This window comes from Neoroseomonas eburnea (assembly GCF_018129005.1).
In the GTDB taxonomy this organism is placed as follows: Bacteria; Pseudomonadota; Alphaproteobacteria; order Acetobacterales; family Acetobacteraceae; genus Neoroseomonas; species Neoroseomonas eburnea.
Genome location: NZ_JAAEDL010000003.1, coordinates 1 through 110,800, shown reverse-complemented (window position 1 = coordinate 110,800; position 110,800 = coordinate 1). Strand labels below are relative to the sequence as shown.

The window sequence follows — 110,800 nt, the reverse complement described above, 5'->3', positions numbered from 1 at the left end:
GGCTGGTGCGGGACGGCAAGACCTACCGCCTCGGCATCGTGGTGGACCGCGGGACGCCGGCCTTCCCGCCGCGCAACTTCGCCGTCACCGTCTTCATGCCGGGCCAGGAGGGCGGGCAGTCCTTCGGCCGCAACGGCATGAACTACGTGGACGACATGGTGACCGGCTGGCTCGGCGTTGGCACGCAGATCGACAGCCTGGCGCATCTCGGCATCAACAACGTTTTCTACAACGGCAACCGGGTGCAGGACTTCGTGCGCACCACGGGCGTGACGAAGCTCGGCATCGAGAAGATACCGCCCTTCGTGACCCGCGGCGTGCTGGTGGACCTCGCGAAGTTCCGGAACAAGCCGCGGCTCGACGGCGGGGAATTGGTCACGGCCGAGGAGCTGCGCCAGGCGATGACGCAGCAGAATGTCCGCGTCACGCCGGGCGACGTGATCGTGCTGCACACCGGCTGGCTTTCGGTGCTCGGCGAGAATGCGCAGCTCTTCGGCACCCAGGAACCTGGCATCGACGGGCCGGGCGCGGAGTATCTCGCCTCGCTGCAGCCGCTTGCGGTCGGCGCCGACACCTGGGGGGTCGAGGCGGTGCCGTTCAAGGATCCGGACGTGCTCTGGCAGGGACATCAGGTGCTGCTGGCACGGAACGGCATCTACATCCTGGAAACCCTGGACACGCGCCAGCTCGTCGCCGACGGCGTCACCGAATTCATGTTCGTGCTCGGCCAGCCGCTCTATCGCGGTGCGGTGCAGGCGATCATCAACCCGGTCGCGATCCGCTGAGGGAGGCAGGGCGGGATCAAGGATCGGCGAGACCGCCCAGGATGCCGCCCACCACCTCCAGCGAAACCTTCGCCACCTCCGCCGTGGCGCCAAGCACGGCGCCCGCGGCATCGGCGACGGCACCGGCGGCCTGTGCGGCCATGTCGGCCGCGCCGCTCGTCGCGAGGTCCACGACGCCGAGGGCGAGATCCGCGCCATCCGCGACCGCTTCGACGCCGCTGCCCCGGGTCTGGCGGCGGAGGTCGTCGCGCTCCTGTTCATCGAGCGCGGCCTCGGGCGGCAGGGGCGGCGCGGGGATCATCGGGACCTCCTGGGGTGTGCCGGCAGCGTGGCGCCGCCCGCGCTGCCCCGCCATGAACGGCTTCACCCGCCCGCCGTGCCCGCTTGCCGTTCGCAGGCCGGCCGGCCCGCGGCGTCCCGGACGGGCGTTCACGCGAGCGCCTCGCCCTCCAGCGTGATGCGGTGCAGCAGGCGCCGCTCGCCGTGGTAGTCGTTGACCGCATAGTGCCAGGTCGCGCGATTGTCCCAGAAGGCGACGGAACCTTCCCGCCAGCGGAAGCGGCACTGGAATTCCGGCCGTGCCGCGTGACGATAGAGCCAGTCGAGCAGCGGCCGGCTCTCCTCATCCGTCCAGCCTTCGAAGCGCAGGGTGAAGCCGGGATTCACATAGAGCGCCTTGCGGCCGCTGCCCGGGTGGCGGATCACCACAGGATGCACGGCGTCCTGGGTCGCGAGCTCGGCATTGCGCAACCGGCCCTTGAGGTCGTCGGCCGGATCGGACTGCCGCTTGGCGTCGGTGCCGAAGACATGACGGCTGGAATGGACTGCCCGCAGCCCTTCGAGCGTCGCCTTCAGCCCGTCCGACAGCGCGTCATAGGCGGCGAACATGCTGGCGAACAGCGTATCCCCGCCCACCGGCGGCAATTCGCGCGCGAGCAGGATGGAACCCATGGCGGGCTGCTGATCGTAGCTGTGGTCGGTGTGCCAGCCGCCGCCGATGTTCTTCTTCTGGTCGGGCTCCTTCCGCACCTCGGCGATGGAAGGATAGCCGTCGGCATGGGCGAAGAAGCGGTTGACGTTGATGGGCGCGAAGCGCTCGGCGAAGGCGATGTGCTGCTCCGGGGTGATCGACTGGTCGCGGAAGAACACCACGCCGCGGTCGAACAGCGTGTCGCGGATCAGCGCAACATCCGTCTCGGCCAGGTCGGCGGCGAGGTCGATGCCATGGATCACGGCACCGACGGGGCCGGAAACGGGCTCGACCCTAAGGGCATTGCTGCGCATCGGCGGCTTCCTTCTGGTTGTTCCTCGGTGTAAAGAAAACTAGAATTCTAATTCTAGTCAAGCCGGAGATTTCACGATGGACGCCTCTGTGCTCGACGGCCTTGACCTCCCGGGCGTGCATCCCGCCCGGCAGGAGCGCAGCCGCACCGTCATGCTGGCGCTGATCGAGGCGGGCCTGGAACTGCTGCGCGACCGCAGCTTCGATGCGCTGTCGATCGCGGATCTCTGCGCGGCGGCAGGGGTGACCACCGGTTCGTTCTACGCGCGCTTCGAGAGCAAGGAGGCCTATCTGCGCGCGGTGCAGCAGGTGGTCGTGACCGAGGCGATGCGCGACATGGAGGCCGCGCCGGCGCCGGAGCACGTGCCGCCGGCGTCGCTGCGCGACTACCTCGGCCCGCTGGTGGCGAATTCGGTGCGCTGGCGGCGTCGGTACGAGGGACTGATCCGTGCCTCGCTCCGCGCCGCAAGGGTGGATGAGGGAGCCTGGTCGCCGCTGCGCGACCTTGGCCAGGTGCGGGTGGAGCGGACGCTGCCGGTCATCCTCGGCCTGCTCGGCCCCACGGCTTCGCCGGCGGCGGCGGATGCGGTGCGCTTCGCGTTCCAGATCCTGTTCGGAACGCTGAACAATATGATGCTCGTGGATCCCGGGCCGTTCGGGATCCATGACGAAGCGACGCCGCGCCTGCTCGCCGAGGCGATGGTCCGGCTGATCGAGGCGGAGGCGGCACGCGCCTGAGCGGCTTCCGCTCGCCTCGGCTTGCGGCAACCACTTCAGCCAGTTCTTTCCGCGATCATCTTCGCCCGATCGGGTGATTCCGACTGATCGGGGTCTGCTCTTGGCCCGCCGGGGCGACTGGATCCGGCCCAGCGCCCCGGCTGCCTGCGTCATACCAGCGGCACGGGTTCTTGACGCGTGCCGAGGCCGCGAAAGCGGCCCGCCGGTGGTCCGGCGAAGCCAAGCAAACCCGAGGTCTGCGCCCGGCGTCCGAGGGCACGAAACGGCGGATGCCAGCGGTCGCGAATAGCCGCCGTCGGTATCAGACCGCCGTGCCGCCCACCGTCAGCCCGGCCATCTTCAGCGTCGGCTGGCCGACGCCCACCGGCACGCCCTGTCCCTGCTTGCCGCAGGTGCCGATGCCGGGATCGAGCGCCATGTCGTTGCCGACCATCGTCACCTTGGTCAGGGCATCGGCGCCGTTGCCGATCAGCGTGGCGCCCTTCACCGGCGGGCCGATCCTGCCGTCCTCGATCAGGTAGGCCTCGGAAGCGCTGAAGACGAACTTGCCCGAGGTGATGTCGACCTGCCCGCCGCCGAAATTCACGGCGTAGAGGCCGCGCTTCACGCTCGCCAGCACCTCCTCCGGCGCATGCGCCCCGCCCAGCATCACCGTGTTGGTCATGCGCGGCATCGGGATGTGCGCGAAGGACTGGCGGCGGCCGTTGCCGGTCGGCGCGACCCCCATCAGCCGGGCGTTCTGACGGTCCTGCAGGAACCCCGTGAGGATGCCATCCTCGATCAGCACGGTGCGGTTGGTGGGCGTGCCTTCGTCATCGACCGTGAGCGAGCCGCGGCGGTCGGGCAGGGTGCCGTCATCCACCACCGTCACGCCGGGGGCGGCGATGCGCTGGCCGAGCAGCCCCGCGAAGGCCGAGGTCTTCTTGCGGTTGAAGTCGCCCTCCAGCCCGTGGCCGATCGCCTCGTGCAGCAGGATGCCGGGCCAGCCGGGGCCGAGCACCACTTCCATCTCGCCGGCCGGGGCGGGGACGCTGTCGAGGTTCACCAGCGCCTGGCGCAGCGCTTCGTCCACCGCAGCCTTCCACTGCGCCTCCGTGAGGATGCGGCCATAGTCGAAGCGCCCGCCCGTGCCGAAGGACCCGGTCTCGCGGCGCCCGTCCACCTCCACCACCACGGCGACGTTCATGCGCACCAGCGGGCGGAGGTCCGCCACGCGCTGGCCATCGGGCCGCAGGATCTGCACCGCCTGCCACTCGCCGGTGATCGAGGCCATCACCTGCACCACGCGCGGGTCGCGGGCGCGGGCGAAGGCGTCGATCTCCTGCAGCAGGGCGGTCTTGGCGGCGAAATCCATTGCCGCCAGCGGGTTGGCATCGGAATAGAGCCGGGCATTGGTCGCCCGCGGCCCGGCCTCCAGCCTGCCGGAGCGGCCCTGGCGCACGGTCGCCACCGTCTCCGCGGCGCGCGCCAGCGCGGCGTCGGAGAGTTCGCCCGCATGGGCATAGCCGGCCGCCTCGCCGGCCACCGCCCGCAGGCCGAAGCCGCGCGTCGCGTCGTAGGAGGCCGCGCGGATGCGCCCGTCCTCCAGCGAGATCGCCTCGCTTTCCCGGTACTCGAGGAAGAGTTCGCCGTCCTCGCATCCCGCCGTTGCCTCGCGCAGGCGGCGCTCGGCCGCGTCGCGGTCGAGCAGGCCGAAGAACAGGGCATCGGTGGTGGCAAGGGCGGTCATGTCATCTCCTGGGTCGCCGCTTCCGCAGAGATGGTGATCCGCGGCGGCAGGCGAAGGGTGGCGGTGGTGCCGGCGCCCGGGGCGCTGTCGAGCGTCAGCGTCGCGCCCATGGATTCCGCCAGCACCTTCGCCAGGTGCAGGCCGAGGCCGGAGCCGGAGAACCGCCGCGCATGGGAGGATTCGAGCTGGGTGAAGGGCTCGAAGGCGCGGGCGATATCCTCCCGCGGCATGCCGATGCCGGTGTCGGCCACCCGGAAGGTCAGGCCGCCCGAAGCATCCCGCGCGACTGCGAGCCGCACCTGCCCGCCCAGCGGGGTGAACTTCATCGCATTGTCGAGCAGCACGCGCAGGATGCGGCGCAGCCGGCGCTCGTCGCAGCGCGCATGGGGCAGGCCGGGCGGCGCATCGATCTCGAAGGCAAGGCCTGCCGCCTGCGCCTTCGCCGCCGCGGTCTGGCCGAGCGCGGCGGCGAGCGCGGGGATGTCGATCAGGCCGAACGACGCCTCGTCCTCGGCCCTGCCGGCGCGGGAGACTTCCAGGATGTCCTCGATCAGCGCGAGCAGCTGCCGCCCGGCGTCGCGCACGGCCCCGGCGTAGTCCACCACGCGCTCGGGGTCGGGATCGACCATCAGCGCCTCCGCGAAGCCGATGACGGCCGAGAGCGGCGTGCGGAGCTCGTGGCTCATGGTCGCGAGGAAGCGCGACTTCGCTTCGCTCGCGGCTTCGGCGGCGCTGCGCGCATGCTCGAGCTCGTCGCGGATGCGGTGGTCCTCGCTGACGTCGCTGTAGGTGCGCACGTAACCGCCATCCGGCGTGCGGTCCGTGGTCACCTCGACGATGAGGCCGCTGGGGCGACGGCGGATGTAGCGGTCGGGGGCGCGCAGCGGCTCCTCCCTGCGCGTGCCGAGCGTCGCGAGCGAATCTCCGGACACGCCGTATTCGCCCATGCGGATCTGCTCCTCGCGCAGGTCCAGGATATGGCGGCCGGGCCGGAATGCCTCGGGCGAAAGGCCGGTCATCGCCGCGGCGAGCGCGTTTGCCGCCACCACGCGGCCCTCCGCGTCGAACAGGCAGATGCCGTGGCGCATGTTCTCGAGCATCACCTGCAGGATGCTGGCGCGGTGCTCGGCCTCGGTCTGCGCGTGTGCGAGCGCGGTGATGTCGACATGGGTGACGACGAAGCCGCCATCCGGTGTCGGGTCGGAGGAGACCTCGAGCACCCGGCCCTCGGGCGTCTCGCGCACGCCGCGGTAAGGCTTGCTGCGGTCGAGTTCCAATGCGGCGCGCGCCAGCCGGTCCGCATCGGGGCCGAGGCGCCCCGATGCGTGCAGCATGCCGACCAGCTCGTCGAGGCTGCGGCCGGGACGGATCTCCCCCGGCGCGTGGCCGGCCAGCACGCCGGCCAGGGCGTTCGCCGTGATCACCTTGCGGTCCGGGCCATAGACCACGAGGCCATGGCGCATCGCGCCCATGGCGGCTTCGAGCACGGCGGCGCGGTGCCGTGCCTCCTCCTCCGCCCGCCACACCGCGGTGATGTCGGTGACGACCGAGACATAGCCGCCATCGGGCAGCGGCGCGGTGCGGACGTCGAGCGCGGTGCCGTTCGCACGCTGGCGAAGCCGCTGCTGGGGGCGGCTCGTGTCGCGCGCCATCTCCCGCGCATAGACTTCCTCGGCTTCGCCCGGACCGTATTCGCCGGCCTCGGCGCGGCGCCGGATCACCGCCTCCAGCGTGTCGCCCACCTGCAGCGGCGCACCTTCCATCAGGCGCACATAGGCCGCGTTGAACATCGCCACGCGGCGGTCGGGCGTCCAGACGCAAATGCCGTGCGGCAGGGCCTCCAGCACGCCGTCGAGGATGGCAGCACGGCGGCGGGCCTCATCCTCGGCCCGGCTCAGGTCGGTGACGTCGTCGGTCTCGATCAGGAAGCCGCCACCGGGCTGCGGCGAACTGATGAAGCGCACGACCGAGCCGTCGCTGCGCTCGCGCGCGGCAATGCGCGGCTTGCGGCGGTCGGCGGCGATGGCCTCGTCGAGATGCGCGCGCTCGCGGGTGGTGAGGAATTCGCCGGCCCGATCGAGGCTCTCCATCACCTCCTGCAGCGTCGGTCGGCCGGCCAGCATCTCCGGTGTCGCGCCGGCATGGCGCCGGTAGGCGAGGTTGTGGAGGACCAGGCGCTGTGCCTCGTCGAACAGCGCCACGCCGCCGCGCTGGGTGTCGAGCACGCGCTCGAGCAGCATCGCCTTCTCGCGTGCCTCGCCTTCGGCGCGGAAGAGCGCCGTGACGTCCGGCGCGCAGAGCACGAAGCCGCCCCCGGGCAGCGGCGCGGTCATGATCTCCGCCACCTGGCGCCCGTCGGCGCTGCGCTGGTGGCGCTGGCGGGGCGCATTGCGGTCCTCCGCCAGCGCCGCCTCAGCCAGGGCGGCCGGGTCGCCGGGGCCGAGCAGGCCCCGCGCGGCGAGCAGCAGGAAGATGTCGCGCAGCGCGGTCCCGGGCGGGAGGCGCGCCGGATCGGCGCCTGTCGCGTGACATAGCGCCGCATTGGCGAAGACCAGCCGATCCTCCCCGTCCACAACCATGACAGGGTGGGGCAGGGCCCCGAGGGCCAGAAACGTGGCGCTCTCCGCCGTCACCCGGGCGTGACCGATGCGGCGGGGCGACGCAGCGCGTGCATGGCGAGCATGGCCCCGGTCAGCACCAGCACGGCGACGGCCTGGTGCAGCGTGCCGAGCCAAGCCGGGACCACCGCGAGCAGGGTCGCAACGCCGAGTGCGTATTGCAGGGCGACGGCGATGCCGAGACCGATGATCGCGCCGCGCACGCGCCCGCGCGGCAGGCTGCGCCATGCGAGCAGCGCCGCCCACGCCGAAGCGGCCAGCGCCGCGGTCGCGAGCAGCCGGTGGTTGAACTGGACCGCCGGGATATTCGCGGTGAGATTCTTCCAGGCCGGTTCCAGGCGCCAATAGCCCTCGGGCACCAGGCGTCCCTCCATCAGAGGAAAGGTATTGTAGTCGAAGCCGGCCCGGATGCCCGCAACAAAGCCGCCGGCGAGCATGGCGAGCAGCGCCAGCCCCGCTGCGGCATGGGTCCAGCGGCGCAGGGCCGGCGGCGCGGGCCTCGGCTCGGGCATCGGGCGCAGCAGTGTCATCGCGGTCCAGAGGAGCATGGCATAGAGCAGCAGCGCCATGCCGAGATGGATCACGAGACGGTAGGGAGAGACGGCGGTGCGGTCGGCCTCGAAGCCGGAGGCGACCATGAACCAGCCCACCGCCCCCTGCAGCCCGCCGAGCGCCAGCAGCAGCAGCAGGCGCGGCTTGAGGCCCGCGGGGACCCGCCCGCGCAGCCAGAACCAGGCGAGGCCGGCGACATAGGCGATGCCGATCAGCCGCCCCCAGAAGCGGTGGGTCCACTCCAGCCAGAAGATCTCCTTGAAGCCTTCCATACCGAAGCCGCGGTTGACGAGCTGATACTGCGGGATGGTCCGGTAGAGATCGTAAAGGCGCTGCCACTCCGCATCCGAGAGCGGCGGCAGCATACCCGTGACCGGCGCCCATTCCATGATCGAAAGGCCGGATCCGGTCAGCCGCGTGGCACCGCCGATCGCGACCATGATCCAGACCAGGGCGGCCACGAACAGCAGCCATCGCGCCACGGCGCGGCGGCGGTCGGCGGAGTCTTCGGCGGGTGGAACGGCCTGGGCGCGGGGATCGAAAGGCATCGGCGCGATATAGGGGAGCCGCCCGCGCTGCGCACGGGGGGCGGCGGCTGCTTGCCCGGGAAGGGCCGGGCTGCTACCGCCCGCCGCATGGTTCCCGCGCCCCGCGCCGGGTCCGGGCCCGCCGCGGCGGCGCCGGATGCCGCCGCGCCCCCGAAGCTCTCCGTCGTCATCCCCGTCCGCAACGAGGCGCCGAACATCGCGCCCCTCGTGGCGGAGATCGAGGCCGCGCTCGCCGCCGTGCCGCACGAGATCGTCTATGTCGACGACGGATCGACCGACGCGACCCCCGAGGCGCTGCGCGAGGCGCGCGCCGCCGGCGCGCCGCTGCGGGCGATCCGTCATCGCGACTCCTGCGGCCAGTCGGCCGCGATCGTCACCGGCGTGAAGGCGGCGCGCGGCACCTGGATCGCCACCCTGGACGGGGACGGGCAGAACGACCCGGCCGATATTCCGCGCCTGCTCGCCCGCGCCGAGGCCGAGCACGCCGCCGGCCGGCGCACCCTGGTCGCCGGCCACCGGGTGAACCGCAAGGACAGCGGGGTGAAGCGCTACACCAGCCGCATCGCCAATGCGGTGCGGTCCCGCCTGCTGCGGGATGCGACGCCGGATACCGGCTGCGGCCTCAAGGTGTTTCCGCGCGACCTGTTCCTCGAACTTCCCCATTTCGACCACATGCACCGCTACCTGCCGGCGCTGACGCTGCGCCAGGGCGGGACGGTGGTGAGCGAGCCGGTCAACCATCGGCCGCGGGTGCGCGGCACCTCCAACTACGGGACGCTCGACCGGTTGCTGGTCGGGCTGTTCGACCTGGTGGGGGTGGCCTGGCTGCAGCGGCGCGGCCGGCGGCCGGCGATCGAGCGCGACGAGGGGCCATGACCGCCGAAGCCGCGGCGGCGCGGCGGCGCAGGGCGCTGCTGAAGCTGGCGATCCTCGCGATCGGGCTGGCGGCGGCGGGGCTGCTGCTGCGCAGCGTCGGCTTCGCGCCCGGCACCGGCTGGGTGGATCAATGGGTGCTCGGGCAGGGGCTGCTCGGCGATGTGGTCTTCGTGGCCATGGGGGCGGCGGCGACCGCGGCGGGGGCGCCGCGACAGGGGGTGGCCTTCCTCGCCGGCTATGCCTTCGGCACGGTGGAGGGGACGGCGCTGTCGCTGGTCGCCCAGGCGGTCGGCTGCGCCGTCTCCTATGCCTGGGCGCGGGCGGTCGGGCGGGGCTGGGCGGAACGGCGGCTGGCCGGGCGCTTCGGCCACCGGCTGCGGCCGCTGCGCGACGTGCTGGCCGGAAGCCCCTTCAACGCGACACTGGCGCTGCGGCTGCTGCCGGTGGGCAACAACCTGGCGCTGAACCTGCTGGCCGGGATGGCGGCGATCCCCTTCGTGCCGTTCCTGGCGGCCTCGGCCATCGGCTACCTGCCGCAGACGGTGATCTTCGCCCTGCTCGGCAAGGGTATCCGGGTGGACGGGGCGTGGCAGCTCGGCCTGGCGGCGGGGCTGTTCGCGGTTTCGGCGGCGCTCGGCTACATGCTGCTGCGACGGCACCGGGCCGGCCGCGCGCTGGAGGAAGACGCGGAGGGCTGACGCGCCCGTTGCGCCGGATCAGGGACGCCGCGGGGCGTCCGGGAGAGACAGGGTCATGGAAACGGATGTCGCGATCATCGGGGCGGGACCGGCCGGGCTCGCCCTTGCCTGCGCGCTGGAGGGCAGCGGGCTGCGGGTGACGCTGCTCGAGCGATCGCCCGAGGCATCCATCGCCGAACCGGCCTTCGATGGGCGGGAGATCGCGCTGACCCATCGCTCGCAGGCCATCCTGCGTGCGTTGGGCGCCTGGGAGCGAATCCCGGCGGCGGAGACGGCGCCGCTACGCGAGGCGAGGGTGATCAACGGCGCGACGCCCTTCGCGCTGCGCTTCGCGCCGGGCGGTGAAGAGGAGCCGCTCGGGCGGCTGGTGCCCAATCACCTGATTCGGCGCGCCCTGTTCGATATGGCCGCCGCCGGGCGGGATGCGCGGCTGGTGGCGGGGCGCTCCGTCACGGGCCTGGCGCTGCTGCCCGCGGGCGCGCGGGTCGCGCTCGATGGCGGCGAGGACGTGCGGGCCGCGCTGGTCGTCGCCGCCGATTCCCGGTTCTCCGAGACGCGGCGGCGGGCGGGCATCGGCGCCGCCATGCTGGATTTCGGGCGGACCATGATCGTCGCCCGCGTGGCGCATGAACGCCCGCATGAGGGCATCGCGACGGAATGGTTCGGCCACGGCCAGACCATCGCCATGCTGCCGCTGAACGGGGATGTGTCCTCGGTCGTGCTCACCCTGCCGCCGCATGAGGCGGAGCGGGTGATGGCGCTGGACGCAGAGGCGTTCGGCGACGAGGTGACGCGGCGCTACGAAGGGCGGCTCGGCGCCATGCGGCCGGTGGCGACGCGGCATGCCTATCCGCTGGTCGCGGTCTATGCGCATCGCTTCGCGGGGCGGCGCCTGGCGCTGCTGGGCGATGCCGCGGTCGGGATGCACCCGGTCACCGCGCATGGCTTCAATTTCGGCCTCTCGGGCGCCGAGGTGCTGGCGGCTGGGATCCGCGGGTCGGGCAGGGATCCGGGTGAGGGCGGGGCGCTGGCGCGCTATGCTTCGGCGCATCGCCGCGCGACGCTGCCGCTGTTCCTGGCGACCAATGCGGTGGCACGGCTCTATTCCGACGACCGGGCGCCGGCGCGGCTGGCGCGGGCGGCGCTGATCGGCGCCGGGGCGGCGTTCGCGCCGGTGCGCCGGGCGATCGTCGCCGGGCTGATGGATGCGCGACCGGCCGACAAGGCGCTCGCCCCCGCCGGCGCGCGGTGATCACGGCGCCGGCGATCCGGCCGCGGGCCGGGCATCAGCCGTGACGTGGCGCGTTCGCCGCGAAGGTGACCTCCGCCGCGCCGAGCGGCTCTCCGGCCGCGAAGCGTCTCGCGTTCGCCAGCGTCACCTCGGCGATGGCGCCCAGCGCCTCGGCCGTGAAGAAGGCCTGGTGGCCGGTCACCAGCACGTTCGGGAAGGTCAGCAGCCGCGCGATCACGTCGTCGGCCAGGATCTCGTTCGAGAGGTCCTCGAAGAAGAGATCGGCCTCCTGCTCGTAGACATCCATCGCCAGGCCGCCGAGCCGGCCTGACTTCAGCGCCTCGATCGCCGCTTCGGTGTCCACCAGCCCGCCGCGGCTGGTGTTGATCAGCACCAGGCCCGGGCGCGCCAGCGCCAGGGTCTCCGCGCGCACCACGTGGCGCGTCTCGGGCGTCAGCGGGCAATGCAGCGTCAGGATGTCGGCCTGGGCGGCGATGCTGCGCGGGTCGGTGTAGACGACGCCGATCGCCTCGAGCGCCGGGTCCGGATGCACGTCATGGGCGAGGACGCGGCAGCCGAAGCCGGCGGCGAGGGTACGGGCGACCAGCGCGCCGATCTTGCCGGTGCCGATCACGCCGGCCGTCTTGCCGTGCAGGTCGAAGCCGAGCAGCCCTTCCAGCGCGAAATTGCCGTCCCGCGTGCGCTGGTAGGCGCGGTGGATGCCGCGCACCAGGGACAGCATCAGCCCGATGGTGAATTCCGCGACCGCATGCGGCGAATAGGCCGGCACGCGCGCCACGGCCATGCCGAGCCGCTCCGCTGCCGCCAGGTCCACATGGTTGAACCCGGCGCAGCGCAGCAGCACGAGCTTCGTGCCGCCGGCCGCGAGGGTCTCCAGCACCGGCGCCGAGAGGTCGTCGTTGACGAAGGCGCAGACCGCCTCCGCCCCGGCCGCGAGCGGCGCGGTGAGCGGGGCGAGCCGAGGCTCGAGGAACAGGATCTCGTGCGCCGCCGCGCCCGGCGCGGCCTCGAAGCTGCGGCGGTCGTAGGGCTTGGTGCTGAACATGGCGATACGCATGGTGGCCTCCGCGTCGGTCAGCCGAGCAGGAACTGCACGGCGACGATCTTGGCGATGGTCATGGTGGGGAAGACGATGGCGTAGCCCACATCGGCGCGGTCGCTGCCGAGCAGCCGGTTGGCGCCGGCGAGGATCGCCGGGTTTCCCGTTGCGCCGGCACAGACGCCGAACAGGTCGTCGACGCGGATGCGCAGGATGAAGTGGCCTATCAGCAGCACCGTCAGGACGATGGTCGCGAGCACCAGCGCGGCGCCGGCCAGCACTGCCGGGCCCTGCGCCGCCACCGTCTCCACGAACGGCCGGCCGGAGGCGATCGCCACCTGGCCGAGGAAGATCGACAGCCCGAAGTTGCGCAGCACCATGTTGGCGGCGACCGGCATGCGCCAGCCGATGCCGAAGGTGCTGCCGCGCCATCCGAGGATCAGCGCGACCACGAGCGGCCCGCCCGCGACGCCGAGGCTGAAGCCGCCCCCGCCAGGCAGCGGGATGCTGACCATGCCCACCAGCAGCCCGAACGCCATGCCGATGCCGATCGAGACGAAGGAGAGTTCGGCATTGCCCTTCACGCTGTCGCCGAAATGCGCGGCGAGTTCGGGTCGGCGGCCGCTCTCGGCCAGCAGCACCAGGACGTCGCCGTATTCCAGTTCGAGCTCCGGCCCCGGCAGCATCACCGCATCCCCGCGCCTGACCTGGGCGACGCGGATCGGGAAGGGCGGCATCGGCATGGTCGCGAGGGTGCGCCCGCGGAAGGCCGGCCTGGAGACGATGACGCGCACCATGTCGTAGGCGGCGCGATCCTTGCCGAGGCGGCCTTCCTCCTCCTCCCCGAGCCGGTGGACGGCCTGGTCCACCGCCTCGGGCGGGCCCAGGATCAACAGGCCGTCGCCGCCGGCAAGGCGGGCGCCGGGCTCGGCCGGCGCGTTCTGGTGTTCGTGCCGCATGGCGAGGACCATGACGCCCTCGGGCAGATCCGCCGCGATCTCGGCGACCGTGCGCGACGGCATGTCGGGTCGCAGCGTGACCTCCGCATGGCGCAGCGCGGGGGCAGGGGCCGGGATCTCCAGCCGGAAGAGGCGGAGCATGAAGCCCATCAGCAGGATCGGGCCGATGACGCCGACCGGATAGGCGACCGCGTACCCGATGGTCGGCTGGGGGCTGCCATCCGCGGCGGTGATGGCGGCCTGCAGCGCCGATGTGCTGGTGCCGGCGCCGGCGAACATGCCGGCCGACATGGCAACCGGCAGCCCCAGCAGCCCCCCCACGGCCTGGGCGGCGAACAGCGCGGCGACGACGGCGAGGAGCGCCAGGAGGATCCAGCGCAGCCCGGGGCCCTTGAGGCCGGCGACGCATTGCGGCCCATACTGGATGCCGGTGCCGTAGAGGAACATCAGCAGGCCGAGGGTGCCGACCAGGCCGGGCGGTGCCGCCCGTGGCGCGACCGCACCGATGGCGAGGCCCGAGAAGAGCACGGCGCCGGCGCCGAAGGTCACGCCGAGCACCGGCAGTTGGCCGAGCGCATAGCCGAGGCCGATCGCGATGAAGAGGGCCAGCATGGGCGAGCCCTCCAGGATGCTGCGCAGCAGGTCCACGCCGGTTTCCTCCCTCCGCCGCTTCGCGTGGCGGTGGGGAAGCCTACAGTCCTCTCGCCGACCGTGTCAGTGCAGCGTGAAGACCCCGTTCGTGTAGCGCAGCTCCGCCGGGCGGGTCAGCGCGGTGCAGGCGACCCGGACGGAATGGAGCGGGCCTTCGATCTCCCGCCGCCAGAACTCCAGGAAGCGGGACAGCTCCGGGAAATCCGGCGCGTGGTCGATCTTCTGCCAGACATAGGACTGCAGGACGTGCGGGTGATCCGGCAGGTGGTAGAGCAGCTCCGCCGTCGTCATGCGCCAGTCGGGGATTCGGAGGATCGGTTCCAGTCCCTGCAGCACCGTGGTCTTTCCTTTCCCTTGGGGGTGGTGAGCCGTGCGGTTTCTGTCGTGGCCCCGCCGTCTCGGGGCGGGTTGCCGTCATCAGGATGACATGTGCGGTGCAGCGAAGGCCAAGAAAAATTGTTTATAATCAGATTATTAGCACTCGCCTTCGACGAGTGCTGCCGAACGCTTGACGGGCCGGCAGGTCGGGCTTAGATCGCTGGCACTCCTCTGGGGGGAGTGCTAACGGCCGGGGTGTTCCGGCAACCGGCCAGGCTTCCCAGGGCGAGCCGTCATCAACCCGAGGCTCAGGAGAGGATTCCAGTATGAAGTTCCGTCCCCTGCACGACCGCGTTCTCGTTCGCCGCATCGAGGCCGAAGAGAAGACCCGCGGCGGCATCATCATCCCCGACACCGCGAAGGAAAAGCCGCAGGAAGGCGAAGTCGTCGCCGTCGGCGCGGGCACCATCAACGAGAAGGGCGAGGTTCGCCCGCTCGACGTGAAGGCCGGCGACCGCATCCTGTTCGGCAAGTGGTCGGGCACCGAGGTGAAGCTCGATGGCGAGGAGCTCCTCATCATGAAGGAGTCCGACATCATGGGCATCCTCGAGGGCACGTCCGAGGCGAAGAAGGCCGCCTGAGGCGCCGTTTCCGCCTTCCCGATCAACCGAGATTCCAGAGGTAGAGAGCAATGGCTGCAAAGGACGTGAAGTTCGGCGCCACCGCCCGCGACAAGATGCTGCGCGGCGTGGACATCCTGGCCGACGCCGTGAAGGTGACGCTGGGCCCGAAGGGTCGCAACGTCGTGCTCGACAAGAGCTTCGGCGCGCCGCGGATCACCAAGGACGGCGTGACCGTCGCCAAGGAGATCGAGCTGGCCGACAAGTTCGAGAACATGGGCGCCCAGATGGTGCGCGAAGTGGCCTCGAAGACCAACGACCTGGCCGGTGACGGCACCACCACCGCGACCGTGCTGGCCCAGGCCATCGTGCGCGAGGGTGCGAAGGCGGTCGCCGCCGGCATGAACCCGATGGACCTCAAGCGCGGCATCGACCGTGCGGTCTCCGAGGTGGTCAAGGAACTCGAGTCCAAGACCAAGAAGATCACCACCTCCGCCGAAGTGGCGCAGGTCGGCTCCATCTCCGCCAACGGCGAGACCGAGATCGGCGAGATGATCGCCCAGGCGATGGAGAAGGTCGGCAACGAGGGCGTCATCACGGTCGAGGAAGCGAAGAGCATCCAGACCGAGCTCGACGTCGTCGAGGGCATGCAGTTCGACCGCGGCTACGTCTCCCCGTACTTCATCACGAATGCGGAGAAGATGATCGCGGAGATGGATGACCCGTACATCCTGATCCACGAGAAGAAGCTGTCCCAGCTTCAGCCGATGCTGCCGCTGCTCGAGTCCGTCGTGCAGTCCGGCCGGCCGCTGGTGATCGTGGCCGAGGACGTCGAGGGCGAGGCGCTGGCCACCCTGGTCGTCAACAAGCTGCGTGGCGGCCTCAAGATCGCCGCCGTGAAGGCCCCGGGCTTCGGCGACCGCCGCAAGGCGATGCTCGAGGACATCGCCATCCTGACCGGTGGTGAGGTCATCAGCGAAGACCTCGGCATCAAGCTCGAGAACGTGACGCTCCAGATGCTCGGCCGCGCGAAGAAGGTGCGGATCGAGAAGGAGAACACCACGATCGTCGAGGGCGCCGGCAAGAAGGAGGACATCTCCGGCCGCTGCGAGCAGATCAAGGCGCAGATCGAGGAGACCACCTCGGACTACGACCGCGAGAAGCTGCAGGAGCGCCTGGCGAAGCTCGCCGGTGGCGTGGCCGTGATCCGCGTCGGCGGCTCGACCGAGGTCGAGGTGAAGGAGCGCAAGGACCGCGTCGACGACGCGCTGCATGCGACCCGCGCCGCGGTCGAGGAAGGCATCGTCCCGGGCGGCGGCGTGGCCCTGCTGCGCGCTTCCCAGAAGCTGGCCGGCCTCAAGGCCGACAACAACGACCAGCAGGTCGGCATCGAGATCGTGCGCCGCGCGATCCAGGCGCCGATCCGCCAGATCTCGGAGAACGCCGGCAAGGACGGCGCCGTGGTCGCGGGCGAGGTGCTGCGTTCCGACACCTACGAGTACGGCTACGACGCGCAGTCGGACGAGTACAAGAACCTGGTGGCCGCCGGCATCATCGACCCGACCAAGGTCGTGCGCACGGCGCTGCAGGATGCCGCTTCGGTGGCCTCCCTGCTGATCACCACCGAGGCGATGGTGGCCGAGCGTCCGGAGAAGAAGTCGGCTCCGGCCGGCGGCCCGGGCGGCGGCATGGGCGACATGGACTTCTGATCCGGATCTTCCGGACGGAAGGCGGGGCGCGGGTCGAAAGGCCCGCGCCCTTGTCGTTCGTGGCCGCTGCGCCGCAGGATCCGGCCAGGAGGGTTCGACTTGCGCCTGCTGCCGCCATTCGCGTCCTGGCGCGAGCACCTGTTCGGCGTGCCCGCCGGGGGGCCGCTGCCACTGCACCTCATTCGCCACATGCGGCCGGACCGCGCGAAGCATGCCATCCGCGCGCGGTGCCAGGCGACGGGCCTGGCGGACGGGACCGTGCTGTGCCGGGTGCTCGGCCGCTACAAGATGTACCTGCCGGCCGAGGATCGCACCCTCACGCCGCATCTCATCCTCGATGGCTACTGGGAACTCTGGCTGACGCGGTTCTTCCTGCGCACGCTGCGCGTCGGGATGCACGTCGCCGATGTCGGCGCCAATGTCGGCTACTACAGCCTGCTGATGGCGGAGATGGTGGGAGAGGCGGGCCAGGTCCTCGCCGTCGAGCCGAACCCCGCCGTGGCGCCGCTGCTGCGGGCCAACCTCCTGATGGGGGGATTCGCCGCGCGCGTCGCGGTCGAGGAAGCGGCGCTCGGCGCCGCCGCCGAGGACGGACGGCGGCTTGCGGTCCCCGGCGGCGCACCGATGAACGCCGCGCTGATGCCCCGCGCCGCGGAGGGCGGCCATGCCGTTCGGGTGACGACGCTCGACGCGCGGCTGGAGGGATGGCCGCGACTCGATCTCGTCAAGATCGACGCGGAGGGCGCCGAGGCGGAGATCCTGCAGGGCATGCAGGCCGTCCTCGCCCGCTGGCGGCCGCACCTGGTCATCGAGATCAACGCCGCACGAGGCTACGACGCCGCGGCCCTGCTGCGGCGGCTCGCGGAACGCTACCCCGTGCTGCGCAGCATCGAGCATGACGACACCCTGCCGGTCGTGACGCCGGAGGATGTCGCCGGCCGCCGTATCGGCAGCGACTGGCTGATCTTCGCCGCCGGCGATCCGCCCCTGCCGCGCTGAGGCCCGGCGTGCCGCGGATGCCGCTTGGCGCCCGGCCGCCGGGAGGTGCTATGGAAGGCGGATCCTCGCAACGTCGGGAACGTCCATGAAGCGCCGCAGCCTCCTCCTTGCTCCCACCCTCTTCGCGCCGACGCTGGCGCTTGCGCAGGGCGCAGCCTGGCGACCCAACCGTGCGGTGACGATGATCGTCCCCTACGCGGCGGGCGGTGGCACCGACATCGTCGGGCGCGAATTCGCGCAGCTCCTGTCGCAGAAGCTCGGCCAGCCGGTGGTGGTGGAGAACCGAGGCGGCGCGGGCGGCAACATCGGCACGACGCAGGCGGTGCGCGCACGGGCCGACGGCTACACCTTCCTCTATGCCGTCTCCTCGAACATCGTCATCAACCCGCATGTCTACCGCACCGAGGCGGCGCAGGACCCGGCACGCGCACTGGTGCCGGTGGGGATCCTCGCGAACTACCAGTACATCCTCGTGGCCAATCCGCGCTTCCCGGCGACCAACCTGCAGGAACTGATCGCGCTTGCCCGGCAGAAGCCGGGCGAGATCACCTTCAGCCATTCGGGCAATGGCGGGAACAATCACCTCGCCGGCAAGCTGCTCGCGCGCATGGCGGGGATCGAGCTGTCCGACGTCGCCTATCGCGGCACGGCGCCGGCGCTGATGGATGCGGTGAACGGCACGGTGCAGTTCAACATCTCCTCCCCGCCGCCGGCGATCCCGCTGGTGCGCGAGGGGCAGTTGCGCGCGATCGCCGTCACCGGCGCGCGGCGGTCACCCGCCTTCCCCGACGTGCCGACGGTCGCCGAACAGGGCCTCGCCGGCTATGCGGTGACGGGGTGGCACGGGCTGTTCTATCCCCCCGGCACGCCGGAGGCCCCGATCGCGGCGCTGCGCGCGCTGGCCGGCGAGATCGCCGCCATGCCGGCCTTCCACGAGAAGCTCGGCCGCGACGGGCTCGAACCGCTCGCCACGCCGGTCGGCGCCGAGGCCTTCGCCGCGCAGGTGCGCGACGAGCACGCCTTCTGGGCACGCACCATCCCCGAACTCGGCATCCGCGTGGAATGATTTTTCCGCTGCGGCGCACACCGCACGCTTTGGTTGACGCTGCCGGCGCGATCCGTGTCTGATCGCGAGGCCAACCGATCCTGGCCTCGCCTTGCCGTGCCTCCGGATGCCCGGTCGCAACCAAGCCGATCCGGGGCCGGCTGGGACACAGCCGGTCCGGGATTCGAGCCGGCGGCGGCGAAGGAGACGGATCGCATGGCGATCGGCACCGTGAAGTGGTTCAATGCGACGAAGGGCTTCGGCTTCATCGTCCCCCAGGATGGCGGCAAGGACGTGTTCGTCCACATCACCGCCGTGCAGAAGGCGGGCCTGACCGGGCTGAACGAGAACCAGAAGGTCAGCTACGACGTGGCGACGGAACGCGGAAAGGCCGCGGCCATCAACCTCAAGCCGATCTGACCAGCGGGTTGGCGGGCATCGGCCCGCCCCGCTCCTGCGGCCGATGGAACAGCCGGGACCATCGGCCTGCACGATGCCCGACGGGCGGGCGCTCCCGAAATGCGGTGGCCAATCCGCGGAGCCGCCACGCGCGCCACGCATCGTCCGCTGCCTTGCGGATGACGTGCAGGGATGCATCCTGACGCACGGGGGAGACGCGCCGCGCGGCGCAGCGCGCCCCATGGCAGGGCGATGACCGCCGGCGGGGGCAGATGTTCACACTGACCGAACTCGAACAGGCCGCGGCGCTGGTGCACCGCACCTTCGCGCCGACGACGACCATCGCCTGGCCGCTGCTGGCGGCGCGCACCGGCGCCGAGGTCTGGGTCAAGCACGAGAACCACACGCCGACCGGTGCGTTCAAGGTGCGGGGCGGGCTGGTCTACATGGAACGGCTCGCGCGCGAACGCCCGGAGGTACGCGGCGTGGTCAGCGCGACACGCGGCAACCACGGGCAATCGCTCGCCTATGCCGGGAAGCGGCACGGCGTACCGGTGACGATCCTCGTGCCGCATGGCAACAGCCGCGAGAAGAACGCCGCGATGCGCGCCTTCGGCGCACGGCTGATCGAGCATGGAGAGGATTTCGACGCGGCGCGGGAGGAGGCGATGCGCCTCGCCGCGGCCGAGGGGCTGGAATTCGCGCCGTCCTTCGCGCGCGACCTGGTGCTCGGCGTCGCGACCTATGCGCTGGAATTCTTCCGCGCCAGCCCGCCGCTCGATGCGCTGTATGTTCCGATCGGCATGGGCTCGGGCATCTGCGGCTGCATCCTGGCGCGCGACCTCCTCGGCCTGTCCACCGAGATCATCGGTGTGCAGAGCGTGGGGGCGCCCTCTTACGCATTGTCCTTTGCCGCAGGCCATGTGGTGACGACGCCGAAGGCCGAGACGCAGGCGGACGGGATGGCGACGCGCGTGCCGGATGCGGTGGCGCTCGACATCATCCGGCGCGGCGCGACGCGCATCGTGACGGTCACCGACGACGAGGTCGCGACGGCCGTTCGCGCCTATTGGCAGGACACGCACAACCTCGCGGAAGGCGCGGGTGCCGCGCCGCTCGCCGCGCTCGCGCAGGAAGGCGCGCGCATGGCCGGCCGCCGCGTCGGCGTCGTGCTCAGCGGCGGCAACATCGACCTCGACCTGTTCCGTGACTGGATACTGGGGGCGTCATGACCGATCTGCTGCTGCGCGACGTCCGTCCGCTGGGCGGCGCGCCGCTCGACGTGCTGGTGCAGGGCGGGCGCATCGCCGCCCTGGCGCCGGGGCTGGCGGCACCGCCGGGCGTGGCAGTGGAGGACGGGCGCGGCATGCTGCTGCTGCCGGGCTTCGTCGAAGGCCACACGCATCTCGACAAGACCACCTTCCACCTGCCGGACTGGCTGGTGAACGAGGTCGGCCCGCGCATCGAGGACAAGATCGACACCGAGCGCGAATGGCGCGCGCGCACCGGGCATGATGCGGGGGCGGCGTCTCTCGCCATGGCGAAGGCCTTCCTCGCCGCCGGCACGACGCGCATCCGCAGCCATGTCGATGTGGACACCGCCGCCGGCACCCGTCATGTCGAGCGCGTGCTGGAAACGCGCGCGACGATGGCGCCGGTGCAGGAGATCCAGATCGTCGCCTTCCCGCAATCCGGCATGCTGGCGCGCCAGGGGACGGACAGGCTGCTCGATGCCGCGCTGGCGATGGGGGCGGACATCGTCGGCGGCCTTGATCCCTGCGCGATCGAGCGCGATCCGGTGCGGCACCTCGATATCGTCTTCGGCCTGGCGCAGAAGCACGGCAAGCCGGTGGATATCCACCTGCACGAGCCGGGGAGCATGGGCGCCTTCTCGCTCGACCTCATCCTCGAACGCACGCGGGCGCTCGGCATGGAGGGCAAGGTGGTGGTGAGCCACGCCTTCTGCCTCGGCGACCTCGCGGAACGCGAGCGCGATGCGCTGCTGGCGCGCATGGCCGCGCTCGGCGTGGCGATCGCCACCACCGCGCCGGCATCGCGGCCGGTGCCGCTGGTCGGCCCCTGCCGCGCGGCGGGGGTGACGATCTTCGGCGGCAATGACGGCATCCGCGACACCTGGACGCCCTATGGCTCGCCCGACATGCTGGAGCGCGCCATGCTCATCGGCCTGCGCAACAACTTCCGCCGCGACGACGAGGTTGCGCTGGCCTTCGAGTGCGTCGCCGGCGCGGGGGCGAGGGGATGCGGCTTCGGCGACCACGGTCTGGCACCTGGCGCCCGGGCCGACCTGGTGCTGGTGGAAGCGCGCAGCCTCGCGGAAGCGGTGGTGGCGCGGCCGGTCCGGCGGCTCGTGGTCTCCGCCGGGCGCGTGGCGGCGCGCGACGGGGCGCTGGTGGCGTGAGGGGCCTTCGTCGCCCACGGGCTGGGACAGGATGTGATGAGTGAGGTGAGCGCGGCGCCGGTCGTGGCGGAACCCCATGAGGACACGGCGACGCTATGGCTGTCGCGGCCCGAGCGCGGCAATGCTCTCGGGCCGGACATGGTCGAGGCGCTGGATGCCGAGATTGACCGCGCGCTGGCCGAGGGCGCGCGGCTGATCGTCCTGCGAGGGCGTGGCCGGAATTTCTGCACGGGGCTCGATCTCGCGGATCTCGATACCATCGGCGATGGCGACCTCGCGCTGCGCATCCTGCGCATCGAGATGCTGCTGCAGAAGATCCACGCGCTGCCGGTGACGACCGTGGCGATCGCCGGCGGGCGCGTCTTCGGTGCGGGCGCAGACCTCTTTGCCGTGTGCGACCATCGTGTCGCGCTGCGCGGATCGTCCTTCGCCTTTCCGGGGCCGGCCTTCGGACTGGTGCTCGGCACCGGGCGGCTGGCCGGGCTGGTGGGCGACACCGCGGCGCGGCAGTTGCTGCTGGCGGGCGGGGCGGTCGAGGCGCAGCGTGCGCTCGACCTCGGCCTCGCCACGGCGCTGATCGAGGAGGAGGCAACGGAGGGCGCCATCGGTGCCGCGCATGCCGCGGCGACGCGCCTCGACGCGGCCACTGTCGCGGCGCTGCACGGGCGGACGCGCCATGCCGATGATGCCGGCGACCTTGCCGCGCTTGCGCGATCGGTCGCGCGGCCCGGGTTGAAGGCGCGGGTGGAAAGCTATCGGGCACGGGTGACGGCGGCGCGAAGATAGCAGCCGGAGGGGCGCCGCCCCTCCGGGCCTCCCCGCCAAAGGCCGAAAGGCCTTTGGAAACCATGAGATTCATTGGGGGCAGGGACGGCGCATCGCCGCACCGCCCGGCGCGACGCGCCCCGGTCATCCCCGATCAGGTCCCGGTGTCCAGAGGCCCTTCGGCCTCTGGCAGGAGGGGGTTCGGGGGAGGGCAGAGCCCTCCCCTGATCGCGGACCCTATGCCGCCGCGTCGACCGGCTGGTAGGGCAGGCGCTTCACGCGGTCCATGTTCAGCCCCTCGATGCGCAGCAGGCGCGTCGGGCCGTCGCGGCGCGGCGAATGCAGCACGCCGGGCTCGTAGAGGTAGGCGTCGCCGGGCTTCATCGCGTAGTCGCGGATGCGCTTCGCCTTGCCGGGCGTCGCCTCGGTCGGACGGGCGAGGCATTCCCAGTCGGTCATGATCGTCTCGCCGGCGGCCTGGCCGTAGATCGCCCAGGACGGGCCGTGGTCGTGCGGGCCGGAGGTCTTGGCACCCGTATAGGCGTGCGCAAGCACGGTGAAGCCGAGTTCCGGATCCTCATAGAGAACCTGCCGTTCCGGCGTCCCGTCGTTGATATGCGCGGCAACGAAGGCGGTGTCCTTCAGCGCCTCCCGCACCAGGTCGCACACCATCTCGCGGCCCGTGGTGTCGGGGTGATCCTTCAGGGCTGCGCGGGCGCGCTGCACGAAACTGTCGAGCGTCATGGGCATGGAATTTCTCCTCCCGCCAAGTTCCGGGGAAAGGATGCCCCCGCCGGGGCGCAGACGGAAGGGGCTGCGCATGACCGACCGGGAAGCCCTGCCGCAGTCAGGACCAGCACCACAACCCGCATCCGCGCCACGGCGCGCGCCGTGGCGATCCGGAACCGCCTGCTTAGCCCGGCACCAAGTTCAGGTTTCCAAAGGCCTTTCGGCCTTTGGTGGGGTGGCCCGGAGGGGCAAGGCCCCTCCGGCCTTCAGTACCCAACCTTCCCGCCTGCGGGACAAGGCCCGCTCATGACCTGCTCACGGCGAGGCCAGGAAATCCCTGGTCTCGGCCACCGCTTGCGCCAGTCCCAGCCGGCGGATCAGCACCCCCGAGGGCAGCCCCGCCAGCAGCCGGGAAGGACAGGACCGGTCGAGCATCACGAAAACCCCCTTGTCGTCCGCGCGGCGGATCAGCCGGCCGAAGGCCTGGCGCAGCCGGTGGCGGGCGACCCGGTCGTCATAGTTCTTGGGGCGGCCGCCCGAGAGATGCAGCCGCCGCTCCCGGTGCAGGATGGTCGGCCGCGGCCAGGGCACGCGGTCGAAGACCAGCAGGCGGAGCGACCGCCCCGGCACGTCCACCCCGTCCCGCATCGCGTCGGTGCCGAGCAGGCAGGCGTGTTCCTCGGCGCGGAAGACATCGACCAGCGTGGCGTTGTCCATCGCGTCCACGTGCTGGGCATAGAGCGGGATGCCGGCCTGTTCGAGCGGCCCGGCGATGCGGGCCTGTACGTCCTTGAGCCGCCGGATCGCGGTGAAGAGCCCAAGGCCCCCGCCGCCCGCGGCGAGGAACAGTGCCTGGAAGGCGGCGGCGACCTGGCCGGTGTTCTCCTTCGCCACATCCGTCACGACCAGGCAGCGCGTGCGCGCGGCGTAGTCGAAGGGGGAGGGGACGGCGGCGCGGATCGCCGGATTGGGCAGGTGGGCGGCGCCGGTGCGGGCCTCGGCTTCCCGCCAGACCGCTTCGGGATCGTCCTCCTCGGTCTCCGCCTCGTCGCGCAGCGTGGCGGAGGTGATCAGCACGCCATGCGCCGGGGCGGCGACGGCGCGGGCGAAGGGCTCCGTCGGGTCGAGGTGGTGGCGGTGCATGCCGGCATCGGTGTCGGTGCCGCCGCGGCGTTCCAGGCTCAGCCAATCGACGAAGACGGGGCGGACGCCGGGCTCGGGCCGGTCGCCCTGGAGCGTGGCCAGCATGCCGGCCCAGGCGCGGATCGGCATCAGCGCGCGGCGGTCGAGTGCCCGGCAGGCGGATTCGATGCGGATGCGGTCACCGACCTCAAGCTCCTCGGCCTCCTCCTCCAGCCGTGCGGCGAGGCGGTCACGCAGCGCGGTCAACGGTTCCTCGAGGCGCCGCAGCGCGCGGTCCAGCGCCTCCGCGGTCGGGGGTAGCGCCGCCGTCACCGGAAAGAGGTCGCATTCGGAATCGTAGAGGCCGGCGTCTCGGGCGTCCTGCGTCCGCGCCAGCACCTGCTCCCGCGCGGCGCGGAGGAAGGCTTCGCCGGCGTTGGGTGTCTCGTCCGGATGCGCGCGCGGGTCGCCGGCGAGGCGGGAGGGCCAGCCCGGCACCGGCAGCGCGCGCGCCGCCTGCAGCGCGGCATCGAGCGGCGCGTTGAGGTCCGGGCGGTCGCCGATCAGTTCCTCGAGGCGTCGCCGCAGGCCGCGGGCGCGGGACCGGCCGCCCTCGGCGCCGAGCAGCCAGCGGCGGAGTTCGGCCATCTCCGCGCCGGTCAGATCGGCGGAGAAGGCGGAATCGGCGGCGTCGAACAGGTGGTGGCCCTCGTCGAAGACGAGACGCAGCGGCGCGCCGTCCTCCCCGCCGCCGAGCGCCGCCTGGACCATGACCAGCGCGTGGTTGGCGATGACGATATGCGCGGTCTTGGCGCGGCGGATCGAGTGCTCGACGAAGCACGCCTTGTAGTGCGGGCAGGCGGAGTGGATGCATTCGCCCCGCCGGTCGGCCAGCGGCAGCACGGCGCCGGGGCCGAAGAGCTCCGCGATCCAGCCCGGGAAGTCGCCGCCCATCAGGTCCCCGTCGCGCGTCGCCAGCGCCCAGCGGGCGACCAGGCCGAGGGCGATGGCGAGGTAGGGCGGCGGACCGGCGGCGGTGAGGTCGTCGAGGTTCAGCAGGCAGAGGTAGTTCTCCCGCCCCTTGCGCAGCACGACGCGGCGGCGGCGTTCCTCCGGGTCGGGGAAGAGGCGCGCCGTCTCCTGGTCGATCTGGCGCTGCAGGTTGCGGGTGAAGGTGGAGATCCACACCGGCGCGCCGTTCTTCTCGGCCCAAAGGCTGGCCGGGGCGACGTAGCCGAGGGTCTTGCCCGTGCCGGTGCCGGCCTCGGCCAGGACCAGGGCCGGGGCGCCGGGGTGTTCGCGCGGGACGAAGGCGCCGGCGGCGGCGGAGGCATAGTCGGCCTGCTGCGGGCGCTGTTCGGCGCCGTCGCCGAGGATCTCGGCCAGACGGCGGCGGGCCTCCGCGGGTTCCACGGCGAAGGAGGCCGGCGGCGGCGGCGGGGCCGCTTCCTCCCATTCCGGCAGGCGGCGCCAGACCTTGTAGGCGTGGGCGGAGGGCTTCGCCGTGGGCTCGCCGAGCGCGGCCAGCACGGAGGGCGCCCAGGACCAGCCGGCTTCCCCCATGCGCGCGGCGAGGCCGGCGGCGTCGCGGTTGCGGGCGATGTCGCGACCTTCGGCGAGGTGGCGCAGGAGGTGGGTGGCGATCTCCGGCAGCAGGGCGGCGGCGGCTTCCTCATCCTTCGGCTGTGGCAGGTCGAGGGCGAGTGCCAGGCCGCGCGGCGTCGGCGCGCAGGGCTCGGCGGGCCGGCAAAAGGCGAAGAGCTCCAGCAGGTCGTGGGCGGCCTCAAGGCCGGGCAGGCCAAGGCGGCGCGCGGTGGCGGGGGCGTGCACCAGCATCGGCGCCGTGCCACGCAGACGTGATGCGGCGTCCCTGGCCGTGAGGGTCTCGATCTCGCCTTCGGGGGTGAGCAGCACCGCCCGGCCGAAGCCGGCAACGAGCGCCGGCACGTCGGGAAGCAGGAGTCGCGGGGCGGAGGCCATGGCGCAGGGTAGCAGCGGCGTGCGGCGCTGGCAGGTACCCGGGATGGAGGCGGCGCCCGGGGCGCCTCCGGTGCCGCCGCAGGCGATTCTGCTTCCCAAATCGATGCCGGCCCGGTAGACGGACGCCGTCAGGTTCGTTTGGTTCTGGCCCGCTCTCCAAGCGCTTCGCGCGCCGAGCCCGCCGCCCGCTCCCTACAGAAGATTGGCCCGCCGCACGACCCCGTGCGGGCGGAATTCCATGCACGAACGGAGTGGTTCGATGTCCAGCGGTACCATCAAGTGGTTCAACGCGACCAAGGGTTACGGCTTCATTCAGCCGGATGACGGCAGCAAGGACGTGTTCCTGCACATTTCCGATGTCGAGAAGTCCGGCATCGGCACGCCGCGCGAGGGCGACAAGATCACCTATGACGTCCAGCGCGGGCAGCAGGGCAAGATGTCGGCCTGCAATCTGCGGGCGGCCTGAACGGCCCGTCGGCGAGGCGACCTTTGCGTCGCCCGCCGCCATGCTACGAAGCCGGGGGCGAACCCGCCCCCTGCACAATGACGACCTGAAACAGGACCATAGAAAGCCACGATGCGAAGCCTGAAGCACGACAACTTCAATGATCGACGCAATGCGGCGGAAGCCGCGCGGAAGGCCGCGGTGGATCGCTTCCGCAAGCTTCCGAAGCCCGACGATCCTGTCGTGCAGGAGCGCCTCGCCGCGCAGAAGGCGGTTGCCGAGGCGCGTGAAGCCCGCCGTCTGGAGCGCGAGGCGGCCCGCGCCGCCGAGGCCGAGCGCCAGGCGCAGGAAGCCGCGCGGATTGCCGCCGAGCAGGCCGCCCGGGAGGCCGAGGCCGCGGCCGAAGCCGCGCGGCAGCTCGCGCTCGAAGCCGCCGCCGCCGCCGAGGCGGCCGCGGCCGCGATGGAGCAGGAGGAACGCGCGGCCCTTCTCGATGCCGAGAAGAAGGCGCGGGCCCTGGCCCTTGCGGCGGAGCAGAAGGCCCTGCGCGACGCCCGCTACGCCGCGCGCAAGGCGCGCAGCAAGCGCTGAACGACGGCTCCCCGGGCCCCATGGCTCGGGCGGATCCTTCGCCGCGCGGCCATCGGATCGGGCCGCGACGACACCAGGGCACGGCCCGCGATGCGCAGTGCAGGCGGGTCGCGCCGGTTCGGACTGCGCGGCCCGACCATCGCCGCACCCGAGCGGCCCATTCTCGCGGTCACTGACCGCGCCATCCTTGTGCAGGAGCCATCTATGCAAAGTCCCGACGCGATGAGGCCGCCTGCCCCGACCGATGATGCCCTCGGCCTAGAGCAGGAGATCGCCTATCTGGCGAAGCGGCACCGCATCTCGCCGGCGATCGTGCGTGAGATCATCCGCCGGTCCGGAGCGACGGAGCGCGGCGCGATCGAGCGCGAAATCGCGAAGGGCAAGGCGCGCCGGTAGCAGGCGGTCGATCGCCAGCGGCGCTTTGAGGGGGCCGCTGCCCTTCTCCAACTCTCCTCGCCACGGGCGTCCATTCGGCCGAACGGCCTGCGGAAGCCGTGACTTGAAGTCGTCGCGGGTCCAGGGGACCCTGTCCCCTGGTGGGGGAGCTTGAGGGGGCAAGGCCCCCTCAATTCACGTTCGTCAGCAGCCAGCCCGGGCCACGGGATCACCATGGTTCGAGCGGCGCGCCCGACCCGGACCCGCGGGCTCCGGCGAACGAGAAAACCGGGGAAGAGTTGCCTCCCCCCGGCCCCGCTCTCACGCCGCCTTCAGCCGTTCCGCGATCTGCACCGCGTTCAGCGCCGCGCCCTTCAGCAGCTGGTCGCCGCACAGGAAGAGGTCGAGCCCCCGGTCGCCGAAGACCGGGTTCGCCCGGATCCGCCCGGCCTCGACGTCGTCCTGGCCGGTCGCGTTGATCGGCATCGGGTAGAGGCCGTGCTCGGGGTCGTCCACAACCTTCACGCCCGCCGCGCGCCGCAGAACCTCGCGTGCCTCATTGGGCGTGACGGGCCGTTCGGTCTCGATGGTGACCGCCTCCGCATGCACCCGCATGGTCGGGATGCGCACCGCGGTGCAGGAGATGGGAAGATCGGGCAAGCCCATGATCTTCCGGCTTTCCCACACGACCTTCATTTCCTCCCGCGTGTAGCCGTTGGGCTGGAAGCTATCGATCTGCGGGATGACGTTGAAGGCGAGCGGCCAGCGGAAGACCTCGGCCTCCGGCTTCATGCCCTCGACCAGCACGCGGCGGGATTCGCGTTCGAGTTCCGCCATGCCTTCGGCGCCGGCGCCGGAGGCCGCCTGGTAGGTGGAGACGATGACGCGCTTGAGACCGAAGGCCTGGCGCAGCGGCTCCAGCGCCACCACCAGGATGGCCGTGGTGCAGTTCGGGTTGGCGATCAGCCGCGCGCCGCCGATCGCATTCGCGTTCACCTCGGGGACCACCAGCGGGACGTTGTCCTGCAGGCGGAAGGCCGAGGAATTGTCGACCACGGTCACGCCGGCCTCGACCATCTTCGGGGCATGCGCCTTGGCGAAGTCGCCCGAGACGGCGAGCAGCGCGAGGTCGAGGTTGCGCACCGCGGCGTCGGAGAATTCCTCGATCTCCGTCTCGCCGAAGGGCGTTTTCGTTTTCGTGCCGGCGCTGCGGGCGGAGGCGAACAGCCTCAGCGAGGTGACCGGGAAGGCCCGGCGCCCCAGAACGTCCACCAGCTCGCGGCCCACCGCACCGGTGGCGCCGACAATACCGACACGCATGTCCGTCATGGTCCTTTCGACGGTTGAAGGGGCGCGATGCTTACAGCAAAGCCGCGGCCGGACCAATGGTTCTGCACCGTTCCGGCCCGGATGCCTGGGCGGGGCGGACCCTCGGCAGGGGCATGGCCGGGCGGCATCTGGCGTCGGTTCCTGCCGGGAGCGCGGATGGCCGCCGTGTCGCGCCGCCGGCGGGTCTTCGGCAGGGCCTTGCCCCGGGGTGCCTTCGGCGGGCGGCATGCTCAGGCGTGCCCTCGGCAGCCGCCCTGCTGAGGCGTGCCTCCGGCACCACGCATTCGCGGGCGGAGCGAAGCCCCGGGGTCGCGCCGGCCGCCGCGGCCACCTATAACGCCCGTCCGATTGCCGTGTGAGTTTCGATATCGTGACGAAGCAGCCGAACCCCGACTTCTCCGCCGTGAAGGCCTGGCCCTTCGAGGAAGCGCGCAAGGTGGCCGCCCGCCTGGAGAAATCGGGCAAGGGCTCGGCACTGTTCGAAACCGGCTACGGCCCCTCCGGCCTGCCGCATATCGGTACCTTCGGGGAAGTCGCGCGCACCTCCTGGGTGCGGCGCGCCTTCACCCTGCTGACCGGGCTGCCATCCCGCCTGATCGCCTTCAGCGACGACATGGACGGGCTGCGCAAGGTGCCGGACAACGTACCGAACAAGGAGATGCTGGCGCAGCATCTCGGCCGGCCGGTCACCGCCATCCCCGACCCGTTCGGGACGCATGAGAGCTTCGGGCACCACAACAACGCCAGGCTGCGGGCGTTCCTGGACGCCTTCGGCTTCGACTACGAGTTCGCGAGCTCCAGCGCATACTACCGGTCGGGCGTCTTCGACGACGCGCTGATCCGCATGGCAGAAAGGCACGAGGAGGTGCGCGGCGTGATCCTGCCGACCCTCGGTCCCGATCGCCGTGCCACCTACTCGCCCTTCCTGCCGATCCACCCGAAGACCGGCGTGGTCATGCAGGTGCCGATGGAGGAGGTCCGCCCGGCCGAGGACCTGCTGATCTGGCGCGATCCCGCCACCGGTGAGCGCCACGCCACCCGCATCACCGGCGGCCATTGCAAGGCGCAGTGGAAGGCGGATTGGGCGCTGCGCTGGTATGCCCTCGGCGTCGACTACGAGATGTCGGGCAAGGACCTGATCGATTCCGTGCGGCTGTCCTCGGCGATCTGCCGCGTGCTCCGGGCGGAGCCGCCGGAGGCCTTCACCTACGAGCACTTCCTCGACGAGCAGGGCCAGAAGATCAGCAAGTCGAAGGGCAACGGGCTCACCATCGACGAGTGGCTGCGCTACGCGCCGGCGGAAAGCCTCTCCCAGTTCATGTACAACCAGCCGCAGCGGGCCAAGCGGCTGTATTTCGACCAGATCCCGCGCGCGGTGGACGAGTACATCCAGCACCGCGCCCGCCTGCGCATGGCGGCCGATCCGGCGAACCCGGCCTGGCACATCCATGGCGGGGCGGTACCGAACGATCCGGAGCCGCCGGTTTCCTTCACCATGCTGCTGAACCTCGCGAGCGTGGTGAACGCCGACGACCCGGAGATCCTGTGGGGTTTCCTCGCGCGCTACGCGCCCGGCGCGACGCCGGCGAGCCAGCCGCTGCTCGCCAAGCTGGTCGAGCACGCGGTGCACTACTACCGCGACTTCGTGGCGCCGACGAAGCGCTTCCGCACGCCGACAGACGCCGAGCGGGAGGCGCTGCACGCGCTGATGGCCGCGCTGCGCGACCGCGCCGCCGACCTCGACGCCATGCCGGCCGAGGAGCGCGCCCGCGCGATCCAGGATCTCGTCTATGACGCCGGCCGCCGCGAGCCCTTCCTGCAGCCGAACAAGGACGGCTCGACAGGCGTCTCGCGCGCCTGGTTCAACGCGCTCTACCAGGTGCTGCTGGGGCAGGAGGAAGGCCCGCGCTTCGGCGGCTTCGTCGCCCTCTACGGCATCGCCGGCACGATCGGGCTGATCGAGGCGGCGCTGGCGCGCGAGGAGACGCCGGCGGCGTGAGCATCGGCGCGCGCGTCCTCGCGCAGGTCAAGCGGCACGGCCCGACCGTCTTCGGGCTGCTGCTCCTGGTCGGCGCGCTCTATGTGGTGCAGCGGGAGTTCCGCAGCATCTCCTGGCACGATGTCCTCGGCTCGCTGCGTGCGATGCCGTCGGCGGCGCTGTGGGGCGCCTCGGGCTTCACCCTGCTCGCCTACATCATCCTGACGGCCTATGACCGGCTGGGCTCGGTCTATGCGGGGTATCCGGTCTCCTACCTGCGCACCTCGCTCGCCTCCTTCTGCGCCTATTCGCTGGCGAACAACCTCGGCTTCGCGACGGTGTCGGGTGCCGCCGTACGCTACCGCTTCTACGCCACCTGGGGGCTGCCGCCGCTGGCGATCGCGAAGGTCGTGGCCTTCACGTCGCTGACCTTCGGGCTGGGCGGCTTCGCGCTGGGCGGCGCGGTGCTGATGTTCGAGCCGGACGTGCTGCCCTTCTTCGGGGACGGCGCGCCGCGCTGGGCGATGCAGGCGGTGGGCGCGCTGCTGTGGTGCATCGTCGGCGCCTATGTGCTGCTGGCGCGCTTCGTGCCGCATTTCCGCATGTTCGGGCACCAGATCGACCTGCCCGGCTTCCGCATGGCGCTGGCGCAGACGGCGCTGGCGAGCGCCGATGTCGGGGTCACGGCGCTGATCTTCTGGGCGCTGCTGCCGCCGGCCGATGGGCTCACCTTCCTCCACTTCCTCGGCATCTACATCGCCGCGTTGTCGGCCGGCATCGCCGCCAACGTGCCGGGAGGCATCGGCGTCTTTGACGGCGCCATCCTGTTCGGCCTGTCCGGCCACATGCCGGCATCGGAGGCGATCGGCGCACTTCTGCTGTTCCGGCTGTTCTACTACATCGTGCCGCTCTTCCTCGCGGGGCTGATGTTCGCCGGCTTCGAGGTGAGCCAGCGCCGCCACATCCTCGAGCGCATCGCGCCGGAGCGCGGCGTCGCGATCTCCTTCGAGGTGCCGGCGATGGCCGGCCTCGCCGCGATCGCCGCGATCACGCTGATCTTCATCGGCGCGCTGCCGCCCAAGCCGAACGTGCTCGACGGCGTCTTCGACCTGCTCGACGAGGCGGGCAGCCACCTGGCCGCCTCGGTGGTCGGCTCGCTGCTGCTGGTCTCGGCCTATGGGCTGGTGCGGCGGCTGACCATCGCCTGGTGGGCGGCGCTGCTGCTGCTGCTGAACGGCGCCGCGATCACCTGGCTGCGCGGGGAACCCTGGTGGCTCATCGGCCTGTTCCTGCTGCAGGCGGCGCTGTTCACCGCCTTCCGCCCCGCCTTCTATCGCCGCGCGCGGCTGCTGGCGGAGCCGCTCTCGGGCGAGGCGCTCGGCGCCATCGCCGCCGGCGCCATCTGCGGGCTGACGCTGGCGATGGTGGCCTATAGCGGCCGCTATGCGGAGATGTCCTGGTGGGGCGTCGTTCTCTCGGCCGAGGCGCCGCCCTCCCTGCGCTTCGCCGTCGGGCTCGCGGCGGTGCTGCTGCTGGTGGCGGCGGCGCGCCTGCTCCGCCCGGCGCGCCCGCCCGTGCTGCCCTACGATGCGGAGGTGCGCGAGAGGCTGCGCGCCCTCGGTGCCATGGCCCCGCTCGCCTGTGGCGCTGACGGCGCGGTCTTCGGAGAGGCCGGGCGCGCCGGCTTCGCCTTCGTCCGGCGGGAGGGGATCTGGCTCGCCCTCGGCGACCCGGCGGGCGAGGAGCGCGATCGCGTTTCCGCCATCTGGCGCTTTCGTGACATCTGCGACCAGGCGCGCGTCCGGCCGGCCTTCTGGCGCGTCGGGCCCGGACTGCTGCGCGTCTATGCCGATATCGGCCTGACGCCCTTCGCGCTGGCGGCGGAGGGCAAGGCGCAACGCTATCTGGTCTGCCGCGCGGAGCGCGACCTCGAGGCCCTGCTGCCGCTGCTGCCCGAGGCCGACGATGCCGGCTGACCGGCTTGCCAGACCGGCCCCGACAGGCCATTCCAGCGCTGCCTTGCCGAGCCAAGAGGGACCCCCATGCGCATCGCCATGATCGGCGCCGGCTATGTCGGCCTCGTCTCCGGCGCGTGCTTCGCCGAGTTCGGTGTCGACGTGACGGTGATGGACGTCGATCCTGACAGGATCGAAGGGCTGCGCGCGGGCCGCATGCCGATCTACGAGCCCGGCCTCGACAAGCTGGTGGAGGAGAACGCGCGCGACGGGCGGCTGAACTTCACCACCGACCTCGCGGAGGCGGTGCGCGGCGCCGATGCCGTCTTCCTCGCCGTCGGCACGCCGACGCGCCGCGGCGACGGCCATGCCGATCTCACCTATGTCTACGCCGCCGCCGAGCAGGTGGCGCGCGCCGCCCAGGGGCCTCTGGTGCTGGTGACGAAGTCCACCGTGCCGGTCGGCACCGGGCGGGAAGTGCAGGCGATCGTGCGCCGCGTGCGGCCGGACCTGCCGATCAGCGTCGCCTCCAACCCGGAATTCCTGCGCGAGGGCAGCGCCATCGGCGACTTCATGCGGCCGGACCGCGTGGTGATCGGCGTCGACGACGAGCGGGCGCTGACGGCGCTGAAGCGGCTCTACCGCCCGCTCTACCTGATCGAGACGCCGGTGCTGGCGGTCAGCCTCGAGAGCGCGGAACTGATCAAGTACGCGGCCAACGCCTTCCTCGCCACCAAGATCACCTTCATCAACGAGATCGCCGATCTCTGCGAGAAGGTCGGCGCCGACGTCCACGACGTCGCGCGCGGCATGGGGCTCGATGGCCGCATCGGGCGCAAGTTCCTCCATCCCGGCCCGGGTTATGGCGGGTCCTGCTTTCCGAAGGACACGCTGGCGCTGGCCCGCACCGCCCAGGATGCCGGCAGCCCGGTGCGCCTGGTCGAGACCACCATCGCGGTGAACGAGGCGCGCAAGGCGCAGATGGCGGAGCGCATCCTGGCGGCGCTCGGCCCGAACCCGGCCGGCCGGCGCGTCGGCGTGCTCGGCGTCACCTTCAAGCCCGAGACGGACGACATGCGCGATGCGCCGTCGCTCGTGATCCTGCCGAAGCTGGTGGCGGCCGGGGTGGAGGTGCGCGCCTTCGACCCGCAGCCCGCCCATGCGCGCCAGGCGCTGCCGGCGGCGGTGTCCTTCGCCGAGAGCGCGCTCGGCGCGGCCGAAGGTGCCGATGCCGTGGTCGTGCTGACCGAGTGGAACGAGTTCCGCGCGCTGGCGCCGGATCGCCTCAAGGCCGCCATGAAGGGCGGCATTGTTCTGGATCTCCGCAATGTGTGGGACCCGGCGGCGATGCGCGCGGCCGGGTTCACCTATTCCTCCATCGGCCGCCCGTAACGGAGTGGACATGACCGCCTTCCGCCATCGCTTCGACTCCACGGTCCTGCGCGAATACGACATCCGCGGCATCGTCGGGAAAACGCTGAAGCCCGAGGACGCCTTCGCGATCGGCCGCTGCTTCGGTTCGGTCGTGGTGCGCGGGGGCGGCAGGCGCGTGGCCGTCGGCTATGACGGGCGCCTGCATTCGCCGGAGCTCGAGGCGCAGCTCGTCGCCGGCCTGCGTGCCTGCGGGCTGGAGGTGGTGCGCATCGGCCTCTGCGCGACGCCGATGCTGTATTTCGCCGCCTACGACCAGCAGGCCGACGGCGCGGCGATGGTGACGGGCAGCCACAACCCGCCCGACTACAACGGCTTCAAGATGATGATCGGCAAGAAGCCGTTCTTCGGCGCGGCGATCCAGGAGATCGGCCGCATGGCCGCGGAGGGCGACGTGGTGCCGGAGCGCGCCGGCAGCGATCGCCAGGTGGACATCGCCGGCCGCTACGCCGACCGCGTGCTGCAGGATTGGGACGGCGGCGACCGCAAGCTCAAGGTCGTCTGGGACCCCGGCAACGGTTCCGCAGGGCCGATCGTGAAGGCGCTCGCCGCCCGCCTGCCGGGGACGCATTTCGTCATCAACGGCGACGTGGACGGCACCTTCCCCAACCACCATCCCGACCCGACGGTGGCGAAGAACCTCGAGCAGATCATCGCCGAAGTGGCCCGCGAGAAGGCCGATCTCGGCATCGCCTTCGACGGCGACGGCGACCGCATCGGCGTGGTGGACAATGAGGGCCACGTCCTGTTCGGCGACCAGCTTCTGATCGTGCTGGCGCGGGACGTCCTGAAGGCCAAGCCGGGCGGCACCATCATCGCCGACGTGAAGGCATCCCAGGTGCTGTTCGACGAGGTGGCGAAGGCCGGCGGCAATCCGCTGATGTGGAAGACCGGCCATTCGCTGATCAAGGCGAAGATGGCCGAGACCGGCAGCCCGCTCGCCGGCGAGATGTCCGGCCACATCTTCTTCGCCGACAAATGGTACGGCTTCGACGATGCGCCCTATTCCGCGGTGCGGCTGCTCGGCATCGTCGCGCGCATGAACGGCTCGCTGTCCGAGGTGCGCGCCGCGCTGCCGCAGGTGATCAACACCCCGGAGCTCCGCTTCAACTGCGAGGAAGCCCGCAAGTTCGCGGTGGTGCAGGAGGTCAAGGACCGCCTCGCCGCCGATGGCGCCCGCGTGCAGGACGTGGATGGCGTGCGCGTGCTGACCGAGGATGGCTGGTGGCTGCTGCGCGCGTCCAACACCCAGGCGGTGCTGGTGGCGCGCTGCGAGGCGACCTCCGAGGCCGGGCTCGATCGGCTGAAGGCGCAGCTCGTGAAGCAGCTCGTGGCCAGCGGGCTGGAGGCGCCGGACTTCTCGGGCGAGAACGCCGGGCATTGAGGCGCGCCGCGCCCCGGTGATCCTCTTTTTCTACGGCACGCTTCTCGAGCCGGCGGTGCTCGCGCGCATTTCGGGCGAGCCTTCCCTGCCGCGGCGGCTTCGCCCGGCGCGACTGGACGGCTGGCGGCGTGTATTCCTCCGGGGCACGCCCTATCCGACCCTCGTCGAGGACGCGGCATCCGTGGTGGAGGGGGCGGTTCTGCGCGCCGGGCCGGCGGCGCTGGCGCGGCTCGCCGCCTATGAGGGCAGCGCCTATGCCCTCGCGCCCCTGACGGTCACGACGGCGCGCGGAACGTTGCGTGCGCGGGCCTGGATCGCGCCGGCCTGGCGGGCGGATGCGGCGCGGCCCTGGCCCTGATCAGGCCACGGCACGGGCGGCGGCGATGCCGCTCTCCCAGGCGCCGGCGACGGTCGCGGCGAAGCGCGGATGACAGGCCTCGCCGGCGAAGCACAGGCGACCTTCGGCGAGGGGCGTCGCGAGCACGCGGCGCGCATCCATCCGCCCCGGGACGGCGTGGCTGTAGGCACCGCGGAAGAGCGGATCCTCGCCCCAGCGCGTGACCGTGGCCGGGCCCAGCGCAACGGCGGCCCGGGCGCCGAAGATCGCGGCGACCTCGGCGCGCGCTTCGGCTTCCGCGCGTGCCGTGTCGCCGCACATTTCCCAGGCCCGCGCGCCGCCGCAGAAGGCGACCAGGTAGGGATGCGCATAGGGGCGGGAGAGCAGGGCCATCGGGCGGTCGCCCTCGTGCTCCACCGCGCGGCGCAGGACGGCGAAGGGGGGCAGGTCCGGTGCGTCCGGATGGTCGGCGCGGAAGGCTATCTTGGTGAGCAGGCCGAGCGGGAGGGCGTGGATCGCGGCCTGCGTCTGCGCCGGCAGCGGCGGGTCGAAGGCGATGGCGCCTGCTGCCAGCACGCCGGTCGAGGCGGTGACGATCGCCGCACGCGCCGTCACGGCGCCGAAGCCGCCTTCCGCCGCCACGCCGCCGGCGCCCCAGCGCAGCCTTTCCACGCACGCCTGGAGCCGCACCGGCAGGCCCTCGGCCAGCCGCGCGACAAGCGCGCCGACGCCGTTCCGCAGCACCATGTTGGGGCCGTCCAGGGCGGTCGCGGCGAAATCGTGCAGGCTCATGCGGGAGAGTTCGGCGGCGCAGATCTGCGCCCCTTCCCAATGCGCCACGGTCGCATCCCAGCGGCCGCCGTGCGGGGCGGCTTCGGCGGCGGGGCGGTCAGGTCCGCCGTCGCGCGCCGCCGCCTCGATCGCCTGCCAGAAGGCGTCCTCGGCGGCGGCGAAGGCTGCACGTTCCTCGCGAGTCGCGAAACGGCCATCAGCGAAGAGGCGACGGTCGCGCAGCGTGTCGTGGTCGAGCATCTCGCAGCCCAGGGCGCGGGCGAGGGGCGTCAGGGCATTCTGGTCGGCCTGGTGCAGCCAGGAGGCGCCGTGGTCGAAGGGGGCGCCGAGGCTCGCGCTCTCCGTGTATGCCCGCCCGCCGACGCGGGTGCCACCCTCCAGCACGATGCAGGACCGGCCGCGCGCGATGAGTTCGCGGGCGGCAGCAATGCCGGCGCAGCCGGCGCCGATGACGAGCACGTCTGGATCGGAGGGGAACATCGCCGCATCATGCCGCGCCAACGCGAAGGGATGAACCATGCTGCAGCCGCCGCCCGCCGAACCCGGCATGCGTGAGGACGAGGTCGATACGCCGGCGCTGCTGATCGACCTCGATGCCTTCGAGCACAATCTCGACACCATGGCGGCGCTGCTGGCGCCGACCGGGGCGAAGCTGCGGGCGCATGCCAAGACGCACAAGTCGCCGGTGGTGGCGAAGCTGCAGATGGCGCGCGGCGCCGTCGGACAATGCGTGCAGAAGGTGGCGGAAGCCGAGGCACTGGCCTGGGGCGGCATTCCCGACGTGCTGGTGACGAACCAGGTGGTCTCGCCGAAGAAGCTGGCGCGGCTCGCCGCGCTGGCGCGCATCTGCAAGGTCGGCTTGTGCGTGGATGATGCGGCGCAGATCGCGCTCGCCGAGCAGGCCGCCGAGGCCGCCGGCATCCGCCTGCCGGTGCTGGTCGAGATCGATGTCGGCATGGGCCGCGCCGGGGTGGAGCATGGCCCGCCCGCCGTCGCGCTGGCGGAGCGCATCGCGGCCAGCAGGCACCTGATCTTCGGCGGGCTGCAGGCCTACCATGGCAGCGCGCAGCACATGCGCACGCCGGAGCAGCGCGCCGCGGCGATCGGCGAGGCCGCGGCGCGATCCCGCCGCACGGTGGAGCAACTGGCGCAGCGCGGGCTCGACTGTCCGATCGTCGGCGGCGCCGGCACGGGGACCTTCCGGCACGAGGCGGCGAGCGGCGTCTATACCGAGATCCAGGCCGGGTCCTACGCCTTCATGGACGTGGACTACGCGAAGAACGAGGAGGCGCCGCCGTTCCGGCATGCGCTGTTCGTGCTGAGCACGGTGATGAGCCGCGCGACGCCGGGCGTCGCGGTGGTGGATTGCGGCCACAAGGGCGTGGCGGTGGATTCCGGCATGCCAGGGGTGTGGGAGCGGCCGGGGCTGCGCTACGCGGGGGCCTCCGACGAACACGGCAAGATCCTGATCGAGGATGGCGCCGCGCCGGTGCTGGGGGAGAAGCTGCGCCTGGTGCCGGGGCACTGCGACCCGACGGTGGATCGCTACGACTGGTATGTCGGCGTCAGGAAGGGCCGTGTGGAGTGCCTCTGGCCGATCGCGGCCCGCGGCGGCATGGCCTGACGCATCCAGCGGATGGGCAACCTGCGGACCGTGCATCTGCGCGGTTCGGGGGCGCACGGCGCGACCGCGCCCAGACGGACAGCGACGCCCCGCGTTCCGGCGCACGGCGTGCAAGCCAGGCGGCCGGATGGCCGCACCGGCGCTTGAGGCGAAAGAACTACTGGCTCGCCCAGACGATCCTGTGCATCCAGGCGATCTCCGGCAGTTCGAAGCTGTAGTTCGGATGCGCCGGGTTGAGGCTGGCGAGCTCGATGCGCTTGGCGGATTGGCGGCGCAGTTCCTTCGCCATCACCTCGCCCTTCTGGGTGCGCACCACCACGCGGTCGCCGCGCCGCACCGGCGCGGCGGGGGAGACGATGACCACATCGCCGTCGCGGAAGACCGGCTCCATGGACTCGCCGGAAATCTCGAGCGCATAGGCGTTGGGGTCACCGATGTCGGGGAGGGAGATCTCGTCCCACGACCCCCCGACCGGGTAGCCGCCATCGTCGAAATATCCCTCGCCGCCGGCCTGGGCGAGGCCGATCAGCGGGATGCGCCGGCCCGAGCCGCCGCGCCCGCCGCCGCGTGGCAGGGCCGGCATGCCGGAGACCAGGGAGGCGAAATCCTCCATGCCGCGGCCGGTGGCCGCCAGCACCTTGGCGATGCTCTCGGTGGAGGGCCAGCGCGCGCGGCCATCGGCGCCGATGCGCTTGGAAGGGTTGAAGGCGGTGGGGTCGAGCCCCGCCTTGCGCGCCAGGCCCGAGGCGGAGAGGCCGTGCTCCGCCGCCAGGGCATCGAGGGCGCGCCAGATGTCGTCGTGGCGCATGGGGTGTGTCGGTTCCGTCGCGTCGATCCCAGGACGCGAATCCAGATGCGGTGGGCGCCCTTGGGGAACCTATCCTAGGTTTGGTGTCGTAACGCAATAGGTCAATCTTCCTTTTTCTGGCTTGTCGCGCACAACTCTGGCGGTTAATGTTCTCGTATTGTTCCCTCCACAGGCGAGACCCCCCATGCGCCCTGCCCCCCGTGCCGCCCATGCGCCCCGCTATGCCAGCCTCCTTGCCGCCGAGCCGTTCCGCTCGGCCGAGGAGGCCTGGTTCTGGACCATGGCGGCGCTGATCGCCCGCCGCGACGGCGCCCGCATTTCCGCCGGCAAGGGCGAGAAGCTGCGTCCCTGCGAGCCGGACGATGTGATCAAGTGCCTCGACCGGCTGTATCGGCAGCGGCGCATCGACCTGATCCATGCGCGCATCCTGCGCATCTGGGGCGAGCGCGGTGCGGCGCCGGATCCGCGCTACCCGGCCGAGCGCGCCGATGCCGCGCAGTGGCGGGAAGCGATGAACCGCCTGGAATGGCCGCTGCGGGTGAAGGGGATCGTGGCGTGATCGCGCATGACGATCGGAGCGCCGAAGGGCCCGTAGATCTGAATCGGGCGCGGCAGGCGCCGCGCCTCCGTGCCGCGCGTGATGCCCAGCAGCAGGTCTGGATCGCCTTCGGCGGAGAGGCCGACCAGCTCTGGCTGCGTCCGCTCCGCCGCGGCTTTCGCCATTGCTTCGCCGCGCTGCGCGACGAAGCCGGCTGGACGGTGGTGGAACCGCTGACAGGCCGGCTGCTCGTCGCGCGCCTGGCGGTGCCGATGGAATTCGACCTGCCTGGCTTCTATGCGCGCGCGGGGCTCGCGGTGCTCGGGCCCTTCGCCCCGGGGCCGGTGCGCGCGCGCACCCTGCCCACGCTGCTGCCCTTCACCTGCGTCGGCCTCTGCCGCGCGGTGCTTGGCGCCGGCGCGCCCTTCGCGCTGACGCCGTGGGGGCTGTTCCGTCGGCTGGTGAAGATCCTGAAGAATGATAGGAAAAATGTCTTGACGACGGGGTCTGCCTAGGATATCAACCTCCTCGCCAAGGGGCGAAGTGCGTCCTTCGGCTTCCTCCCGTTCCCCCCGAGATCCTGACGCGGGCCCGCCCTTCCTCACCGAGGGGCGGGCCCGCGGCGTTTCGGGGTGCGCGCGGGAGGCCCGATCCCCCACTGACCGAGAGGAGCCGCGCGCGCATGGGTGGCCTGTTCCGCGCCCCGAAGCCTGTCGTCATCGCGCCCGCCGAGGCACCGGCCGAGACGGCCCCCGCCACGGCCCAGGCCGCCGAGGAGACCGCCGCCGCCGCCCGTGCCGAGGCGCGCGAGCGGACCCGCCGCGGCCTCGCCGGCACCATCGCGACCTCCGCCCGCGGCGTGCTCGGCGCCCGCGCCGACTTCGCCGCGACGCGCAAGTCGTTGCTCGGGGAGTGAGGCGATGACCCCCGAGGAGATCCTGGCGCGGCACGCCCGTGCCCTCGACCGCCGCCGCGCCCATGAGGCGCTGTGGCAGGATTGCTACGACCACGTGTTGCCGCCGGTCGCCGGCGGGCGCGTGGCGATCTACGACGCGACCGCGGCGGATGCGGCGGAACAGCTCGCCGCCTCGCTGCTGGCGGAGCTCACGCCGCCCTGGTCGCGCTGGTTCGGCCTGGCGCCGGCCCGCCCGGTGGAAGGCGACGGCCAGGCCGCCGCGGCGTTGGAGGACGCGGCGGAGACGCTGCAGGGGCATCTCGACCGCTCGAACTTCGCCCTCGAGATGCACCAGGCCTTTCTCGACCTCGTCGTCGCCGGCACCGGCCTGCTGCTGGTGGAGGAGGCCCAGCTCGGCGAGGCCTCGGCGCTGCGCTTCACCGCCGTGCCGCTGCGCGAGGCGGTGCTGGAGGAAGGCCCGTCCGGACGCCTCGACACCGTCTTCCGCGCGGCGCGGCTGAGCGAAGCGGCGCTGCGTGCACGTTTTCCTGTGGCGCAGCTTCCGCCGGTCGCGGGCGAGGAGGATGCGGAGGCGCCGCGCCATCGCGTGGTCGAAGCGGTCTGGCCCGCTCGCAGCGGCCATCGCTTCCTCGCCATTCTCGTCACCGATTCGGGGCCGGTCGTGCTCGCCGAGGGCCGCTTCGCCGAGAGCCCCTTCATCGCCTTCCGCTGGCTGAAGGCACCAGGTGAAGTCTATGGCCGCGGCCCGGTCGCCAAGGCGCTGCCGGACATCCGCACCGCCAACAAGGTGGTGGAGCTCGTTCTCAAGAACGCCTCCATCGCCGCCACCGGCATCTGGCAGGCCGATGACGACGGCGTGCTGAACCCGGCGACGGTGCGGCTCGAACCCGGTGCGATCATCCCGAAGGCACCGGGTTCCTCCGGCCTGACGCCACTCAAGGCGCCGGGGAATTTCGACGTCTCGCAGCTCGTGCTGACCGATCTCAGGGCGCGCATCCGCGGCGCTCTGCTCGCCGACCGGCTCGGGCCGCAGCGCGACGATCGCATGACGGCGACCGAGGTGCTCGAGCGCGCGGCGCAGACGGCGCGGCTGCTCGGCGCCACCTACGGCCGCCTGCAGGCGGAGCTGCTGACGCCGTTGATCGCGCGCTGCATGGCCATCCTGCGACGGCGCGGGGAGATCCCGCCGCTGGTGCTCGACGGGCGGGAGGCGGTGCTGCGCTACCGCAGCCCGCTCGCGCAGGTGCAGGGCCGCGCCGATGCGGCGAACACGCTGCTCTTCCTGCAGGCGGTGCGCGCCATGGGGCCGGAGGCCCAGGCGCAGATCGACCTGCCCGCTGCCGCACGCTGGCTCGGCCGGACGCTCTCCGCGCCCGCCGAAGTGCTGCTTCCCCCCGCGCAAACCGACAAGGAGTGAGCGCCTGATGCCCGAGGATCTGCTGGAGACCGCCCTCGCCGAGGCGGGCGCGCCGAAGAAGGGCGCGCGTCCGGAGGACGTGCCGGAGAAGTTCTGGGACGAGGAGGCCGGCACGCTGCGCGTCGAGGCGCTGCTGAAATCCTATCGCGAACTGGAGAAGCGCCTGTCGCAGCGCGTTGCGCCGCCGGCCGAGGACGCGCCGGAGGAGGAGCGCATCCGCTTCCGCCGCGCCATCGGCGTGCCCGACGGTCCCGAGGGCTACGAGATCACGCCGAAGCACGAGCTCTGCTGCGCGGATGACGACATCAACCGCCGCCTGCACGAGGCCGGCTTCACCACGGCGCAGGCGCAGCTCGTCTACGACCTGGCGGCCGAGCGCCTGCTGCCGCTGATCGCCGAGGCCGCCGGCCAGTTCGAGGCCGAACGCCAGATCGAGCGGCTGCGCGAGCATTTCGGCGGTGAGGAACGCTTCCGCCGCATTGCCGGGCAGATCGCCGCCTGGGCCCGGTCCAACCTGCCGGCGCCGGTGATGGAGGCACTCTCCACCACGGCGGAGGGCGTCATCGCCCTGCACCGCATGATGGAGGGCAACGAGCCGGGCCTGGCACGGCGCGGCGAGGCGCCGGGCCCGGCCGACGAGACGGAGCTCCGCTCCATGATGCGCGACCCCCGCTACTGGCGCACGCGGGAGCCGGAATTCGTTCGCCGCGTGACGGATGGCTTCCGCCGCCTGGTGAACGGCGCCGGCTGAGGCCCCGCATTCCGTCGGGGCTCGAGCGGCCCCCTCCCTCCGCTCGCCCCGTCGGCGGCCCCGCGCGATGCCGCGCGGTGGCCCGGGGGCGGGCGGCGCGCCGATGCCTGGCCGCGCCACCCGCCCCGTCCGCTTCTGCCCGCGCACAACCCCGAACGGGGCGCGCGGGCCGCGCCACCGCCCGGCCCCACGTGGCCAACCGGGCGAGCGGCGCATTTCCCTCCATCCGGACATGAAAGGGATCCCGCATGTCGGGCACCATCGAACAGGCCTTCGTGAAGCAGTTCGAGGCCGAGGTCGCCGAGGCCTATCAGCGCCAGGGCAGCAAGCTGCGCCCCACGGTGCGCAGTAAGACGGGCGTGAAGGGCGCGAGCACGATCTTCCCGCGCGTCGGCAAGGGCACGGCGGCGGCCAAGGCGCGCAACGGCGTCGTGCCGGTGATGAACCTCGAATACTCCAACGCCGAGTGCTTCCTGCAGGACTACTACGCCGGCGAGTGGATCGACCGGCTCGACGAGATCAAGACCAACATCGACGAGCGCACCGTCATCGCCAATGCCGGCGCCTATGCGCTGGGGCGCAAGACGGATGAGCTGATCGTCGCCGCCCTCGACACCGCGACCTCCGAGGCGACCGGCACCGGCACCGGCCTGACCGACACCGATGGCCTGACCAAGCAGAAGGTGCTGATGGCCTTCGAGATGCTGGGCGCGGCCGACGTGCCGGATGACGGCAACCGCTTCGCCGTCGTCGGTTGGAAGCAGTGGAGCGATCTGCTGCAGATCGAGGAGTTCGCGAAGTCCGACTATGTCGGCGACGACGCGCTGCCGTGGAAGGGCACGCAGGCGAAGCGCTGGCTCGGCGCGCTGTGGATGCCGCATTCCGGCCTGACCAAGGCCGGCACGCTGCGCTACTGCTACTTCTTCCACAAGACCGCGGTCGGCCACGCGGTGGCGAGCGAGGTGGTGACCGACATCACCTGGCACGGCGATCGCGCCGCGCATTTCGTGAACAACATGATGTCCCAGGGGGCGGTGATGATCGACCCGACGGGCGTCGTGCGGATGCGCGCCAAGGAATAGGTGCGGATGCGCGCCAAGGAATGATGTGAGACGCCGGGGGAGGGGAACCTCCCCCGGCACCCCCTCCCTTCTTTGTCCCTTGGGACCTGACCTCGAAGGTCAGGTCCCGGGTGACAAAGAAGGTTGAGGGGGGGCCGGGGGGAGAAGTTCCCTTCTCCCCCCGCCCTTTCTTCCGCGACAACCAGGAGTCCCCCACCGATGGCGCTCTCCGCCCTCGCGCTCTGCTCGCGCGCGCTGCTCAAGATCGGCGCGCAGCCTGTCGCCTCGCTCGACGAAGGCACGGCCGAGGCCGAAGTCGCGGCCAATCTCTATCCGGGCATCCGCGACGCTCTGCTGTCCGCGCATCCGTGGTCCTTCGCGACCGCGCAGGCGGCGCTGGCGCGCCTGGCCGCCGTGCCGCGTGCGGATTTCGCGTACGCGTTCCAGCTTCCCGCGGGTTTCCTGCGCGCGCTCTCGGCCGGCACTGCGGGCCGCGCGCGCGGCATCGTCTATCGCCTGCAGGAGGACCGGCTGTTCACCGACGCCGACCAGGTCGCGCTGACCTACGTCTTCCGCCCTGACGAGAGCACCTTCCCGCCGTACTTCGCGTCGGCGCTGGTGGCGCGGCTCGCCGCCGAGTTCTGCATTCCGCTGACCGAGAATGCCAGCCGCGCCGAGATGCTGTTCCGCCTCGCCGAAGCCGAGCTGCGCGTCGCGCGCCAGGCCGACAGCCAGCAGGCGAGCGCGCGCGTGCTCGAGGACTTCCCGCTGATCAGCGTGCGGGGCTGATCCATGCCCGCGATCAAGCGTGCCAAGACGAGCTTCGCCGCGGGCGAGCTCGCGCCCGAGCTGCTCGGCCGTGGCGACCTGCGCGCATTCGAGAACGGCGCGCGGCGCCTGCGCAACGTCTTCATCCAGCCGACCGGCGGCGTGACGCGCCGCCCGGGGCTGCGCCATGTCACTCCGCTGCCCGGCCCGGCGCGGCTGATCCCCTTCGAGTTCAACACCGAGCAGACCTATCTGATGGTGCTGACGCACGGCACGCTGCAGGTGTTCCTGGGCGATGCGGTGATCGCGACGCTCGCAGGTCCCTGGAGCACGGCGATGTTGCCGCAGATCGGCTTCACGCAGAATGCCGACACGCTGCTGCTGGTGCATCCGGACATGCAACCGCAGCGCGTGACGCGGACGCCCTCCGGCTGGACCATCGCGCCCTGGGCCTTCCTGAACGAGCCCTTCTTCCGCTTCGCCGATCCTGCGTTGGCCATGACGGCGAGCGGCACGGCCGGGGTGGTGACCCTTCAGGCGAGTTCCGACTTCTTCCACCCGAACCATGTCGGCGTGCGGCTGCGCGTCGCCGACCGGCGCGTGCTCGTCACCTCCGTGACCAGTGCGATCCTGGCGACCGCGACGGTCCAGGAGGAACTGACCACCACCGGCCCCACCACCGACTGGGACGAGGCCGCCTTCGGCATGGCGCGCGGCTGGCCCGCGACCTGCTGCTTCCACCAGGACCGCCTGGTGATCGGCGGATCCCGCGATCTGCCGAACCGGCTGTGGCTGTCGCGCACCGGCGATCTGTTCAACTTCGATGCCGGCACCGGGCTGGATGACGAGGCGATCGAGTTCGGCCTCGTCTCCGACCAGGTGAACGCGATCCGCGGACTGTTTTCCGGGCGGCACCTGCAGGTCTTCACCTCGGGTGCGGAGTGGATGGTCTCCGGCGATCCACTGACGCCGGCGAGCATCCAGCTCAACCGGCAGACGCGCGTCGGCTCGCCGGTCGACCGGTTGATCCCGCCGGTCGATGTCGACGGCTCCACCGTCTTCGTCGGGCGCGGGCAGGGTGTCCACGAATTCGCCTACACGGATGTCAGCGACACCTACCAGGCGAACGACCTCGCTGTCCTGGCGCGGCACCTCGTGAAGGCGCCGGTCTCCATGGCCTACGACCAGGGGATGCGGCTGCTGCACATGGTGATGGCGGATGGCAGCCTCGGCACGCTGACGCTCTACCGCGCCGAGCAGGTGACCGCTTGGACGCGGCAGGAGACCGAGGGCGCCTTCCGTGCCGTGGCGGAATCCGAAGGCGTGGTGTGGGCGGTGACCGAGCGCTATGGCGTCTTCGGGCTGGAACGGTTCGAGGCCGGCCTCGCGCTCGATGCCGCGCTGACCGGTGCCACCGCCATGCCGCAGGATGAGTGGAGCGGGCTCGCGCATCTCGAAGGCCGGACGGTCGGCGTGCTGGCCGATGGCGCACCGCGCGCGGCGACGAGCGTTGTGGGCGGCGCCGTCACGATCGACCCGCCGGCGGCGCAGGTGCAGATCGGCCTCGCCTTCCGGCATGAGATCGAACCGCTGCCGCCCGACCTGATCTCGGCGAGCGGCGCCGCGACGGGGCCGCTGCGGCTGGTGGCCGTGACCTTCCGGCTGCTCGAGACGGCGGCGCTGTCCGTCGATTTCGGCCGCGGCGCGGAGCCGGTGCCGTTCCGCCGGCTCGATACCGCACTGCTCGATGCGCCGCCTGCGCCTTTCACGGGCGACGTCAGGCTGCGCGGCCTCGGCTGGCGGCGGGATCGCCTGAAGCCGGTGTGGCGCATCGAAGGCGACGCGCCGCTGCCGATGACGCTGCTCTCCGTCACCTCCGAGATCAGGATGACCGACTGATGGCCCAGCTCGCTTCCATCGCCTCGCTCGCCGGTACGGGGCTTGCCGTCTACGGCCAGGTCCGGCAGGGCCAGCAGCAGCAGGTCAGCACCCGTGTGCAGCAGGAGAACCTGCGCCAGCAGCAGGCGGCGCAGCAGCAGCAACTCGCGGCGCAGTCGGCCGCCAACGAGCGCGAGCGCCAGGATCGCCTGGCGCGCACCGTCGCCTCCACCCGCGCCCGGCTCGCCGCCGGCGGCGTCGCGCCCGACGAGGGCTCCGCCGCCGCGCTCACCACCGGGCTGAAGCGCGACGCGGCACAGGACGCGGCGGAGGATGCCGCCGTGACCAGTGCGCGCCTTGCCGCCGGGCGGCGGTCGCTGCTCGCGCCGGATGGCAGCCTCAACTCCTTCCTGCGGGCGGGCCAGAGCCTCGGCGGTGCGGTCCGCAGCCTGCTCGACTGATCGGCGGCGCCTCCGCCTCACACCCCAGACACCGAGGACCACCCATGGCCGAACACATCACGATCGGCGATGTCGCGCCGCGCGTGCAGTATGTCGCGGACGGCCTCCTGGCCGAGTTCACCTTCCCCTTCCCGATCTTCGAGGAGGCCGATCTCGAGATCCGCCTCGACGGCACGGTGCTCGTGGGCGGGGCCAGCATCAGCGGCGCCGGGTCGTCGGAGGGCGGCAGCGTGCTGCTCGCCGAGCCGCCGGCGGCGGGTACGCGTGTCACGCTGCGCCGCCGGCTGAGGATCGCCCGCGCCACCGACTTCCAGAGCAACGGTGTGCTGCGCGCCAATTCGCTGAACGACGAGCTCGACTACCAGGTCGCCGCCATCCAGCAGGTCGCCGACGAGGTGACGGGCGCGGTCCGGCTCGATCCCGCCGATGGCGGGGAGCTGGTTCTGCCGCTGCGCGCGGCACGCGCCAATCGCGTGCTCGGCTTTGATTCCAACGGCAACGTGACCGTGTTCGACCGCGGCACCGCGACGCTCGGCGTGCCCTTCGCCGGCGGCGTGCCGCGCACGGTGGAGGACAAGCTCGCTGAGCGCCTGACCGCGCGCGACTTCGGCGCCACTGGCGACGGCGTGACCGATGACGGGCCGGCGCTCGCCGCCGCCATGGCCGCCGCCGCCGCCTCCGGCCGCGCGCTGGAGATCGGGGAGGGCGCCTTCCGCACGACCCAGCCGCTGACGCTCGGCGGCGGTGCGGCGGGGCTGATCATGCACGGTTCCATCCTCTACGCCGGCCCCGCCGGGCAGGCGGCGCTGACGCTCGGCGACGGCGCCGCGGTGCGCAACGCCGCCAAGCGCTACGAGGGGCTGCGGGTGGTGCGCGCCACCCTCTCCGACTGGGAGGATGAAGGCGACATCGGCCTGGTGCTGCGCAACCTCGATGCCTCGCTGGTCGAGATCCGCCAGGTCGAGGGCTTCACCATCGGCATCCGCACCCAGGGCGTCGAGCGCGGCTTCGAGGACACGACGCTGATCCTCGGCCGCATCGTCAACAACAGGATCGGCCTCGATGTCCGCACCGAGACGGCGGCGGCGTGGAACACCTCCGTCCGCTACTATGGCGGGCACTTCGCCATCGGCAGCGCGGTGCACACGGACAAGGACCGCTTCGGCATCCGGCTCTCGGCCGCGCCTGGCGCCTATGTCGCGCACAACCGGCATCTGTTCGACGGGCCGGGCTTCGAGCTGCAGGCGGAAGGCCGGCCGATCAGCGGCATCCCCTTCCTGGTCGAGGTGAACAGCCGGTCCGTCTGGGCCCGCGCGCTGCGGATGGAAGGCTGCAGCCCCTATGTCGCGCGCCACACCGGCGCGGCGCAGGACCATGTCTACGAGGTCGCCTGGGCAAGCCAGGCCTATCTGGTGGACGTGGACTACGCGGCGACGGCGACGCGCGTCGGGGCGGTGGTGCGGGCTTCGCACCAGGCGGGCGCCTTCCGCGAAGCCTCCCGCGAGATCGCCGCCGTGCCGAACCTGCGCGCCGCCCGCATCCGCTGGTCCAACACGGAATGGGGGTTCGAGAAGCTCGCCTGCCTGTCCTCGAATGTCGGGGGCACGCCGACGACGCTCGCCGACTTCGCCTTCCCGGCGCTGGACTCCTTCGGCTTCACCGACCAGGGCGCGGTGCTGACCGGCGGGCGCGGCCTTGGCTTCGTCGTCGATGCGCGGGGCTGCCGCGAATTCGCCCTCGCGGTCGATGCCGATGCGCCGCGCCTCGCGGTGATGTGCTTCGACGCGAACAAGGCACTGCTCACCGACACCGGCATGCCGCTGGTGCGCGCCTCCGGCCAGTCGCTGGTGTGGAACGCGGAGGCGCGCTGGTGGCAGGGCTCGGCCGACATGGCGGATGCGACGCTGACGCGGCCGCAGGTGGTGCGCCTCGCGCCGCAAGTGGCCTTCGCCATCGTCGGCATCGTGCGGATCGGGGCGGACTACGAGGTGCGTGCCATGCGCCTCGGCTGCGATCCGCTGTTCGCGCCGCCGCTGGTCTACGGGCAGCCGGGCCTGCCGCACGGGGTACGGGAACTGGTCGCGGAGGCGGCCTGGGACCCGGCCTCGATCGCCGCCGGCGCTTCGGCGCAGATCAATGTGCCCCTGCCTGGCGCGCGGGCGGGGGATTTCGCCTCGGCGGCCTTCTCGCTCGCGACCTCGGGCCTTGTCTTCCTCGCGCAGGTGGGTGCCACGGACGTGGTGACCGTCACCGCCTGGAACCGCAGCGGCATCGCGATCGACCTCGGCGCCGGCACGGTGCGGGCACGCGTGGTGAAGGCATGACGGACCGCCGCGTGCCGGCGATGCGGGAGACCGACCTGCGCATCGCCATGGAGCGCGTCGCGGAAGGCTATCTCCGCTTCCTCGATGCCGGGCCCGAGCCGGGCACGGACGACGACACCAAGGCCTTCGCGGCGCACCACGCGGCCTGCCGCGCGGCACTCGCGCATCTCGAGCACCTGATCAAGGTGGCGCGCGCCATGGGTGCGGACGGCGCGGAGGTCGAGGAGGCGACCACGATCCTGGTCGAGGCGCGCGAGGCGCTCGCGCAGTTCGAGGAGGAGGAGGTATCCCCCGATGCCGCAGAGGACCGTGGCTGAGCCTGGTTTCCTCGAATTCGCCTGGGTGTGGAACCGGCGTCACAGCCACGACACGCCCGCCGTCCACCGCCGCATCGCCCGCTGGCTGGAAGCCCGCCAGGCGGCGGGCGACCGCCGCCTGCTGCTGATGGCCTTCCGCGGCTGCGGCAAGTCCACCCTGGTGGGGCTGTGGTGCGCCTGGCTGCTGGCGCGGCGGCCGGAGACGCGCATCCTGGTCATCGCCGCCGATGCGCCGCTTGCCGTGAAGATGGTGGCGAGCGTGCGGCGCATCGTCGAGCGCCATCCGCTCTGTCGCCATCTGCTGCCCGACACCGCCGAGTCCTGGGCGTCCGACCGCTTCACCGTGGCGCGGGAGGGTGCCTTGCGCGATCCTTCCATGCTCGCGCAGGGCATCGGCGGCAACGTCACCGGCAGCCGTGCGGAGGTCATCGTCTGCGACGATGTCGAGGTCGCCGGCAATTGCGACACGCCCGGCAAGCGCGCCGAGCTGCGCGAGCGCCTGGCCGAGACCGAGTTCATCCTGACCCCCGGCGGCACCATCCTGTTCGTCGGCACGCCGCATTGCGAGGACAGCCTCTACCGCAACCCGCGCGAGGAGGGCGTGTTTCTCAAGGGCTACCGGCGGCTGGTGGTGCCGGTGATGAACGCGGCGGGCGCCAGCGCCTGGCCGGAACGCTTCCCGCGGGATGCGATCGCGGCGCTGCGCGACCGCGTCGGGCCGCTGCAGTTCCAGCGGCAGATGATGCTGCAGCCGGTCGCGGCCTCTGCCGTGCGGCTCGATCCCGCGGCGCTGGTCCGCTACGTGGCGGAGCCCGACTACCGGGAGGCGCAGGGCAGGGGCGTGCTGATGCTGCTCGGGCGGCGGCTCGTCTCCGGCAGCGCCTTCTGGGACCCGGCCTATGGAAGGCCTGGCGCAGGCGACGCCTCGGTGCTCGCCTGCACCTACGCGGACGGGGAAGGGCACCACTTCCTGCACCGCCTGGCCTATCTGACGCACGACCCGGACGCGGCCGAGGACCCGGCAACGCAGCAATGCCGCGCCGTCGCAGCCATCCTCGGCGAGCTGCTGCTGCCGGCGGTGCGGGTGGAGACCAACGGGCTCGGCAAGTTCCTGCCGGCGCTGCTGCGGCAGGCACTCGCCAATGCCGGCGTTGCCTGCACCGTCATCGAGCATGCGAGCACGCGGGCCAAGGAAGACCGCATCCTCGCGGCGCTCGAACCCGCGCTCGCGGCACGGCGCCTGTCGGCCCATGAGAGCGTGTTCCGTACGCCCTTCGCGAGCGAGATGGCGGAATGGCGGCCTGGCGCAGCCGGCGCTCGCGACGACGCGCTGGACGCGGTGGCGGGGTGCCTGCTCGCGGAGCCGGTGCGGCTCGTGCGCGGGGTGCCGCCGCGGGCGAGGCCGAGCTGGCGCGGCGGGTGACGGGGAGGGCGCCGCCCTCCCCGGACCTTGGCGGCAGTGCCGCCAGGCCCGCCAAAGGCCTTTGGAAACCATGACTTGATCGGGGCTTGGAGGGGGGCACTGGCGCGCCCGGCGTCGGGCGCGTGCCCCGCCTCTCTCCGCAAACTCCGATGAATCTCAAGGGTTCCAAGGGCCCTCATACCATCGGCCGCTGTTCGCGACCGCTGGCATGAGGCGTTTCCTGCCCTCAGACGCCGGGCGCAAACCTCCGGTTTGCTTGGCTTCGCCGGACTGCCGGCGGGCCGCACTCGCGGCGTCGGCACGAGTCCATGACTCGCGCCGTTGGTATTGGGCCTTTGGTGGGGGGAGGTGCGGAGGGGGGCAAGGCCCCTCTCCGCGGCGCCTCACGCCGCCTGCCGCTTCAGGATCTCGCTCCGGTGCCTGGCGCGCCCGGCGTCAGTGATCTCGAACCGCCCATCCTCGCGCGGCCGGGCCAGGCCCATCGTCGTCAGCCGCATCAGGCACGGTCCGTCCTTGAGCCCCGGCGGGCGCCCGTGCGGCCCCACCAGCGTCAGCCGGTGCAGGGCCGAGCGGCAGCATGTTTCGAGATACGGCTCGTTCCACATCGCGGCGCGGTCACTCCCGGGGCGGTGCCCAAAGGGTGGGCCGCCGTTCGCTTCCCTTCAAGGCTCCAGCAGAAGGCAGACGAGAGAATGCCGATCCAGATCGAACCCCAGTGGTGGATCACCGCCATCGAGGCGCCCATCGTCGCGGCCCTCTTCTGGATGATTCACGGCCTGCGCAAGGACACGCACGACCGCATCGATCGCGGCGACCAGCGCGATTCGGATGCGCTCAACCGCACGCGGGACGAACTCGCACAGTTCAAGGTCGAGGTGGCGCGCACCTATGTGCCGCTGTCGCTGATCCGCGACCTCGACCGCCGCATCTCCGACCACCTGGTCCGCATCGAGGAGAAGCTGGAGGAGGTCTCCCGCGCCGGCATCGCCGCCGCCCAGGCTGCCCGCCGCGCGGAGGAACGGGAATGAGCGCCGCCCTGCACATCGGCCCGCGCGAGGCCGCGGCCGAGATCCTCGCCTTGACCCTGTGGGGGGAGGCCGCGGACCGCCCCGTCCGCGCCATCGAGGCGCTGGCCGCGCTGGTGATGAACCGCGTCCGGCGCACGGCGGAGCCTTATGGACCCGCGCATTGGGGAAGGGGGGTCGCCGGGGTCTGCCGCGCGCCGTTCCAGTTCCCGTGCTGGAACCGCAACCACCCGCGCCACGCCGCGCTGCGGGAGGTGCCGCCGGGCGACGCGGCGCTCGCCATCTGCCGGCGTGTCGCGGCGCGCGCCCTGGCGGGCGCGCTGCGGGACCCGACCGGCGGCGCGACGCATTTCCACGATGCGGCGGGGCTGCCGGTATGGGCGCTCGGCCGCCCGGCGGTGGCCGAGATCGGAGGGCTCTGCTTCTACCGGGCCGAGGATCTCGCCTGACGGCGGCGCCGCGCCGCGCTACAGCGCGCGGCATGGAACGCTTCATTTACACCCTGGTGCGGACAGCCGACTGGCGCGCCGCCGAGGCCGCCGGCGCCTATGCCGGCAGCGCCGACGATGCGCGGGACGGCTTCCTGCATTTCTCGGCCGCCGGCCAGGTGCGCGCCAGCGCGGCCAAGCACCGGGCCGGCGTCCCCGACCTGCTGCTGGTGGAAGTGGACGCCGCCGCGTTGGGTGTGGCGCTGAAGTGGGAACCGGCCGCGGGCGGCAAGCGTCCCGGGCTTTTCCCGCATCTCTACGCGGCGCTGCCGCTCGCGGCCGTGACGCGCGTGGTTGCCCTGCCGCTCGATGCGGAGGGGCTTCACACCTTCCCCGAAGGCTTTGCCTGAGGCGCCATTGCCGCCCGCTGGCTCATCAGGCAGGCGAAGACGACGATCACAGCGCCGCCAAGCGTCCATGCGCGCGGCCAGACGCCCCACAGCACCAGGTCGAAGCTCACCGCGAACAGCAGCGCGCTGAATTCGAGCGGCGCCAGCCGCGCCGCCGAATCGTGCCGGAATGCGATGGCGAGGCACAGCGTCGCGCCCCCCGCGAACAGCCCGTTCGCTGCCAGCGCCGCCAGGTCGAAGGCGGTCGGCGGCACCCAAGTGAGCGCCGCGAAGGGCGCGATCACGATCAACCCGGGCAGGGACGACCACAGGATCAGCACTGCCGCGCCGGTCTCGTGCCGCAGCAGCCGGTTGATGGTCAGCACCGTCGCATAGCAGACCGTCCCGAACAGCGCCCAGAGATAGGCGCCCCATGGTCCCTCGGCGGACAGCCCCGGCCACATCGCCAGCGCGACCCCGGCGAAGCCGAGCACCGACCACCCCCACACCGCCGGCCCCGTGCGTTCCCGCAGCACCAGCGCGGCGAGCCCCAGCGTCATGAAGGGCGCGGTGAAATAGACGAGGTAGCCCTCGGCGAGCGGGATCCGCTTCAGCGCCAGGAAGAAGCCGAAGGCGGAGCCGATCATCGTCAATGCGCGGGCCAGATGCAGGAAGGGATGCCCCGTCCTCAAGGTTCCGCCGGCGCCTGGCACCGCGGCGCGCGCGGCGAACAACGCCAGCAGCAGCGCGGCGTAGCGCACCAGGATCACCTGCTCGGCCGGATACCGCCCGGACAGCAGCTTCGAATTGGCGTCGAGCAGCGCGAACAGCGCCATCGCCGCGACCAGGAAGACCGGCCCCCGCACGCTCATTCTTTCACCGTGTGACGGCGGGCTTCTCGCCGGGCTGCCCCACCCCGTCAACCGGGCTTTCCCGCCGCGCCGGACCGGGGCACAAGACGCCGGACATGACCCCCGCCCTTGCTTCTGCCTTCATGCCGCTGATGCGCGGCCTCGATGCCGAGACCGCGCACGGGATCGCGCTGAAGGCGCTTGCCGCCGGCCTGGCCGGGCGCGATTCGGGCGCCGACGACCCCGTGCTGGCGACCGAGGCCTTCGGCCTGCGCTTCCGCAACCCGATCGGCCTCGCCGCCGGCTTCGACAAGGATGCGGTGGCGGTGCTGCCGCTGATGCGGCTCGGCTTCGGCTTCGTCGAGGCCGGCACCGTCACGCCGCGCCCGCAGCCCGGCAATCCGCGCCCGCGGCTGTTCCGCCTGACGGAAGACGCGGCCGTGATCAACCGCATGGGCTTCAACAATGGCGGGCTCGACGGCTACACCGCGCGGCTGCGGTCCCTGCCGCGGCCGCTGCCGGCGGTGTTCGGCGCCAATGTCGGCATCAACAAGGAAGGCGCCGATCCCGAGCGCGACTACCCCGCGCTCTACGCTGCCGTTGCGCCGTATGCCGACTATGTGACGATGAACGTGTCGTCGCCGAACACGCCTGGCCTGCGCGACCTGCAGGGGGAGGAACGGCTCGCCGCCATCCTCGATGCCATCGCCGCGAAGCGCGCGGGCCTTGCGGAGCAGCCGCCGCTGCTGGTGAAGATCGCGCCTGACCTTGCCGAGGACGCGCTGGGCCCCATCGTCGAAGCCTGCGCCGCGCGCGGCGTGGCGGGGCTGATCGTCTCCAACACCACCATCGCCCGGCCGGCGACGCTGCGTTCGCCCTTCGCGAAGGAAGCGGGCGGGCTGTCCGGTGCGCCGCTGTTCGCGCCCTCCACGGAGGTGCTGCGCAAGGTGTTCCGCCTCGCGCGCGGGCGGCTCGCGCTGATCGGCGTCGGCGGCATCGCGACGCCGGAAGGGGCCTATGCGAAGATCCGCGCCGGCGCCTCGCTGGTGCAGACCTACACGGGCTTCGCCTATGCCGGCCCCGTGCTGCCGCGGCGCCTCGCCGACGGCCTCGCCGCGCTGCTGAAGCGCGACGGCTTCACCCATGTCGCCGACGCCGTCGGCAAGGATGCGTGATGGAAATTCTCGACGGCATCGCCCCGGTCGCCGATCGCTATGACGGTTTCGTGCTCGATCTCTGGGGCGTGGTGCATGACGGCAGGAAGCCCTATCCGGGCGTGCCGGGGGCGCTCGCGGAGCTGAAGGCGCGCGGCAAGGCGGTGGTGTTCCTCACCAATGCGCCGCGCCGGGCCTGGTTCATCCAGGGCATGCTGGACCGCATGGGCCTCGATCGCGCGCTCTATGACGGCATCATGTCCTCGGGCGAGGCATCCTGGATGCACCTCAAGCACCGCACCGATCCCTGGTTCGCCAAGCTCGGGCCGCGCTGCGTGCATATCGGGCCGGAGCGCGACCTCTCCGTCGTCGAGGACGGCGCGGCAGAGATCGTGGACGACCCGAAGGACGCCGATTTCCTGCTCAACACCGGGCCGGATCCGGCGCGCGGGCCGCATTCCCCCGATCCCTATCGCCCGGCACTGGAAGCCTGCGCCGCGGCCGGACTGCCGATGCTCTGCGTCAATCCCGACCGCGCGGTGATGGTCGGCGGCGACAAGCTGATCTGCGCCGGCGCGCTGGCCGACATCTATCTCGAACTCGGCGGCGCGGTGATGGAGATCGGCAAGCCCGACCCCGCCATCTACGAGCCGGTGCTCGACCTGCTCGGCCAGCCGGCGCGACATCGCGTGCTGGCGATCGGCGACACGCCGCATACCGATCTCGCGGGCGCGCAGGCGGCGGGGCTCGACGCGCTCTGGGCGCTGACCGGCCTCGCCGCGGATGCGCATGGCGAGAATCCCGATCCCGACCGCCTCGCCGCCGTCGCGCATGAGGAGGGCGTGCGCCCGATCGCCGCGGTGCGCGCGCTGCGCTGGTGAGCGCCCGCGCGCTGGCCCGCCTGCGCGCGATCTGTCTCGCGCTGCCCGAGGCCGCGGAGCAGGAGACCTGGACGGTCCCCACCTGGCGCATCCGCGGCCGCATCTTCTGCATGTGGAACCCGATGGAGGACGGTGCCGCCGCCCTCTGGTGCAAGGCGCCGCGCGGCGTGCAGGAGATGCTGGTGGAAGCCAACCCCGACCGCTTCTTCCGCCCGCCCTATGTCGGCCACAAGGGCTGGATCGGGCTGCGGCTGACCGGCCGGGTGGACTGGGAGGACGTCGCCGCGCTGGTGCGCCGGTCCTGGCGGATGACGGCACCGAAGCGTGTCGCGGCGACGCTGCCCGAATAGGCGGCGCGCCGACAAGGCTGAACGGAGCCTGCCGCCCCCCTGGCGGTCCGTCTCCGTCAGACGACCTCCGCGAAAGGCAGCGCTGCCTCCGACCGCAGCGCCTCGGCGACGGAGCGCAGGGCGCCCCGCAGCGCCTCGCGGCTCGGCGCCGCACCGAGCGAAAGCCGCACCGCGCCCACCGGCGGCGCGGACGGATCGACCGCGAAGGCGTCGCTCGGCACGACCGCCAGCCCCTGGCGCCGGAGATGCGCCGCGAAGTGCAGGCGATCCCATCGCTCCGGCAGCCGGAGCCACAGGTGCAGCCCTTCGGGATGGGCGTCGAAGCTGCCAGCCTCCAGGATGTCCCGTGCGATCCTCTGGCGCGCGACGCATTCGCGCCGGATCGCGGCGAGGATCGTGCCCGCCGTGCCGTCCCGCACCCAGGCCGCCATCAGCCCTGTCAGCAGCGGCGAGGCCATCAGCACATTGGCGCGCAGCACCGCCGCGATCTGCGCCGCGCTGCGCGCATCGGGCACCGCCAGATACGCGACGCGCAGCGCCGGCGAGAGCACCTTCGACACCGTCGCGACGTGGAAGCAGATCTCCGGCGCGAGGGAGGCGATCGCCGGCAGCGGCGAGGCGGGCAACAACCCGTAGGCGTCATCCTCGATCACGCGCAGCCCGTGCCGGCGTGCCACCTCGGCGATGGCCCGGCGTCGCGCCAGGGTCATGGTGACGGCGGTCGGGTTGTGCATGGTCGGCACGCAGTAGAGCGCCTTGGACCTGGACCCCATCCGGCATGCTGCCTCGACGGCCTCGGGCAGCAGCCCCTCGGCGTCCCCGGCCACGCCGAGCAGCCGGACCCCGAGCTGCGCCGCCGCTCCGCGGATGCCCGGATAGGTCAGCGCATCGGTCAGCACGGTCTCGCCGGCCCCGGCGACGGCGCCGAGCACGGCCAGCAACGCCGGCTGCGCCCCCGGGGAGACCAGCACGCGCTCCGCCGCCACCTCGCCGAGCGTCGGCCGCAGCCAGGTCGCTCCCGCCGCCCGCTCCGCCGTGGCGCCGGCGCCGGTGCGGTAGGTCAGGAGATCCGCCGTGTCGGGCCCGGCCAGAAGACGAGCCAGGCCCCGCTGCAACAGGTCGGGCAGGGCGAGCTCGGCCGGAAGCGGCGGCAGGTTCATGCCGAGGTCGACGGGGCCGTCCTGCGCCCCGGCGCGCGGCGATGGCACCGCCGTCTCCTGCCGCACGAAGGTGCCGCGGCCGACCGTGGCCTGCAGCAGGCCGCGCCGCCGCGCCTCGGCATAGGCGCGCGTGACGGTGGTCAGGTCGACGCCGAGCGCCTCGGCCAGCGCGCGATGGGTCGGCAGCCTTTCGCCGCCGCGGATCTCGCCGGCCGCGATGGCGGCGCCGATCGCCTCGGCGATGGCGAGGTAGATCGGCCCTTCCTGATCGTCGATCCGACGCGTCCAGGGCGGTGCATTCATCGTGCGGGTCATCTTGCGATCAAGCCATGCAATCCATATAAATGCCCTGGAAACCGGGCAAATTGTATGTATATCGACGATAATTGTATGGCAATGGCGGCTCACCCGGAAGAGCCGCCGGAACGGAGACGCAGATGACCGAGAGGTCCAGGGTTGCCGAAGGCCTAGGCCGGGGGCTGCGCCTGCGCTGCCCGCATTGCGGCGAAGGGCGGCTCTTCACCCGCTTCCTGAAGGTGAGCCCGCGGTGCGAGGTCTGCGGCGCGGACAACACCATCTATCCGTCCGACGATGCGCCGCCCTACCTGACGCTGCTGCTCGTCGGCCACTTCATCCTTCCGTTCATGTTCTGGCTGGACAAGGCCTGGGCGCCGGCGATGTGGGTGCAGTTCGCGATCTGGCTGCCGCTGATCACGGTGGTCACCATCGCCACCTTGCCCTTCATGAAGGGCGCGGTCGTCGGCATCGCCTGGGCGACGGGCGTGACGCGCCAAAGTGCCAGGCAGTAGCGCGGTCCTGGAGCCGGCAACGGCGGCGCCCCTATCGGAGGCGCCGGCGGGCCATCCGCTAATCCACGATGAACAGCCGCGCGCCCGTCGCGGTGCGCGAGCGGTGCGGCTCCGCCCCGTCCGCCACCTGGTAGGACATGCCCGGCTTCAGCGTGAAGACACGGCCGTCGGCGAGCGTCGTCTCCAGCTCTCCGTCCAGTACCAGCAGCACATGCCCCTTCCGGCACCAGTGGTCGGAGACGTAGCCGGGCGAATACTCGACCATGCGCACGCGGATCTGGTTCCCCTCCGGGCCGACATGGCGGGTGCGCCACAGCGCCTCGCCCTGCTCGCCGGCGTGGTGCGTCGGTTCGACCTTCGACCAGTCGGTGGTGTCGAAGGCGATGGAAGACATCTGCATGCTGGATGGGGTCCTTCAGGCGTGGCCGGCGGCGCCGGACAGCAGTGCGGGATCGACGCGCAGCTTGGCGAGCGCCGCTTCCCAGGTGCGGCCGGTATCGGCATTGAACACCAGCGCCTCATCCGCCGGCACGCTGAGCCAGGCATTGCGCTGGATCTCGTCCTCGAGCTGCCCCGGCGCCCAGCCGGCATAGCCGAGCGCCAGCACGCCCTCCCGCGGGCCGCCGCCGGTCGCGACCGCCTTCAGGATGTCGAGACTCGCGGTCAGCGTCAGGCCGGGCACGACGGGCATGCTGCCCTCGGTCGACCAGTCGTCGGTGTGCAGCACGAAGCCGCGGCCGGCCTCGACCGGGCCGCCCGAGACCATGCGGATGCGCCGCTGGGGCGGCACCGGTTCGAGCTTGAGCTGCCGCAGAAGGTCATCGAAGGCCATGCCCGAGAGCGGCCGGTTCACGATCAGCCCCATCGCCCCGTCCGCCGAATGGGCGCAGAGGCAGACGACGCTGTGGTCGAAGCGCGGGTCCTGCATGCCCGGCATCGCGATCAGCAGGTGACCGGCGAGGTAGCCGCCGGCAGGTTCCGGCAGGGGGCTGGACGAGGTGGCCATGCCCCTCACTTGGAGCAGCAAGGCTCCTCCCGCAAGGCTCGGCCGCCCCGATGACAGGTTCCCCGGCACAGGCTACATGCGAAGGGGCAGCGAGGAGGAAGACATGCCGATCAGTGTGGGCGACGCGATCCCGGCGATGAAGGTCATGCAGGCCACCGTCGAGGGCCCGAAGGAAGTGGACACGGGCGAGTTCTTCAAGGGCCGTACCGTCGCGCTGTTCGGCGTGCCAGGCGCCTTCACCCCGACCTGCTCGGCGAAGCATCTGCCGAGCTTTGTCGACAACGCCGCGGCGCTGAAGGCCAAGGGCGTCGATGCCATCGCCTGCATGGCGGTGAACGACGCCTTCGTCATGGGCGCCTGGGCAAAGGACCAGGGCATCACCGACCAGATCGCGATGATCGCGGATGGTTCGGCGATGTTCACCAAGGCGATGGGCCTCGAATTCGACCTGACGGCGCGCGGCCTCGGCGTCCGTTGTCAGCGCTTCGCGCTGGTGGCGAAGGACGGCAAGGTGACGCACATCGCCATCGAAGCCCCCGGCGCCTTCGAGGTCAGCAGCGGCCAGGCAGTGCTGGCGGCGCTTTGACGGTCTACGGCACCTGGCGCTTCTTCGCGGAAGCGCAGACCGTGATGCTTCGCCGCAGCTTCGCGCTGTGGGCGGAGCCGCACAATGCAGGGCCGGCGCTCGCGCGCATGGTGGTGGAGAAGCAGCACGCCTTCGCGCAGGGTGCGCTGGCCGCGGGCTTTGCGATCGCCCGTGGCGCCGAGCCGGCCGCGGTGGCGGCAGCGGCGCTGCGACCCGCGCGCCAGCGCGTGCGGCGCAACCTGAAGGGCGAGGGGCTGGCCTAGAAGGCTTCCCTGGGGGCGTGCCGAATGGGGTTCCGGCTCTCTCGGGCCTCCCCGCCAAGGCCGCTGGGCCTTTGGAAACCACGACCTGTACCAACGGCCGCCATTCGCGACCGCTGGCATCGGCCGTTTCGTGCCCTCAGGCGCCGGGCGCAAACCTCCGGTTTGCTTGGCTTCGTCGGACCACATTCGCGGCCTCGGCACGAGTCAATGGCTCGTGCCCTTGGTATTGCGTACCCGCGGGTGCAGGGGACCGTGTCCCCTGCTGGGGGAGTTCGAGGGGGCAAAGCCCCCTCGGCACGTCACGCGCCGCATCTGGCGCGGCAAGCGCCATGCACGAGCGTCGCCACCGCCTGACCTTCGCGTCTGCGGGGGAGGGGAGGGCGTTGCAGCGGTCACGGGGCGGCCTTGATCTGAATCAAATACGGACATAGATTTCAGAAAGTTCTGAAATCACGGTCCGTCATGAACCTTCCGCCGCTCGTCCAGTCCTTCGTGCTCCATTTCGGTGAAATGGGGTCCCGCTGGGGCATCAACCGCACCGTCGGGCAGATCTATGCGCTGCTCTACGTCTCCCCCCGGCCGCTCTGCGCGGACGATATCGTGGACGCGCTCGGCGTGTCCCGCTCCAACGTCTCGATGGGCCTGCGGGAGTTGCAGGCCTGGAACCTGGTGCTGCCGAAGCACATCCCGGACGACCGGCGCGACCATTTCACCACGCCCGACGACGTCTGGCAGATCCTCCGCGTGCTGGCGGAGGAGCGGAAGAAGCGCGAGGTCGACCCGACCCTCTCCGTTCTGCGCGAGCTGCTCATGCAGACCCCCGGCAGCGAGGAGGAACGCCACGCCCAGGCGCGCATGGCCGAGATGCACGGCCTGATCGATCGCCTCACCACCTGGTACGAGGACGTGAAGCGGCTGGAGACCGAACGCCTCGCGGCGCTGCTGGCCCTCGGCGCCAGGGTGACGCGCCTGCTCGAAGCCAAGGACAAGGTCGTCGGCCTGGTCCGCGGCAGGAAGGAGAGCTGAGCCATGGACCCCGTGATCCTCGCCCGCATCCAGTTCGCGGCGAACATCTCCTTCCACATCATGTTCCCCACCATCACCATCGCGCTCGGCTGGGTGCTGCTGTTCTTCAAGCTGCGCTTCGGCGCGACCGGCGACGGGAAATGGATGGAGGCCTATCGCTTCTGGGTGAAGGTCTTCGCGCTCTCCTTCGCGATGGGCGTGGTCTCCGGCATCACCATGTCCTTCCAGTTCGGCACCAACTGGCCGGGCTACATGCAGCATGTCGGCAACATCGCCGGGCCGCTGCTCGCCTATGAGATCATCACCGCCTTCTTCCTCGAGGCGACCTTCCTCTCGATCATGCTGTTCGGCTACCGCCGGGTGCCGGGCTGGCTGCACACCGGCGCGACCTTCCTCGTCGCCTTCGGCACGACGATGAGCGCCTTCTGGATCCTCGCGCTGAATTCCTGGATGCAGACGCCGCAGGGCTTCGAGATGCGCGACGGCGTGGCGCATGCGACCGACTGGTGGGCGATCGTCTTCAACCCGTCCTTCCCCTATCGCCTCGCGCACATGCTGACGGCCTCGGCGCTGACGGTCGCCTTCCTGGTCGCCGGCATGTCGGCCTGGCGCTGGCTGCGCGGGGACCGCGCGCCGTCGGTCGCGGCGGCGCTGCGCACGGGTGTCGTGATGGCGGCGGTGCTGGCGCCGACGCAGCTCCTGCTCGGCGACATGCACGGGCTGAACACGCTGGAGCACCAGCCCGCCAAGGTCGCGGCGATGGAAGCGAACTGGGACACGCGCGGCAATGTCCCGCTCGTGCTCTTCGCCGTGCCGGACGAGGCCGCGCGCGAGAACCGCTTCGAGATCGCCATCCCCTCCGGCGCCAGCCTGATCCTGCGCCACGAGCCGGGCGGCGTGGTGCCGGGGCTGAACGAGCACCGCGGCGCGCACCCGCCCGTCGCGCCGGTCTTCTACGCCTTCCGCGTCATGGTCGGGCTCGGCCTGCTGATGATCGCCGCCGGGCTGGCGGCCGCCTTCCTGCTGTGGCGCCGCGGCACGCTGCCGCGCTGGCTGCTGCGCGGGCTGGTCGCCATGACCTTCTCCGGCTGGGTGGCGACGCTCGCCGGCTGGTATGTCACCGAGATCGGCCGCCAGCCCTGGCTGGTGACCGGCGTGCTCACCACCGCGCAGGCTGCGGGCCCGGTGCCGGCGGGCAGCGTCGGCACGACGCTGGCGATGTACCTCACCCTCTATGTGCTGCTGCTTGCGGCCTATGTCGGCACGCTCTACCGGCTTGCCGCCAAGGGCGGCGCGGCGGTCGAACCCGCGATGGCCACGAAAGGCGCGCCGGCATGACACCCTTCCTCCCGCCCGAATGGCTGCCGGTGGTCTTCGCCGCGCTGATGGCCATCTCCATCCTCGCCTATGTCGTGCTCGACGGCTTCGACCTCGGCGTCGGCATCCTGCTGCCGCGCGTCGCCGAGGAAGCCGATCGCGACCGCATGATCGCCGCCATCGGCCCCTTCTGGGATGCCAACGAGACCTGGCTCGTGCTCGGCATCGGGCTGCTGCTCGTGGCCTTCCCCGCCGCGCATGGCATCATCCTGACCGAGCTCTACCTCGCCGTCGCGATCATGCTGGCCGGGCTCACGCTGCGCGGCGTCGCCTTCGAGTTCCGCGCCAAGGCCGACGAGCCTCGCCGCAAGCGCCGCTGGGACCATGCCTTCGTCGCGGGGTCGCTTGCCGCATCGCTGTCGCAGGGCTGGATGCTCGGGCGCTACGTGCTGGGCTTTGCGGAAGGCCCGGCGGCGCTCGCCTTCGCCGCGATGGCCGCGGTCGGGCTTGCCATCGCCTACGCCTTCATCGGCGCCACCTGGCTGATCTGGCGCGCCGAGGGCGCGTTGCAGCGCCGCGCCATCCGCTGGGCGCGCTCCGCCATCTGGCCGATGGCGGTTGGCATCCTGCTCGTCTCCGTCGTCACGCCGCTGGTCAGCGCGCGCATCTTTGAGCGCTGGTTCGCCTTGCCCGAGATGCTGCTGCTCGCGCCGCTGCCGGCTGCGACGGCGGGATTGCTGCTCGGACTCGGCAGCCTGCTGCGGCACATGCCGCTGCCCGGCGACGCATTGCGGCGGCTGCCCTTCTGGGGCGCGGTGGCGTTGTTCGCGCTGTTCTTCGCTGGCCTCGCCTGGTCCTTCTTCCCCTATGTGGTGCCGGAACGCCTGACGATCTGGCAGGCGGCGAGCGCGCCGGAGAGCCTGAGCATCATCCTCGCCGGCGCGATGCTCGTTCTGCCGGTGATCCTCGCCTACACGGTGCTGGCCTGGCGCGTGTTCGGCGGGAAGGCGAGGGAGCTGACCTACTACTGACGCCATCGCCCGGGTCCGCACGGCGGCGCCCGCTGCGCATCCCCGACCGATCGGGTGGTTCCACCTGATCGGGATCTGCTTCAGTGGCCTGAAAACGAAGTCGGCAGGACTTCGGAATCAGGACACTATGCTGAAGCCGCCGGACCGATCCGGGAGTTCGCGATGACGAGATTGCAGCAGCTTGCGGCCATTGGCGCCTCCATGCTCCTCGTTGCAGCCGGGGCGCCAACACCGGTCCTGGCCCAGCCGGCCACTACGAAGCCGCCCATCGACGCGGCCGGCGCGGCGCAGGCGGTGGGTGCAGAGGCGCTCGCGCTGTTCGAGCGCATCTGCATCGCCGCGCTGGCGCGGCGCGAGGCGCCGCTGGCGGTCGCGGCAGCCGAACTCGCCGGCGCGACGCGGGTGCCGGCCGAGCGTCTGCGCGCCAGCGGCCCGGTTCGCGAGACCGCCGCCTGGCGGGTGCAGGGCCGCCACGGTCGGTTCAGCGTGGTGATGCTCGAACCCGGCACGCAATGCGCCATCTTTGCCGAAGGTGTCGCGCCGGAGACGTTCCTCGCGCAGGCCCGGCAACTGATGCTTCGGCAGGACAGGTTTCCCGGCTGGGCGCGGCAGGGCGAGCCGCAGCAGAGCGCCGCGCAACGCCCCTTCGGGCTGCTCACCTATCTGCGCACCCGCTACGCCAGCACCCTGCCGCCCGCCGGCAAGCCGGGCGGGTCTGGGGTGGAGCCGCCAACGGCGGCGAACGTGGTGGCCTCCGCTGCCAACCGGACGGATGGCCGGCCGAACACGGCGGTCATCACATCGGATATCGAGGCCGGTCCGTCCACGCGGTAGAGCGGGTGGCAGGCGGCTGGATTCGGACACCCGCATGAGGATGCCGGCCAGGAGGCATGGGCTGGAGTGGCGCTGCGTGCATGATGGCCGCTCCGGCGCCGCAGGGGCGGAGCACGCGCTGCACACAAGCAACCAGCAGAGACGCCGCTGGACCACGGATGGCCGGCCCCCGGCGATCGGCTGGCTCCGTGTGCATGCCGCTCGGTCCAACACCGTCGCCACCTGGAGCATCTCCTTCATTGCCGAGCTTGCTGGCGGGCCGGAGATCTCTGCCGCGCGGCGTTAGCGACAATCTCATGACGATGACGCATCGGCATGATCATATAAAGATATCTTGAATTGATTTGACATCATGTCGCTCTGTGGGCATCCTGATTTTGTCGTGGTTCTCCGCCCGCCTTGCAGCGGGGTGGAGCTAAGAGGGAATCCGGTGCGACGCCGGAGCTGCCCCCGCAACTGTCAGCGGTGAGCGGCTGCCCATCATGGTCACTGGGGCTCCCGGCCCCGGGAAGGCCGGGCGGCTGCACTGACCCGCGAGCCAGGAGACCTGCCCCGACACATAACGTCCTCCGGCGGGGTGTCCGGGCGGGTCGCTCGTGCGCACGCGCAGGCCTCGCCGCGCGTCCAAGCCCGTGCGCCTGTCCGCAGCCCGGCCACAGCAAGGGTTAGAGGCTGCCATGACCGTCACTGTCGCCACGCTGGGCTTTCCCCGTATCGGCCCTCGGCGGGAATTGAAGACTGCGCTGGAAAGTCATTGGTCCGGGAAATCCGACGTCGCCACGCTGCTCGCCACCGCTGCGGACCTGCGTGCCAGGGCCTGGGCGCGGCAGCGCGACCTCGGTGCGGACATCATCCCCTCCAACGATTTCTCGCTCTACGACCAGATGCTCGACACCAGCGTCATGGTCGGCGCCATCCCGGCGATCCATGGCTGGAAGGGCGGGCCGGTGGATCTGGCGACCTACTTCGCCATGGCGCGCGGCTCGCAGGGCGGGCACGCGCACCATGACGGCTGCACCCATGGTCATGCCCATGAAGGCGAAGGCGCCCCGGCGTCCGAGATGACGAAGTGGTTCGACACCAACTACCACTACCTGGTGCCGGAGTTCTCCGAAGGGCAGCGCTTCGCCCTGTCCTCGACCAAGGCGGTCGACGAGTTCCTCGAAGCCAAGGCGCAGGGCATCGTCACGCGCCCGGTGCTGATCGGGCCGGTGACCTTCCTCAAGCTCGGCAAGAGCCGCACCGAGGGCTTCGACCCGCGCGACCTGCTGCCGGCGCTGCTGCCCGTCTATGCGGAGGTGCTGAAGCGCCTCGCCGCCGCCGGCGCGGAATGGGTGCAGATCGACGAGCCCTGCCTGGTGCTCGACCTCGATGCGCGCGACCGCGAGATGCTGCGCGAGGCCTATGCCATGCTGTCCGGTGCCGCGCCGGGGCTGAAGCTGATGCTCGCCACCTATTTCGGCGGGCTCGGGGACAACCTCGGCACGGCGCTGTCGCTGCCCATTCATGGGCTGCACGTCGATCTGGTGCGCGCGCCCGGGCAGCTCGACGCCGTGGTCGCCGGCGCGCGGGAGGACCTGGTGCTGTCGCTCGGCGTCATTGACGGGCGCAACATCTGGAAGGCCGATCTCGCGGCGATCCTCGATCGCGTGGAGCCTGTGGTCGCCCGGGGGCGCAGCGTGATCCTGGCACCGTCCTGCTCGCTGCTGCACACGCCGATCGACCTCGATCGCGAAACGGCGTTGGACCCCGAGATCCGCAACTGGCTTGCCTTCGCGGTCCAGAAGGTGGCCGAGCTCGCAACCATGGCGAAGGCGCTGAACGAAGGACGCTACAGCGTGCGCGCCACGCTGGACGCGGCCACGGCGGCCGTGGCGTCGCGCCGCACCTCGCCGCGGATCAACAACCCCGCCGTGCAGCAGCGCGCCGCGCAGAAGGACCCGTCTCTCGCACAGCGCAACTCGGCCTTCGCGGTGCGCCGCGCCGTGCAGCACGAGAAGCTCGGCCTGCCGGCCTACCCGACCACGACCATCGGCTCCTTCCCGCAGACGCCCGAGGTGCGCAAGGCGCGCGCGGATCACGACAAGGGCGTGATCGACGACGCCGCCTATGAGCAGTTCCTGCGCGAAGAGACGGCGCGCACCGTGAAGTGGCAGGAGGAAGTCGGCCTCGACGTGCTGGTGCATGGCGAGTTCGAGCGCAACGACATGGTGCAGTATTTCGGCGAGCAGCTTGCCGGCTTCGCCTTCACGAAACACGCCTGGGTGCAGTCCTATGGCTCGCGCTGCGTGCGCCCGCCGATCATCTACGGCGACGTGTCGCGGCCGAAGCCGATGACGGTGGAGTGGTGGACATACGCCCAGTCGCTGACGAAGAAGCCGATGAAGGGCATGCTGACCGGGCCGGTGACGATCCTCAACTGGTCCTTCGTGCGCGACGACCAACCGCGCAGCGTCACCTGCCGCCAGATCGCCTTCGCCATCCGCGACGAGGTTGTGGATCTGGAGAGGGCAGGCGCCGCCATCATCCAGATCGACGAGGCCGCGCTGCGCGAGGGCCTGCCGCTGCGCAAGGCCGACTGGCAGCACTACCTCGACTGGGCGGTGGAATGCTTCCGCATCACCGCCTCGGGCGTGGCGGACGCGACCCAGATCCACACGCATATGTGCTACTCGGAGTTCAACGACATCATCGCCTCGATCGGCGCGATGGATGCCGACGTGATCTCCATCGAGACGGCGCGGTCGCAGATGGAACTGCTCGACGCCTTCGCGGGATACCGCTATCCGGCGGAGATCGGGCCGGGCGTCTATGACATCCACTCCCCGCGCGTGCCGGCGGTGGGCGAGATGGCGACGCTGCTGCGCGCTGCCGCGCGGCGCCTGCCGGCCGACCAGCTCTGGGTCAATCCGGATTGCGGCCTCAAGACGCGCAAGTGGCCGGAAGTGAAGCCGGCCATCGAGAACATGGTCGCTGCAGCCGAGGCAGCGCGTGCCGCCGTTGCTTGAGGCCGTGAAGACGGAGCGCGACCGCGGGTCGCGCCCCGTACCGCTGGACGCGCCGACGCTCGACCGCATGTTCCTGCATGGGGTCGAGGTCCGCGGCCGGCATGGCGTGTTCGATTTCGAGCGCCGGACCGGACAGCGCTTCGTTGTCGACGTCGACTGGTGGCTGGATACGGGGAATGCCGTGGCGGCGGATCGGCTCGACGCCACGGTCTGCTACAAGCAGCTCTACGATTGCGTGGTCGCGGTCACCGCAGGCGAGCCATGGCGCCTGATCGAGACGCTGGCCGATTGCCTCGCGCTGACCTTGCTCGCGCGGTTTCCGGCCATGGCGATCGTGACGGTCACGGTCCACAAGCCCGAGGCGCCGATCGGCGGCGTCTTTGCCGATGTCGGCATCACCATGACGCGTCGTCGCGCCGGTGCGTCCATGCCCATGGAACAGACATGAAGAATTCCGCCGTCGCCGCCAATGGCGCATCCGCGCATGACATCGATGGGCCCGAGCCTCCGACCCTGCGGCGATGGCTCGCCGGCGAACGGATCGGTCCATTGCCGATGCGCGGCGCGGAGCAACCGCCGCCGCTGCTCTCATTCGAGTTCTTCCCGCCGAAGACGGAGGCGTTGGAACAGCAGCTCTGGGCCTGCATCCGGCGCCTGGCGCCGCTGCGGCCGCGCTTCGTCTCCGTCACCTACGGCGCGGGCGGCAGCACCCATGCGCGGACCCATGCCACCGTCGCGCGCCTCGCGCGGGAGACGGATCTCGTGCCTGCCGCGCACCTGACCTGCGTCGGTGCGACGCGCGGGGAGGTGGACGAGGTCGCCCGCGGCTATTGGGACGCCGGGGTGCGCCACATCGTGGCACTGCGCGGCGATCCGCCGCCCGGCACGGAGTATGCCCCGCATCCGGGCGGCTATGCCTTCGCGAGCGACCTGGTGGCGGGGCTGCGGCGCATCGGCGATTTCGAGATCTCGGTCGCCGCCTATCCCGAGACCCATCCGGCCGCGCCGAGCCCGGAATGCGACCTCGACAACCTCAAGCGCAAGCTGGATGCGGGGGCGACGCGCGCCATCACGCAGTACTTCTTCGACACGGCGACCTATCTGCGCTTCCTCGAGCGCTGCCTGGCCGCCGGGATCACCGCACCGATCGTGCCCGGCATCATGCCGGTATCGAATTTCGCGCAGGCCGTGCGCTTCTCGGCCATGTGCGGCACGAAGGTACCCGAATGGCTCGGCCATCTGTTCGAGGGAACCGAGGACGACCCGGACATCCGCCGCATCGTCGCGGCCATCGTCGCCGCGGAGCAGGTGCGGACGCTCCAGGCCAACGGCGTCGACGAGTTCCACTTCTACACGCTGAACCGGCCGGAGCTGACCTATGCGATCGCGCATATCCTCGGCGTGCGCCCGCAGTGTGCCGCGGAGGTCGCGGCGTGAAGCGGGCGATCTTCGCGGCCCGGCTCGGGAAGGCGCCGATCCGTCAGCCTGACCTTCAGCGATTCACCTCGCCATGCGCCCCCCGTCAGGCGCGCCGGTTCCGCAGCGCCTCGGCCTCGGCGTAGAAGCGCTTCTCCCAGGCTTTCTGGTTGTCGAGCCCCTCTCGGATGAAGGGCGTGAAGACGGCGAGGTTCAGGAGCAGCCAGTTCACCTGGCGAGCCGGGAAGCGCAGCGGCTTCACGAAATCCACGAACAGCACCACGCGCGTCCTGTCGGTGTGGTTCCACGCCTCGTGCTCGAAGGCGTCGTCGAAGATCAGGGCCTTGCCTTCCTGCCAGCGGCAGATCTGCCGATCGACGCGAATGGCGAGCTTGTCTGCCGCGGCGTCCGGCACGATCAGCCCCAGATGCAGCCGCAGCACACCGTTGTAGGGGCCGCGATGCGGCGGCAGATGCTTTCCTGGCTCGAAGATCGAGAACATCGCCGTCTTCAGGCCCGGGATGCGCTGCACGATGCGCCAGGTCTCGGGGCATTGACGGATATTGCGTTCAGAGGAGAGCCCATAGCCCGTCAGGAAGAAGGTCTTCCAGGCGCTGTCGGCGCTGATCGTCTTCACGTCGCCGGAGAGCTCGTGGAAGCTCGGCAGGTCCTGCTGGCGCTGCAGCAGCGGGTCCAGTTCCGCGCGGATCAGGTGCCAGTCCTTCTCGATCTCGCGGGCCCAGGGGAAGGTCGCGTTGTCATGGACGGGCGGATTGCCGACCCTGGTGAAGCGCAGGTTCAGTTTTTCCGCCCAGGCCACCACCGCCATGAAGAAGCGGGTGACGAAACCGGGACGTTGCATCGGCGCGACGCCTTCGGTGCCGAATCTCTGCTGGGCCTGCGCCTCGGCAGGCTGCGCGGAGGTCATCAACTCTTCAGTCACGCGTCATTCTCCCGTTCGAGGCACGTCGCCCCCGGCCCGGTACCGGGGACCGCGCGGAGCCGATCCCATTCGGGCCGGCCGCATGGCGGTGCCCATATTCTGCAATGCAGTCGCATTCGCAACTGGACGCCCGCAATATGACCTGATCATGTCCCTGCCCAGGGAGGCGTCCGCCCGCCTCTGCCTCGGACCGGCGCTTCCCCGGCCGCGTCATGGATGGCCGGGCGCCGTGCAAGACCCGATCCCGATCAGTGGAATCGCCTGGCCGGGTGAAGATGCTCGCCGAGACACGGGCCCGGAGTGGCTGCGGTGGGCCGGGGCGAACGGCAACCGCGCTAATCCCAGTTCAGGGCGCCGCCGTTCTGGTATTCGATGACGCGCGTCTCGAAGAAGTTCTTCTCCTTCTTGAGGTCCATGACCTCCGACATCCAGGGGAAGGGATTCTCCGTTTCGGCGAAAAGCGGCTGCAGCCCGAGCTGCGCGCAGCGGCGATTGGTGATGAAGTGCATGTATTGCTCGCACAGCCCCGCATTCAGCCCGAGGAAGCCGCGCGGCATGGTGTCGCGGCCATAGGCCACTTCCAGCATGCAGGCATCGTGCAGCATCTGCCGGATCTCGGCGACGAAGGCCGGCGTCCAGAGATGCGGATTCTCCAGGCGGATCTGGTTGATCACGTCGATGCCGAAGTTCAGGTGGATGGATTCGTCGCGCAGGATGTACTGGTACTGCTCGGCGATGCCGACCATCTTGCCGCGCCGCCCCAGCGAGAGGATCTGCGCGAAGCCCGTGTAGAACCACATCCCCTCGAAGACGACGTAGAAGGCGACGAGGTCGCGCAGGAAGGCCTGGTCCTTCTCCGGCGTGCCGGTGACGAAGCCCGGGTCGGACAGGTTCTGCGTGTATTTCAGCGCCCAGGCGGCCTTGCCGGTGATGGAGGGCACCTCGCGGTACATGTTGAACAACTCGCCCTCATCCAGGCCGAGGCTTTCGACGATGTACTGGAAGGTGTGGGTGTGCACCGCCTCCTCGAAGGCCTGGCGGAGCAGGTACTGCCGGCATTCCGGATTGGTCAGGTGGCGGTAGACGGCGAGCACGATGTTGTTTGCGACCAGCGATTCCGAGGTCGCGAAGAATCCGAGATTGCGCTTCACCGTGTGACGCTCATCGGCCGTCAGCCCATCGCGCGACTTCCACAGCGCGATGTCGGACTGCATGGAGACCTCGGTCGGCATCCAGTGGTTGTTGCAGCCGGCGAGGTACTTCTCCCACGCCCAATGGTACTTGAGCGGCAGGAGCTGGTTGACGTCAGCCCGGCAGTTGATCATCGCCTTGTCGTCGACCGTGACGCGGGCGGCGCCCTGCTCGATCGCCTCGAGGCCGGTGGCGGGGCCGTTGGCGGGGCCGGCGGCCCCTTCGGACCAACTCAGGATGGGCGTGTCCATCGTGTTCATTCCTTACTGGCAGGCTTCGCAGGTCGGATCGTCGAGCGAGCAGACCGCCGGCGCGGCATCGATCCGTACCGCATTCAGCTTGCCGTCGGAGGTGCGGAGCGTGGATTTCTCGACATGCGTCGCGCTTTGCGTGCGCAGGTAGTAGGTGGTCTTCAGCCCACGCTTCCACGCGAGCCGGTACAGCGCATCGAGCTTCCGTCCATTCGGATTGGCGAGATACAGGTTCAGCGACTGCGCCTGGTCGATCCACTTCTGCCGGCGCGCCGCGGCTTCCACCAGCCAGGTCGGGTCGACCTCGAAGGCCGTCGCGTAGAGCGCCTTCAGGTCCTCGGGAATGCGGTCGATTGGGCCTAGGCTGCCATCGTAGTACTTCAGGTCGCTGACCATCGCGGCATCCCACAGGCCAAGCCGCTTCAGGTCGCGCACCAGGAAGGGATTCACCACGGTGAAGTCGCCCGACATGTTCGCCTTGACGAACAGGTTGCGGAAGGACGGTTCGATCGACTGCGTCGCACCGACGATGTTCGAGATCGTCGCCGTCGGCGCGATGGCCATGGTGTTGGAGTTGCGCATGCCGATGCGCTTCACCCGCTCGCGCAGCGAGGCCCAGTCGAGCCGCGACGAGCGGTCGAGATCGAGGCCCCCGCGTGCCTCCGCCACATACTCGACGGAATCGATCGGCAGCACCCCTCGGCTCCACAACGAGCCCTCGAAGCTCGCATAGGCGCCACGCTCGGCCGCGAGATCGACCGACGCCGCGATGGCGTGGTAGCTGATCTCCTCCATGCTTTCGTCGGCGAAGCGCACCGCTTCCTCCGACGCGATGGGCAGGCGCAGGATGTGCAGCGCATCCTGGAAGCCCATCAGCCCGAGTCCGATCGGTCGGTGCCGCAGGTTCGATCGCCGCGCCTGCGGGATGGTGTAGAAGTTCACGTCGATCACGTTGTCGAGCATGCGCATCGCGATGCGCACGGTGCGCGCCAGCCGGTCGCGGTCGATGCCTTCGGGCGTCACATGCCGCGCCAGGTTGATCGAACCCAGGTTGCACACCGCCACCTCGCTGTCCGAGGTGTTCAGCGTGATCTCGGTGCAGAGATTGGAGGAATGCACCACGCCGGCATGGCGCTGCGGGGAGCGCAGGTTGCACGGGTCCTTGAAGACCATCCAGGGATGGCCGGTCTCGAAAAGCATGGTCAGCATGCGGCGCCACAGATCGACGGCGCGAACGCGCTTGTGGACCTTGATCTCGCCAGCGGCGACCTTCGCCTCATACCGCAGATACGCGTCCTCGAAGGGCTTGCCGTAGAGGTCGTGCAGGTCCGGCACCTCGTCGGGCGAGAACAGCGTCCAGTCGCCATCCTGCTCGACGCGCTGCATGAACAGGTCCGGGATCCAGTTCGCCGTGTTCATGTCATGCGTGCGGCGGCGGTCGTCGCCGGTATTCTTCCGCAGGTCGAGGAACTCCTCGATGTCGATGTGCCAGGTCTCGAGGTAGGCGCAGACTGCACCCTTGCGCTTGCCGCCCTGGTTCACCGCGATGGCGGTGTCGTTCGCCACCTTGAGGAAGGGCACCACGCCCTGAGATGCGCCGTTGGTGCCGCGGATATGCGCCCCAAGCCCGCGCACCCGCGTCCAGGAATTGCCGATGCCGCCGGAGTACTTGGCCAGCATGGCGTTGTCGCGGATCGCCCCGAAGATTCCTTCCAGATCGTCGGGCACCGAGGTGAGGAAGCAGGAGGAAAGCTGCGAGTGCCGCGTGCCGGAATTGAACAGCGTCGGCGTCGAGCACATGAAGTCGAAGGAGGAGATCAGGTCGTAGAACTCGATCGCCCGCTCCTCGCGATCGATCTCGCGCAGCGCGAGACCCATGGCGACGCGCATGAAGAAGGCCTGCGGCATCTCGAAGCGCGTCCCGCCGGTCTGCAGCAGGTAGCGGTCATACAGCGTCTGCAGGCCGAGATACTGGAACTGCAGGTCGCGTTCGGGCTTCAGCGCGGCACCGAGGCGAGCGAGGTCGAAGCGGCCGAGTTCCGGGTCGAGCAGGCCAACCTCGATCCCGCGCGCGACATAGGCATCGAAATAGGCAGGGTAGCGGCCGGCCATCTCCGTCTGGCCGGCGGCGGCACTGCCTTCGACGAAGGACGTCGCCTCCTTGCGCAGGACGCTCAGCAGCAGCCGCGCGCTGACCTGGCTGTAGTTCGGCTCCTGCTCGATCAGCGTCCGCGCGGCGAGGATCGGCACCTGGCCGAGCTCATCCTCGGTGATGCCGTCATAGAGGTTGCGCTGGATTTCGCTCAGCACGGGCGCGGCCTCGACATCGGCCAGGCCCTCGCAGGCCTCGGTCACGGCCTGCGCCATCGCCTGGCGGTTCAGCGGCACGCTGCGCCCGTCGCGCAGCGTGACCATGAGCGCGGGCTCCGCTGGCGGGGCCGCGGCCGCCGCGCGCTCGCGCGCCCGTTCCTCGCGATACAGGACATAGGCGCGGGCGACCTTGTGATGGCCACCGCGCATCAGGGCGAGTTCCACCTGGTCCTGCACATCCTCGACATGCAGTGCGCGGCCTCGGCCGGGATGGCGCGTCAGGGCGGCGACGATCTGCTCGGTCAGCTCGGCGACGATGTCGTGGATGCGGCTGGAGGCCGCGGCGGTGCTGCCCTCGACGGCGAGGAAGGCCTTGGTCATCGCTACGCTGATCTTGCCCGGCATGAAGGGCGTCGGCTGGCCGTCCCGCCGGATCACCTGAAATGAGATGGCCTCGGCCACCGAGGTCATGGCGGGCGAAAGCGGGTGCGAAAGCGATTCAGCCATGAAGGGCCCCTTCGAAGATGCGGCGGAGCACGAAGCCCCCAGTGGAATCGGCCATGCCGCCCCACGGCCGGCGGGTGTCCGCCGGTCTGGGTTACTCAAGGGAAGCGCGATGCCGGAACCATATATCGTGCTAATGGGGGATCCAGGCAACTATATATGGTGTGTGCGGCGCTTGGCCTCTGCCTTGCGGGACGGGTGGGATGCGAATCGCCGGCGGTCCTCGCACGCGCGATCGCACCGTCCCGTCGGCGCGAGCCCCGGTCGGCGCGGCATGACGGGCGGCCGCCTGTCCGAATCTTCACCACGGTCAATGGAGCCCGGCATCAGGCGCGCATGGCTCCTGACTGCCCGCACCCCGCATGGGCGACCTTCAGAAGAGCTCCCTGAGGCCGCCTGGCGTATCGACCTGTGCGCGATAGCGTTGCTCGGCGCCTTGAGTGACGACCGGTGGCCGGTCGACGGCCAGCTTCCGCAATAGGGACACGACCACTTCCGGATCCGGGTGCTCGAGAGAGAAGCGTCGGAGGCGTGCGCCGAGGTCAGCCATGCTTGCCATCGAACGCGGCTTTCCTCGCCTGTCGATGATCGAAGGCGCGGCGCCGTCCAATGGCAGGGAGCCATCGTCCGGGATCGCAAAATCGAAGGATGACTCGACCGGCGGTAGCGCAACCTTCCGGCCGAAGATGGCTTCACGGCCATTGATGACCCGGTCGATGTCGTCGGTCCTGGCTACCCAGCCTCGAAGGCGATAGCCAGCATCCCAATCCCGGCGGACCTTCTGCCGATCATCGAGGCCGAACCACCGACGACGCCCGGGACGATCCGCGTCCGGGTCCAGCGCGACGATCTCCAGATACGCCGTGTCGCCGAGCTGCATGAGGTGGTTGTACGTACCCATGTACGCGTGGCGCTGGCCGAAGGGGACATCGAGATCCAGGCATGCTCGTACGTGGTCGACACCTTCCGCCAGGGTCGGAGCGATGACGGTAAGGTGGTCGAGCCAGAGCATCGCGTTCAGATGCGTGCGCAACCGTCCGTTGTCCACCCGCCTCGGCCTGCCGCGACTGGCCGTGCCGGATCTGCTTCTGCAATGCTGTTGCCCACGCGCGATGAGCGCGTTCGGCGCAGGGCCGACTGACCGATCCGGCCGCTGGCGGCGTGTCCGCATTCAGGCGTCGGGAGGGACGAAGCGGTATGGGGGCGCGTCAGGATGGGAGGATGTCGCCCGATCGGCCGAGGGGAGTTGCCATATCAGCCGCCTGCCGCAGCGTCCCGCGCCGCCGTCGCCAGCGCGTCCGCCCGCTCATTCATCGCATCGCCGGCATGTCCCCGCACCCAGCGCCACTCCATCTGGTGCGGCTTCGCCGCCGCCAGCAGCCGCTGCCAGAGGTCGAGGTTCTTCACCGGCTCCCTTGCCGCGTTGCGCCAGTTGCTGCGCACCCAGCCATGGATCCAGCGGCTGATGCCGTTCTTCACGTATTCGCTGTCGGTGTGCAGCGCGACGCGGCACGGTTTCTTCAGCGCCTCCAGCGCCATGATCGCCGCGGTCAGCTCCATGCGGTTGTTCGTCGTCTCCGGCTCGCCGCCGGAGAGTTCGCGCTCGTGTTCGCCGAAACGGAGGATCGCCGCCCAGCCGCCCGGGCCCGGATTCGGCTTGCAGCCGCCGTCGGTCCAGATCTCCACGAGGGGGCGCGGGTCGGTCATGAAGACGGGGGGAAGAGAACTTCCCCCCGAACCCCCCAGCCTTCTTTGGTACCTGGGAACTGACTTCGGCTGTCAGTCCCCAAGTGCCAAAAACGGGAGGGGGTTCGGGGGAGGTTCATCCTCCCCCGACCTTTCTTCCTCACGATCACAGTCCCAATGCCCCCGCGCTTTCCGCCCGCGCGAAGAAGCGCAGCTTCCGCAGGTATTCCAGCGGGTCCTTCCGCGTGACCAGCGCGCCCGCCGGCGTATGCGTCCAGTCATAGAGCCGCGTCAGCAGGAAGCGCAGCGCCGCGCCGCGGCAGAGCACCGGCAGCGCCTCGCGTTCCGCCACAGAGAAGTGCCGCACCGCGTCGTAGGCCGACAGCAATGCCCGCGCCTTGGTGACGTTGAAGGAGTAGTCGGGCTCGAAGCACCAGGCGTTGAGGCACACCGCGACGTCGTAGGCGAGCAGATCCGTGCAGGCGAAGTAGAAGTCGATCAGGCCGGACACGCGCGGCCTGCCGTCCTCGCCCGGCAGGAAGAAGACGTTGTCGGGGAAGAGATCCGCGTGGATCTGCCCGCGCGGCAGCGCGCCTTCCCCCGGCCAGGCGGCGAGGATGCCGGCCAGTGCCGCGTCGAGCTCCGCGATCAGCCCTGGTTGCACCTCGTCTCCGCGCGCGCGGCAGCCGTCGAGCAGCGGCGCCCATCCGTCCGGCCCGAGCGCGTTCGGCCGCACGAGGGCGAAGCCCTCGCCGGCGCGGTGCATCTCCGCCAGCGCGCGGCCGAGCGGTGCGCAATGCTCGGGCCGCACCTTCCGCGGCCAGACGCCAGGCAGGAAGGTGACGATCGCCGCGGGCCGCCCTGCCAGGTAGCGCAGCGCCACCCCGTCCCGCCCATGCACCGGCGTCGGGCAGGCAAGGCCCCGCCCGGCCATGTGGTCCATCAGCCCGAGGAAATAGGGCAGCTCCGCCGGGTTCACCCGCTTCTCGTAGAGGGTGAGGATGAAGTCCCCCGCCTCCGTCTTCAGCGCGTAGTTGGAGTTCTCCACGCCTTCGGCGATGCCGCGGAAGGCGATCAGTTCGCCGAGGGCGTAGTCCGCGAGGAAGGCGCGCAGCGCCTCGTCGGTCACTTCGGTGTAGACGGCCATCAGGCGACAGCGCGCATCGGCGGGGTGCGGAAGACGACATCCTCGACGGCGACGGTCACTTCCTCGACCGTGATCTCGAAGCGTTCGCGGAGGCGGTCGACGACCTCGCGCACCAGCACCTCGGGCGCGGAGGCGCCGGCGGTGATGCCGACCGTGGCGCAGCCATCGGCGAATGCCGGGTCGAGCTCGGCGCCGCGCTGCACCATGATCGCGCGCTGCGCGCCGGCGCGCTCCGCCACCTCGCGCAGCCGGACGGAGTTGGAGGAATTCGGCGCACCGACCACGATGACGAGCTCGCTGCGCGCCGCCACCGCCTTCACCGCCGCCTGGCGGTTGGTGGTGGCGTAGCAGATGCTTTCCTTGGCGGGCTCGGCGATGCCGGGGAAGCGCTCGCGCAGGATGGCGACGATCTCCGCCGTGTCGTCCACCGAGAGCGTCGTCTGCGTCGTGTAGGTGAGGGCGGCGCCGGGCGGCGGGGCGACGCGGCGGGCGGCCTCGGCGTCCTCGACCAGCGTCATCGCGCCCTCGGGCAGCTGGCCCATGGTGCCGACCACCTCCGGGTGTCCGGCATGGCCGATCAGCAGCAGGTGGCGGCCGCGCGCGTGGTCCTGTTCGGCGGCCCGGTGGACCTTGCTGACCAGCGGGCAGGTGGCGTCGAGGAAATACATCTGCCGGCGTGCGGCCTCGGCCGGGACGGTCTTCGGCACGCCATGGGCGGAGAAGACCACCGGCCGCCCGTCATCGGGGATCTCGGAAAGTTCCTCGACGAAGACGGCGCCCTGGCGCTCGAGCGCCTCGACGACGAAGCGGTTGTGCACGATCTCGTGCCGGACGTAGACGGGTGCGCCGTGGCGCTTCAGCGCCTCCTCGACGATCCTGATGGCGCGGTCCACCCCGGCGCAGAAGCCGCGCGGGCCGGCGAGCAGGACGTGGAGGCGGGGCTTTTCGGCGGTCATGTCTTCGCGCGGTGTTCGGGGGCGGGCAGGTTGCGGCCTGTCCAGGGCGGGCCACAAACTATAGATGGGGCGCCCGGGGTCAAAGGGGGACGGAAGAGTGCGGTTCATGTGGCGCAAGGCGGGGATGGGTCTGGCGGGGGCGGCGATGCTCGCCGGCTGCGGGGGTTCGGGGGTCTCCTCGACGAGTCCGCCGGCACCGTGCCCGCGCGTCACCGTGCTGGCCGACGGGGCGGACCTGACGCGGTTCCGCCCGGGCGGCGGGCAGGACCTGGCGTCGATGACGACCGATGCCCGCCTGATCGGCTTCCAGGCGCGCTGCGACTACACGCGCCGCCGGGAAGGCGTCTCGGTGGCGATCAGTGCCGTCTTCGATGTGGAACGCGGCCCCGCCGCCACGGGCCGCGACGTCAACCTGCCCTGGTTCATCGCCGTGACCGACCTGGACGACACCCAGGTGATCGACCGGCAGGAATACGTCACCCCGGCAGCCTTCGACGTGAACGTGAACCGCATCCGGGTGCAGAGCCGCCCGGTCACCTTCAGCTTCCCGGCGGATGAGCGCCTGGTGGAGAACCACAACATCCGGCTCTCCTTCCAGCTCACGCCGGAGGAACTGGCGCTGAACCGGCGCCGCGGGCCGCGGTGACGGCAGGCGGGATCTTCGTCTCCCACCCCGAGGTCACGATCGACCCGGCCGTCCCGGTGCCGCGCTGGCACCTGGCGCCGGAGGGCATCCAGCGCATGCGGCGGCTCGCGGCCGAGCCGCGACCCGGCGGCCTCGCCGCCGTCTGGGCGAGCGACGAGACCAAGGCGATCGAGGCGGCAGGCATCCTGGCGGCGCGCTTCGGCCTGCCGGTCCTGGTCCATCCGGGGCTGCGGGAGATGGACCGCAGCAGCACGGGATACCGCCCGCGGGAGGAATTCGAGCGACTCGCCGACGCCTTCTTCGCCCGGCCGGAGGAGAGCGCCGAAGGCTGGGAGCGTGCGGTCGACGCGCAGCGCCGCATCGTCGCAGCGGCACGGGACATCCTCGCCGGGCATGGCGCGGGCGGCCTCGCGCTTGTCGGCCATGGCGGCACCGGCACGCTTCTGATGTGCGCCTGGGCGGGGCTGCCGATCGCCCGGTCGCACGACCAGCCGGCGCCGGGCTGCACCTGGCGCTTCGCGCTGCGCCCGCCGCGCGTCACGGAGGCCTGGCGGCCGATTCCCTGACCTCCGCCGTTGCGCCGCCGCGGCCGATCTGTCAGGAAGGCGCACCCCGCAGATCCCGCGCGGGAGAGAGGGGCGGCGACGCCCCCGCCGAAGGCGCAACCGGCCCCCGGAAACGCTCAGGCAGAAGGGCCGCGCGGGGAAGGGGCCTCTGGAAAGCCCGAGGCGCAAGCCTCGGCACCGACGGAGTAAGGCGAGGCAAACCCCTCTGCCGAATCTCTCAGGTCCATCCGACAGAGGGGGGCCACGGACTGAACCCCATTCGCCGCTGAGCGGCGGGAGGCACCGTGGCCGATTCGTCAGAGGCTCTTCTCGAAACCCCGCTCGCCGCGCTGCATCGCGAGCTCGGCGGCCGCATGGTGCCCTTCGCGGGCTATTCCATGCCGGTCCAGTACCCCGCGGGCATCATGGCGGAGCACCTGCAGTGCCGCGCCTCCGCGGCGCTGTTCGACGTCTCCCACATGGGGCAGGCGGAACTCGTCGGCGAGGGTGCCGCCGCCGCGCTGGAGCGCGTGACGCCGGCCGACGTGCAGGGGCTGAAGCCCGGGCGCCAGCGCTACGGCCTGCTGACGATGGAGGATGGCGGCATCCTCGACGACTTCATGGTCGCCAATCTGGGCGACCGGCTGTTCCTGGTGGTGAATGCCAGCCGCAAGCATCTCGACCTGCCGCGCATCGCCGCCGTGCTGCCCGCCGGCGTGGCGCTGAAGCCGCTGCCCGACCGCGCGCTGATCGCGCTGCAGGGGCCGGGTGCGGTGGCCGCCATCGCGACGCTGGCGCCAGGCATCGCCGGGCTGTCGTTCATGGGAGTCGGGTCCTTCGAGATCGCCGGCGTGCCCGCGCTGGTCTCGCGCAGCGGCTACACGGGCGAGGACGGCGTCGAGGTCTCGGTGCCGGCCGAGCGGGCCGAAGCCTTCGCCCGCGCCCTGCTGGCCCTGCCGGGCGTGCAGGCCGCCGGCCTCGGCGCGCGCGATTCGCTGCGGCTGGAGGCGGGGCTCTGCCTCTACGGCAACGACATCGACGAGACGACGAGCCCGGTCGAGGCCGCGCTGACCTGGACCATCGGCAAGCGCCGCCGCACCGAATGGAACTTCCCCGGCGCGGACCGCGTGCGCGAGGAACTCGCCAACGGCACGCGCCGCCTGCGCGTCGGCATCCGCCCCGAAGGCCGCCAGCCCGCGCGCGGCCACACGCCGGTGCACGCGCCGGGCGGCGCCGCGATCGGGGAGATCACCTCGGGCGGCTTCGGCCCCTCCCTGAACGGCCCGATGGCCATGGGCTACGTCGCGCGGGAACACGCCGCCGATGGTACCGCCCTGGAGCTCATGGTGCGTGGCAAGGCCCTGCCGGCCCGCGTCGCGCCCACCCCCTTCGTTCCCCACCGCTACGCCCGCTGAAGGATCCGCACCGATGTCCGACACCAAATTCACCAAGGATCATGAATGGGTGCGCCTGGACGGCGGCATCGCCACCGTCGGCATCACCGACCATGCGCAGAACGCTCTGGGCGACGTGGTCTTCGTGGACCTGCCCGAGGCCGGCCGCATGGTCGCCGCCGGCGAGGCCGTCGCGGTGGTCGAGAGCGTGAAGGCCGCCTCCGACGTCTATGCGCCGATCGCGGGAAAGATCGTCGAGGTGAACGCCGCGCTCGCCGACAATCCCGGCACGATCAATTCCGCGCCGACGACCGATGGCTGGTTCTTCAGGATCGAGCCGGCCGACGCGGCCGAGATCGCGACGCTGATGGACGAGGCCGCCTACGCCGCCTACGTGGACACGCTGGCATGAGCAGCGCGCTCGACACGCTGGCGGCGCTGGAGGCGGGCGACGCCTTCGCGCCGCGCCACATCGGCCCGGGCGAAGCCGAGATCGCCGAGATGCTCCGCGCCGTCGGCGCGTCGAGCCTCGATGACCTGGCCGCCAGGACCGTGCCGGCGGCGATCCTCGGCATGGACATGGCGGGGCTGCCGGAACCGGCGACGGAACTGGAACTTCTCGCCGAACTGCGCGCCATGGCGCTGCGCAACCGCGCCGACATCAAGTCGCTGATCGGCATGGGCTATCACGGCACGCACACCCCGCTGGTGATCCGCCGCAACGTGCTGGAGAACCCCGGCTGGTACACGGCCTATACGCCGTATCAGGCCGAGATCGCGCAGGGCCGGCTGGAAGCCCTGGTCAATTTCCAGACCATGATCACCGATCTCACCGGCCTCGACGTGGCGAATGCCTCGCTGCTGGACGAGGCGACGGCGGTCGCCGAGGCGATGCACCTGGCGCACGCCGCGACCCGCGGCAGGTCGCACCTGCTGCTCGCCGCCGGCGACCTGCATCCGCAGTCCAAGGCCGTGCTCACGACGCGCGCCGCACCTCTCGGCATCGAGGTGCGCTTCGTCGCGGTGGACGCGATCGTCGCCGAGGTCGCGGCCACGAAGCCCTTCGCGCTGGTGCTGCAATACCCCGGCACCACCGGCGAGGTGCGCGACCTGACGGGCGAGATCGCGGCAGTACAGGCTGGCGGCGGCCTTGCCATCGTCGCGGCCGATCCGCTGTCGCTTTGCCTGCTGACGCCGCCGGGCGAAATGGGCGCCGATGTCGTGGTGGGCTCCGCCCAGCGCTTCGGCGTGCCGATGGGCTATGGCGGGCCGCATGCCGGCTACATGGCGGTGAAGGACGCGCACAAGCGGCTGATGCCGGGGCGGCTCGTTGGCGTGTCCGTCGATGCCGCAGGGGCGCCTGCGATGCGCCTCGCGCTGCAGACGCGCGAGCAGCACATCCGCCGCGAGAAGGCGACCTCCAACATCTGCACCGCGCAGGTGCTGCTCGCCGTCATGGCCGGCATGTATGCGGTCTGGCATGGCCCGGAGGGGCTGAAGCGCATCGCGGCGCGGGTGAACCTGCTCGCGAGGCTGGTCGCCGGCGCCGCCAGGGCGGCCGGATTCGCGCCGAGGCACGATGCCTTCTTCGACACCGTTGCGCTGGAGTGCGGCGGGAAGGCGCAGACGCTGATGGAAGTCGGGCTGAAGCGTGGCTTCAACTTCGCCCGCATCGACGCGGCCACTGTCGGCATCGCGCTCGACGAGACCGTCACGCGCGAGGAACTCGACCTCCTGATCCAGGTGATCGCCGAGGCCGCGGGCAGGCCCGTCGCCATCGGCGCCACCGAAGGCGGCATTCCCGCCGCGCTGGAACGCCGATCGGCCTTCTGCACCGCGACTGTCTTCAACACGCATCACTCGGAGCACGCGATGCTCCGCTACCTGAAGATGCTGGAGGACAAGGACGTCGCGCTGAATCGCAGCATGATCCCGCTGGGATCCTGCACGATGAAGCTGAACGCGACGGCCGAGATGGTGCCGGTCACGCTGCCCGGCTTCAGCGTGATCCATCCCTTCGCGCCGGCGGACCAGGCGAAGGGCTATCGCGAGCTGACCGATCGCCTGTCCGACTGGCTCTGCCGCATCACCGGCTTCGCCGCCGTGTCGCTGCAGCCCAATGCCGGCAGCCAGGGCGAATATGCGGGGCTGCTCGCCATCCGCGGCTGGCACCATTCGCGCGGCGACACGCATCGGGACATCTGCCTGATCCCGGCCTCGGCGCATGGCACCAACCCGGCCTCGGCCGCGATGGCGGGGATGCGCGTGGTCGTCGTCGGCACCGATCGCGACGGCAGCGTGGACCTCGATGACCTGAAGGCGAAGGCGAAACAGCATGCGGCGAACCTTGCCGCGCTGATGATCACCTATCCCTCCACGCACGGCGTCTTCGAAGCCTCGATCCGCGAGATCTGCGCGCTGATCCACGCGCATGGCGGCAAGGTCTACATGGACGGCGCCAACATGAACGCGCAGGTGGGGCTGACCTCGCCGGCGACGATCGGTGCGGATGTCTGCCACCTGAACCTGCACAAGACCTTCTGCATCCCGCACGGCGGCGGCGGGCCGGGTGTCGGGCCGATCGGCGTCACGGCGGAACTCGCGCCGTTCCTGCCGGGTCATCCGGTGGTCGATTGCGGCGGGTCGAAGGATATCACGGTCAGCGCCGCCCCCTGGGGCTCGGCCTCGATCCTGCCGATCTCCTACGCGTACATCCGCATGATGGGCGCGGATGGGCTGAAGCGCGCGACCCAGGTTGCGATCCTCGCCGCCAACTACGTCGCGAAGCGGCTGGAAGCGCATTATCCGGTGCTCTATCGCGGCATGAACGGCATGGTCGCGCATGAATGCATCCTCGACTGCCGCGGCTTCCAGCAGGGCGGCGGCGTGCTGGTCGAGGACATCGCCAAGCGCCTTCAGGACTACGGCTTCCATGCGCCCACCATGTCCTGGCCGGTCGCCGGCACGCTGATGGTCGAACCGACCGAGAGCGAGCCGAAGGCCGAGCTCGACCGCTTCATCGATGCGATGATCGCGATCCGCGCCGAGATCCGCGCCGTCGAACAGGGCCGCATGGACAAGGCCGACAACCCGCTGAAGAACGCGCCGCACACCGCGGCCGAGATCGCGGCGGAGACCTGGTCGCACCCGTATTCGCGCGAGCAGGCGGCCTTCCCGCTGCCCTTTGTCAAGGCGCGCAAGTACTGGCCGCCGGTGAAGCGCGTCGACAACGTCTATGGCGACCGCAACCTGGTCTGCTCCTGCGCACCTCTCGAGGCCTATGCGCAGGCGCACCAGATCGCCGCCGAATGAGCGCGCTGAAGCCGTGGACGGTGACCGCCAGCCGTATCGTGCTGGCGGATCGCTGGATCCGCGTCCGCGCGGATAGCTGCGTCGCCCCCTCGGGCGACGTGGTGGATCCCTTCTACGTGCTGGAATACGCGGACTGGGTGCATGTCGTCGCCCTGACCGACGACGACCGCCTGGTGATGAACCGCCAGTACCGGCACGGCGCACAGGAGGTGCATCTCGAACTCCCCGGCGGCGTGCTGGACGCCGCCGATGCCGACCCCGTGGCCGGCGGCGCCCGCGAGTTCCGCGAGGAAACCGGCTACGGCGCGCGGGAATTCCGCCATGTCGTCAGCCTGCGTCCCAATCCGGCGACGCACACCAATCGCGTCCACACCGTGCTCGCGCTCGGCGCCGCGCCCGAAGGCGTGCAGTCCTTCGACAACGGGGAGGAGATCACCGTCGAGCTCATCCCCGTGCCCGAGGTGCTGCGGGTCATCCGCGAAGGGGAGGTGCAGCAGTCGACGCATGTCGCCTCCCTGCTGCTGGCGCTGGCCGCGGCGGGCCGCGTGTCCTTCTGATAAACCTCTACGCCGCTGAAATCTGTGCTGGCGTGTGCGCGATGAGGTGGAAGCGGCTGGTCAGGAGGGAGGCGAGTTCGCTGTTCCACTGTCCGAGGTTGGCGAAGAAGGCGCGGATGGCGGTGCGGAACTCGGCCAGGCTCGGGTAGCGGGTGTTCCACAGTACCTTCTTCTTGAAGAACCACCACAGCCGCTCGATGAGGTTGAGGTTCGGCGCATAGGGCGGCAGGTAGACGATGCGCACCCGGCAATCGGGCTGGGTGAGCCATTCGCGCACGACGGCCGCGCGGTTGTAGGTGGCGTTGTCGGCGATCAGGGTGATGGTGCGCGCGGCCGGGTAGCGTGCCTCGATCTGGGCGAAGAAGGCGACCATCTCGGGGCCGGTGATCCTGGTCGCCTCGCGCGTGATCACCTCACGCGCAGGCCAGGAGAGTGCGCCATTGAGGGTGACGTTCACCCGGCCATGGTTGCTCTTGAGCGTCGCCGTCTGGCCCCGGCGGATCCAGCCCGAGGCCGGGTGGGCGTCGTAGGCAGGGTGGGTCGCGTCGACGAACAGCAGGGCGCTGGCCGGATCGGCCTCGGCTTGCGCCATCAGCGGCAGCAGCGTGCCGTCGAGAAAGGCGCGCTGCGCCTGCGCATCGGCCTTCGCCGGCACCACCTTCGGCCGCTTCCAGACATAGCCGATCCGCCCCAGCAGGCGCGCCATCGCGTGCGGCGTGTAGGCCAGGCCGAAGCGCGCCGCGACGAAGCCGCACACCGCTTTGGCTGTCAGGTAGACCCGCCCCGAGAGTTCGGCCGAGAGCTCCGCCGCCTGCGCCCCGCTCAGCACCGGAGCGTGGCCGACATAGGCCAGCCGCTCCACACCGGCCCGCCCTGCCGCCCCATACAGCCGCCGGTGCGCCCGCACCGTCTCGGCGTCGATAAACAAGGCTTCGGCCACCCTCTCGGTCGTCCAGCCATCGTCCAGAAGCAGCAGCGCGTTCATCCGCCGATGCACTGCGCTGTTCCCCTGACGGCGCATCGCCCTCAGAAAGTAGGCTCGATCCTCACCGCTCAGCACAACGCCAGACATAACCCCAGCGAATCAGACCGCCCCGCGTCGCCGCAAGCAGATTTCAGCAGAGTCGAGGTTTACCGGCGGCACGAGTGAATGACTCGTGCCGCCGGTATGACTCGGTATCAGGGTCCTGGTTTCGCGCGCGGTCGCCTCATCAGCCCGCGCGCCATGCCGGCGGCCGACGGCGAAACCTCTGACGGGCGCGCATCATGCGATCGCGGCACGGCGGCACCGCCCGAACGCAGCATCGCCGCATGACGCGCTTCGTCTTCCCCGCCGCCGAGGCCACGGCCGCGCCGAACGAGCCGGGCCGCGCCTCCGCCCGCATCTTCACGCACGGCACTTTCGAAGCCCGCTGGTACGCCCCGCGCGGCACCGACCCGCAGGCGCCGCATACGCGCGATGAGGCCTAGGTCGTCGTCAGCGGCCGCGGCACCTTCTCCTGCGCCGGTACGCGAAGGCCCTTCGGGCCGGGCGACCTGCTCTGGGTCCCCGCAGGCGCCGAACACCGCTTCGAGGATTGTTCCGACGACCTCGGCGTCTGGGTCATCTTCTACGGGCCCGAGGGCGGGGAGACCGCGGCTTGACCGGCAGACGCCGGATGCGGCGCTGCCGCAATGGCCAGCGCCATCGTGCCCACGGGAAGGGTGCCGCATCGGGCACCGGGATCGCCGGCCGCCCGGCCTCCTGACGGCGCGTTGCGCGCCGCCGCGGCGGCCGCCATGCTCCCTCGGGTCGGGCACGCCTGCCCGCACGGGAGGATACAACAGGAATGGACCGTCGCCGCTTCATGGCGGGCGGGGCCGCGGGCACCGTCGCCGCGACCCTTGCCGCGCCGCAACTCGCCCACGCGCAGCCGCGCATCCGCTGGCGCTGCCCGGGCAGCTTCCCCAAGTCGCTCGATACGCTCTACGGCACCCAGGAACACATCTGCCGCCGGGTCGGCGAGATCACCGAGGGCGCCTTCCAGATCCAGCCCTTCGCACCGGGCGAGGTGGTGCCCGCGCTGCAGGTCCTCGATGCCGCGGGGCAGGGCTCGGTCGAGTGCGGCTACACCGCGCCCTATTACTACACGGGCAAGGATCCCTCTCTCGCCTTCGGCTCCTGCGTGCCCTTCGGGCTGAATGCGCGCCAGCAATTCGCCTGGTGGCACAATGGCGGCGGGGCGCAGGCCATGGCGCCGGTCTTCCGCGACCAGGGTGTCCATTGCCTCCTGGCCGGCAATACCGGCGCCCAGATGGGCGGCTGGTTCCGCAAGGAGATCAGGAGCGTCGACGACCTGCGCGGGCTCAAGTTCCGCATCGCGGGCTATGCCGGCGACGTGCTGCAGAAGCTCGGCGCCGTCGCGCAGCAGCTTGCGGGGCCGGACATCTACCCCGCGCTGGAGCGCGGCGTGGTGGACGGCGCCGAATGGGTCGGACCCTATGACGACGAGAAGCTCGGCTTCCAGCGCGTCGCGCAATACTACTACTTCCCGGGCTGGTGGGAGCCCGGTCCCTCGATCGCCATGGTGGTGAACGAGCGCGCCTGGGAAGGCCTGCCGGCGCCCTTCAGGGCGGCGCTCGAGACCGCCTGCCACGAGGGCTACATCTACATGACCGGCCGCTACGACGCGCAGAACCCGCCGGCCCTGCGGCGGCTGATCGCTAGCGGCACGCAGCTTCGGCAGTACCCGCGCGACGTCATCGCCGCCTGCTTCCGGGCGACGCAGGAACTCTATGCGGAACTCGGGGCGCGCAACGCGCGGTTCAAGGAGATCCACGCGCAGTGGGACCGCTTCCGCCAGGACCAGCAGACCTGGTTCCGCGTGGTGGAGGACAGCTTCGCCAACTCGATGGCGCAGGTGCAGCCGCGCTGAAGGCGCCGCGGGGAGGGCGCTGCCCTCCCCGAACCCCTCCTGCCAAAGGCCGAAAGGCCTTTGGCAACCACAACCTGGCGCTGTGCAGAGGGGTTGGCCGAAGCCTGCCGTGGTGCACCGGAGCGCCGCGGCAGGATGGACACCGACGCAATGCCCGGCAGGGGAAAACGGTTCCCAAAGGCCTTTCGGCCTTTGGCGGGGTGGTCCGGAGGGGCAGTGCCCCTCCGGCCTTCGTCACTGCCCGAAGCGCACGTGCCGCAGCTGGAAGTAGTTGTCGGCGGTCTGCACCACCGTCCAGCCCTGGCGCACCGCCCAGACGATCTGCTGCTGGTGCAGCGGGATGAAGGCGACATCGTCGCGCAGCACCTGGCTCGCCTCGGAGATCAGTTCCTGGCGCTGGTCCGGGTTCGTCTCCACCGCGATGCGGTCCAGCAGCGTGTCGAAGCGCGGGTTGGAGTAACCCGCGCTGTTGAACACGCCGCGCGCCCCGTCACGCGTACCGGCCAGGTTGTAGAAGGCGTTGTGCGCGTCGGACGTCGAAGGCGTCCACCCCAGCAGGTAGAAGGAGGTGTTGAAGCGCGGCGCGTTGATCTCCGCGAAGTAGCGCGCCCGGGTCTGCGCCGCGAGCGTCACGCGGATGCCGACGCGCGCGAGCATCGCGGTCACCGCGGTGCAGATCGCCTCGTCGTTCACGTAGCGGTCGTTGGGGCAGTCGAGCGTGACGCCGAAGCCGTTCGGATAGCCAGCCTCCCGCAGCAGCCGGCGCCCTTCCTCGATGTTCACCGCGGGGCGGACGTCGTCGGCCTCGCGGAACCCGTTCACGCCCGGCCCGTAGAGCAGGTTGGACGGCCGCGACTGGCCGCGCATCACCGTGCGCTGGATGGCGTTGACGTCGATCGCGAGCAGCATGGCGCGCCGCACGCGCACGTCCTGGAACGGGTTCTTCCCCTGCACGTCGGACTTCAGCAGTTGCGGCCGCATCTGGTCCATGCCGAGGAAGATGGTGCGCAGCTCCGGCCCCTGCATGATGCTCACGCCCGGCGACCGGCGGATGCGCTCCACATCCTGCGGCGGCACGGTGTAGACGAAGTCCATCTCGCCCGAGAGCAGGGCGGCGACGCGCGTCGCGTCGTTGGAGATGACGTTGAACTCGGCGCGCGTGACGTTGTGGCGCGGCGTGTCCCACCAGTTGGGGTTCGGCACCAGCACGGTACGGCGGTCGGGTTCACGCGACTGCAACAGGAACGGCCCCGTGCCCATCGCATTGCGGGTGGCGAAGTTCTCCTCGCGCGAGGTCAGGTCGGCCGGCCGCGTGGCGTTGTTCCGCTCCGCCCAGGCGCGGCTGAGGATGCCCCAGTTGGTGATTTCCTGGAGCAGAATCGGGTTCGGCACCGTCGTCTCGAATTCCACCGTGTGGTCATCTACGCGGCGGACCTCCTTCACCGAGGCGAGCACGCCCTGGATGTTGGAGCCCTGCGCGCGTGCGCGCTGGGCGCTGAACACCACGTCGTCGGCGGTGAAGGGCGTGCCATCGGTGAAGCGCACATTGCGGCGCAGATGGAAGCGCCAGACGGTGGGGGAGGGGTTCTCCCAGCGCTCGGCCAGCGCCGGCTCGACGCGCATCTGCGCATCGCGGCGGACCAGCGGCTCATAGATGTTGGCGTTGAACGACAGCAGGAAGGTCTCCTGCCGCGTGTAGGGGTCCATCGAATTGGTGTCGCCGTCGTTCGCCCAGCGGAAGACATTCGCCTGGGCGGCCCAGGTTGTGCCTGCCAACAGGGCAGCGGCGAGGACGAAGGGGCGCGGCATCGGGATTCTCCGTGAGAACAGCGTGAATCTACCGTTAGTCGCACTCATGCCAAACGAAAAGGCCGCCAGCCGTCGCAGGGAGTGCCGTTCCTCCGGCCAAACGAAAAGGGCGCCGTCCTTGCGGACGACGCCCTCCCTGGAGGCGCAGGTTTTCGAGGCGTCAGGCCGCGCGCAGCGCCTTCGGCAGGTCGGCGAGGCTGCGGTCCACCAGCGCCGCATCGGCGGCGGCATCGACAGTCTCCGCCAGCACGGTGCGGGCGGCGGCACCGGCGACTTCGGCGGCGGCGTGGCGGACATCCGCGACGGCGCTCGCCTCGGCGGCGGCGATGCGGTCCATCGCCATGCGCTCGCGGCGCTTGGCGGCGGCCTCGGCCTCCGCGGCGGCGGCGGCGGCGAGGCGTTCGGCCTCCTCACGCGCGCGGGCCAGCAGGTCCTCGGCTTCCTTCGCCGCGGCGGCGCGCTCGGCCTCGGCGGCCTTCAGCATCTGCTCGGCCTGGGCGCGCAGGTCGGCGGCCTCGGCGAGCTGGCGGCGGATGCGCTCGGCCCGGCCGTCGAGCGCGCCGGTCAGCACGCCCCACAGCTTCTTGCCGAGCAGCGCGAAGAACAGGACGAAGGAAACCGCGACCCAGAATTTCGGATCGAGCCAGAAGTGCTCGTAGTGGTGCATCACGCCCTCCCGCGCGCAGCGAGCTCGCGCCCGACCGCCGCCTCGATGGCCGCGCGGTCGGCCCGGCCGACCAGACGGGTGACCAGCGCCTCGGCCGCATCGGTGGCAACGCCGCGCAGCGCGCCCATGGCCGAGCTGCGGGCGGCGTCGATACGCGCCTCGGCTTCGGCGATCTGGGCGTTGAGGCGGGCGTTCACCGCCGCCGACTTGGCGTCGGCATCTGCCTGCGCGGCCTGCACCGCACCGGCCACCGCGGACCGTGCCTCGGCCCGTGCCGCCTCGGTCGACGCGCGGTGAGCGGCCATGGCGGCATCGGCCTCCGCCTTCGCGGCCTGGGCGGCCTCGAGATCGGCGGCGATTCGGTTGTGGCGCTCCTCGATCACGGCGCCGACGCGCGGCAGCGCGACCTTCGCCATCAGGTAGACGAGCGCGATGAAGATCAGCAGCTGCCAGACCACCTGGCCGATCAGCAGCCGCCCCTGGGTGGGGTGGCCGAAGGCGAGCTGCGGCATGCCCTCGACGGGCACCGCCGACGAACCCGCGGCCATCGCGATGGTGGGCAGGGTGGCGGCAAGGGCCGCCAGCATCATCACTCGGCGCATCGCCGTCATCTCCTCGCCGTCAGGCCCGGGCTGGAACGCGCCCCGGGCGGGTCCGCTCGCCCCGCCGCGGCCCCATCGGGGCGCGCGGCGGGTGCGGCGATCAGGCGAACAGGATGAGGAAGGCGATCAGCAGGGCGAAGAGCGCGACGGCTTCCGTCAGCGCGAAGCCCAGGATGCCGATCGGGAAGACCGCGTCGCGGGCGCCCGGGTTGCGCGCCACGCTGGTGATCAGCGAGGAGAAGATGTTGCCGATGCCGAGACCCACGCCGAACAGCGCGATCACGGCGATACCGGCCCCGAGGGCCTTCGCAGCGGCGACTTCCATGATACTCGTCCTTCCGTCTTTACATGGAGGTTCTGTACGTACTCGGTGGCAAGAGCACCCCGGTCACATGGCGGGTCAGTGCAGGTGCACCGCGTCGTGCAGGTAGATGCTGGTCAGGATCGCGAAGACATAGGCCTGCAGGAAGGCCACCAGGAATTCGAAACCCACCAGGGCGATGTTCACCGCGAGCGGCATGGCGGCCACGAAGGGCCCCACCGCGCCGAGGCCGCCGAGCAGCACGACGAAGGTGGCGAACACCTTCAGCATGACGTGGCCCGCGACCATGTTCGCGAAGAGACGCACCGAGAGGCTCACCACGCGGGAGAAGTAGGAGATGATCTCGACCGGGATGATGATCGGCGCCAGCCACACCGGCGCGCCCTCGGGGAAGAAGTAGGAGAAGAAGTGCATGCCGTGGCGCGCGAGCGCGATGCCCGTCACCACCAGGAACACCACGATCGCGAGCGTCAGCGTGACGACGATGTGGGAGGTGAAGGTGAAGGCGTAGGGCAGCATGCCCAGCAGGTTGCCGAACAGCACGAACATGAAGATGGAGAAGACGAAGGGGAAGTACTTCTTGCCCTCGTCGCCCACCTGGTCGCGCACCATGCCGGCGATGAATTCGTAGGCCGCTTCGCCCAGCGCCTGCAGCCGGCCCGGGATCAGCGCGGCGCGGTTCGCCGTGGCGGTCATCAGCCCGACCGTCAGCGCGACGGCGATGACCATGAAGAGGTTCGACTGGCTGAAGCTGACGGCATCGCCAAAGATGCCCAGCACGGGAGAGAGCTCGAACTGGCTGAGAGCGTCGATCGTCTTGCCTTCGGCGGCCACCGGCAGATCCCCCGTCCGTCCATCACTTCCCGCGCGGGTGTCTCCGTGGGTTGAACAGGCGATACACGTTCATGACCCCGGCCGCGCTGCCCAGGACGAAGAACACCAGGAAGAGCCAAGGCCAGGTCCCGAGCCAGCGGTCGAGCGCGAAGCCCAGACCGATGCCGACGACCAGGGCCGAGAACACCTCGACCCCCGCGCGCAGACCGATACCCCAGGGGCCTTGCGGCAGTGCTCCGCGCCCATCCGGGCGCTTGTCCAGGCCCTCCCGGGCCCTTGCCTGCCGCAACCGCTCCTCGAAACCGTTGCGTTCGTCCACCTTTGCTCCCTGGCGCAACCCCGCCGGAAGGCAGGCCGCGCTTTACGGGTGGGTCCTTGACCTGTCAAGCGCGTGCAGTGCCGCATATCGCGGATTTTCAGGCATTATGCGTCGGCGGCGGACATCGCCGCGAGGCGACGGCGGACCTCTTCCTCCGATACGTCCTCGACATGGCTGGAGACGTGCCAGCGCTGGCCGAAGGGATCGCGGATGGTGCCGCCGCGATCGCCGTAGAAGCGCGTTTCCATCGGTTGCACCACCGAGGCCCCGGCGGCGACCGCGGCCGCGAAGACGGCATCCGCATCCTCGACATAGAGATGGACCATGACGCCCGCCGTTTCCTCCTGCGGCGGCACGAATCCGCCTTCCGGCCAGGGATCGCCGAGCATGACCAGCGAGTCGCCGATCTCGATCTCGGCATGGCCGACGGTGCCTGCCGGCGTGACCAGGCGCATCCGTTCCTTCGCGCCGAAGGCCTGGACGTAGAACGCGATGGCCCGGGCGGCGCCGCCGACGCAGAGATAGGGCGTGACGGAGCGGTAGCCGGGCGGGATGGGCTGAACTGCCATGGTGTCCTCCTCTGCGGGACCGCCAGACTGGCACGGCTACGCATGGAAAACGAGAACATGGCAGGAACTTTACCTGTGCATCTTCAGGCACGCCTCTGGAGGTCCTCAGGGCATGGCGGTCCAAGTGGCCCGGCCATGTCGCGGGGGTCGCGGGGGCGGTGCCCCCGGGCGGAGCGCGAGGCGGAGCCTCGCCGCCGGTGCTGCGGACCTGCTTCCCGGGCTGCCAGCCACCATCTTCAGTGGCCAACTCGTCCGCTCGGTTCGCTGGAGAGCCAGCGAACTCAGCGCGCAGGACCCTATGCGGCGACCGGCCCTTCCGCCATCTGCACCGCCTGGCCGAGATCCACGCTCAGCAGCCGCGACACCCCGCGTTCCTGCATCGTGACGCCATAGAGCCGATGCATCCGCGCCATGGTCAGCGGATGGTGGGTGACGACGAGGAAGCGCGTGCCGGCGTCGGCTGCCATGGCGTCCAGCATGTCGCAGAGCCGTTCCACATTGGCGTCGTCGAGCGGCGCGTCGACCTCGTCCAGCACGCAGACCGGCGCAGGCTGGCAGCGGAACACCGCGAAGATCAGCGACAGCGCCGTCAACGCCTGCTCGCCGCCCGACAGCAGCGACAGCGTCGAGAGCTTCTTGCCCGGCGGCTCGGCATAGATCTCGAGCCCGGCTTCCAGCGGGTCGTCCGACCCCACCAGCGCCAGATGAGCACGCCCGCCGCCGAAGAGGCGGCTGAACAACTGGCGGAACTCGGCATCCACGCGGTCGAAGACCTCGCGCAGCCGCTCCCGCCCCTCGCGGTTCAGGTGGCCGATCGAACCGCGCAGCTTGGCGATCGCCGCCTGCACCTCCTCGCGGTCGGCCGTGATCTGCCTGATGCGGTCCTCGATCTCGGTGACCTCGATCTCGGCGCGCAGGTTGACCGGGCCCATCTCCTCGCGCTCGCGCGCCAGGCGCTCGACCTTGCGGCGGGCCTTTTCCTCGGCGGCGTCGGAGAGCTCGTCGGCCGGCGGCGGCAGTTCGGCGCCTTCGCCGAGGCGTTCCTCGATGCGGGCGGCGACGGCTTCCTCCGCGGTCACGGCAGCCTCGGCGGCGCCCTCGGCGCGGACCTGGCCCTCGCGCGCGGCGGCAAAGATGGCGTCGGCCTTGCGGCGGGCCTCGCCGGTGGCGCGCAGGCGGTCCTCGGCCTCGGTCAATGCCCTGGCGGCGGCGGCGTGGGCCGCCTCGCATTCGGCCAGCAGGCCGGAGGCTGCCCGCCGGCGGGCGGTGGCCTCCTCGGGCGCTTCGGCGAGTCCGTCGCGCTCGGCCTGCGCCTCCGCGCTGCGGCGGCGCAGTTCCACCACGCGCGCCTCGGCATCCTCCCCGCGCGTGGTCCACAGGGTCGCTTCCTCGGCCACCGCGGCGAGCCGCGCGGCAACGCGTCCGGCCTCGGCGGAGAGCGCGGCGATGTCGCTCCGTGCCTGGAGTTCGCCCGCACGGGACGCGGCGAGGGCGTCGCGCGCCGTGCTCACCGCCGCGCGCAGGGCATCGAGGTCGGGCAGGGCGGCCTCCGCGGCCACGGCTTCACCATGCGCGGCCTCGGCCTCCGCGAGCTCCGCGGCGAGGCGCGCGAGCTGCGGCTCGAGTGCCGCCAGCCGGCTTTCCGCCTCGGCCGCGCGGGCGGCGAGGGTGGATTCGTGCTGCCGCGCCCCCTTGGCGGTGGCCTCGGCATTGCGGCGGGCCTCGCGTGCGGCGTGCTCGGCCGCCTGGGCGCGGGATTCGGCGCGGCCGGCCTCCTCCGCCGCGGCGCGCAGCCCGGCGAGGTCCGGCAGCGCCGCCACCGCTTGCCAGGCGGCTTCCAACAGCGCCTCGGCCTCCGCCCGGTCAGCGGCCAGCCGGGCGAGCTGCGGCTCGATCGCGGCGAGCCGGCTTTCCGCGCGCGCATGGCGGGCGGCGAGCGCCGCCTCGGCCTGACGCGCTTCCCCGAGCGCGGACTCGGCGCGGCCGCGGGCGTCGCGCGCGGCGGCCTCGGCCTTGCGGGCGTCGTCCTCCTGCGCGGCGGCGGCGGCGCGAGCGGCCTCGGTGGCCGCAGCTTCGGCCTCGGCCTGATCGAGCCGCGCCTCGGCAGCGCGCAAGGCATTGCGCTGGGCGAGCCGCACCGCGCCGGGCGTCGGCGCGCCGGCGCGGGCCGTGTGGCCGTCCCAGCGCCACAGCGCGCCTTCCTCCGACACCAGCGACTGGCCGGGCTTCAACGCCGCCTGCAAGGCCGCGCCGTCGGTGCCGCGCGGCAGCAGGCCGATCTGGGACAGGGCGCGGCCCAGGGCCGAGGGGGCCTCCACCAGGCGCGACAGCGGCACCGCCCCGCCCGGCAGCGGCGCCAGGGTCTCCAGCGGCGGCAGGTTGCGCCAATGGCGTGGCGCGGATTCGTCCGAGGGGCTTTCCAGCGTCTCGCCCAGCGCGGCGCCGAGCGCCGCCTCCAGGCCGGCGGGCACGCCCACCTGGTCGAGGATCGGCGCCGCCGCCCCCGGCTCGCGGGAGGACAGCACGGCCTTCAGCGCATCCACCTCGGCAGCGGCGCGGGCGCGGTCGCCGGCGGCGGCGGTGGCGGCACGACCGGCCTCGGCATGGGCGGCGGCGGCCCAGGCGCGCATCGCCTCGGCCTTCTCCAGCGCCGCGCGGGCTTCCTCCACCGCGGCGGCTGCGGCCTCCAGCGCGGCGGCGGCGGCCTCGCGCTCGGCCGGCGGGATATGCTCGGCGGCGGCGGCGTCGCGATCCTTCGCCATCGCCGCGTGCTGGGCGGTGATGCGGTTGAGCCGGTCCTGCGCCGCGTTGCGCTCGGCTTCGACGCGCTGGGCGAGGGTCGCGGCCTCGGCGGCGGCACGGCGGGCGGCGGCGTGCTGCTCGGCGGCGGCGGCGCGGGCGGCCTCGGCCTCCTCCAGCGCGAGGCGAGCGGCTTCCAGCGCGGCGTCGGCGGCGGCGACCTCGGCGGCGGCCTCGGCGCGGGCTTCCTGCGGCACACGGGCGCGGGCCGCGGCGTCGCGTTCGGCGGCGAGGCGGGCATGGCCTTCCTGCGCGCGCTTCAGTCGGGTCTCGGCGGCAGCGCGGGCCTCAGTGGCGGATTGCACGCGGGCGGCGGCTTCGGCGGCCTGTTCGGTGGCGGCCTCGGCGGCGCGCTCGGCCTCCCGCGCGGCCTGTTCCGCGGCTGCAAGCGCCGCTTCGGCGGCGGCCTGCCGGGCAGGCAGGGAGGTCTCGACTGCCCGCAGCGCCTCGGCTTCCCGGGTCAGGCGTTCGCGCGCGGCCTCGGCGTCGCGCAGCACGTCCTCGGCATGGGCCAGGTCGCGACGGATCTGCTTCAGGCGCGCCTCGGCGCCTTCGAGGGCCTCGCGGGCACGGCGCTCCTCGGCTTCCAGGCCCTCGGTCTCGACGCGGCGGCGTTCCAGGGCGGTGCGGGCGGCGGCCTCGGCGGCGCGGGGGGCGGGCAGGGCCTGCTCGGCCTCGAAGGCGGCGATGGCGGCGCGTTCGGCCTCGGCCTCGGCGGCCCGCACCGCGGATTTCGCCTGGGTCAGCGCCTCGGTCGCATGGCGCGCGGCGGCCTCGGCGCGGGCGGCGAGGATCGCCAGCCATTCGCCCTCCGCCTGCCGCACCAGTCCCGAGAGGTTCCGGTAGCGATTGGCCTGCCGCGCCTGGCGCTGCAGGCTCTGCCGCTGGGTGTCGAGCTGACTGAGCGTGTCCTCGGCGCGGGAGAGGTTGGTCTCCGCCTGGCGCAGCTTCAGCTCGGCTTCGTGCCGGCGGGCGCGCAGGCCGGCGATGCCGGCGGCCTCCTCCAGCACCTGGCGCCGGTCCTCCGGCTTGGCCTGGATCAGGGTCGAGACGCGCCCCTGGCTGACCATCGCCGAGGCCCGCGCACCGGAGCCGATGTCGGCGAACATGGTCTGCACGTCGCGCGCCCGCACCTCCTTGCCGTTCAGCCGGAAGGCGCTGCCCTGGCCGCGGGTGATGCGGCGGACGATCTCGAGTTCCGGCTGGTCGTGGTTGGGCGGCGGCGCGAGGCCCTCCGCCTCCTCGAGCTGGAGCGTGACCTCGGCGAGGTTGCGCCCCGGCCGGGTCGCGGTGCCGGCGAAGATGACGTCGTCCATCTCCCCGCCGCGCATCGCCTTGGCGGAGGTCTCGCCCATCGCCCAGCGGAGGGCTTCCACCACGTTCGACTTGCCGCAGCCATTCGGCCCGACGATGCCGGTCAGGCCGGGCAGCACCTCGACCGTGGTGGCCTCGGCGAAGGACTTGAAGCCGGCGATGCGGATGCGCGCGAGCGTCGCGCGCAGGGAGGCGATGCGCTGGGCCTCGCTGCGCGGGCCGCCGTCCTCGTCCTCCGGCTCGGGGGGCGCCGGGGAGACGTGGCCATCCGCCGTCACGGGGTCTGGGCCTCGCGGGCGAAGCGGTCGAAGGCGATGGCCCCGGAGACGAGGCGGCGGCCGAAGACGAAGCTCGGCGTCGCCTGGATGTTGAACTCGCGTTCCGCCTGCTGGCGCTGGGCGAGGATGGCGCGGGCCAGGTCGTCATCGGCCCAGGCGGCCTCGAAGGCGGCCGGCGCCATGCCGGCGAGCGCCGCGATCTTGCCGATCTCGGCCTTGTGATCGACCCCCCGGGCGAAGGCCCAGCGGTCCTGGGTGGAGAACAGGGCGGAGAGGAAGGGCTCGTAGCGTTCCGCCGGGAAGCTGCGGGCGACCGCCGCGGCGCGCAGCGCGACCTGGTCGAGCGGGAAGTCGCGCCACACCATCCGCACCCTGCCGGTGTCGACGAGCTGCGACTTCACCTGCGGCCAGGTGTCGCGGTGGAAGGATCCGCAATGGCTGCAGGTGAGGGAGAAGAACTCGATCACCGTCATCGGCGCATCGTCGCGGCCCATGGCGCGCTCGCCGAGGCGCGGATCGGTCGTCTGCGCCAGCGCCGGCGTGGCGGTCATGGCGCCGGCGGCGGCAAGCAGGGTGCGGCGATCGAACATGCGGTCATGGTCTCCCAAGGTGCGGCCACCCCGAAGGACAGGGAGGCGTCCCGGCCTCATATGGGCGGCGGGGGCTGCGTGTCAGGGACTCGGGCAGCCCTACCCCCTGTTCCGATAGACGCCGCGGCCCAATCTTTCCAGCGCCGCGCGCAGCTCGGGGGAGGCCACCCCCTCGAGCGCCGATTCGACCCGTTCCGGCAGGGCGACGGGCCGGGCGGGCGGCTTTCGCGGGGGTGCCGCCCCGGCGGGGGCCTGCTGGACGAAGCGGAAGCGCTCCACCGCCACCCGACCGAGGGCGGCGTTGATCCGCCCGGCCAGTTGCGGCGCCAGGTGCTGCAATTCCATCGCCACGGGCCCGGAACAGGCGAGCGTCAGCGTGCCGGAGGCCAACCGCAGCGGCCGGGTCACGGCGGCGAGCGCCGGCCCGACCAGTTCCGGCCAGTCGGCCATGATCTGCGCCCCGGCGGGGCTCTTGCGCTTGAAGGCCGGGCGCGTCAGGGCTGGGACCAGAGCGCCGACCGGCCTCGGCCCGCCCAGGAACCGCCTATTCCCCTCGTCCCGTGCCATCCATGACCCCTTCCGCCGCCGAGCTGCTTGCCTGGTACGACCGCCACCGGCGCGTCCTGCCCTGGCGCGCGGCCCCGGGCGAGGCGCGCGACCCATACCGCGTCTGGCTGTCCGAGGTCATGCTCCAGCAGACCACGGTGGCCGCGGTGGGGCCGCGCTATGCGCGCTTCCTCGCCCGCTTCCCGACGGTCGGCGCGCTGGCCGCCGCCGATTGGGCCGAGGTGGCGGAGGAATGGGCGGGCCTCGGCTACTACGCCCGCGCCCGCAACCTGCATGCCTGCGCCCAGGCGGTCGCGGCGGCGGGAGGGTTCCCGGGCGAAAGGGAGGGGCTCGCCGCGCTGCCGGGCATCGGGCCCTATACCGCCTCGGCCGTCGCCGCGATCGCCTTCGACGCGCCGGTGGTGCCGGTGGACGGCAATGTCGAGCGCGTCACCGCCCGCCTGCATGCGGTCGAGGAGCCGCTGCCCGCCGCCAAGCCCCGCCTGACCGCGCTCGCCGCCGGCTTCATGGCGGACCCGGCGGCGCGCGCCCGGCCGGGGGATTTCGCCCAGGCGCTGTTCGACCTGGGTGCGACCGTCTGCACGCCCCGCAACCCGGCCTGCGGCCTCTGCCCCTGGCGCGGGCCCTGCGTCGCCCGCCGCGCCGGCATCGCCGAGACCCTGCCGCGCAAGGCACCCAGGCGCGCCCGCCCGCTGCGCCACGGTGCCCATTTCCTGCTGCGCGATGCCGCCGGCCGCCTGCTGCTGCGCCGCCGGCCGGCGAAGGGCCTGCTCGGCGGCATGCTGGAAGTGCCCGGCACGCCCTGGCGCGACGCCCCCTGGGCCGAGGCCGAGGCCCTGCCGCATGCCCCGCTCGCCGCCCCCTGGCGCCGCCTGCCCGGTATCGCCCGCCACGGCTTCACCCATTTCGAGCTGGAGATGGTGCTCTACCTTGCCGCCCTGTCGCCGCGCGCCGCGGCGCCCGACGGCGAATGGCTCGCCGCGCCGGACGCCGCCCGCGCCCTGCCGAGCGTGATGCGCCGCCTGCTCGCCCTTGTCCCGGCCGATTCACCCCCGCGATAACGGACCCCGCAGCAGGCGGGAGCCGCCCCGATTCGCGCCCTGACGACGATCCTCGCCACCTTGCGCGACGCGCCCTGGCTGACGGCCGAGCGGGCGCGGCTGTGGTGCACGGCGCTCGGCGTCGCGATGCTGGCGGGGGTGGCGATCCTGGTCGGCACCACGCGCGGCGGCATCGCCATGAACGGCATGCCGGTGGCGGGCGATTTCCTGTCCTTCTGGGCGGCCTCGGACCTGCTGCTGGCGGGGCGGCCCGCGGATGCCTACCGGCCGGAGCCGCACATCGCCGTGCAGGCGGCGCTGTTCCCGGGCATCGCGGGCTATTTCGCCTTCTTCTACCCGCCGGTCTTCCTGCTGCTCTGCGCGCCGCTGGCGCTGCTGCCCTACGGTGCCTCGGTCGCCGCCTGGCTGGCGGTGACGGGCGGGGCCTATGCCGCGGCGACGCGGGCGCTGCTGCCGCGCTGGGGCTGGCTGCCGGTGCTCGCCTTCCCCGCGGGGCTGATCAACATCCGCTACGGGCAGAACGGGTTCCTCAGCGCCGCGCTCTTCGCCGCCGCGGCGGCGCTGCTGGAGAAGCGGCCGGTGCTGGCCGGAATCGCGCTGGGCGGGCTCGCCTACAAGCCGCACCTCGCCATCGCGGTGCCCTTCGTGCTGGCGGCCGCGGGGCGCTGGCGGGCGTTCTTCGCCTGCGGAGCCACGGCGGCAGCGCTGGCGGCGCTGTCCTGGGCGGTGCTCGGGAGCGACACCTGGGCAGCATTCCGCGAAGGTTCCGCACTTGCCCGGCGGGCCTTGGAGGAAGGCTGGGTCTCGCCGGAGAAGATGATCAGCCTCTTCGCCGGCGTCCGGCTGATGGGCGGATCGCTCGCGCTGGCCTGGGGGCTGCAGGGCGTGCTGACGGCGTCCGTGCTGGTGCTGGCGATGCTGGCGGCGCGGCGCCGGCCGGGCGGCACGGCGGAGGTCGCCGTCATCGCCGCGGCGGCGATGCTCGTCTCGCCCTTCCTGCTCGACTACGACCTGGTGGTGACGGCGGTGCCGCTCGCCTGGCTGCTGCTGGCCGGCATCTGCGCGGGGTTCCTGCCGTGGGAGAAGCTGCTGCTGGTGCTGCTCTACATCTGGCCGCTCGCGGCGCGGATGGCGGTGGAGGCGACGCGGCTGCCGCTCGCCGTGCTGGCCGGGCTGGTGCTGTTCGCGCTGGCGCTGCGGCGGCTGCGGGCGGCCGCCCCGTGATCGCCTGGCTGCGCGACGCGGCGTGGATGACGCCCGAGCGCACGCGCCTCTATGGCCTGGCGGGCGCCCTCCTGTCGCTGCTGCTCGCTGCCGGCTTCCTGCGCACGGTCCTCGGATGGGACGGCTCGGTGCCCGGCGATGTCGATTTCATCGCCTTCTACACCGCGGCCCGGCTTGCGCTGGAAGGGGCGGGCGCGGGCGTCTGGAACACCGGCCTGCAGATCGCCATGCGCGAGGCGCTGCTCGGCGCGCCGACGCGGGTCTATACTTTCCTCCACCCACCGAGCTTCCTGCTGCTGGTCCTGCCCTTCGGGCTGCTGCCCTACTTCGCGGCCATGGCAAGCTGGGTGGCGACGACGGGGATCGCCTTCCTCGCGGTGCTGCGTGCCTGGGGGGCGGGGCGGGCGGTGCTGGTGGCGGCGCTGCTCTCGCCGGCCTCGATCATCAACGCCGCGCACGGGCAGACCGGCTACCTGACGGCGGCGCTGCTGGGGCTGGCGGGGCTCGGGATCGGCGCGCGGCCCTGGCTTGCCGGGCTCGCCTTCGCGCTGCTGGCGACCAAGCCGCAGCTTGGCGTGCTGGTCCTGCCCGCGCTGCTGGCGGCGCGGCGCTGGCCCGAGATCGGCTGGGGCGCGGGCTTCCTCGGCCTGTTCGCCGTCGTCTCGCTCGCGTCCTTCGGGCCGGAAGCGTGGCGGGACTTCCTCGCTCTCGCCCTCGCCTATCAGGACGTGGTGCGCGGCGGCGCGCTCGAGCCGTGGAAGCTGCAATCGGTCGCCGCCTTCGCGACCACGGCCGGTCTCGGCGGCATGACGGCGGCGATGCTGCAGGCGGTGGTGGCGGTCGCCGTCGTCGTCGCGGTGATGGCGGTGTTGCGCCGCCGGCCTGGCGGCCGCGCGGAAGCCGCCGCGATCGCCGCCGGCCTGCCGCTCGTGACGCCCTACATCCTCATGTACGATCTGGTCATCCTGCTGGTGCCGATGGCCTGGGTGCTGGCCGAGGCGCGTCGCACCGGCTTCCTGCCATGGGAGAAGACCGTGCTGCTCCTTGCCCTGTTGGTGCCGGGGCTGGCGCTGGCAGCGGGGCTCGGCGCGGGCGTTTCCGTCACCGCGCCGGTCGCGGCGGCGCTGCTCGCCGTGGTGCTGCGGCGGATCCGCGCCGGCTGAAGCGGAAGGCGCCTACGCCCGCCCGCGCGCCGCGAGCAGCACGAAGGACGCCCCGGCCACGCCGGCCAGTGCCGCCGCCGCCAGCACCAGCAGCACCGATTGCTGCACCAGCGCGAGCAGCGGCACCGACACGCCGAGCACCGCGCCCACCGCCATGATCCGCCACGAGCCCGCATGCACGCCGGCGACGAAGGTGCCGAGCGCGAGCAGCATCAGCAGCCCGATCTCCGCCCCGCGCCCCTGCAAGGCGGCCTGCACTTCCGGCCGGAACAGCACCAGCATGGCGAGAAGGAAGCCCGCCCAGTGCAGCGCCTGGGTCCACACCAGCCGCATCCGCCCGCCGCGCTCCGGCGCGCCCGCCCAGCCGGCGACGATGCAGAGCAGCCCGAAGACCGGCGTGACGATCGTCCAGTAGAGCGTGTTCGGCTGCGAGGAGAAGCCGGCATAGGCGACGCCGCCGAAGGCTGCGAGCAGCATCAGGATGTAGGGCGCCTGGCTGAACAGCGCATGGCCGGTGCCGGCCCTGGCCGCAGGCGCCGCTGCGGCCGGCATGGGCATCGGCGCCTGCGCGGCCGGATCGGGTGCCGCGCCGCCCGTCATGCTTTCGCCCATCCCGTCGCGGCCTCCTTCCGCCGTTGCGGCTGCGTCACGCCTCGCGCAGCACTTCCGCGCGCAGCTCGTCGAGCACGCGCAGCCGGCCGTCGCGCTGCTCGACATGCCAGAACAGCCAGCCATTGCAGGACGGCGCTTCCTGCACCGCCGCGCCGACCTTGTGGATCGAACCGCTGGCAAGACCGCAGCGCAGCGTGCCGTCGGCACCGACCTGCGCTTCCCAGCGCTTCTGGCGGTCGAACAGCTTCGCCCCGGCGGGCACCAGCCCGCGCTCGACCAGCGTGCCGAAGGGGATGCGCGGCTGCTCCTTCTTCGAGGGCAGGGCGGCGGCGGCCTCCTCCGGCGCGGGTTCGACAGCGGCGATGCGTTCGAGCGCGGCGTTGGCGTAGGCCTGTTCCCGCTCGATGCCGATGAAGCGCCGGCCGAGCCGCTTCGCGACCGCCGCCGTCGTGCCCGAGCCGAGGAAGGGATCGAGCACCACATCCCCCGGCGAGGTGCAGGACAGGATCACGCGATGCAGCAGCGCCTCGGGCTTCTGGGTCGGGTGCAGCTTGGAGCCCTTGTCGTCGCGCAACCGCTCGCCGCCGGTGCAGAGCGGGATCAGCCAGTCGCTGCGCATCTGCAGGTCGTCGTTGAGCGCCTTCATGGCGGCGTAGTTGAAGCGGTAGCGCGATTCCGGCCCGCGCGCCGCCCAGACCAGCGTCTCATGCGCGTTGGTGAAGCGGCGGCCGCGGAAGTTCGGCATCGGGTTCGACTTCCGCCAGATCACGTCGTTGAGGATCCAGTAGCCGAGATCCTGCAGCGCCGAGCCGAGGCGGAAGATGTTGTGATAGGCGCCCATCACCCAGATGGTGCCGTCCTTGCGCAGCACGCGGCGGCACTCGTTCAGCCATTCGCGCGTGAAAGCGTCGTAGGCGCCGAGGTCGGCGAAGCGGTCCCACTCGTCGTCGACGCCATCGACGACGCTGTCATCGGGCCGCCGCAGCGTTCCCTTGAGCTGCAGGTTGTAGGGCGGGTCGGCGAAGATCGTATGCACGCTGGCGGGCGGCAGATGCCGCAGCCATGCGACGCAGTCCCCGACCAGCACCTGGTCGAGAGGCAGATCGATAGACGTGCCCACTCGCGAAAACCCCGTTCCCCAACGCAGTTCCGCAGAATCGCTTGTGCGACTCGGCGGGTCAAGCATGGCTTTCGATGTTGCGCATCGAAGGCGCGCCGCGGCGCGTCAGCCGAGTGCGAGCACCGCCCGGTCGACCGGACCGAAACCGCGGCGGTGATGCGGCGAAGGCCCGAGCCGCGCCAGCGCCGCGCGATGCGCCGCGGTCGGATACCCCGCATGCCGCGCGAAGCCGTAGCCCGGCCAGCGCGGATCGAGCCGCGTCATTGCGCGGTCACGAACGACCTTCGCGAGGATCGACGCCGCCGCGATCGACAATGACAGCGCATCGCCGCCGACGATGCAGCGCACCGGGCAGGGCAGCGGCGGCGGCCGGTTGCCGTCGACCAGCGCGAGATCCGGCACCATCCCGAGCCGCGCCACGGCGCGGCCCATCGCGAGATGCGTCGCGCCGAGGATGTTGCGCGCGCCGATCTCGGCCGCCGAGGCCGCGCCGAGGCCGAAGCGCAGCATGCCGCCTTCGGCCGCGGCACGCAGGGCGGCGAAGGCGGTGTTCCGCTTCGCGGCGTCGAGCCGCTTGGAATCGTCGATCAGCGCCGTGAGCGCATCGGGCGGCGGCGCGAGGAAGACCACCGCCGCGGCGACGACCGGCCCGGCCAGCGGGCCGCGCCCCACCTCGTCCACGCCGGCGACGCGGCCCTGGCCTCTCTCCAGCTCGAAATCGGGTCGCCTGCGCCGCATGCGGGGCCCTTATACCAGCGGCACCCGTCATGCACTCCAGCCGAGGCCGCGAACGCGGCCCGCCGGGCGTCCGGGGAAGCCGCGCGAGCCGGAGGTGCGCATCCGGCGTCGGAGGGCGCGACATGGCGGCTGCCGGTGGTCGCGCATGGCAGCGGCGAAGTCGGAACCGAACCCGCCCGATCCGATCCCGGTCGGGCGGGTGGAGATGCTCGCGAGGGACGAAGCGTCCGATCGGCCATGATGAGAGCACGCCGACGGAGCCCGCTCCGGCTTGCGCGCTGGCCCCCCTCCGCTGCGTCAGTCCACCGCGAAACAGTAGAACAGCCCGGCCCCGCCGGTGCTGCGCAGGCCCTCGGCGCTGCAGCCGCGCGAGGCGTGGGAGGCATTCCACGACCGCGAGGCGGCATCGTCGCGCAGGCCGACGCGGTCGTGATGCCCGAGCATGGCCGATCCCTCGGACCCGCCGAGCGTCCAGTTGCCGCAGGTCATGTCCTGGCCGCCCTGGAAGGCGCGGCCATCGGCCTGCGACCCGGTCAGGATGTCGTGCGTGTTCGGCGTGTCGCCGCGGCCGTTGACCATCGCGCCGCGCTCGGTCAGCGCGGTCTGCTTGGTGAGGTTGTTGGTTTCGCCATGCAGGTCGTCCACGCCCTGCGCGATGACCACGCCCGATGCGTTCCGCCAGGGCCCGCGGCCGATGCGGTCGCGCGCGTTCACCGCCGGCTGGCCGGCCGTCGCCATGGTGCTGAGATAGGCGCGCCAGCTCCGCCCGCCGGCGCCGGCCGCCTGCGCCAGGGCCTGGCAGTGCCGGTCGGCGCCCTCCAGGCCGCCGAGATTCGCGCCCTGACCGGGCCCTGCGCTGGTGACGAAGAAGGTCATGCCCGCCGGCCCCGCGCCCGGCTGCTGCTGTGCGGATGCCGCCAGGCCAAGCCCCATGAGCGCAGACGCCGCCGCGAGTGATGCTATGGCACGCACGCCGTGGTCCTCCCTTGTTGGGGGGATGCGAACCGCCGCCCGGCGGATGCGCTTGCCTCCCCCGCCCCGCTGATATCGGGGCGCGGGCTGCGTGATCCAGGGGGAGGTTGCGTCGGCGGGGTGGACCGCCGGCGGCCGTTGGCAACCGCCGGGCTGGCATCGGGGATCCCGTCAGCGCCGATGGAGCGCGTCACCGACCACCGAGGGGCGGCAGGCCGCGATGGCGGGCCATGCCGGCATCGCGCCCGGACCCGCGAGGCGGTGGGTCGTGGGGCGAGACCCGCCGCGGCCGCCGAGCCTCAGCGCGCCGGCCGTGGCAGCAGCAACCAACCCGCCAGCCCCGCGAGGAGCGCCGCCGCCAGCACCCCGAAACCGGCGCGGTAGGCCGCTTCCGGTCGCAGCCCGCCGGCCTCGGGGAAGAGCCCGACCACCGCGCCCACCAGCATCGGCAGCAGCGCCGAGCCGAGCACCTGCGCGAGGTTCACCGTCGTCGCCCCGCGGCCGACGAGATGGTCCGGGAACAGCGACCGCCCTTCCGCCACCACCAGCACGGGATAGGAGGAGAACAGCACCAGCAGCACGAGCAGCGCCAGCGCCGCCGGCAAGGGCGCCGCCGGCCACAGGGCGAGGGCCGCGAGCGTCGCCGCCGAGAGCCCGGCCCCCGCCGTGACGATCGGCCGCCGGCTGTCCACCAGCCGTTCCAGCGGCCCGACCAGCAGCAGCCCGACGGGCATCGCGACGCCCATCGCCGCCAGCGCCCAGCCCCGCCCCGCCGCATCCAGACCGTGCACGTCGGCCAGATACGGCCCGGCCCAGAGCCCGATCACCGTCGCCGCCGCGGCATAGGCGACGAGGTGCATCGACAGCACCCGCGCCAGCCCCGGCAGCCGCCAGATCGAGACCTGGCCGAGCAGCGCCTGCTTCAGCGTCTCCGGCTTGCGGATGGGGGGCGGCCGGTCCGGCGGGTCATCCCGCACCAGGCGCCACCACAGCAGCCCGCAACCCGCCGTCAGCAGCGCCGAGGCGCCGAGCGCCCCGCGCCACCCGAGCAGCCCCGCAAGCCCCGCCAGCGGCGCCCCCGCCAGCAGGATGCCCATCTGCGAGACGGCGAAGACCCGGCTCAGCGCCAGCGTCATCGCCGCCCCCGAATGCCAGCGCGCGCAGAGCACCACCGCCGCCATGAAGGACGCGGCCGAGCCGAGGCCGAGCAGGAAGCGCGCCGCGAGCAGCGTCGCCCCATCCGTCGCGAAGGCCTGGCACGCCGCCCCCACCACCGCGAGCCCGGTCAGCGCCGCCACCGTCCGCCGCGGCCCCGCGCGATCGAGCGCGATGCCGACCGGCACCTGCGCCACCAGCAGCGCGGCGAAGAACATCCCGTTCGCCGCCCCCAGCACCGCCGGCGTCAGAGCGAGCTCGGCCGCAAGATCCGGCGCCACCACGCCGAGCGCGGCGCGATGGAACTGGCTCAGCCCCGTCATCGCCGCGAGGGCGGCCATCAACGCAGCGGCGGCACTCATGCCGCGAGGTCGAGGCCGAGGCCATCCTTCAGCCCGCGCGCGCCCTCGGGCGTCAGTGCGAGGCGGCGACGCGCGAGGATGTCGTCCTCGCCCGATGCCGGCAGCCGGCGCAGCCAGCCTCGCGCGATCCAGGCGCTGGCGATCTCCCGCCCGAGGCCGCCAGCGAGGTGCGGCCGGCGCTCCGACCAGTCCATACAGTCGCAGGCGAAGCGCGGCGCGGTCTCGGCGCGGGCAAGATCCACCCCGGTTGCCGCCAGCCGCGCGCGGCCGTCCCGCGAGGCATCCCAGCCGCCCGGCACTGGCGTCAGCCAGCCTTCCCCGGTCAGCCGCGCATGCAGCCGGACGCCGAGCCGCCCGGCCAGGTGGTTCCAGCACAGCCGCGCCTGGCGCGCGTCCTCCCCGTGCTTCCAGTGGCGCACCGGGGCGATGCGCGCGGCGAGGCCGCCGAGCGTCTCGATCGCCGCCGCGACTTCCTCCGACGCCAGGCGGTGGTAGCGGTGCCGCCCCTGCACATGCACGAGCAGCAGCCGGCCTTCCGTCAGCCGCGCGAGGTGCCCGCTGGCCGTCGCCGCCGCCACCCCGGCGATGCGGGCGAGCTCGCCGGCGGTCAGCGCCTCGCCGCCCATCAGCGCGGCGAGCATGCGCGCGCGCGCCGGGTCGGCGATCAGCGCGGCGATGGCGGCGAGCGGGCCGGGGGCGGTCGGGTCGGTCATCGCGCGATCCAGGTGTCCTGCCTCCGAAGTCCTGCGGACTTGGATCCCAGGCCTCCAGCCCTTGTCTTCCGTGGCGTGTGTGTCCGCTCCGTTCGCCGGAGACCCGGCGAACCTCGCTGCCTGGACACTAGCCGCCCTTGCCCGCCGGTGCTTCGGTCCATGGCGAAGTGTCGGGCAGTCTTTCGTGCGACAAGTCCCCTGGCAAGGGAGGCCGGGCATGATTGCCGTGATCTTCGAAGTGGAACCGGCCGAGGGGCGGGAGGCGGACTACCTCGCCATCGCCGCGGCGATGCGGGAGGACCTGGTGAAGCAGCCCGGCTTCGTCTCGGTGGAACGCTTCCGCAGCCTGACCCATCCGGGGAAGCTGCTGTCGCTTTCCTTCTGGGAGGATGAAGAGGCCGTGCGGAACTGGCGTTGTCATGCCGGGCATCGCGGCGCGCAGGCGGCCGGGCGTGGCGGCGTCTTCGCCGGCTACCGGCTGCGCGTCGCCGCCGTGCTGCGGGATTACGGGATGACCGAGCGGCGCGACCAGGCGCCGGCCGACAGCAACGCCGCCTTCCCGCCGTAGCGCGCCAACGCCCCGCGCAAGCTCGCCCCGCCGGCCCGGCGCGGCGCGACGCATGCCGGACATGGCGGCAACCGCCGGTTGCTGCCATGTGCGGATTCCGCGCCACGCGCTCGCGCCCGCTATCTTTGCGAAGCTCGCCGCCTGATAGCGATAGCGGCGCTGCGCACCCTGGGCGTAGCATTTCGTTTCGGCGCCGGCCGGCCCATCGGGCGGCGCGGACGGGAGCGGCGGACATGCCCCGCCATGTCGTCGAGGGTGCTCAGCTCAAGTGCAGCTTCGGAACCACGCCTTCGGCCCTGGGCGTGCCGCCGAAGAACCGCGCCTGGAGCACGACGCCCTGCGCGACCATCCTCGACCATGTGCCGACGGCGAACATCCGGCCCTTCGGCATGTGCATGAGCCCCTCCAACCCGCAGGTCGCCGCCGCCACCACGGCGGCCCTCGGCGTGCTGACGCCGCAGCCCTGCATCCCCTGCACGGTGACGCCCTGGACGCCGGGCGTGCCCGCCAACACCCTCGCCGGCGCGCCGATCCTCAACGACACCTCGACCCTCGCCTGCACCTGGGGCGGGGTGATCACCGTCATGGATGCCGGCCAGCAGACAGCCAACGTGCCGTGAGCGGCGCGGAGACGCTCCATGGCGCTCAAGCAGAAGAACCGCTTCCTCACCATCGACACCATCCTCGGCAATCCCGAGGGCGAGGATGAGGACGACAACTTCGTCCTGCTCCAGCTGCGCGGTGCGGAGGGCATTTCCTTTCCCTACGCCTTCGACCTGACGATGATCGGCCCGAAGGGCCGCCGGCCGGAGCCGTCGCGGCTGATCGGTTCGCGCGCGCGGGTCGGCATCAAGCACGTCATCAACGAGGCCGACCAGGATGTCTTCGACCACGTCCACCGCCACGGCGTGATCGAGACCTTCGGCGAGGTGGGTCCGCTCGGCGACTTCCGCTGCTACACCGCGCGCCTGGTGCCGGCCTTCAAGCTCACCGCCTACGAGACGCGCTTCCGTGTCTTCGAGGAACAGACGCTCGAGACCGTGCTTCGCTCCGTGCTCGCGCCCTACACCGAGATCGAGCTCAACGCCAACGTGCTGCGGGACGAGGCGCCGAACCCCATCCCCTACTGTGCGCAATTCGGCGAGAGCACGCTGAACTTCGTCCATCGCCTGCTCGACCGCTTCGGGATCTTCTACCGCTTCGAGCACGAGCTCAACGCGCAGCGCGAGGTGCTGGCACTGGGTGGGCGCAGCTCCGTGCGCCCGAGCAATGTCGGCGTGGTGGACATCGGCACCGGCGACCCCGGCCCGGGGCGCGTGACATCCTTCCGCAAGTCCTTCGCGCTCGCGACGCGCAAGGTGAAGATCGGCAACTTCAACGAGATCAACCCCGCGACCCCGTTTCGCGGGGAAGCCGACATCGCGCCCGGCTACGACCTGATGGGCGACCATCCCGCGCACGAGGCCGAAGCCTTCCCCGCGCCCGTCACTGTCGCACCCGAGCCGCGCGACCATGCCGAGCGGCGGATGCGCCAGAACGAGGGCGGCGTCTTCGCCGCCAGCGGCCTTTCGAAGAACACGCAGTTCCGTGCCGGCCGCACCTTCATCGTCCACGAGGACGCGACCGCGCCGCCGGATTCCGCCGACAAGGGCGAAACCGGCAAGACCTGGTTCCTCAAGACCGTCACTCTCTTCGCCTTCGACCATTCGGCGCTGGTCAGCACCGGCGGCAAGCTCTTCGATCTCATCAAGGGGCTGTTCGGCCTCGGCTCCACCAGCAAGGACGACGCCTCGGCCGCCGCCGCGCAGGCGCTGCTCGACCAGATCAAGAAGGACGTCGAGACGGGCAAGGAGATCTTCGCCTGGCTCGACAAGGCGCCGGGCGCCAACAATCCCTCCGGCCTGCCGGACTTCGTCGGCAGCCTGCTCGGGCGCGGCGGCTCGGCGGTCGCCGGCGCCGTGCCGCTGATCGTGGCGACGGCCAAGTCCATCAAGGACCTGCTGGAGAAGTTCTTCGCCGATCCCTCCGGCTTCTCCTGCGCCTTCGACGCGCTGCCCTTCGACTCGCCCTTCCTGCGCGACGTGCTGCCGACGCCGCCCGCATCGCGCCCGCTCGCCTACGGGCCGCACCTCGCGCTGGTGATCGGGCCCGACGGCATCGACAACGCGGCGCGCGACATCTTCACCGATGCGCTCGGCCGCGTGCGCATCCGCTTCCCCTGGGATCCGGGCCCGGACAACCCCAACGACCCGATCGGCAAGGAGCCGATCCTGACCGGGCGCAACACCTGCTTCGTGCGCGTCTCGGACGGCTGGGCGGGGGAGCGGCTCGGCCTGCAGTTCATCCCGCGCATCGGGCAGGAGGTGGTGGTCGGCTTCATCGACGGCGACCCGGAACGGCCGATGGTGGTCGGGCGCGCCTACAACGCGCGTGGCGGCACCAGCCATCTGCCCTTCCTGCCGGCCTCCGCGCAGGGGAAGCAGCTCGTGAAGCCGGCCGACCTCAAAGGCACCGAGACCGACCAGGCGACGCGATCGGGCATCCGCAGCAAGACGACACCGAGGAAGCCCGAGGGCCAGTCGGGCTTCCACATGCTGCGCCTCGAGGACAAGCAGGGGGAGGAGCAGTTCCTCATCCGCTCCGAACGGCGGATGGACCAGACCGCCTTCGGGTCGCGCTTCGACACCACGCGCGGCAACCTTCACCTCCTCGTCGGCGGCGGCAAGCAGGAGGAAGGAAAGCCGCCGCCGGGCGGGTCCTTCTTCACCACCGCCGGCGGCGAGGTCGACCTGCATGTCGGCAAGGACCAGTTCGAGAACATCGACAGCGAGATCAACCTCACGGTCAAGGGCAACAAGATCCAGGATATCGGCAACGGGTTCTTCGCCTACGCCGGCGAGCGCATCGCGCTGAACGGCGACACCATCGTCCTGCAGGCCAAGCGCAAGATCACGCTGCGCGTGGGCTCGGCGCAGATCGTCATCACGCCCTCCTGCGTCTATTGCGACGGCGCCTTCTACAAGGAGCAGCAGGGCGGCCAGGCGGACGACCTTCCCGAGGTGGAACTGACCGACGCTGCCGATGCCGCCCAGGCCGACCCCGGCGAACCGCCCGACTTCCTTGCGCGCCTGCCCAAGGGTGGCGGCGGTCCGCGCCGCAAGCACACCAAGAGCCCCAAGGAAGCCCCGTTCCTCGTGCCGGACCCGAAGACGCCCGGCCGGATCATCGTCACGCACAAGGGCGATCCGGAGGGAAAGGAAAGCAACCTCAAGATCGACAGCCGGTCGTCCGAGTTCACCGATCGGGTGGCGAACGACCTGATCGACATGTCCGAGACGCCGGACGGCCGCCGCAGGATCAACAACGCGGCGGGCGGCAGCAATCCGACCGTCATCAAGGAGCCGGACACGCTGACCGACCCGCCCACCGCCACCACCAAGCCCGACAGCATCCCCGATTCCACCGCGGCCGGCGAACCGACCGGACGCATCGACAAGGACGGCAACCTCGAACGCGGCACCGGCAAGGGTTCGGGCTCCACCGTCACCTACGATCCCGTCGACTGGCCGCGCGAGGGCGATCCGAACTCGCCCAAGAGCACCGACAAGCTCGGCGATCTGCTGGATGAGGCGGACGCCAACCAGAACGGGCAGGGCAAGGCCGGGCGCTTCGGCGGCCAGGTGCCGCCCTCGCCGCCGCCGGCCCCGGGATCGGGCTCCGGCCCGGCGGGCGGGGCGGCGCCGGCATCGGGTGCAGGAGGGGCACCGGCATCCGGCGGGGGGGCGGCCCCGGCATCCGGCGGGGGGGCGGCCCCGG

At 71.6% G+C, this 110,800-nt stretch carries 107 protein-coding genes, 1 pseudogene and 3 riboswitches (1 of these 111 cut by a window edge); of the genes and pseudogenes, 66 read left to right on the top strand and 42 right to left on the bottom strand.

The window, feature by feature from the left end; all coding sequences use genetic code 11:
- On the top strand, positions 1-785 hold the 3' portion of the coding sequence (locus tag GXW74_RS04440) for a cyclase family protein (protein ID WP_246522874.1). The gene continues 244 nt to the left of window position 1, outside the view; only the last 785 of its 1,029 coding nucleotides appear in the window; its start codon lies off the left edge, out of view; it ends in the stop codon at positions 783-785.
- Between the two features lie 16 nt (positions 786-801).
- Here GXW74_RS04440 and GXW74_RS04435 read toward each other — a convergent pair whose 3' ends face one another.
- Both GXW74_RS04435 and GXW74_RS04430 read right to left on the bottom strand, forming a co-directional pair.
- Positions 802-1,086 carry a hypothetical protein gene (locus GXW74_RS04435; protein WP_211845075.1) on the bottom strand — a complete coding sequence of 95 codons (285 nt, stop codon included), beginning with the start codon at positions 1,084-1,086 and terminating at the stop codon, positions 802-804.
- Between the two features lie 128 nt (positions 1,087-1,214).
- The gene (locus GXW74_RS04430) at positions 1,215-2,069 is read right to left on the bottom strand and encodes a TauD/TfdA dioxygenase family protein (RefSeq protein WP_211845074.1); all 855 of its coding nucleotides are present in this window, start codon (positions 2,067-2,069) and stop codon (positions 1,215-1,217) included.
- A 76-nt stretch (positions 2,070-2,145) separates the two neighbouring features.
- On the opposite strand from GXW74_RS04430, the gene GXW74_RS04425 reads away from it, so the two are divergent.
- The gene (locus GXW74_RS04425; protein ID WP_211845073.1) at positions 2,146-2,805 is read left to right on the top strand and encodes a TetR/AcrR family transcriptional regulator; all 660 of its coding nucleotides are present in this window, start codon (positions 2,146-2,148) and stop codon (positions 2,803-2,805) included.
- A gap of 301 nt (positions 2,806-3,106) precedes the next feature.
- Here GXW74_RS04425 and tldD read toward each other — a convergent pair whose 3' ends face one another.
- From tldD to GXW74_RS04410, 3 genes are read right to left on the bottom strand one after another with little or no spacing between them, the layout of a single operon-like run.
- Positions 3,107-4,534: a metalloprotease TldD gene (tldD, locus tag GXW74_RS04420; RefSeq protein WP_211845072.1), complete on the bottom strand. Its 1,428-nt coding sequence runs from the start codon at positions 4,532-4,534 to the stop codon at positions 3,107-3,109.
- Positions 4,531-7,113: a PAS-domain containing protein gene (locus tag GXW74_RS04415; RefSeq protein ID WP_211845071.1), complete on the bottom strand. Its 2,583-nt coding sequence runs from the start codon at positions 7,111-7,113 to the stop codon at positions 4,531-4,533. The genes tldD and GXW74_RS04415 overlap by 4 nt, the downstream gene beginning before the upstream one ends.
- Positions 7,114-7,163: 50 nt before the next feature.
- A complete protein-coding gene (locus tag GXW74_RS04410; protein ID WP_211845070.1) occupies positions 7,164-8,252 on the bottom strand; it encodes a COX15/CtaA family protein in 1,089 nt (362 codons plus the stop codon).
- Between the two features lie 87 nt (positions 8,253-8,339).
- On the opposite strand from GXW74_RS04410, the gene GXW74_RS04405 reads away from it, so the two are divergent.
- Genes GXW74_RS04405 through ubiM form a run of 3 tightly spaced genes read left to right on the top strand, consistent with a single transcriptional unit; the run spans position 8,340 to position 11,078 of the window.
- Positions 8,340-9,128, top strand: coding sequence for a glycosyltransferase family 2 protein (locus tag GXW74_RS04405; RefSeq protein WP_211845069.1), 789 nt, complete (start codon positions 8,340-8,342; stop codon positions 9,126-9,128).
- Positions 9,125-9,826 carry a TVP38/TMEM64 family protein gene (locus tag GXW74_RS04400; RefSeq protein ID WP_211845068.1) on the top strand — a complete coding sequence of 234 codons (702 nt, stop codon included), beginning with the start codon at positions 9,125-9,127 and terminating at the stop codon, positions 9,824-9,826. Before GXW74_RS04405 ends, GXW74_RS04400 begins: the two co-directional genes overlap by 4 nt.
- Before the next feature lie 55 nt (positions 9,827-9,881).
- Positions 9,882-11,078 (top strand): 5-demethoxyubiquinol-8 5-hydroxylase UbiM, encoded by a 1,197-nt coding sequence (gene ubiM, locus GXW74_RS04395; RefSeq protein ID WP_211845067.1) that lies wholly within the window; start codon positions 9,882-9,884, stop codon positions 11,076-11,078.
- A gap of 34 nt (positions 11,079-11,112) precedes the next feature.
- On the opposite strand, the gene GXW74_RS04390 is transcribed toward ubiM, so the two are convergent.
- The 3 genes from GXW74_RS04390 to GXW74_RS04380 form a co-directional block, all read right to left on the bottom strand.
- Positions 11,113-12,135, bottom strand: coding sequence for a 2-hydroxyacid dehydrogenase (locus GXW74_RS04390; RefSeq protein WP_211845066.1), 1,023 nt, complete (start codon positions 12,133-12,135; stop codon positions 11,113-11,115).
- A gap of 17 nt (positions 12,136-12,152) precedes the next feature.
- A complete protein-coding gene (locus GXW74_RS04385) occupies positions 12,153-13,724 on the bottom strand; it encodes an aspartate:alanine exchanger family transporter (RefSeq protein WP_211845065.1) in 1,572 nt (523 codons plus the stop codon).
- A 66-nt stretch (positions 13,725-13,790) separates the two neighbouring features.
- The gene (locus GXW74_RS04380; protein ID WP_338148135.1) at positions 13,791-14,063 is read right to left on the bottom strand and encodes an usg protein; all 273 of its coding nucleotides are present in this window, start codon (positions 14,061-14,063) and stop codon (positions 13,791-13,793) included.
- Between the two features lie 308 nt (positions 14,064-14,371).
- Here GXW74_RS04380 and groES point away from each other — a divergent pair, with 308 nt between their 5' ends.
- From groES to GXW74_RS04340, 8 genes are all read left to right on the top strand, one after another.
- Positions 14,372-14,686 carry a co-chaperone GroES gene (gene groES, locus GXW74_RS04375; protein ID WP_211845064.1) on the top strand — a complete coding sequence of 105 codons (315 nt, stop codon included), beginning with the start codon at positions 14,372-14,374 and terminating at the stop codon, positions 14,684-14,686.
- 50 nt (positions 14,687-14,736) lie between these two features.
- Positions 14,737-16,374 carry a chaperonin GroEL gene (gene groL / locus GXW74_RS04370; RefSeq protein ID WP_211845063.1) on the top strand — a complete coding sequence of 546 codons (1,638 nt, stop codon included), beginning with the start codon at positions 14,737-14,739 and terminating at the stop codon, positions 16,372-16,374.
- A 99-nt stretch (positions 16,375-16,473) separates the two neighbouring features.
- Entirely contained in the window at positions 16,474-17,373 is a 900-nt protein-coding gene (locus GXW74_RS04365) for an FkbM family methyltransferase (RefSeq protein WP_211845062.1), read from the top strand.
- Positions 17,374-17,458: 85 nt separating this feature from the next.
- Positions 17,459-18,439, top strand: a complete 981-nt coding sequence (locus GXW74_RS04360) for a Bug family tripartite tricarboxylate transporter substrate binding protein (RefSeq protein WP_211845061.1) — start codon at positions 17,459-17,461, stop codon at positions 18,437-18,439.
- A gap of 195 nt (positions 18,440-18,634) precedes the next feature.
- Positions 18,635-18,838, top strand: coding sequence for a cold-shock protein (locus tag GXW74_RS04355; protein WP_211845060.1), 204 nt, complete (start codon positions 18,635-18,637; stop codon positions 18,836-18,838).
- 251 nt (positions 18,839-19,089) lie between these two features.
- Positions 19,090-20,049, top strand: a complete 960-nt coding sequence (locus GXW74_RS04350) for a threonine dehydratase (RefSeq protein WP_211845059.1) — start codon at positions 19,090-19,092, stop codon at positions 20,047-20,049.
- Complete coding sequence (locus GXW74_RS04345; protein ID WP_211845058.1) at positions 20,046-21,236, top strand: amidohydrolase family protein; 1,191 nt, start codon at positions 20,046-20,048, stop codon at positions 21,234-21,236. The genes GXW74_RS04350 and GXW74_RS04345 overlap by 4 nt, the downstream gene beginning before the upstream one ends.
- Before the next feature lie 36 nt (positions 21,237-21,272).
- The gene (locus GXW74_RS04340; RefSeq protein WP_211845057.1) at positions 21,273-22,022 is read left to right on the top strand and encodes an enoyl-CoA hydratase/isomerase family protein; all 750 of its coding nucleotides are present in this window, start codon (positions 21,273-21,275) and stop codon (positions 22,020-22,022) included.
- Positions 22,023-22,238: 216 nt separating this feature from the next.
- Here the strand turns inward: GXW74_RS04340 and GXW74_RS04335 are convergent, their stop codons facing one another.
- Together GXW74_RS04335 and GXW74_RS04330 are read right to left on the bottom strand one after the other, a co-directional pair.
- Positions 22,239-22,751 (bottom strand): cupin domain-containing protein, encoded by a 513-nt coding sequence (locus tag GXW74_RS04335; RefSeq protein ID WP_211845056.1) that lies wholly within the window; start codon positions 22,749-22,751, stop codon positions 22,239-22,241.
- 294 nt (positions 22,752-23,045) lie between these two features.
- A complete protein-coding gene (locus tag GXW74_RS04330; RefSeq protein ID WP_211845055.1) occupies positions 23,046-25,832 on the bottom strand; it encodes an ATP-dependent DNA helicase in 2,787 nt (928 codons plus the stop codon).
- Positions 25,833-26,091: 259 nt separating this feature from the next.
- Here GXW74_RS04330 and GXW74_RS04325 point away from each other — a divergent pair, with 259 nt between their 5' ends.
- The 3 genes from GXW74_RS04325 to GXW74_RS04315 all read left to right on the top strand — a co-directional run bounded on the left by GXW74_RS04325 (position 26,092) and on the right by GXW74_RS04315 (position 27,264).
- Entirely contained in the window at positions 26,092-26,298 is a 207-nt protein-coding gene (locus GXW74_RS04325; protein WP_211845054.1) for a cold-shock protein, read from the top strand.
- A gap of 111 nt (positions 26,299-26,409) precedes the next feature.
- Positions 26,410-26,868 carry a DUF6481 family protein gene (locus GXW74_RS04320; RefSeq protein WP_211845053.1) on the top strand — a complete coding sequence of 153 codons (459 nt, stop codon included), beginning with the start codon at positions 26,410-26,412 and terminating at the stop codon, positions 26,866-26,868.
- 90 nt (positions 26,869-26,958) lie between these two features.
- Complete coding sequence (locus GXW74_RS04315) at positions 26,959-27,264, top strand: hypothetical protein (RefSeq protein ID WP_211845052.1); 306 nt, start codon at positions 26,959-26,961, stop codon at positions 27,262-27,264.
- A 300-nt stretch (positions 27,265-27,564) separates the two neighbouring features.
- Here GXW74_RS04315 and GXW74_RS04310 read toward each other — a convergent pair whose 3' ends face one another.
- The gene (locus GXW74_RS04310; RefSeq protein WP_338148134.1) at positions 27,565-28,572 is read right to left on the bottom strand and encodes an aspartate-semialdehyde dehydrogenase; all 1,008 of its coding nucleotides are present in this window, start codon (positions 28,570-28,572) and stop codon (positions 27,565-27,567) included.
- 355 nt (positions 28,573-28,927) lie between these two features.
- Here GXW74_RS04310 and GXW74_RS04305 point away from each other — a divergent pair, with 355 nt between their 5' ends.
- The 5 genes from GXW74_RS04305 to GXW74_RS04285 all read left to right on the top strand — a co-directional run bounded on the left by GXW74_RS04305 (position 28,928) and on the right by GXW74_RS04285 (position 35,678).
- Positions 28,928-30,571, top strand: coding sequence for a lysine--tRNA ligase (locus GXW74_RS04305; protein WP_338148133.1), 1,644 nt, complete (start codon positions 28,928-28,930; stop codon positions 30,569-30,571).
- Positions 30,568-32,526, top strand: coding sequence for a phosphatidylglycerol lysyltransferase domain-containing protein (locus tag GXW74_RS04300; RefSeq protein ID WP_338148132.1), 1,959 nt, complete (start codon positions 30,568-30,570; stop codon positions 32,524-32,526). Before GXW74_RS04305 ends, GXW74_RS04300 begins: the two co-directional genes overlap by 4 nt.
- A 66-nt stretch (positions 32,527-32,592) precedes the next feature.
- The gene (locus GXW74_RS04295; protein WP_211845051.1) at positions 32,593-33,897 is read left to right on the top strand and encodes a UDP-glucose dehydrogenase family protein; all 1,305 of its coding nucleotides are present in this window, start codon (positions 32,593-32,595) and stop codon (positions 33,895-33,897) included.
- A gap of 10 nt (positions 33,898-33,907) precedes the next feature.
- Positions 33,908-35,320: a phosphoglucomutase/phosphomannomutase PgmG gene (pgmG, locus tag GXW74_RS04290; RefSeq protein ID WP_211845050.1), complete on the top strand. Its 1,413-nt coding sequence runs from the start codon at positions 33,908-33,910 to the stop codon at positions 35,318-35,320.
- A gap of 16 nt (positions 35,321-35,336) precedes the next feature.
- Positions 35,337-35,678, top strand: a complete 342-nt coding sequence (locus GXW74_RS04285; RefSeq protein ID WP_211845049.1) for a gamma-glutamylcyclotransferase family protein — start codon at positions 35,337-35,339, stop codon at positions 35,676-35,678.
- Here GXW74_RS04285 and GXW74_RS04280 read toward each other — a convergent pair whose 3' ends face one another.
- A complete protein-coding gene (locus GXW74_RS04280; protein ID WP_211845048.1) occupies positions 35,679-36,968 on the bottom strand; it encodes a flavin monoamine oxidase family protein in 1,290 nt (429 codons plus the stop codon). It abuts the gene before it with no gap.
- Between GXW74_RS04280 and GXW74_RS04275 the strand changes: the two genes are divergently transcribed.
- The gene (locus GXW74_RS04275; RefSeq protein ID WP_211845047.1) at positions 36,967-38,073 is read left to right on the top strand and encodes a DSD1 family PLP-dependent enzyme; all 1,107 of its coding nucleotides are present in this window, start codon (positions 36,967-36,969) and stop codon (positions 38,071-38,073) included. The two genes, GXW74_RS04280 and GXW74_RS04275, sit on opposite strands and share 2 nt — an antisense overlap.
- Positions 38,074-38,230: 157 nt before the next feature.
- Here the strand turns inward: GXW74_RS04275 and GXW74_RS04270 are convergent, their stop codons facing one another.
- Complete coding sequence (locus GXW74_RS04270) at positions 38,231-38,881, bottom strand: S24 family peptidase (protein ID WP_211845046.1); 651 nt, start codon at positions 38,879-38,881, stop codon at positions 38,231-38,233.
- A gap of 184 nt (positions 38,882-39,065) precedes the next feature.
- Between GXW74_RS04270 and GXW74_RS04265 the strand changes: the two genes are divergently transcribed.
- From GXW74_RS04265 to terL, 12 genes are all read left to right on the top strand, one after another.
- Positions 39,066-39,440: a hypothetical protein gene (locus tag GXW74_RS04265; protein WP_211845045.1), complete on the top strand. Its 375-nt coding sequence runs from the start codon at positions 39,066-39,068 to the stop codon at positions 39,438-39,440.
- A complete protein-coding gene (locus tag GXW74_RS04260) occupies positions 39,407-39,934 on the top strand; it encodes a hypothetical protein (RefSeq protein ID WP_246522873.1) in 528 nt (175 codons plus the stop codon). Before GXW74_RS04265 ends, GXW74_RS04260 begins: the two co-directional genes overlap by 34 nt.
- Before the next feature lie 167 nt (positions 39,935-40,101).
- The gene (locus GXW74_RS04255; protein ID WP_211845044.1) at positions 40,102-40,335 is read left to right on the top strand and encodes a hypothetical protein; all 234 of its coding nucleotides are present in this window, start codon (positions 40,102-40,104) and stop codon (positions 40,333-40,335) included.
- Positions 40,336-40,339: 4 nt separating this feature from the next.
- Positions 40,340-41,752 carry a portal protein gene (locus GXW74_RS04250; protein ID WP_211845043.1) on the top strand — a complete coding sequence of 471 codons (1,413 nt, stop codon included), beginning with the start codon at positions 40,340-40,342 and terminating at the stop codon, positions 41,750-41,752.
- A 7-nt stretch (positions 41,753-41,759) separates the two neighbouring features.
- Positions 41,760-42,503 (top strand): capsid assembly protein, encoded by a 744-nt coding sequence (locus GXW74_RS04245; protein ID WP_211845042.1) that lies wholly within the window; start codon positions 41,760-41,762, stop codon positions 42,501-42,503.
- A gap of 248 nt (positions 42,504-42,751) precedes the next feature.
- Positions 42,752-43,585 carry a phage capsid protein gene (locus tag GXW74_RS04240; RefSeq protein WP_211845041.1) on the top strand — a complete coding sequence of 278 codons (834 nt, stop codon included), beginning with the start codon at positions 42,752-42,754 and terminating at the stop codon, positions 43,583-43,585.
- 198 nt (positions 43,586-43,783) lie between these two features.
- Positions 43,784-44,353: a hypothetical protein gene (locus tag GXW74_RS04235; protein ID WP_211845040.1), complete on the top strand. Its 570-nt coding sequence runs from the start codon at positions 43,784-43,786 to the stop codon at positions 44,351-44,353.
- A 3-nt stretch (positions 44,354-44,356) separates the two neighbouring features.
- Complete coding sequence (locus tag GXW74_RS04230) at positions 44,357-46,231, top strand: hypothetical protein (protein WP_211845039.1); 1,875 nt, start codon at positions 44,357-44,359, stop codon at positions 46,229-46,231.
- Positions 46,231-46,671, top strand: coding sequence for a hypothetical protein (locus GXW74_RS04225; protein ID WP_211845038.1), 441 nt, complete (start codon positions 46,231-46,233; stop codon positions 46,669-46,671). Before GXW74_RS04230 ends, GXW74_RS04225 begins: the two co-directional genes overlap by 1 nt.
- A gap of 44 nt (positions 46,672-46,715) precedes the next feature.
- Entirely contained in the window at positions 46,716-48,995 is a 2,280-nt protein-coding gene (locus GXW74_RS04220) for a hydrolase (RefSeq protein WP_211845037.1), read from the top strand.
- A complete protein-coding gene (locus GXW74_RS04215; RefSeq protein WP_211845036.1) occupies positions 48,992-49,312 on the top strand; it encodes a hypothetical protein in 321 nt (106 codons plus the stop codon). Before GXW74_RS04220 ends, GXW74_RS04215 begins: the two co-directional genes overlap by 4 nt.
- On the top strand, positions 49,305-50,735 hold the full coding sequence (terL, locus tag GXW74_RS04210) for a phage terminase large subunit (RefSeq protein WP_338148131.1): 1,431 nt from the start codon (positions 49,305-49,307) through the stop codon (positions 50,733-50,735). Before GXW74_RS04215 ends, terL begins: the two co-directional genes overlap by 8 nt.
- A 383-nt stretch (positions 50,736-51,118) precedes the next feature.
- On the opposite strand, the gene GXW74_RS04205 is transcribed toward terL, so the two are convergent.
- Complete coding sequence (locus tag GXW74_RS04205) at positions 51,119-51,340, bottom strand: hypothetical protein (RefSeq protein ID WP_211845034.1); 222 nt, start codon at positions 51,338-51,340, stop codon at positions 51,119-51,121.
- 87 nt (positions 51,341-51,427) lie between these two features.
- Here GXW74_RS04205 and GXW74_RS04200 point away from each other — a divergent pair, with 87 nt between their 5' ends.
- From GXW74_RS04200 to GXW74_RS04190, 3 genes are read left to right on the top strand one after another with little or no spacing between them, the layout of a single operon-like run.
- Positions 51,428-51,763: a hypothetical protein gene (locus tag GXW74_RS04200; protein WP_211845033.1), complete on the top strand. Its 336-nt coding sequence runs from the start codon at positions 51,428-51,430 to the stop codon at positions 51,761-51,763.
- Positions 51,760-52,209, top strand: a complete 450-nt coding sequence (locus GXW74_RS04195; protein ID WP_211845032.1) for a cell wall hydrolase — start codon at positions 51,760-51,762, stop codon at positions 52,207-52,209. The genes GXW74_RS04200 and GXW74_RS04195 overlap by 4 nt, the downstream gene beginning before the upstream one ends.
- 32 nt (positions 52,210-52,241) lie before the next feature.
- Positions 52,242-52,598: a DUF952 domain-containing protein gene (locus GXW74_RS04190; protein ID WP_211845031.1), complete on the top strand. Its 357-nt coding sequence runs from the start codon at positions 52,242-52,244 to the stop codon at positions 52,596-52,598.
- On the opposite strand, the gene GXW74_RS04185 is transcribed toward GXW74_RS04190, so the two are convergent.
- The gene (locus GXW74_RS04185) at positions 52,571-53,449 is read right to left on the bottom strand and encodes a DMT family transporter (protein WP_246522872.1); all 879 of its coding nucleotides are present in this window, start codon (positions 53,447-53,449) and stop codon (positions 52,571-52,573) included. The two genes, GXW74_RS04190 and GXW74_RS04185, sit on opposite strands and share 28 nt — an antisense overlap.
- Positions 53,450-53,544: 95 nt before the next feature.
- On the opposite strand from GXW74_RS04185, the gene GXW74_RS04180 reads away from it, so the two are divergent.
- The 3 genes from GXW74_RS04180 to GXW74_RS04170 are packed head-to-tail and all read left to right on the top strand — an operon-like array spanning position 53,545 to position 55,813.
- Positions 53,545-54,603 carry a quinone-dependent dihydroorotate dehydrogenase gene (locus GXW74_RS04180; protein WP_211845030.1) on the top strand — a complete coding sequence of 353 codons (1,059 nt, stop codon included), beginning with the start codon at positions 53,545-53,547 and terminating at the stop codon, positions 54,601-54,603.
- Positions 54,603-55,463: a TIGR01459 family HAD-type hydrolase gene (locus tag GXW74_RS04175; RefSeq protein ID WP_211845029.1), complete on the top strand. Its 861-nt coding sequence runs from the start codon at positions 54,603-54,605 to the stop codon at positions 55,461-55,463. Before GXW74_RS04180 ends, GXW74_RS04175 begins: the two co-directional genes overlap by 1 nt.
- A complete protein-coding gene (locus tag GXW74_RS04170; RefSeq protein ID WP_211845028.1) occupies positions 55,460-55,813 on the top strand; it encodes an MmcQ/YjbR family DNA-binding protein in 354 nt (117 codons plus the stop codon). Before GXW74_RS04175 ends, GXW74_RS04170 begins: the two co-directional genes overlap by 4 nt.
- Positions 55,814-55,869: 56 nt before the next feature.
- Here GXW74_RS04170 and GXW74_RS04165 read toward each other — a convergent pair whose 3' ends face one another.
- Complete coding sequence (locus GXW74_RS04165) at positions 55,870-57,288, bottom strand: aminotransferase-like domain-containing protein (protein ID WP_211845027.1); 1,419 nt, start codon at positions 57,286-57,288, stop codon at positions 55,870-55,872.
- A 122-nt stretch (positions 57,289-57,410) separates the two neighbouring features.
- On the opposite strand from GXW74_RS04165, the gene GXW74_RS04160 reads away from it, so the two are divergent.
- Positions 57,411-57,782 carry a DUF983 domain-containing protein gene (locus GXW74_RS04160; RefSeq protein ID WP_211845026.1) on the top strand — a complete coding sequence of 124 codons (372 nt, stop codon included), beginning with the start codon at positions 57,411-57,413 and terminating at the stop codon, positions 57,780-57,782.
- 58 nt (positions 57,783-57,840) lie between these two features.
- Here GXW74_RS04160 and GXW74_RS04155 read toward each other — a convergent pair whose 3' ends face one another.
- Positions 57,841-58,182 carry a DHCW motif cupin fold protein gene (locus tag GXW74_RS04155; protein ID WP_211845025.1) on the bottom strand — a complete coding sequence of 114 codons (342 nt, stop codon included), beginning with the start codon at positions 58,180-58,182 and terminating at the stop codon, positions 57,841-57,843.
- 15 nt (positions 58,183-58,197) lie between these two features.
- The gene (locus GXW74_RS04150; protein WP_211845024.1) at positions 58,198-58,788 is read right to left on the bottom strand and encodes a YqgE/AlgH family protein; all 591 of its coding nucleotides are present in this window, start codon (positions 58,786-58,788) and stop codon (positions 58,198-58,200) included.
- Positions 58,789-58,891: 103 nt separating this feature from the next.
- Between GXW74_RS04150 and GXW74_RS04145 the strand changes: the two genes are divergently transcribed.
- The 10 genes from GXW74_RS04145 to metF all read left to right on the top strand — a co-directional run bounded on the left by GXW74_RS04145 (position 58,892) and on the right by metF (position 68,290).
- Positions 58,892-59,374 (top strand): peroxiredoxin, encoded by a 483-nt coding sequence (locus tag GXW74_RS04145; protein ID WP_211845023.1) that lies wholly within the window; start codon positions 58,892-58,894, stop codon positions 59,372-59,374.
- Entirely contained in the window at positions 59,371-59,637 is a 267-nt protein-coding gene (locus GXW74_RS04140) for a hypothetical protein (protein WP_211845022.1), read from the top strand. The genes GXW74_RS04145 and GXW74_RS04140 overlap by 4 nt, the downstream gene beginning before the upstream one ends.
- Positions 59,638-60,099: 462 nt before the next feature.
- The gene (locus GXW74_RS04135) at positions 60,100-60,663 is read left to right on the top strand and encodes a GbsR/MarR family transcriptional regulator (RefSeq protein ID WP_211845021.1); all 564 of its coding nucleotides are present in this window, start codon (positions 60,100-60,102) and stop codon (positions 60,661-60,663) included.
- A gap of 3 nt (positions 60,664-60,666) precedes the next feature.
- Positions 60,667-62,001, top strand: a complete 1,335-nt coding sequence (locus GXW74_RS04130; protein WP_211845020.1) for a cytochrome ubiquinol oxidase subunit I — start codon at positions 60,667-60,669, stop codon at positions 61,999-62,001.
- On the top strand, positions 61,998-63,011 hold the full coding sequence (locus GXW74_RS04125; RefSeq protein ID WP_211845019.1) for a cytochrome d ubiquinol oxidase subunit II: 1,014 nt from the start codon (positions 61,998-62,000) through the stop codon (positions 63,009-63,011). Before GXW74_RS04130 ends, GXW74_RS04125 begins: the two co-directional genes overlap by 4 nt.
- 162 nt (positions 63,012-63,173) lie before the next feature.
- Positions 63,174-63,845 (top strand): hypothetical protein, encoded by a 672-nt coding sequence (locus GXW74_RS04120; RefSeq protein WP_211845018.1) that lies wholly within the window; start codon positions 63,174-63,176, stop codon positions 63,843-63,845.
- A 34-nt stretch (positions 63,846-63,879) separates the two neighbouring features.
- Positions 63,880-64,131, top strand: coding sequence for a hypothetical protein (locus GXW74_RS04115; RefSeq protein WP_211845017.1), 252 nt, complete (start codon positions 63,880-63,882; stop codon positions 64,129-64,131).
- 80 nt (positions 64,132-64,211) lie between these two features.
- Positions 64,212-64,414: riboswitch (cobalamin riboswitch) on the top strand.
- A 108-nt stretch (positions 64,415-64,522) separates the two neighbouring features.
- Positions 64,523-66,853, top strand: a complete 2,331-nt coding sequence (gene metE / locus GXW74_RS04110) for a 5-methyltetrahydropteroyltriglutamate--homocysteine S-methyltransferase (RefSeq protein WP_211845016.1) — start codon at positions 64,523-64,525, stop codon at positions 66,851-66,853.
- A complete protein-coding gene (folB, locus tag GXW74_RS04105) occupies positions 66,837-67,301 on the top strand; it encodes a dihydroneopterin aldolase (RefSeq protein ID WP_211845015.1) in 465 nt (154 codons plus the stop codon). The genes metE and folB overlap by 17 nt, the downstream gene beginning before the upstream one ends.
- Entirely contained in the window at positions 67,298-68,290 is a 993-nt protein-coding gene (gene metF, locus GXW74_RS04100) for a methylenetetrahydrofolate reductase [NAD(P)H] (RefSeq protein ID WP_211845014.1), read from the top strand. Before folB ends, metF begins: the two co-directional genes overlap by 4 nt.
- Positions 68,291-68,375: 85 nt before the next feature.
- Here the strand turns inward: metF and GXW74_RS04095 are convergent, their stop codons facing one another.
- The 7 genes from GXW74_RS04095 to ispH all read right to left on the bottom strand — a co-directional run bounded on the left by GXW74_RS04095 (position 68,376) and on the right by ispH (position 77,257).
- The gene (locus GXW74_RS04095; RefSeq protein ID WP_338148130.1) at positions 68,376-69,212 is read right to left on the bottom strand and encodes an ornithine lipid ester-linked acyl 2-hydroxylase OlsC; all 837 of its coding nucleotides are present in this window, start codon (positions 69,210-69,212) and stop codon (positions 68,376-68,378) included.
- 335 nt (positions 69,213-69,547) lie between these two features.
- Positions 69,548-70,654, bottom strand: a complete 1,107-nt coding sequence (locus GXW74_RS04090; RefSeq protein ID WP_246522871.1) for a ribonucleotide-diphosphate reductase subunit beta — start codon at positions 70,652-70,654, stop codon at positions 69,548-69,550.
- A 12-nt stretch (positions 70,655-70,666) separates the two neighbouring features.
- Positions 70,667-73,471, bottom strand: a complete 2,805-nt coding sequence (locus GXW74_RS04085; protein ID WP_211845013.1) for a ribonucleoside-diphosphate reductase subunit alpha — start codon at positions 73,469-73,471, stop codon at positions 70,667-70,669.
- Between the two features lie 370 nt (positions 73,472-73,841).
- Positions 73,842-74,501: a VOC family protein gene (locus GXW74_RS04080; RefSeq protein ID WP_246522870.1), complete on the bottom strand. Its 660-nt coding sequence runs from the start codon at positions 74,499-74,501 to the stop codon at positions 73,842-73,844.
- Positions 74,502-74,722: 221 nt separating this feature from the next.
- Positions 74,723-75,175 (bottom strand): ribonuclease HI, encoded by a 453-nt coding sequence (rnhA, locus tag GXW74_RS04075; RefSeq protein ID WP_211845012.1) that lies wholly within the window; start codon positions 75,173-75,175, stop codon positions 74,723-74,725.
- Positions 75,176-75,320: 145 nt separating this feature from the next.
- Positions 75,321-76,301 (bottom strand): homoserine kinase, encoded by a 981-nt coding sequence (locus GXW74_RS04070; RefSeq protein ID WP_211845011.1) that lies wholly within the window; start codon positions 76,299-76,301, stop codon positions 75,321-75,323.
- Positions 76,301-77,257 carry a 4-hydroxy-3-methylbut-2-enyl diphosphate reductase gene (gene ispH / locus GXW74_RS04065; RefSeq protein ID WP_211845010.1) on the bottom strand — a complete coding sequence of 319 codons (957 nt, stop codon included), beginning with the start codon at positions 77,255-77,257 and terminating at the stop codon, positions 76,301-76,303. Before ispH ends, GXW74_RS04070 begins: the two co-directional genes overlap by 1 nt.
- A 106-nt stretch (positions 77,258-77,363) precedes the next feature.
- Between ispH and GXW74_RS04060 the strand changes: the two genes are divergently transcribed.
- The 6 genes from GXW74_RS04060 to GXW74_RS04035 all read left to right on the top strand — a co-directional run bounded on the left by GXW74_RS04060 (position 77,364) and on the right by GXW74_RS04035 (position 83,711).
- The gene (locus tag GXW74_RS04060) at positions 77,364-77,903 is read left to right on the top strand and encodes a hypothetical protein (protein WP_211845009.1); all 540 of its coding nucleotides are present in this window, start codon (positions 77,364-77,366) and stop codon (positions 77,901-77,903) included.
- Positions 77,900-78,469 (top strand): histidine phosphatase family protein, encoded by a 570-nt coding sequence (locus GXW74_RS04055; protein ID WP_338148129.1) that lies wholly within the window; start codon positions 77,900-77,902, stop codon positions 78,467-78,469. Before GXW74_RS04060 ends, GXW74_RS04055 begins: the two co-directional genes overlap by 4 nt.
- Before the next feature lie 50 nt (positions 78,470-78,519).
- A riboswitch (glycine riboswitch) is annotated at positions 78,520-78,611 on the top strand.
- Positions 78,612-78,614: 3 nt separating this feature from the next.
- A riboswitch (glycine riboswitch) is annotated at positions 78,615-78,706 on the top strand.
- Positions 78,707-78,753: 47 nt separating this feature from the next.
- Positions 78,754-79,863: a glycine cleavage system aminomethyltransferase GcvT gene (gcvT, locus tag GXW74_RS04050; protein ID WP_211845008.1), complete on the top strand. Its 1,110-nt coding sequence runs from the start codon at positions 78,754-78,756 to the stop codon at positions 79,861-79,863.
- 13 nt (positions 79,864-79,876) lie between these two features.
- Complete coding sequence (gene gcvH, locus GXW74_RS04045) at positions 79,877-80,254, top strand: glycine cleavage system protein GcvH (protein ID WP_211845007.1); 378 nt, start codon at positions 79,877-79,879, stop codon at positions 80,252-80,254.
- Positions 80,251-83,154, top strand: a complete 2,904-nt coding sequence (gene gcvP / locus GXW74_RS04040) for an aminomethyl-transferring glycine dehydrogenase (RefSeq protein WP_211845006.1) — start codon at positions 80,251-80,253, stop codon at positions 83,152-83,154. The genes gcvH and gcvP overlap by 4 nt, the downstream gene beginning before the upstream one ends.
- Complete coding sequence (locus GXW74_RS04035; protein ID WP_211845005.1) at positions 83,151-83,711, top strand: NUDIX hydrolase; 561 nt, start codon at positions 83,151-83,153, stop codon at positions 83,709-83,711. Before gcvP ends, GXW74_RS04035 begins: the two co-directional genes overlap by 4 nt.
- Positions 83,712-83,718: 7 nt before the next feature.
- Here the strand turns inward: GXW74_RS04035 and GXW74_RS04030 are convergent, their stop codons facing one another.
- Positions 83,719-84,696 (bottom strand): IS630 family transposase, encoded by a 978-nt coding sequence (locus GXW74_RS04030; RefSeq protein ID WP_211845004.1) that lies wholly within the window; start codon positions 84,694-84,696, stop codon positions 83,719-83,721.
- Positions 84,697-85,022: 326 nt separating this feature from the next.
- On the opposite strand from GXW74_RS04030, the gene GXW74_RS04025 reads away from it, so the two are divergent.
- From GXW74_RS04025 to GXW74_RS04015, 3 genes and pseudogenes are all read left to right on the top strand, one after another.
- Positions 85,023-85,181: a hypothetical protein gene (locus GXW74_RS04025; RefSeq protein WP_211845003.1), complete on the top strand. Its 159-nt coding sequence runs from the start codon at positions 85,023-85,025 to the stop codon at positions 85,179-85,181.
- A gap of 12 nt (positions 85,182-85,193) precedes the next feature.
- A pseudogene (locus GXW74_RS28755) lies at positions 85,194-85,355 on the top strand (cupin domain-containing protein); the annotation flags it as partial.
- Positions 85,356-85,540: 185 nt separating this feature from the next.
- The gene (locus GXW74_RS04015; RefSeq protein WP_211845002.1) at positions 85,541-86,626 is read left to right on the top strand and encodes a TRAP transporter substrate-binding protein; all 1,086 of its coding nucleotides are present in this window, start codon (positions 85,541-85,543) and stop codon (positions 86,624-86,626) included.
- Between the two features lie 234 nt (positions 86,627-86,860).
- Here the strand turns inward: GXW74_RS04015 and GXW74_RS04010 are convergent, their stop codons facing one another.
- From GXW74_RS04010 to GXW74_RS03965, 10 genes are all read right to left on the bottom strand, one after another.
- Positions 86,861-88,435, bottom strand: a complete 1,575-nt coding sequence (locus tag GXW74_RS04010; protein WP_211845001.1) for an ABC transporter substrate-binding protein — start codon at positions 88,433-88,435, stop codon at positions 86,861-86,863.
- A 160-nt stretch (positions 88,436-88,595) separates the two neighbouring features.
- Positions 88,596-89,102: an ATP synthase F0 subunit B gene (locus GXW74_RS04005; protein WP_211845000.1), complete on the bottom strand. Its 507-nt coding sequence runs from the start codon at positions 89,100-89,102 to the stop codon at positions 88,596-88,598.
- Positions 89,102-89,704: a F0F1 ATP synthase subunit B family protein gene (locus GXW74_RS04000; RefSeq protein ID WP_211844999.1), complete on the bottom strand. Its 603-nt coding sequence runs from the start codon at positions 89,702-89,704 to the stop codon at positions 89,102-89,104. Before GXW74_RS04000 ends, GXW74_RS04005 begins: the two co-directional genes overlap by 1 nt.
- Before the next feature lie 100 nt (positions 89,705-89,804).
- Complete coding sequence (locus GXW74_RS03995; protein ID WP_133221840.1) at positions 89,805-90,029, bottom strand: ATP synthase subunit C family protein; 225 nt, start codon at positions 90,027-90,029, stop codon at positions 89,805-89,807.
- 75 nt (positions 90,030-90,104) lie between these two features.
- Positions 90,105-90,860, bottom strand: a complete 756-nt coding sequence (locus GXW74_RS03990; protein ID WP_211844998.1) for a F0F1 ATP synthase subunit A — start codon at positions 90,858-90,860, stop codon at positions 90,105-90,107.
- A 22-nt stretch (positions 90,861-90,882) separates the two neighbouring features.
- On the bottom strand, positions 90,883-91,179 hold the full coding sequence (locus GXW74_RS03985; protein WP_211844997.1) for an AtpZ/AtpI family protein: 297 nt from the start codon (positions 91,177-91,179) through the stop codon (positions 90,883-90,885).
- A 104-nt stretch (positions 91,180-91,283) separates the two neighbouring features.
- The gene (locus tag GXW74_RS03980) at positions 91,284-91,748 is read right to left on the bottom strand and encodes a VOC family protein (protein ID WP_211844996.1); all 465 of its coding nucleotides are present in this window, start codon (positions 91,746-91,748) and stop codon (positions 91,284-91,286) included.
- Positions 91,749-92,044: 296 nt separating this feature from the next.
- Positions 92,045-96,049 carry a chromosome segregation SMC family protein gene (locus GXW74_RS03975; RefSeq protein ID WP_211845265.1) on the bottom strand — a complete coding sequence of 1,335 codons (4,005 nt, stop codon included), beginning with the start codon at positions 96,047-96,049 and terminating at the stop codon, positions 92,045-92,047.
- An 86-nt stretch (positions 96,050-96,135) separates the two neighbouring features.
- Positions 96,136-96,729: a DsbA family protein gene (locus tag GXW74_RS03970; RefSeq protein ID WP_211844995.1), complete on the bottom strand. Its 594-nt coding sequence runs from the start codon at positions 96,727-96,729 to the stop codon at positions 96,136-96,138.
- 99 nt (positions 96,730-96,828) lie between these two features.
- Entirely contained in the window at positions 96,829-97,296 is a 468-nt protein-coding gene (locus GXW74_RS03965; RefSeq protein ID WP_211844994.1) for a DUF721 domain-containing protein, read from the bottom strand.
- 2 nt (positions 97,297-97,298) lie between these two features.
- On the opposite strand from GXW74_RS03965, the gene GXW74_RS03960 reads away from it, so the two are divergent.
- Genes GXW74_RS03960 through GXW74_RS03950 form a run of 3 tightly spaced genes read left to right on the top strand, consistent with a single transcriptional unit; the run spans position 97,299 to position 100,744 of the window.
- Positions 97,299-98,357, top strand: coding sequence for an A/G-specific adenine glycosylase (locus GXW74_RS03960; RefSeq protein WP_211844993.1), 1,059 nt, complete (start codon positions 97,299-97,301; stop codon positions 98,355-98,357).
- Between the two features lie 60 nt (positions 98,358-98,417).
- Positions 98,418-99,581 carry a glycosyltransferase family 87 protein gene (locus GXW74_RS03955; protein ID WP_211844992.1) on the top strand — a complete coding sequence of 388 codons (1,164 nt, stop codon included), beginning with the start codon at positions 98,418-98,420 and terminating at the stop codon, positions 99,579-99,581.
- A complete protein-coding gene (locus GXW74_RS03950; RefSeq protein ID WP_211844991.1) occupies positions 99,578-100,744 on the top strand; it encodes a glycosyltransferase family 87 protein in 1,167 nt (388 codons plus the stop codon). The genes GXW74_RS03955 and GXW74_RS03950 overlap by 4 nt, the downstream gene beginning before the upstream one ends.
- 12 nt (positions 100,745-100,756) lie before the next feature.
- Here the strand turns inward: GXW74_RS03950 and GXW74_RS03945 are convergent, their stop codons facing one another.
- From GXW74_RS03945 to GXW74_RS03920, 6 genes are all read right to left on the bottom strand, one after another.
- Positions 100,757-101,356, bottom strand: coding sequence for a hypothetical protein (locus GXW74_RS03945; RefSeq protein ID WP_211844990.1), 600 nt, complete (start codon positions 101,354-101,356; stop codon positions 100,757-100,759).
- Positions 101,357-101,390: 34 nt separating this feature from the next.
- Complete coding sequence (locus GXW74_RS03940) at positions 101,391-102,476, bottom strand: site-specific DNA-methyltransferase (RefSeq protein ID WP_338148127.1); 1,086 nt, start codon at positions 102,474-102,476, stop codon at positions 101,391-101,393.
- Positions 102,477-102,581: 105 nt separating this feature from the next.
- Positions 102,582-103,214 carry a ribonuclease HII gene (locus GXW74_RS03935; RefSeq protein WP_211844988.1) on the bottom strand — a complete coding sequence of 211 codons (633 nt, stop codon included), beginning with the start codon at positions 103,212-103,214 and terminating at the stop codon, positions 102,582-102,584.
- Positions 103,215-103,511: 297 nt separating this feature from the next.
- Entirely contained in the window at positions 103,512-104,186 is a 675-nt protein-coding gene (locus GXW74_RS03930; RefSeq protein WP_338148126.1) for a hypothetical protein, read from the bottom strand.
- A gap of 299 nt (positions 104,187-104,485) precedes the next feature.
- Positions 104,486-105,703 carry an MFS transporter gene (locus tag GXW74_RS03925; protein ID WP_211844987.1) on the bottom strand — a complete coding sequence of 406 codons (1,218 nt, stop codon included), beginning with the start codon at positions 105,701-105,703 and terminating at the stop codon, positions 104,486-104,488.
- Positions 105,700-106,416, bottom strand: a complete 717-nt coding sequence (locus GXW74_RS03920; RefSeq protein ID WP_211844986.1) for an ArsR/SmtB family transcription factor — start codon at positions 106,414-106,416, stop codon at positions 105,700-105,702. The genes GXW74_RS03925 and GXW74_RS03920 overlap by 4 nt, the downstream gene beginning before the upstream one ends.
- Positions 106,417-106,633: 217 nt before the next feature.
- Here GXW74_RS03920 and GXW74_RS03915 point away from each other — a divergent pair, with 217 nt between their 5' ends.
- The 3 genes from GXW74_RS03915 to GXW74_RS03905 form a co-directional block, all read left to right on the top strand.
- Positions 106,634-106,984 carry an antibiotic biosynthesis monooxygenase family protein gene (locus GXW74_RS03915; protein WP_211844985.1) on the top strand — a complete coding sequence of 117 codons (351 nt, stop codon included), beginning with the start codon at positions 106,634-106,636 and terminating at the stop codon, positions 106,982-106,984.
- 233 nt (positions 106,985-107,217) lie between these two features.
- A complete protein-coding gene (locus GXW74_RS03910; protein WP_211844984.1) occupies positions 107,218-107,604 on the top strand; it encodes a DUF4280 domain-containing protein in 387 nt (128 codons plus the stop codon).
- Between the two features lie 18 nt (positions 107,605-107,622).
- On the top strand, positions 107,623-110,800 hold a 3,178-nt coding region (locus GXW74_RS03905; RefSeq protein WP_211844983.1), incomplete at its 3' end, for a type VI secretion system Vgr family protein.

What these genes read in the sequence shown, in the direction of transcription:
- GXW74_RS04265 (WP_211845045.1), top strand. Translation starts at nt 39,066, where the DNA reads ATGCGCCCTGCCCCCCGTGCCGCCCATGCGCCCCGCTATGCCAGCCTC.
- GXW74_RS04130 (WP_211845020.1), top strand. Translation starts at nt 60,667, where the DNA reads ATGGACCCCGTGATCCTCGCCCGCATCCAGTTCGCGGCGAACATCTCC.
- GXW74_RS04015 (WP_211845002.1), top strand. Translation starts at nt 85,541, where the DNA reads ATGGACCGTCGCCGCTTCATGGCGGGCGGGGCCGCGGGCACCGTCGCC.
- groES (WP_211845064.1), top strand. Translation starts at nt 14,372, where the DNA reads ATGAAGTTCCGTCCCCTGCACGACCGCGTTCTCGTTCGCCGCATCGAG.
- GXW74_RS03935 (WP_211844988.1), bottom strand. Translation starts at nt 103,214, where the DNA reads ATGCGGCGCAGGCGACCCGATTTCGAGCTGGAGAGAGGCCAGGGCCGC.
- GXW74_RS04160 (WP_211845026.1), top strand. Translation starts at nt 57,411, where the DNA reads ATGACCGAGAGGTCCAGGGTTGCCGAAGGCCTAGGCCGGGGGCTGCGC.
- GXW74_RS04085 (WP_211845013.1), bottom strand. Translation starts at nt 73,471, where the DNA reads ATGGCTGAATCGCTTTCGCACCCGCTTTCGCCCGCCATGACCTCGGTG.
- GXW74_RS04315 (WP_211845052.1), top strand. Translation starts at nt 26,959, where the DNA reads ATGCGCAGTGCAGGCGGGTCGCGCCGGTTCGGACTGCGCGGCCCGACC.
- tldD (WP_211845072.1), bottom strand. Translation starts at nt 4,534, where the DNA reads ATGACCGCCCTTGCCACCACCGATGCCCTGTTCTTCGGCCTGCTCGAC.
- GXW74_RS04120 (WP_211845018.1), top strand. Translation starts at nt 63,174, where the DNA reads ATGACGAGATTGCAGCAGCTTGCGGCCATTGGCGCCTCCATGCTCCTC.
- GXW74_RS04405 (WP_211845069.1), top strand. Translation starts at nt 8,340, where the DNA reads ATGGTTCCCGCGCCCCGCGCCGGGTCCGGGCCCGCCGCGGCGGCGCCG.
- GXW74_RS04000 (WP_211844999.1), bottom strand. Translation starts at nt 89,704, where the DNA reads ATGCGCCGAGTGATGATGCTGGCGGCCCTTGCCGCCACCCTGCCCACC.
- GXW74_RS04155 (WP_211845025.1), bottom strand. Translation starts at nt 58,182, where the DNA reads ATGCAGATGTCTTCCATCGCCTTCGACACCACCGACTGGTCGAAGGTC.
- GXW74_RS04215 (WP_211845036.1), top strand. Translation starts at nt 48,992, where the DNA reads ATGACGGACCGCCGCGTGCCGGCGATGCGGGAGACCGACCTGCGCATC.
- GXW74_RS03925 (WP_211844987.1), bottom strand. Translation starts at nt 105,703, where the DNA reads ATGAGTGCCGCCGCTGCGTTGATGGCCGCCCTCGCGGCGATGACGGGG.
- GXW74_RS04350 (WP_211845059.1), top strand. Translation starts at nt 19,090, where the DNA reads ATGTTCACACTGACCGAACTCGAACAGGCCGCGGCGCTGGTGCACCGC.
- GXW74_RS03980 (WP_211844996.1), bottom strand. Translation starts at nt 91,748, where the DNA reads ATGGCAGTTCAGCCCATCCCGCCCGGCTACCGCTCCGTCACGCCCTAT.
- GXW74_RS04400 (WP_211845068.1), top strand. Translation starts at nt 9,125, where the DNA reads ATGACCGCCGAAGCCGCGGCGGCGCGGCGGCGCAGGGCGCTGCTGAAG.
- GXW74_RS04035 (WP_211845005.1), top strand. Translation starts at nt 83,151, where the DNA reads ATGAGCGCGCTGAAGCCGTGGACGGTGACCGCCAGCCGTATCGTGCTG.
- GXW74_RS04025 (WP_211845003.1), top strand. Translation starts at nt 85,023, where the DNA reads ATGACGCGCTTCGTCTTCCCCGCCGCCGAGGCCACGGCCGCGCCGAAC.
- GXW74_RS04280 (WP_211845048.1), bottom strand. Translation starts at nt 36,968, where the DNA reads ATGGTTCATCCCTTCGCGTTGGCGCGGCATGATGCGGCGATGTTCCCC.
- metF (WP_211845014.1), top strand. Translation starts at nt 67,298, where the DNA reads ATGAAGAATTCCGCCGTCGCCGCCAATGGCGCATCCGCGCATGACATC.
- GXW74_RS04330 (WP_211845055.1), bottom strand. Translation starts at nt 25,832, where the DNA reads ATGGCCTCCGCCCCGCGACTCCTGCTTCCCGACGTGCCGGCGCTCGTT.
- GXW74_RS04415 (WP_211845071.1), bottom strand. Translation starts at nt 7,113, where the DNA reads ATGGTTGTGGACGGGGAGGATCGGCTGGTCTTCGCCAATGCGGCGCTA.
- GXW74_RS04435 (WP_211845075.1), bottom strand. Translation starts at nt 1,086, where the DNA reads ATGATCCCCGCGCCGCCCCTGCCGCCCGAGGCCGCGCTCGATGAACAG.
- ubiM (WP_211845067.1), top strand. Translation starts at nt 9,882, where the DNA reads ATGGAAACGGATGTCGCGATCATCGGGGCGGGACCGGCCGGGCTCGCC.
- pgmG (WP_211845050.1), top strand. Translation starts at nt 33,908, where the DNA reads ATGACCGCCTTCCGCCATCGCTTCGACTCCACGGTCCTGCGCGAATAC.
- GXW74_RS04175 (WP_211845029.1), top strand. Translation starts at nt 54,603, where the DNA reads ATGGAAATTCTCGACGGCATCGCCCCGGTCGCCGATCGCTATGACGGT.
- GXW74_RS04425 (WP_211845073.1), top strand. Translation starts at nt 2,146, where the DNA reads ATGGACGCCTCTGTGCTCGACGGCCTTGACCTCCCGGGCGTGCATCCC.
- rnhA (WP_211845012.1), bottom strand. Translation starts at nt 75,175, where the DNA reads ATGACCGACCCGCGCCCCCTCGTGGAGATCTGGACCGACGGCGGCTGC.
- GXW74_RS03910 (WP_211844984.1), top strand. Translation starts at nt 107,218, where the DNA reads ATGCCCCGCCATGTCGTCGAGGGTGCTCAGCTCAAGTGCAGCTTCGGA.
- GXW74_RS04225 (WP_211845038.1), top strand. Translation starts at nt 46,231, where the DNA reads ATGGCCCAGCTCGCTTCCATCGCCTCGCTCGCCGGTACGGGGCTTGCC.
- GXW74_RS04250 (WP_211845043.1), top strand. Translation starts at nt 40,340, where the DNA reads ATGACCCCCGAGGAGATCCTGGCGCGGCACGCCCGTGCCCTCGACCGC.
- GXW74_RS04150 (WP_211845024.1), bottom strand. Translation starts at nt 58,788, where the DNA reads ATGGCCACCTCGTCCAGCCCCCTGCCGGAACCTGCCGGCGGCTACCTC.
- GXW74_RS04115 (WP_211845017.1), top strand. Translation starts at nt 63,880, where the DNA reads ATGAGGATGCCGGCCAGGAGGCATGGGCTGGAGTGGCGCTGCGTGCAT.
- GXW74_RS04205 (WP_211845034.1), bottom strand. Translation starts at nt 51,340, where the DNA reads ATGTGGAACGAGCCGTATCTCGAAACATGCTGCCGCTCGGCCCTGCAC.
- GXW74_RS03945 (WP_211844990.1), bottom strand. Translation starts at nt 101,356, where the DNA reads ATGGGCGAAAGCATGACGGGCGGCGCGGCACCCGATCCGGCCGCGCAG.
- GXW74_RS03970 (WP_211844995.1), bottom strand. Translation starts at nt 96,729, where the DNA reads ATGTTCGATCGCCGCACCCTGCTTGCCGCCGCCGGCGCCATGACCGCC.
- GXW74_RS04335 (WP_211845056.1), bottom strand. Translation starts at nt 22,751, where the DNA reads ATGCCCATGACGCTCGACAGTTTCGTGCAGCGCGCCCGCGCAGCCCTG.
- GXW74_RS04430 (WP_211845074.1), bottom strand. Translation starts at nt 2,069, where the DNA reads ATGCGCAGCAATGCCCTTAGGGTCGAGCCCGTTTCCGGCCCCGTCGGT.
- GXW74_RS03995 (WP_133221840.1), bottom strand. Translation starts at nt 90,029, where the DNA reads ATGGAAGTCGCCGCTGCGAAGGCCCTCGGGGCCGGTATCGCCGTGATC.
- GXW74_RS04195 (WP_211845032.1), top strand. Translation starts at nt 51,760, where the DNA reads ATGAGCGCCGCCCTGCACATCGGCCCGCGCGAGGCCGCGGCCGAGATC.
- GXW74_RS04220 (WP_211845037.1), top strand. Translation starts at nt 46,716, where the DNA reads ATGGCCGAACACATCACGATCGGCGATGTCGCGCCGCGCGTGCAGTAT.
- GXW74_RS04325 (WP_211845054.1), top strand. Translation starts at nt 26,092, where the DNA reads ATGTCCAGCGGTACCATCAAGTGGTTCAACGCGACCAAGGGTTACGGC.
- GXW74_RS04185 (WP_246522872.1), bottom strand. Translation starts at nt 53,449, where the DNA reads ATGAGCGTGCGGGGGCCGGTCTTCCTGGTCGCGGCGATGGCGCTGTTC.
- gcvH (WP_211845007.1), top strand. Translation starts at nt 79,877, where the DNA reads ATGTCCGACACCAAATTCACCAAGGATCATGAATGGGTGCGCCTGGAC.
- GXW74_RS04260 (WP_246522873.1), top strand. Translation starts at nt 39,407, where the DNA reads ATGGCCGCTGCGGGTGAAGGGGATCGTGGCGTGATCGCGCATGACGAT.
- GXW74_RS04310 (WP_338148134.1), bottom strand. Translation starts at nt 28,572, where the DNA reads ATGACGGACATGCGTGTCGGTATTGTCGGCGCCACCGGTGCGGTGGGC.
- GXW74_RS04320 (WP_211845053.1), top strand. Translation starts at nt 26,410, where the DNA reads ATGCGAAGCCTGAAGCACGACAACTTCAATGATCGACGCAATGCGGCG.
- GXW74_RS04070 (WP_211845011.1), bottom strand. Translation starts at nt 76,301, where the DNA reads ATGGCCGTCTACACCGAAGTGACCGACGAGGCGCTGCGCGCCTTCCTC.
- GXW74_RS04410 (WP_211845070.1), bottom strand. Translation starts at nt 8,252, where the DNA reads ATGCCTTTCGATCCCCGCGCCCAGGCCGTTCCACCCGCCGAAGACTCC.
- GXW74_RS04275 (WP_211845047.1), top strand. Translation starts at nt 36,967, where the DNA reads ATGCTGCAGCCGCCGCCCGCCGAACCCGGCATGCGTGAGGACGAGGTC.
- GXW74_RS04255 (WP_211845044.1), top strand. Translation starts at nt 40,102, where the DNA reads ATGGGTGGCCTGTTCCGCGCCCCGAAGCCTGTCGTCATCGCGCCCGCC.
- GXW74_RS04340 (WP_211845057.1), top strand. Translation starts at nt 21,273, where the DNA reads ATGAGTGAGGTGAGCGCGGCGCCGGTCGTGGCGGAACCCCATGAGGAC.
- metE (WP_211845016.1), top strand. Translation starts at nt 64,523, where the DNA reads ATGACCGTCACTGTCGCCACGCTGGGCTTTCCCCGTATCGGCCCTCGG.
- GXW74_RS04390 (WP_211845066.1), bottom strand. Translation starts at nt 12,135, where the DNA reads ATGCGTATCGCCATGTTCAGCACCAAGCCCTACGACCGCCGCAGCTTC.
- GXW74_RS04030 (WP_211845004.1), bottom strand. Translation starts at nt 84,696, where the DNA reads ATGAACGCGCTGCTGCTTCTGGACGATGGCTGGACGACCGAGAGGGTG.
- GXW74_RS04005 (WP_211845000.1), bottom strand. Translation starts at nt 89,102, where the DNA reads ATGCACCACTACGAGCACTTCTGGCTCGATCCGAAATTCTGGGTCGCG.
- GXW74_RS04090 (WP_246522871.1), bottom strand. Translation starts at nt 70,654, where the DNA reads ATGGACACGCCCATCCTGAGTTGGTCCGAAGGGGCCGCCGGCCCCGCC.
- GXW74_RS03915 (WP_211844985.1), top strand. Translation starts at nt 106,634, where the DNA reads ATGATTGCCGTGATCTTCGAAGTGGAACCGGCCGAGGGGCGGGAGGCG.
- GXW74_RS03965 (WP_211844994.1), bottom strand. Translation starts at nt 97,296, where the DNA reads ATGGCACGGGACGAGGGGAATAGGCGGTTCCTGGGCGGGCCGAGGCCG.
- GXW74_RS03960 (WP_211844993.1), top strand. Translation starts at nt 97,299, where the DNA reads ATGACCCCTTCCGCCGCCGAGCTGCTTGCCTGGTACGACCGCCACCGG.
- GXW74_RS04165 (WP_211845027.1), bottom strand. Translation starts at nt 57,288, where the DNA reads ATGACCCGCACGATGAATGCACCGCCCTGGACGCGTCGGATCGACGAT.
- GXW74_RS04235 (WP_211845040.1), top strand. Translation starts at nt 43,784, where the DNA reads ATGGCGCTCTCCGCCCTCGCGCTCTGCTCGCGCGCGCTGCTCAAGATC.
- GXW74_RS04240 (WP_211845041.1), top strand. Translation starts at nt 42,752, where the DNA reads ATGTCGGGCACCATCGAACAGGCCTTCGTGAAGCAGTTCGAGGCCGAG.
- GXW74_RS04360 (WP_211845061.1), top strand. Translation starts at nt 17,459, where the DNA reads ATGAAGCGCCGCAGCCTCCTCCTTGCTCCCACCCTCTTCGCGCCGACG.
- groL (WP_211845063.1), top strand. Translation starts at nt 14,737, where the DNA reads ATGGCTGCAAAGGACGTGAAGTTCGGCGCCACCGCCCGCGACAAGATG.
- GXW74_RS04230 (WP_211845039.1), top strand. Translation starts at nt 44,357, where the DNA reads ATGCCCGCGATCAAGCGTGCCAAGACGAGCTTCGCCGCGGGCGAGCTC.
- GXW74_RS04190 (WP_211845031.1), top strand. Translation starts at nt 52,242, where the DNA reads ATGGAACGCTTCATTTACACCCTGGTGCGGACAGCCGACTGGCGCGCC.
- gcvP (WP_211845006.1), top strand. Translation starts at nt 80,251, where the DNA reads ATGAGCAGCGCGCTCGACACGCTGGCGGCGCTGGAGGCGGGCGACGCC.
- GXW74_RS04270 (WP_211845046.1), bottom strand. Translation starts at nt 38,881, where the DNA reads ATGCGCCACGACGACATCTGGCGCGCCCTCGATGCCCTGGCGGCGGAG.
- GXW74_RS04245 (WP_211845042.1), top strand. Translation starts at nt 41,760, where the DNA reads ATGCCCGAGGATCTGCTGGAGACCGCCCTCGCCGAGGCGGGCGCGCCG.
- GXW74_RS04295 (WP_211845051.1), top strand. Translation starts at nt 32,593, where the DNA reads ATGCGCATCGCCATGATCGGCGCCGGCTATGTCGGCCTCGTCTCCGGC.
- GXW74_RS04125 (WP_211845019.1), top strand. Translation starts at nt 61,998, where the DNA reads ATGACACCCTTCCTCCCGCCCGAATGGCTGCCGGTGGTCTTCGCCGCG.
- GXW74_RS04060 (WP_211845009.1), top strand. Translation starts at nt 77,364, where the DNA reads ATGTGGCGCAAGGCGGGGATGGGTCTGGCGGGGGCGGCGATGCTCGCC.
- GXW74_RS04135 (WP_211845021.1), top strand. Translation starts at nt 60,100, where the DNA reads ATGAACCTTCCGCCGCTCGTCCAGTCCTTCGTGCTCCATTTCGGTGAA.
- GXW74_RS04145 (WP_211845023.1), top strand. Translation starts at nt 58,892, where the DNA reads ATGCCGATCAGTGTGGGCGACGCGATCCCGGCGATGAAGGTCATGCAG.
- GXW74_RS03920 (WP_211844986.1), bottom strand. Translation starts at nt 106,416, where the DNA reads ATGACCGACCCGACCGCCCCCGGCCCGCTCGCCGCCATCGCCGCGCTG.
- GXW74_RS04180 (WP_211845030.1), top strand. Translation starts at nt 53,545, where the DNA reads ATGACCCCCGCCCTTGCTTCTGCCTTCATGCCGCTGATGCGCGGCCTC.
- GXW74_RS04200 (WP_211845033.1), top strand. Translation starts at nt 51,428, where the DNA reads ATGCCGATCCAGATCGAACCCCAGTGGTGGATCACCGCCATCGAGGCG.
- GXW74_RS04010 (WP_211845001.1), bottom strand. Translation starts at nt 88,435, where the DNA reads ATGCCGCGCCCCTTCGTCCTCGCCGCTGCCCTGTTGGCAGGCACAACC.
- GXW74_RS04345 (WP_211845058.1), top strand. Translation starts at nt 20,046, where the DNA reads ATGACCGATCTGCTGCTGCGCGACGTCCGTCCGCTGGGCGGCGCGCCG.
- ispH (WP_211845010.1), bottom strand. Translation starts at nt 77,257, where the DNA reads ATGACCGCCGAAAAGCCCCGCCTCCACGTCCTGCTCGCCGGCCCGCGC.
- GXW74_RS04355 (WP_211845060.1), top strand. Translation starts at nt 18,635, where the DNA reads ATGGCGATCGGCACCGTGAAGTGGTTCAATGCGACGAAGGGCTTCGGC.